Source organism: Pseudonocardia endophytica (genome assembly GCF_004339565.1).
GTDB lineage: Bacteria > Actinomycetota > Actinomycetes > Mycobacteriales > Pseudonocardiaceae > Pseudonocardia > Pseudonocardia endophytica.
Window position 1 is genome coordinate 1322327 of record NZ_SMFZ01000001.1, and the last position, 113201, is coordinate 1435527.

Annotated in this window: 118 protein-coding genes (2 of these 118 running past the window's edge); 38 read left to right on the plus strand and 80 right to left on the minus strand. The window is 73.2% G+C overall.

Annotation, left to right across the window (positions count from 1 at the left end; genetic code table 11):
• Both EV378_RS05815 and EV378_RS05825 read left to right on the plus strand, forming a co-directional pair.
• Positions 1-327: the final stretch of a DUF8017 domain-containing protein gene (locus tag EV378_RS05815; RefSeq protein ID WP_132421676.1), read on the plus strand. The gene continues 384 nt to the left of window position 1, outside the view; the window shows 327 of its 711 coding nt (coding positions 385-711); its start codon lies beyond the left edge, outside the window; the stop codon is at positions 325-327.
• Positions 328-906: 579 nt separating this feature from the next.
• A complete protein-coding gene (locus EV378_RS05825; RefSeq protein ID WP_132421678.1) occupies positions 907-2256 on the plus strand; it encodes an HNH endonuclease in 1350 nt (449 codons plus the stop codon).
• On the opposite strand, the gene EV378_RS05830 is transcribed toward EV378_RS05825, so the two are convergent.
• Together EV378_RS05830 and EV378_RS05835 are read right to left on the minus strand one after the other, a co-directional pair.
• Complete coding sequence (locus tag EV378_RS05830; RefSeq protein ID WP_132421679.1) at positions 2204-2998, minus strand: dioxygenase family protein; 795 nt, start codon at positions 2996-2998, stop codon at positions 2204-2206. The genes EV378_RS05825 and EV378_RS05830 overlap by 53 nt on opposite strands.
• A gap of 66 nt (positions 2999-3064) precedes the next feature.
• Positions 3065-4810 (minus strand): proline--tRNA ligase, encoded by a 1746-nt coding sequence (locus EV378_RS05835; RefSeq protein ID WP_132421680.1) that lies wholly within the window; start codon positions 4808-4810, stop codon positions 3065-3067.
• Positions 4811-4893: 83 nt separating this feature from the next.
• Here EV378_RS05835 and EV378_RS05840 point away from each other — a divergent pair, with 83 nt between their 5' ends.
• Positions 4894-5316 (plus strand): PPOX class F420-dependent oxidoreductase, encoded by a 423-nt coding sequence (locus tag EV378_RS05840; RefSeq protein ID WP_132421681.1) that lies wholly within the window; start codon positions 4894-4896, stop codon positions 5314-5316.
• Between the two features lie 18 nt (positions 5317-5334).
• On the opposite strand, the gene EV378_RS05845 is transcribed toward EV378_RS05840, so the two are convergent.
• The 4 genes from EV378_RS05845 to EV378_RS05860 form a co-directional block, all read right to left on the minus strand.
• Complete coding sequence (locus EV378_RS05845) at positions 5335-6639, minus strand: acyltransferase family protein (RefSeq protein WP_132421682.1); 1305 nt, start codon at positions 6637-6639, stop codon at positions 5335-5337.
• A gap of 89 nt (positions 6640-6728) precedes the next feature.
• Positions 6729-7817, minus strand: coding sequence for an acyltransferase family protein (locus tag EV378_RS05850; RefSeq protein ID WP_165922157.1), 1089 nt, complete (start codon positions 7815-7817; stop codon positions 6729-6731).
• 175 nt (positions 7818-7992) lie between these two features.
• On the minus strand, positions 7993-9135 hold the full coding sequence (gene metX, locus EV378_RS05855; protein WP_424511232.1) for a homoserine O-acetyltransferase MetX: 1143 nt from the start codon (positions 9133-9135) through the stop codon (positions 7993-7995).
• Positions 9136-9145: 10 nt separating this feature from the next.
• Positions 9146-10456, minus strand: coding sequence for a bifunctional o-acetylhomoserine/o-acetylserine sulfhydrylase (locus EV378_RS05860; RefSeq protein WP_132421685.1), 1311 nt, complete (start codon positions 10454-10456; stop codon positions 9146-9148).
• A gap of 263 nt (positions 10457-10719) precedes the next feature.
• On the opposite strand from EV378_RS05860, the gene yaaA reads away from it, so the two are divergent.
• From yaaA to EV378_RS05875, 3 genes are all read left to right on the plus strand, one after another.
• Complete coding sequence (gene yaaA, locus EV378_RS05865; protein WP_132421686.1) at positions 10720-11526, plus strand: peroxide stress protein YaaA; 807 nt, start codon at positions 10720-10722, stop codon at positions 11524-11526.
• 246 nt (positions 11527-11772) lie between these two features.
• The gene (locus tag EV378_RS05870; RefSeq protein WP_132421687.1) at positions 11773-12168 is read left to right on the plus strand and encodes an RIO1 family regulatory kinase/ATPase domain-containing protein; all 396 of its coding nucleotides are present in this window, start codon (positions 11773-11775) and stop codon (positions 12166-12168) included.
• 318 nt (positions 12169-12486) lie between these two features.
• Complete coding sequence (locus tag EV378_RS05875) at positions 12487-14031, plus strand: DEAD/DEAH box helicase (RefSeq protein WP_132427475.1); 1545 nt, start codon at positions 12487-12489, stop codon at positions 14029-14031.
• Positions 14032-14141: 110 nt separating this feature from the next.
• On the opposite strand, the gene EV378_RS05880 is transcribed toward EV378_RS05875, so the two are convergent.
• Positions 14142-14609 carry a LapA family protein gene (locus tag EV378_RS05880; protein WP_243653304.1) on the minus strand — a complete coding sequence of 156 codons (468 nt, stop codon included), beginning with the start codon at positions 14607-14609 and terminating at the stop codon, positions 14142-14144.
• Positions 14610-14715: 106 nt separating this feature from the next.
• Between EV378_RS05880 and EV378_RS05885 the strand changes: the two genes are divergently transcribed.
• A complete protein-coding gene (locus tag EV378_RS05885) occupies positions 14716-15648 on the plus strand; it encodes an SCO6745 family protein (protein ID WP_132421688.1) in 933 nt (310 codons plus the stop codon).
• 21 nt (positions 15649-15669) lie between these two features.
• Here the strand turns inward: EV378_RS05885 and EV378_RS05890 are convergent, their stop codons facing one another.
• Complete coding sequence (locus EV378_RS05890) at positions 15670-16134, minus strand: GNAT family N-acetyltransferase (protein WP_132421689.1); 465 nt, start codon at positions 16132-16134, stop codon at positions 15670-15672.
• A gap of 59 nt (positions 16135-16193) precedes the next feature.
• Between EV378_RS05890 and EV378_RS05895 the strand changes: the two genes are divergently transcribed.
• On the plus strand, positions 16194-17573 hold the full coding sequence (locus EV378_RS05895) for a mycothione reductase (protein ID WP_132421690.1): 1380 nt from the start codon (positions 16194-16196) through the stop codon (positions 17571-17573).
• A 5-nt stretch (positions 17574-17578) separates the two neighbouring features.
• Here EV378_RS05895 and EV378_RS05900 read toward each other — a convergent pair whose 3' ends face one another.
• Genes EV378_RS05900 through EV378_RS05910 form a run of 3 tightly spaced genes read right to left on the minus strand, consistent with a single transcriptional unit; the run spans position 17579 to position 19090 of the window.
• A complete protein-coding gene (locus tag EV378_RS05900) occupies positions 17579-18010 on the minus strand; it encodes a type II toxin-antitoxin system VapC family toxin (RefSeq protein ID WP_132421691.1) in 432 nt (143 codons plus the stop codon).
• Positions 17991-18224 carry an AbrB/MazE/SpoVT family DNA-binding domain-containing protein gene (locus EV378_RS05905; RefSeq protein WP_132421692.1) on the minus strand — a complete coding sequence of 78 codons (234 nt, stop codon included), beginning with the start codon at positions 18222-18224 and terminating at the stop codon, positions 17991-17993. Before EV378_RS05905 ends, EV378_RS05900 begins: the two co-directional genes overlap by 20 nt.
• Before the next feature lie 50 nt (positions 18225-18274).
• Positions 18275-19090: a lysophospholipid acyltransferase family protein gene (locus EV378_RS05910; RefSeq protein ID WP_132421693.1), complete on the minus strand. Its 816-nt coding sequence runs from the start codon at positions 19088-19090 to the stop codon at positions 18275-18277.
• A gap of 222 nt (positions 19091-19312) precedes the next feature.
• Between EV378_RS05910 and EV378_RS05915 the strand changes: the two genes are divergently transcribed.
• The 7 genes from EV378_RS05915 to EV378_RS05945 all read left to right on the plus strand — a co-directional run bounded on the left by EV378_RS05915 (position 19313) and on the right by EV378_RS05945 (position 26260).
• Positions 19313-20083, plus strand: coding sequence for an alpha/beta hydrolase (locus EV378_RS05915; RefSeq protein WP_132421694.1), 771 nt, complete (start codon positions 19313-19315; stop codon positions 20081-20083).
• Complete coding sequence (locus tag EV378_RS05920; protein ID WP_132421695.1) at positions 20083-21354, plus strand: NAD(P)/FAD-dependent oxidoreductase; 1272 nt, start codon at positions 20083-20085, stop codon at positions 21352-21354. Before EV378_RS05915 ends, EV378_RS05920 begins: the two co-directional genes overlap by 1 nt.
• Entirely contained in the window at positions 21342-22079 is a 738-nt protein-coding gene (locus EV378_RS05925) for a DUF1365 domain-containing protein (RefSeq protein ID WP_132421696.1), read from the plus strand. The genes EV378_RS05920 and EV378_RS05925 overlap by 13 nt, the downstream gene beginning before the upstream one ends.
• Complete coding sequence (locus EV378_RS05930) at positions 22076-23365, plus strand: SAM-dependent methyltransferase (protein ID WP_132421697.1); 1290 nt, start codon at positions 22076-22078, stop codon at positions 23363-23365. Before EV378_RS05925 ends, EV378_RS05930 begins: the two co-directional genes overlap by 4 nt.
• Before the next feature lie 49 nt (positions 23366-23414).
• Positions 23415-24839, plus strand: coding sequence for an SAM-dependent methyltransferase (locus EV378_RS05935; RefSeq protein WP_132421698.1), 1425 nt, complete (start codon positions 23415-23417; stop codon positions 24837-24839).
• A 30-nt stretch (positions 24840-24869) separates the two neighbouring features.
• Positions 24870-25703: a DUF1295 domain-containing protein gene (locus EV378_RS05940; RefSeq protein ID WP_132421699.1), complete on the plus strand. Its 834-nt coding sequence runs from the start codon at positions 24870-24872 to the stop codon at positions 25701-25703.
• 92 nt (positions 25704-25795) lie between these two features.
• Complete coding sequence (locus EV378_RS05945; RefSeq protein ID WP_132421700.1) at positions 25796-26260, plus strand: peroxiredoxin; 465 nt, start codon at positions 25796-25798, stop codon at positions 26258-26260.
• Positions 26261-26266: 6 nt separating this feature from the next.
• On the opposite strand, the gene map is transcribed toward EV378_RS05945, so the two are convergent.
• The 11 genes from map to dxr all read right to left on the minus strand — a co-directional run bounded on the left by map (position 26267) and on the right by dxr (position 37403).
• On the minus strand, positions 26267-27124 hold the full coding sequence (gene map / locus EV378_RS05950) for a type I methionyl aminopeptidase (RefSeq protein ID WP_132421701.1): 858 nt from the start codon (positions 27122-27124) through the stop codon (positions 26267-26269).
• A gap of 13 nt (positions 27125-27137) precedes the next feature.
• Positions 27138-27521 (minus strand): DUF3054 domain-containing protein, encoded by a 384-nt coding sequence (locus EV378_RS05955; RefSeq protein WP_132421702.1) that lies wholly within the window; start codon positions 27519-27521, stop codon positions 27138-27140.
• An 18-nt stretch (positions 27522-27539) separates the two neighbouring features.
• Positions 27540-29390, minus strand: a complete 1851-nt coding sequence (locus EV378_RS05960) for a penicillin-binding transpeptidase domain-containing protein (RefSeq protein WP_165922158.1) — start codon at positions 29388-29390, stop codon at positions 27540-27542.
• Positions 29391-29560: 170 nt separating this feature from the next.
• Complete coding sequence (locus EV378_RS05965) at positions 29561-30394, minus strand: GNAT family N-acetyltransferase (RefSeq protein WP_132421704.1); 834 nt, start codon at positions 30392-30394, stop codon at positions 29561-29563.
• 22 nt (positions 30395-30416) lie between these two features.
• Positions 30417-31565 carry a flavodoxin-dependent (E)-4-hydroxy-3-methylbut-2-enyl-diphosphate synthase gene (ispG, locus tag EV378_RS05970; protein WP_132421705.1) on the minus strand — a complete coding sequence of 383 codons (1149 nt, stop codon included), beginning with the start codon at positions 31563-31565 and terminating at the stop codon, positions 30417-30419.
• A 36-nt stretch (positions 31566-31601) separates the two neighbouring features.
• Positions 31602-32399, minus strand: a complete 798-nt coding sequence (locus EV378_RS05975) for an enoyl-CoA hydratase/isomerase family protein (protein WP_243653305.1) — start codon at positions 32397-32399, stop codon at positions 31602-31604.
• The gene (locus EV378_RS05980) at positions 32396-33940 is read right to left on the minus strand and encodes an AMP-binding protein (RefSeq protein WP_243653306.1); all 1545 of its coding nucleotides are present in this window, start codon (positions 33938-33940) and stop codon (positions 32396-32398) included. The genes EV378_RS05975 and EV378_RS05980 overlap by 4 nt, the downstream gene beginning before the upstream one ends.
• Positions 33937-34374, minus strand: coding sequence for a MaoC/PaaZ C-terminal domain-containing protein (locus EV378_RS05985; RefSeq protein WP_132421708.1), 438 nt, complete (start codon positions 34372-34374; stop codon positions 33937-33939). Before EV378_RS05985 ends, EV378_RS05980 begins: the two co-directional genes overlap by 4 nt.
• A complete protein-coding gene (locus tag EV378_RS05990; protein ID WP_132421709.1) occupies positions 34371-34853 on the minus strand; it encodes a phosphatase domain-containing protein in 483 nt (160 codons plus the stop codon). The genes EV378_RS05985 and EV378_RS05990 overlap by 4 nt, the downstream gene beginning before the upstream one ends.
• A gap of 41 nt (positions 34854-34894) precedes the next feature.
• Positions 34895-36193: a M50 family metallopeptidase gene (locus EV378_RS05995; RefSeq protein WP_207908584.1), complete on the minus strand. Its 1299-nt coding sequence runs from the start codon at positions 36191-36193 to the stop codon at positions 34895-34897.
• Positions 36194-36245: 52 nt separating this feature from the next.
• Positions 36246-37403: a 1-deoxy-D-xylulose-5-phosphate reductoisomerase gene (gene dxr / locus EV378_RS06000; RefSeq protein ID WP_132421711.1), complete on the minus strand. Its 1158-nt coding sequence runs from the start codon at positions 37401-37403 to the stop codon at positions 36246-36248.
• Between the two features lie 76 nt (positions 37404-37479).
• Here dxr and EV378_RS06005 point away from each other — a divergent pair, with 76 nt between their 5' ends.
• Positions 37480-37740: a DUF2631 domain-containing protein gene (locus tag EV378_RS06005; protein ID WP_132421712.1), complete on the plus strand. Its 261-nt coding sequence runs from the start codon at positions 37480-37482 to the stop codon at positions 37738-37740.
• Between the two features lie 12 nt (positions 37741-37752).
• Positions 37753-38736, plus strand: a complete 984-nt coding sequence (gene ligD / locus EV378_RS06010; RefSeq protein ID WP_424511206.1) for a non-homologous end-joining DNA ligase — start codon at positions 37753-37755, stop codon at positions 38734-38736.
• Here ligD and mug read toward each other — a convergent pair.
• Positions 38733-39272: a G/U mismatch-specific DNA glycosylase gene (gene mug / locus EV378_RS06015; RefSeq protein ID WP_243653307.1), complete on the minus strand. Its 540-nt coding sequence runs from the start codon at positions 39270-39272 to the stop codon at positions 38733-38735. The two genes, ligD and mug, sit on opposite strands and share 4 nt — an antisense overlap.
• A gap of 75 nt (positions 39273-39347) precedes the next feature.
• On the opposite strand from mug, the gene EV378_RS06020 reads away from it, so the two are divergent.
• Both EV378_RS06020 and EV378_RS06025 read left to right on the plus strand, forming a co-directional pair.
• Complete coding sequence (locus EV378_RS06020; protein WP_132421714.1) at positions 39348-40547, plus strand: FAD-dependent monooxygenase; 1200 nt, start codon at positions 39348-39350, stop codon at positions 40545-40547.
• A gap of 94 nt (positions 40548-40641) precedes the next feature.
• Complete coding sequence (locus tag EV378_RS06025) at positions 40642-41709, plus strand: ATP-dependent DNA ligase (RefSeq protein ID WP_132421715.1); 1068 nt, start codon at positions 40642-40644, stop codon at positions 41707-41709.
• Here EV378_RS06025 and EV378_RS06030 read toward each other — a convergent pair.
• Positions 41655-42710, minus strand: a complete 1056-nt coding sequence (locus EV378_RS06030; RefSeq protein WP_132427481.1) for a LacI family DNA-binding transcriptional regulator — start codon at positions 42708-42710, stop codon at positions 41655-41657. The two genes, EV378_RS06025 and EV378_RS06030, sit on opposite strands and share 55 nt — an antisense overlap.
• A 232-nt stretch (positions 42711-42942) precedes the next feature.
• On the opposite strand from EV378_RS06030, the gene EV378_RS06035 reads away from it, so the two are divergent.
• Genes EV378_RS06035 through EV378_RS06050 form a run of 4 tightly spaced genes read left to right on the plus strand, consistent with a single transcriptional unit; the run spans position 42943 to position 47257 of the window.
• Positions 42943-44304: an ABC transporter substrate-binding protein gene (locus EV378_RS06035; protein WP_165922159.1), complete on the plus strand. Its 1362-nt coding sequence runs from the start codon at positions 42943-42945 to the stop codon at positions 44302-44304.
• Complete coding sequence (locus EV378_RS06040) at positions 44301-45245, plus strand: carbohydrate ABC transporter permease (protein ID WP_132421716.1); 945 nt, start codon at positions 44301-44303, stop codon at positions 45243-45245. The genes EV378_RS06035 and EV378_RS06040 overlap by 4 nt, the downstream gene beginning before the upstream one ends.
• On the plus strand, positions 45245-46126 hold the full coding sequence (locus EV378_RS06045) for a carbohydrate ABC transporter permease (protein ID WP_132421717.1): 882 nt from the start codon (positions 45245-45247) through the stop codon (positions 46124-46126). Before EV378_RS06040 ends, EV378_RS06045 begins: the two co-directional genes overlap by 1 nt.
• Positions 46127-46156: 30 nt before the next feature.
• On the plus strand, positions 46157-47257 hold the full coding sequence (locus tag EV378_RS06050; RefSeq protein ID WP_132421718.1) for an ABC transporter ATP-binding protein: 1101 nt from the start codon (positions 46157-46159) through the stop codon (positions 47255-47257).
• A 540-nt stretch (positions 47258-47797) separates the two neighbouring features.
• Here the strand turns inward: EV378_RS06050 and rlmN are convergent.
• Together rlmN and EV378_RS06060 are read right to left on the minus strand one after the other, a co-directional pair.
• Complete coding sequence (gene rlmN / locus EV378_RS06055) at positions 47798-48907, minus strand: dual-specificity RNA methyltransferase RlmN (RefSeq protein ID WP_132421719.1); 1110 nt, start codon at positions 48905-48907, stop codon at positions 47798-47800.
• Positions 48908-48948: 41 nt separating this feature from the next.
• Positions 48949-49515: a hypothetical protein gene (locus EV378_RS06060; protein WP_132421720.1), complete on the minus strand. Its 567-nt coding sequence runs from the start codon at positions 49513-49515 to the stop codon at positions 48949-48951.
• Between the two features lie 934 nt (positions 49516-50449).
• Between EV378_RS06060 and EV378_RS06065 the strand changes: the two genes are divergently transcribed.
• Positions 50450-50926 (plus strand): Rieske (2Fe-2S) protein, encoded by a 477-nt coding sequence (locus EV378_RS06065; protein ID WP_132421721.1) that lies wholly within the window; start codon positions 50450-50452, stop codon positions 50924-50926.
• A 114-nt stretch (positions 50927-51040) separates the two neighbouring features.
• Here the strand turns inward: EV378_RS06065 and EV378_RS06070 are convergent, their stop codons facing one another.
• The 5 genes from EV378_RS06070 to rpsB all read right to left on the minus strand — a co-directional run bounded on the left by EV378_RS06070 (position 51041) and on the right by rpsB (position 55092).
• Positions 51041-51757: a class I SAM-dependent methyltransferase gene (locus tag EV378_RS06070; protein ID WP_132421722.1), complete on the minus strand. Its 717-nt coding sequence runs from the start codon at positions 51755-51757 to the stop codon at positions 51041-51043.
• A complete protein-coding gene (locus tag EV378_RS06075; protein WP_132421723.1) occupies positions 51754-52680 on the minus strand; it encodes a phosphatidate cytidylyltransferase in 927 nt (308 codons plus the stop codon). The genes EV378_RS06070 and EV378_RS06075 overlap by 4 nt, the downstream gene beginning before the upstream one ends.
• 4 nt (positions 52681-52684) lie before the next feature.
• The gene (gene frr / locus EV378_RS06080) at positions 52685-53242 is read right to left on the minus strand and encodes a ribosome recycling factor (protein ID WP_132421724.1); all 558 of its coding nucleotides are present in this window, start codon (positions 53240-53242) and stop codon (positions 52685-52687) included.
• A gap of 112 nt (positions 53243-53354) precedes the next feature.
• Positions 53355-54170, minus strand: coding sequence for a translation elongation factor Ts (gene tsf / locus EV378_RS06085; protein WP_132421725.1), 816 nt, complete (start codon positions 54168-54170; stop codon positions 53355-53357).
• Between the two features lie 25 nt (positions 54171-54195).
• Positions 54196-55092, minus strand: coding sequence for a 30S ribosomal protein S2 (gene rpsB, locus EV378_RS06090; protein ID WP_132421726.1), 897 nt, complete (start codon positions 55090-55092; stop codon positions 54196-54198).
• Positions 55093-55426: 334 nt separating this feature from the next.
• On the opposite strand from rpsB, the gene EV378_RS36180 reads away from it, so the two are divergent.
• Complete coding sequence (locus EV378_RS36180; protein ID WP_243653308.1) at positions 55427-56053, plus strand: M23 family metallopeptidase; 627 nt, start codon at positions 55427-55429, stop codon at positions 56051-56053.
• A 10-nt stretch (positions 56054-56063) separates the two neighbouring features.
• On the opposite strand, the gene EV378_RS06100 is transcribed toward EV378_RS36180, so the two are convergent.
• From EV378_RS06100 to EV378_RS37185, 4 genes are read right to left on the minus strand one after another with little or no spacing between them, the layout of a single operon-like run.
• On the minus strand, positions 56064-57092 hold the full coding sequence (locus tag EV378_RS06100; RefSeq protein WP_243653309.1) for a FliA/WhiG family RNA polymerase sigma factor: 1029 nt from the start codon (positions 57090-57092) through the stop codon (positions 56064-56066).
• Complete coding sequence (locus tag EV378_RS06105; protein WP_132421727.1) at positions 57067-57987, minus strand: tyrosine recombinase XerC; 921 nt, start codon at positions 57985-57987, stop codon at positions 57067-57069. Before EV378_RS06105 ends, EV378_RS06100 begins: the two co-directional genes overlap by 26 nt.
• A gap of 31 nt (positions 57988-58018) precedes the next feature.
• Positions 58019-59197 (minus strand): DNA-processing protein DprA, encoded by a 1179-nt coding sequence (dprA, locus tag EV378_RS06110; protein ID WP_243653310.1) that lies wholly within the window; start codon positions 59195-59197, stop codon positions 58019-58021.
• Positions 59194-59301, minus strand: coding sequence for a magnesium chelatase subunit ChlI family protein (locus tag EV378_RS37185; protein WP_481404371.1), 108 nt, complete (start codon positions 59299-59301; stop codon positions 59194-59196). The genes dprA and EV378_RS37185 overlap by 4 nt, the downstream gene beginning before the upstream one ends.
• Before the next feature lie 85 nt (positions 59302-59386).
• Here EV378_RS37185 and EV378_RS06115 point away from each other — a divergent pair, with 85 nt between their 5' ends.
• The 4 genes from EV378_RS06115 (at position 59387) to EV378_RS06130 (ending at position 61263) form a co-directional block, all read left to right on the plus strand.
• A complete protein-coding gene (locus tag EV378_RS06115) occupies positions 59387-59581 on the plus strand; it encodes a hypothetical protein (protein WP_132421728.1) in 195 nt (64 codons plus the stop codon).
• Entirely contained in the window at positions 59581-60318 is a 738-nt protein-coding gene (locus tag EV378_RS06120) for a DUF2637 domain-containing protein (protein ID WP_132421729.1), read from the plus strand. The genes EV378_RS06115 and EV378_RS06120 overlap by 1 nt, the downstream gene beginning before the upstream one ends.
• Before the next feature lie 343 nt (positions 60319-60661).
• The gene (locus EV378_RS06125) at positions 60662-61036 is read left to right on the plus strand and encodes a hypothetical protein (protein ID WP_132421730.1); all 375 of its coding nucleotides are present in this window, start codon (positions 60662-60664) and stop codon (positions 61034-61036) included.
• A gap of 5 nt (positions 61037-61041) precedes the next feature.
• Complete coding sequence (locus tag EV378_RS06130) at positions 61042-61263, plus strand: hypothetical protein (RefSeq protein ID WP_132421731.1); 222 nt, start codon at positions 61042-61044, stop codon at positions 61261-61263.
• 218 nt (positions 61264-61481) lie between these two features.
• Here the strand turns inward: EV378_RS06130 and EV378_RS06135 are convergent, their stop codons facing one another.
• The gene (locus EV378_RS06135) at positions 61482-62303 is read right to left on the minus strand and encodes a hypothetical protein (RefSeq protein WP_132421732.1); all 822 of its coding nucleotides are present in this window, start codon (positions 62301-62303) and stop codon (positions 61482-61484) included.
• Between the two features lie 138 nt (positions 62304-62441).
• Between EV378_RS06135 and EV378_RS06140 the strand changes: the two genes are divergently transcribed.
• Positions 62442-63665 (plus strand): HK97 family phage prohead protease, encoded by a 1224-nt coding sequence (locus EV378_RS06140; RefSeq protein WP_132421733.1) that lies wholly within the window; start codon positions 62442-62444, stop codon positions 63663-63665.
• A gap of 10 nt (positions 63666-63675) precedes the next feature.
• On the opposite strand, the gene EV378_RS06145 is transcribed toward EV378_RS06140, so the two are convergent.
• The 6 genes from EV378_RS06145 to EV378_RS06170 form a co-directional block, all read right to left on the minus strand.
• The gene (locus tag EV378_RS06145) at positions 63676-64479 is read right to left on the minus strand and encodes a hypothetical protein (RefSeq protein ID WP_132421734.1); all 804 of its coding nucleotides are present in this window, start codon (positions 64477-64479) and stop codon (positions 63676-63678) included.
• On the minus strand, positions 64476-65381 hold the full coding sequence (locus EV378_RS06150) for a DNA-processing protein DprA (protein WP_243653311.1): 906 nt from the start codon (positions 65379-65381) through the stop codon (positions 64476-64478). Before EV378_RS06150 ends, EV378_RS06145 begins: the two co-directional genes overlap by 4 nt.
• A gap of 211 nt (positions 65382-65592) precedes the next feature.
• Positions 65593-66291 (minus strand): recombinase family protein, encoded by a 699-nt coding sequence (locus tag EV378_RS06155; protein WP_132421735.1) that lies wholly within the window; start codon positions 66289-66291, stop codon positions 65593-65595.
• A 47-nt stretch (positions 66292-66338) separates the two neighbouring features.
• Complete coding sequence (locus tag EV378_RS06160) at positions 66339-66818, minus strand: hypothetical protein (RefSeq protein WP_132421736.1); 480 nt, start codon at positions 66816-66818, stop codon at positions 66339-66341.
• Complete coding sequence (locus tag EV378_RS06165; RefSeq protein ID WP_243653575.1) at positions 66812-67117, minus strand: PadR family transcriptional regulator; 306 nt, start codon at positions 67115-67117, stop codon at positions 66812-66814. Before EV378_RS06165 ends, EV378_RS06160 begins: the two co-directional genes overlap by 7 nt.
• A 49-nt stretch (positions 67118-67166) precedes the next feature.
• On the minus strand, positions 67167-67445 hold the full coding sequence (locus EV378_RS06170; protein WP_132421738.1) for a hypothetical protein: 279 nt from the start codon (positions 67443-67445) through the stop codon (positions 67167-67169).
• On the opposite strand from EV378_RS06170, the gene EV378_RS06175 reads away from it, so the two are divergent.
• A complete protein-coding gene (locus EV378_RS06175; protein WP_132421739.1) occupies positions 67444-67683 on the plus strand; it encodes a hypothetical protein in 240 nt (79 codons plus the stop codon). The genes EV378_RS06170 and EV378_RS06175 overlap by 2 nt on opposite strands.
• A gap of 3 nt (positions 67684-67686) precedes the next feature.
• Here the strand turns inward: EV378_RS06175 and EV378_RS06180 are convergent, their stop codons facing one another.
• Positions 67687-67902, minus strand: coding sequence for a hypothetical protein (locus tag EV378_RS06180; protein ID WP_132421740.1), 216 nt, complete (start codon positions 67900-67902; stop codon positions 67687-67689).
• A 247-nt stretch (positions 67903-68149) separates the two neighbouring features.
• Between EV378_RS06180 and EV378_RS06185 the strand changes: the two genes are divergently transcribed.
• Both EV378_RS06185 and EV378_RS06190 read left to right on the plus strand, forming a co-directional pair.
• Positions 68150-68719 carry a hypothetical protein gene (locus EV378_RS06185; protein WP_132421741.1) on the plus strand — a complete coding sequence of 190 codons (570 nt, stop codon included), beginning with the start codon at positions 68150-68152 and terminating at the stop codon, positions 68717-68719.
• Between the two features lie 91 nt (positions 68720-68810).
• Entirely contained in the window at positions 68811-69263 is a 453-nt protein-coding gene (locus tag EV378_RS06190; protein WP_132421742.1) for a hypothetical protein, read from the plus strand.
• Positions 69264-69268: 5 nt separating this feature from the next.
• Here the strand turns inward: EV378_RS06190 and EV378_RS06195 are convergent, their stop codons facing one another.
• The 18 genes from EV378_RS06195 to trmD all read right to left on the minus strand — a co-directional run bounded on the left by EV378_RS06195 (position 69269) and on the right by trmD (position 85228).
• Positions 69269-69901 carry a hypothetical protein gene (locus EV378_RS06195; RefSeq protein ID WP_132421743.1) on the minus strand — a complete coding sequence of 211 codons (633 nt, stop codon included), beginning with the start codon at positions 69899-69901 and terminating at the stop codon, positions 69269-69271.
• A complete protein-coding gene (locus EV378_RS06200) occupies positions 69891-70136 on the minus strand; it encodes a hypothetical protein (RefSeq protein ID WP_132421744.1) in 246 nt (81 codons plus the stop codon). The genes EV378_RS06195 and EV378_RS06200 overlap by 11 nt, the downstream gene beginning before the upstream one ends.
• Positions 70133-70612, minus strand: a complete 480-nt coding sequence (locus tag EV378_RS06205) for a helix-turn-helix domain-containing protein (RefSeq protein WP_165922160.1) — start codon at positions 70610-70612, stop codon at positions 70133-70135. Before EV378_RS06205 ends, EV378_RS06200 begins: the two co-directional genes overlap by 4 nt.
• Positions 70613-71078: 466 nt before the next feature.
• Positions 71079-71480, minus strand: coding sequence for a hypothetical protein (locus EV378_RS06210; RefSeq protein ID WP_132421746.1), 402 nt, complete (start codon positions 71478-71480; stop codon positions 71079-71081).
• Positions 71481-71843: 363 nt separating this feature from the next.
• Positions 71844-73346, minus strand: a complete 1503-nt coding sequence (locus tag EV378_RS06215; RefSeq protein ID WP_132421747.1) for a DNA primase family protein — start codon at positions 73344-73346, stop codon at positions 71844-71846.
• On the minus strand, positions 73343-74386 hold the full coding sequence (locus EV378_RS06220) for a bifunctional DNA primase/polymerase (protein ID WP_132421748.1): 1044 nt from the start codon (positions 74384-74386) through the stop codon (positions 73343-73345). The genes EV378_RS06215 and EV378_RS06220 overlap by 4 nt, the downstream gene beginning before the upstream one ends.
• On the minus strand, positions 74383-74781 hold the full coding sequence (locus EV378_RS06225) for a hypothetical protein (protein WP_132421749.1): 399 nt from the start codon (positions 74779-74781) through the stop codon (positions 74383-74385). Before EV378_RS06225 ends, EV378_RS06220 begins: the two co-directional genes overlap by 4 nt.
• 121 nt (positions 74782-74902) lie before the next feature.
• Positions 74903-75679, minus strand: a complete 777-nt coding sequence (locus tag EV378_RS06230; protein ID WP_132421750.1) for a hypothetical protein — start codon at positions 75677-75679, stop codon at positions 74903-74905.
• Positions 75676-75942: a hypothetical protein gene (locus EV378_RS06235; protein WP_132421751.1), complete on the minus strand. Its 267-nt coding sequence runs from the start codon at positions 75940-75942 to the stop codon at positions 75676-75678. The genes EV378_RS06230 and EV378_RS06235 overlap by 4 nt, the downstream gene beginning before the upstream one ends.
• Before the next feature lie 194 nt (positions 75943-76136).
• On the minus strand, positions 76137-76556 hold the full coding sequence (locus tag EV378_RS06240) for a hypothetical protein (protein WP_132421752.1): 420 nt from the start codon (positions 76554-76556) through the stop codon (positions 76137-76139).
• Positions 76553-78022, minus strand: coding sequence for a recombinase family protein (locus EV378_RS06245; protein ID WP_165922161.1), 1470 nt, complete (start codon positions 78020-78022; stop codon positions 76553-76555). The genes EV378_RS06240 and EV378_RS06245 overlap by 4 nt, the downstream gene beginning before the upstream one ends.
• A gap of 5 nt (positions 78023-78027) precedes the next feature.
• Positions 78028-79467 carry a YifB family Mg chelatase-like AAA ATPase gene (locus EV378_RS06250; RefSeq protein WP_132421754.1) on the minus strand — a complete coding sequence of 480 codons (1440 nt, stop codon included), beginning with the start codon at positions 79465-79467 and terminating at the stop codon, positions 78028-78030.
• Positions 79467-79829 (minus strand): YraN family protein, encoded by a 363-nt coding sequence (locus tag EV378_RS06255; RefSeq protein ID WP_132421755.1) that lies wholly within the window; start codon positions 79827-79829, stop codon positions 79467-79469. Before EV378_RS06255 ends, EV378_RS06250 begins: the two co-directional genes overlap by 1 nt.
• Before the next feature lie 127 nt (positions 79830-79956).
• The gene (locus EV378_RS06260; protein WP_132421756.1) at positions 79957-80289 is read right to left on the minus strand and encodes a DUF2469 domain-containing protein; all 333 of its coding nucleotides are present in this window, start codon (positions 80287-80289) and stop codon (positions 79957-79959) included.
• Complete coding sequence (locus EV378_RS06265; RefSeq protein WP_424511207.1) at positions 80286-81050, minus strand: ribonuclease HII; 765 nt, start codon at positions 81048-81050, stop codon at positions 80286-80288. Before EV378_RS06265 ends, EV378_RS06260 begins: the two co-directional genes overlap by 4 nt.
• Positions 81051-81174: 124 nt before the next feature.
• Positions 81175-83124, minus strand: coding sequence for a signal peptidase I (gene lepB / locus EV378_RS36185; protein ID WP_243653312.1), 1950 nt, complete (start codon positions 83122-83124; stop codon positions 81175-81177).
• 807 nt (positions 83125-83931) lie between these two features.
• Positions 83932-84291, minus strand: a complete 360-nt coding sequence (rplS, locus tag EV378_RS06280; RefSeq protein ID WP_132421758.1) for a 50S ribosomal protein L19 — start codon at positions 84289-84291, stop codon at positions 83932-83934.
• A 190-nt stretch (positions 84292-84481) separates the two neighbouring features.
• Positions 84482-85228, minus strand: coding sequence for a tRNA (guanosine(37)-N1)-methyltransferase TrmD (gene trmD, locus EV378_RS06285; protein ID WP_132421759.1), 747 nt, complete (start codon positions 85226-85228; stop codon positions 84482-84484).
• Between the two features lie 33 nt (positions 85229-85261).
• On the opposite strand from trmD, the gene EV378_RS06290 reads away from it, so the two are divergent.
• Positions 85262-86026, plus strand: coding sequence for an MgtC/SapB family protein (locus EV378_RS06290; protein WP_132421760.1), 765 nt, complete (start codon positions 85262-85264; stop codon positions 86024-86026).
• Here EV378_RS06290 and EV378_RS06295 read toward each other — a convergent pair whose 3' ends face one another.
• The 17 genes from EV378_RS06295 to EV378_RS06380 all read right to left on the minus strand — a co-directional run bounded on the left by EV378_RS06295 (position 86027) and on the right by EV378_RS06380 (position 106552).
• Positions 86027-86572: a Clp protease N-terminal domain-containing protein gene (locus tag EV378_RS06295; RefSeq protein WP_132421761.1), complete on the minus strand. Its 546-nt coding sequence runs from the start codon at positions 86570-86572 to the stop codon at positions 86027-86029.
• A gap of 12 nt (positions 86573-86584) precedes the next feature.
• Positions 86585-86800: an AsnC family protein gene (locus tag EV378_RS06300; RefSeq protein WP_132421762.1), complete on the minus strand. Its 216-nt coding sequence runs from the start codon at positions 86798-86800 to the stop codon at positions 86585-86587.
• 159 nt (positions 86801-86959) lie between these two features.
• Positions 86960-87508 (minus strand): ribosome maturation factor RimM, encoded by a 549-nt coding sequence (rimM, locus tag EV378_RS06305; protein ID WP_132421763.1) that lies wholly within the window; start codon positions 87506-87508, stop codon positions 86960-86962.
• A gap of 1 nt (position 87509) precedes the next feature.
• Positions 87510-87752 (minus strand): RNA-binding protein, encoded by a 243-nt coding sequence (locus tag EV378_RS06310; protein ID WP_132421764.1) that lies wholly within the window; start codon positions 87750-87752, stop codon positions 87510-87512.
• Positions 87749-88255, minus strand: coding sequence for a 30S ribosomal protein S16 (gene rpsP / locus EV378_RS06315; RefSeq protein WP_132421765.1), 507 nt, complete (start codon positions 88253-88255; stop codon positions 87749-87751). The genes EV378_RS06310 and rpsP overlap by 4 nt, the downstream gene beginning before the upstream one ends.
• Before the next feature lie 159 nt (positions 88256-88414).
• On the minus strand, positions 88415-89056 hold the full coding sequence (locus tag EV378_RS06320; protein ID WP_207908585.1) for a CPBP family intramembrane glutamic endopeptidase: 642 nt from the start codon (positions 89054-89056) through the stop codon (positions 88415-88417).
• Between the two features lie 404 nt (positions 89057-89460).
• The gene (locus EV378_RS06325; RefSeq protein WP_132421766.1) at positions 89461-90570 is read right to left on the minus strand and encodes an amidohydrolase family protein; all 1110 of its coding nucleotides are present in this window, start codon (positions 90568-90570) and stop codon (positions 89461-89463) included.
• 73 nt (positions 90571-90643) lie between these two features.
• Complete coding sequence (gene ffh, locus EV378_RS06330) at positions 90644-92221, minus strand: signal recognition particle protein (protein ID WP_132421767.1); 1578 nt, start codon at positions 92219-92221, stop codon at positions 90644-90646.
• 10 nt (positions 92222-92231) lie between these two features.
• Positions 92232-92789 (minus strand): AAA family ATPase, encoded by a 558-nt coding sequence (locus EV378_RS06335; RefSeq protein ID WP_132421768.1) that lies wholly within the window; start codon positions 92787-92789, stop codon positions 92232-92234.
• A gap of 127 nt (positions 92790-92916) precedes the next feature.
• Positions 92917-93255 carry a P-II family nitrogen regulator gene (locus EV378_RS06340; protein WP_132421769.1) on the minus strand — a complete coding sequence of 113 codons (339 nt, stop codon included), beginning with the start codon at positions 93253-93255 and terminating at the stop codon, positions 92917-92919.
• Entirely contained in the window at positions 93252-94592 is a 1341-nt protein-coding gene (locus EV378_RS06345) for an ammonium transporter (protein ID WP_132421770.1), read from the minus strand. Before EV378_RS06345 ends, EV378_RS06340 begins: the two co-directional genes overlap by 4 nt.
• Before the next feature lie 357 nt (positions 94593-94949).
• On the minus strand, positions 94950-97319 hold the full coding sequence (locus EV378_RS06355) for a [protein-PII] uridylyltransferase (RefSeq protein ID WP_132421771.1): 2370 nt from the start codon (positions 97317-97319) through the stop codon (positions 94950-94952).
• Between the two features lie 80 nt (positions 97320-97399).
• A complete protein-coding gene (locus EV378_RS06360) occupies positions 97400-97738 on the minus strand; it encodes a P-II family nitrogen regulator (RefSeq protein ID WP_132421772.1) in 339 nt (112 codons plus the stop codon).
• Positions 97739-97742: 4 nt separating this feature from the next.
• Positions 97743-99101 (minus strand): ammonium transporter, encoded by a 1359-nt coding sequence (locus EV378_RS06365; RefSeq protein ID WP_132427499.1) that lies wholly within the window; start codon positions 99099-99101, stop codon positions 97743-97745.
• A gap of 231 nt (positions 99102-99332) precedes the next feature.
• Complete coding sequence (gene ftsY, locus EV378_RS37190; RefSeq protein ID WP_481404372.1) at positions 99333-101453, minus strand: signal recognition particle-docking protein FtsY; 2121 nt, start codon at positions 101451-101453, stop codon at positions 99333-99335.
• A 1048-nt stretch (positions 101454-102501) separates the two neighbouring features.
• Positions 102502-106170, minus strand: a complete 3669-nt coding sequence (locus EV378_RS06375; protein ID WP_132421773.1) for an AAA family ATPase — start codon at positions 106168-106170, stop codon at positions 102502-102504.
• Between the two features lie 91 nt (positions 106171-106261).
• Positions 106262-106552, minus strand: coding sequence for an acylphosphatase (locus EV378_RS06380; RefSeq protein WP_279389595.1), 291 nt, complete (start codon positions 106550-106552; stop codon positions 106262-106264).
• A gap of 85 nt (positions 106553-106637) precedes the next feature.
• Here EV378_RS06380 and EV378_RS06385 point away from each other — a divergent pair, with 85 nt between their 5' ends.
• Positions 106638-107243 (plus strand): CAP domain-containing protein, encoded by a 606-nt coding sequence (locus EV378_RS06385; RefSeq protein WP_165922162.1) that lies wholly within the window; start codon positions 106638-106640, stop codon positions 107241-107243.
• A gap of 431 nt (positions 107244-107674) precedes the next feature.
• On the opposite strand, the gene EV378_RS06390 is transcribed toward EV378_RS06385, so the two are convergent.
• A complete protein-coding gene (locus EV378_RS06390; RefSeq protein WP_132421775.1) occupies positions 107675-108541 on the minus strand; it encodes an endonuclease domain-containing protein in 867 nt (288 codons plus the stop codon).
• A 349-nt stretch (positions 108542-108890) separates the two neighbouring features.
• The gene (locus EV378_RS06395; protein ID WP_132427503.1) at positions 108891-109574 is read right to left on the minus strand and encodes a response regulator; all 684 of its coding nucleotides are present in this window, start codon (positions 109572-109574) and stop codon (positions 108891-108893) included.
• 86 nt (positions 109575-109660) lie between these two features.
• On the opposite strand from EV378_RS06395, the gene EV378_RS06400 reads away from it, so the two are divergent.
• From EV378_RS06400 to EV378_RS06410, 3 genes are all read left to right on the plus strand, one after another.
• Positions 109661-111250 (plus strand): Na+/H+ antiporter, encoded by a 1590-nt coding sequence (locus EV378_RS06400; RefSeq protein WP_132421776.1) that lies wholly within the window; start codon positions 109661-109663, stop codon positions 111248-111250.
• A 114-nt stretch (positions 111251-111364) separates the two neighbouring features.
• Positions 111365-112282: an IS5 family transposase gene (locus EV378_RS06405; protein WP_132421777.1), complete on the plus strand. Its 918-nt coding sequence runs from the start codon at positions 111365-111367 to the stop codon at positions 112280-112282.
• Positions 112283-112662: 380 nt separating this feature from the next.
• A protein-coding gene (locus EV378_RS06410; protein ID WP_132421778.1) for a magnesium and cobalt transport protein CorA crosses the window boundary here: on the plus strand, positions 112663-113201 show its 5' portion. 529 nt of this gene lie beyond the right edge of the window; the window shows 539 of its 1068 coding nt (coding positions 1-539); its start codon is at positions 112663-112665; its stop codon lies beyond the right edge, outside the window.

Consider the following 113201-nt stretch of genomic DNA (forward strand, 5'->3'; position numbering starts at 1 on the left):
GCATTCGCCCGCGGCTCCGGAGAGGCGCTCTACCCCGACGCGGGGCCGCAGGTGGCGGTCGGGACGCCGAGCGAGCGCGAGCTGTCCACCGTGACCGGCAGCCGCGTCGAGGCGACCGTCCGCACCGACGGCTCGGGTGGCTGCCGCGCCACGGACGCGACGGTGCAGGTGCTCGTCGTGCCCCGCACGACCGCCCCCGACGGCTCGATCGGGGCTGCGGTCCTGATCGTGTCCGGTGACCTGCGCGGTGGACCGCCGCAACCTGCTCCGGTCACCCGCGACGAGCTCGTCCGTGTCATGGACACCGCGGCCCTCTCGACGGGGTGATCTGACGGGCGACCGTCGGCGAGGGAACAGATACCGCGGGTTCTCACTCTCAGCAGCGACGCGCTCGTAACTCGCACGTCGAAGGCCGGTTTCGACGGCGGCGTGTGCGATCGGTGAGGCATCCGCCGGGCACGCAACCGCGGGCGCCGACTACATGCCGGGGCGGCAAGGCACGCAGACGGGACGGCTGTGGCCACTACGGCGGCCGGGATCGACTCGCACTACACCGCGAGGTCACGGTCGCGGCCACAGCGACGCAGCTCAACCGCGCAGTAGCTCGGCGGCTCGGCGGCTCGGCGGCTCGGCGGCTCGGCGGCTCGGCGGCTCGGCGGCTCGACGGCTCGACGGCTCGACGGCTCGACGGCTCGGCGGCTCGGCGGCTCGGCGGCTCGGCGGCTCGGCGGCTCGGACCAGTCGAGCCGATCCGGGGCTACGGAGTGCGCATGCGACACGGCCACGGAGCCGGGACCGGGCTGCGGTGGCGCGCCGCCGCTTGCGCACCCCGATGCGCAAGCCCTAGGGGGTTGGTGCGCAGCTCAAGGCCTTGTTTTCGAACATACGTTCTAGTATCGTCGGAGTATGACCGCAGTCGCCGACCACGACAGCTCGGGTCCCACCCCGAGCATCGGCGCCCGCGCCCAGTCCGCTCTGGCGACCATCCGAGCCGGGATCGACGAGCTCGTCCGGTCCTGCACGGCACCCGAGCCGACCAGCCGAGCTGCACTGATCGACGAGATCGGCGCACTCGAAGCACTCAAGAGCAGCCTCGACGCCGTCCAGGCCGAGAAGACACTGCTGTTCGCCCGCGCCGAGGCCGCACACCAGATCCACCGCGGACTGACCGAGCCGGAGAAGATCCAGCGCACGATCGCCGCTCAGGTGGGGCTCGTCTGCCGCGTGTCACCGACCGAGGGACGGACAAGAGTGCGGGTCGCCCGCGATCTGCACGAGGGCCTCGACCACATCCGCAGCCTCGGTCACGCCGGTGACCTGTCCGCGCACAAGATCCGCGCCATCGTTGCCGAGACCTCCCACCTCGACCGCACCGAACGCTCCGAAGTGGATCGGCTCCTGCGCGCCGACGGCGTCAACGGCCGCGACGGGCGCGGCGTCGGGAAACTACGCGAACTCGCGAAACGGCTCGCCACGCAGGTCGCGCCCGGGAAGTTCCGGGCCCGCTGCGCCGCCGCCCGCACCGGACGACGGGTCACCCTGCGCCCCGCCGCCGACGGCATGACCGACCTGACCGCCCACCTGCCCGCAGAACAGGGCGCCGCCTGCCTGGCCGCCCTGCAGAAGGCGTTCACCGAGATCTCCGTCGACCCGGCACCACTGACGCGCTCGCGTGGGCAGGTCATGGCGGACACTCTCGTCGAACGCCTCACCGGCCAAACCCACGCCGACGACGTCAACATCGAGATCCAGATCGTCGTACCGATCCAGGCGCTGATCGACCCCGACAGCCCACTCCCGGCCGAGATCCCCGGATGCGGACCCGTCCCAGCCGATCTCATCACCACCACGACAGGCAAGAAGGCCTGGCGCAGGCTCCTCACGACGGCCGGGATCGTGATCGGCGGCGACTCCCGACGCCGGCAGTTCACCGGATTCCTCGCCGAACTCATCCGAGCCCGGGACCGATGGCGCTGCACCGAGGCCTACTGCGACGCACCCGCCCGCGAGATCGACCACATCATCCGGTCCGCCGACGGCGGACCCACCACGTTCGACCTCGGCCGCGGCACCTGCCAGTTCCACAACCTGCTGCGCGAGCTGCCGGACTGGCAGGTGGAGCGGGTCGAGGAGGGCGTGCTGACCACCACCCCGACCGGACACACCCACCTCTACCGCATCCCACGGGCAGAAGCCGGCCCGACTACAGCGGCACCGCCAGGGACGCCGTGTAGCCGGCGGAGACGGTGCCGGTGACGGTCGCGACCTGGAGATCGTGGCCGTCGGAGAACACCATGTCCGAGTCAAGGCTGACGCGGGACAGATTGCGGACGCTCTGCTCGTACCCGGGCGTGGCGTACACGGTGTCGCACATGTCCTTCGGCAGGGCGAGTTGCGTCGTGCGGACGGCGTTGCCCGAGCTCGTCGCGTCCGCCGGGGACGAGTAGACCTCGACGTGCACGTGTGGCCACCGGCCGTCGTAGCAGGCCGGCACGATGCTCTGGAACTCCAGCTTCCCTGCGGAGTCCGCGACCTGCACGCCGCGCAGGTAGTTCACGTCCTCCAGCCCGTCGGCGTAGAGCGAGTAGTTGCCGTCGCGGTCGCACTGCCACGCGTAGACGGCCGCGCCGGCCATCGGCGCGCCGCCGCGGGTCAGCGTGAGCGCGATCGTCATCGGCACGCCCTCGGCCGTCGCCGCCGTCCCGCCGAAGCTCGACCGGATGTCGCGGCGGACGACACCGGCGTCGTCGAGCACGTTGGGCCCGTTCGAGCCGTCCCCGGGGTAGGGGCCGGCCGTCTCGGACGGGATCGTCCCGGCGGCGACCTGTTCGCCGCCGCCGGCTCCCCCACCGCCGGGCGGCTGTCCGGGACCGGAGCACCCGGCCACGGCGACCGCGCCGGCTCCGCCCAGCAGGGCGAGGAACCGGCGCCGCCCGAGCAGGCGCGGCAGGTCCCGGGAGATGCCGCCGAAGTCGTCGTGCGGGTGTCGGGTGCTCATGTCACCCAGCGTCCCGGGCGTCCCGCGGCGACCGCTGTGCCCGGTCTGTGCGGATCCTGTGAACGCTCAGCCGCGGACCAGCCCGGCCAGATGCGCCGCGGCGCCCTCGCGCGGGATCTCGGTCCGCTCGCCGGAGGCACGGTCCTTGACCTCGATCGTCCCGGATGCGAGCCCGCGACCGACCACGACGATCGTCGGGACCCCGACGAGCTCGGCGTCGGCGAACTTGACGCCCGGAGACGCCTTGCGGTCGTCGAGCAGCACCGACAGGCCCTGTGCGTCCAGCTCGGCGGCCAGCTCCTCGCCGCCCGCGATCAGCTCGTCGTTCTTCCCCGCGACGACGACGTGCAGGTCGAACGGCGACACCGTGCGCGGCCAGACCAGCCCGGAGTCGTCGTGGGTCTGCTCGGCGATGGCGGCGACCAGCCGGGACACGCCGATCCCGTAGGAGCCCATCGTGATCCGGATCGGCTTCGAGTCCGGCCCCAGCGCGTCGAGCGAGAACGCGTCCGCGTACTTGCGGCCGAGCTGGAAGATGTGCCCGATCTCCATGCCACGGGCGGCCTCGAGCACACCGCTTCCGTCCGGCGACGGGTCGCCCGCGCGCACCTCGGCGGCCTCGATCGTGCCGTCCGGAGTGAAGTCCCGGCCCGCGACGAGGTCGACGACGTGGTGGTCGGCCTTGTCCGCACCGGTCACCCACGCCGTGCCGGTCACGATCCGCGGGTCGACGAGGAACCGGACGCCGTTGGCGGCCAGCGCACCGGGTCCGATGTAGCCCTTGGTGAGGAACGCGTTGCGGGCGAAGTCGGACTCCTCCAGCAGCGCGACCTCGGCCGGGTCCAGCGACGCCTCGAGCCGCTTCATGTCGACCTCGCGGTCGCCGGGCACGCCGACGCCGAGCAGCTCCCAGTCCTTCTGACCGGGCTGCCGGATCTTGACCATGACGTTCTTCAGCGTGTCCGCCGCGGTGAACGTCCGGTCGGCGGTGTGCGCGTTGAGGAAGTCGACGAGCGTCTCGATCGTCGGTGTGTCCGGCGTGTGGTGGACCTGCGCGGCCGGGAGCCCGTCCAGCGGCAGGGCGGGCGGCGCCGGCGTCGTGACCGCCTCGACGTTCGCCGCGTACCCGCCGGGCGCGCGCACGTAGGTGTCCTCGCCCGTGTCGGACACGGCGAGGAACTCCTCGGACGCCGACCCGCCCATCGCGCCGGACGTCGCCTTCACGATCACGTACTCGAGGTCGAGCCGGTCGAAGATCCGCACATAGGTGGCGCGGTGGTTCGCGTAGGACTCGGACAGGCCCTCGTCGGTGAGGTCGAACGAGTACGAGTCCTTCATCACGAACTCGCGTCCGCGCAGGATGCCGGCGCGGGGCCGCTCCTCGTCCCGGTACTTCGTCTGGATCTGGTACAGCGTGACCGGGAAGTCCTTGTACGACGAGTACTCGCCCTTCACCGCGAGCGTGAACAGCTCCTCGTGGGTGGGGCCGAGCAGGTAGTCGTTGCCCTTGCGGTCCTTCATCCGGAAGATCGCCGGGCCGTACTCGGTCCACCGGTTCGTCGCCTCGTACGGCTCGCGGGGCAGCAGCGCCGGGAAGAGGATCTCCTGGCCGCCCATGGCGTCCATCTCCTCGCGCACCACGTTCTCGACCCGTCGGAGCACCTTCAGGCCCAGCGGCAGCCAGGAGTAGACGCCCGGGGCGACGCGACGGACGTAGCCGGCGCGGACCAGCAGCTTGTGGCTGGGCACCTCCGCGTCGGCCGGGTCCTCGCGCAGGGTGCGAAGGAACAGCGACGACATCCGGGTGAACACGCTCGGAAGGGTAGCGAGCACACTGCGCGCGACACCTCCGGGTTCTCGGAATGCGTGCACGCGTCGCCGGGGTTCGTGTCGACATGAGCTTCGATCCGCACGATCTGCTGGCCGAGTCCCGTCTCGGCGTTCTCGCGACGCTCAAGTCCGACGGACGGCCGCAGCTGTCCCCGGTCACCCCGTTCTACGACCGCGACGCCGGCACGATCCAGGTCTCGATGACCGAGGGCCGCGCGAAGACCGCGAACCTGCGCCGCGACCCGCGCACCGCGCTCGAGGTCACGAGCTCCGACGGGTGGGGCTGGGCCACCGCCGAGGGCACGGCCGAGCTCGTCGGACCAGGCGACTCGCCGGACTCGCCGGAGGTCGACGCGCTCGTCGCGTACTACCGGGCCGCGGCGGGCGAGCACCCCGACTGGGACGAGTACCGGGCCACCATGGTCGCCGACCGCCGCGTGCTGATGACGCTGCGGGTGTCCCGGGTGTACGGCGAGCGGGTCCGCTGAGGCGCGACCGGTACCGCCTCAGCCCCGGACCGGCTTCATCAGGACGGTCGGGCGCGCGCTGGCCGTCCAGTCGTCGGTGTCCCAGAACGCACTGCGCCCGTCCCGGAACGCGTCGCGACGCGCCTGCCAGCGTCCGGGGATCCTGTCCGGGACGACCGGACCGGTCGGCGGCCCGGCGAGGTCGGTGCCCACTCCGGAGAGCACGGGCTCCGGCGGCATCCGGCCCGCCGCTTGCAGCCGGTGCCGCCCGGTCTCCGTCGTGGGCAGCACCGCGGGCGTCCACACCGGGGAAGGCTCGGGCGCCGGAGCCGGCGTCGGGGCGGGCCGGTGGGCGAGGAAGCGGGGCAGCGCGAACAGCCACGACGCTCCGGCCCATCGCAGCGCCTCGGTGCCCAGCAGCGTGAAGCCGGTGACCAGCACGGCGAGGATCGGCGGCACGACCCAGCCGACCGTCTGCGGCAGCGGGAGGTGCCGGGTCACGGCCACCACGGCGGACACGACGAGCACGTTCGTCAGGTAGACCGGCAGCGTGTTGCGCCCGAGCACGACCAGTGGCATGAACAGCCGGAAGCGGCTGAGGTGGCCGGCGAGCAGCACGCCGAACGTCACGGCGACGACGTTGAGCAGGAACGCCACGCCGAACACCTCGCGCAGGCCCAGGGCCACCGATGCGCCCGCCGTCAGCCCGCACAGGGCGCCGCCGCCGACGCACAGCAGCAGCGAGCTCCGCTCGGCCACGGTCTCCACGACCGTCCGGACGTGCACGCCGAGCAGGAAGAAGAACAGGTACCGGGCCATGAACGTCCAGGCGAAGCTCTCGAACGTGAGCATCCCGGCCCCGACCGCGGCGCACAGCACGCCGGACACGACGAGCTGCGCCCACGCCGGGGTACGGCGGACGAGCTTCCCGACGATCGAGAACACGGCCAGCGCGTAGAGGAACCACATCGCCGGTCCGGGCAGCAGTGCCTCCCAGGCGACGTCGACCCAGGTCAGCGGCGAGTCCGGCGGCAGAACGTCGGCGGGCAGGACCCACATGAAGACGATCGACTGCAGGATCGTCCACAGCACGAACAGGTACAGGAAGAACGCGACGCGCTTGTGCAGCAGCGTCCGCCACGACGCGGCCAGCGGGGCCGCGGCGAACAGGCCCGACGCCAGGAAGAACAGCGGCATCCGCAGCGAGGCCATCGCGGAGTTCACGGCCGACACCGGCCCGGGGATCAACCCGTGTGGCTCCATGAGGATCACCACGTGGTGCAGGACCACCAGCAGGATGGACATGCCTTTCGCGGCGTCCACCCAGTCGATCCGAGATTTCATGTGGGGAGCGTCCAAACGGTGGCAACTAGGACCGGCTGAACGTACGAGAGCGACTCTGTGATTTCCCTGAGAAAGCGTGACACGCGAGCTCAGGGCGTCGCTGCTCCCGGTGCCGCGGGCCGCGGGAACGGCGACGGGCGGAGCGCGTGGGAGTGATCCGGCACCGGCCGGTACGCCAGCCGGGCCGGCAGGCCGAACAGCACTCGCGCCCCGGCGGCGTTCAACAGCCGGTGCAGCAGCAGAGCCGTACCGGTGACCAGCACCGCGAGCACGACGGGCGCGGCGTACTGGGCGGCAGCCGGGAGGTGCACGCCGCGCAGGGCGAGGACGGCCAGCGAGACCAGGAAGACGTTGAGCAGGTAGACCGGCAGCGTGTGCTGCCCGAGCGCGACCAGTGGGCGGGCGAGCCGGTAGCGGGCCAGCAACGCGGCGAGCAGGACGCCGAGCGTCACGGCGGCCACGTTGAACCCGAACGCGACGCCGGGGATCCACCGCAGGCCCAGCACGTCCGCACTCGCCACGACCATGCACCCGAGCCCCGCCAGGGCGACCGTCCACCAGCGGGCCCGCGCCGCGAGGCCCTCGACGAGCGGGCGGGCGTAGCAGCCCAGCAGGAAGAAGAACAGGCACCGCGCGATCAGCGTCCAGGTCTCTCCGCCGAAGTCGACGAGCCCGGAGCTCGCGCACACGCTGATCGCCCCGCTGACGGCCAGCTGCACACCGGTCGGGACGCGGCGCACGAGCTTGGCGAGCACCGAGAACAGCGCCAGCGCGTACAGGAACCAGCTCGACGATCCGGGGACCACCAGCCGGGACACCAGCTCCCCCGGTGTCGTGGTCATCGGGGTCAGCACCTCGGCGCCGGGGACGAGCTGGAACCAGCCGTAGAGCAGCAGGGTCCACAGCACGTAGAGGTAGGCGAACAGGGCGACGCGCTTGTGCAGGATCGTCCGCCACGACCCCGCGAGCGGCTTCGCCAGGAACAGCCCGGACGCGAGGAAGAACAGCGGCATGCGCAGCGACGTGATCGCGACGTCGGCCGCCCACACCGGCTGCGGCACCAGGTCGTACGGCACCAGGAACAGGACGATGTGGTGCACGACGACGAGCAGGATCGACATGCCCTTGGCCGCGTCCACCCAGGACACCCGCGCGGCGGCGGGAGCGCTCGCGCGCACCGCGGGCAGGGGAGTTGTCGCTGGTTCGGGCGAGTGAGAGCCCAGACGGTCTCGCATGATCGTCCTTTCAGCTGGGGAGCCGTACTGAAAGGCTAATCAAGGTGACCGAGCGCACCCGGCGTGGGGCTGAACAGGTGAACTCATAACGACCAAATCGGACGAGCAGTGCTGCCGATCAGGGGGCCGGCTGGTCCAAGAGGTCGGCGAGCAGGGCCGCGACACGCCCGGTCTCGATGAGGAAGCCGTCGTGCCCGTAGGGCGAGTCGATCACCTCGAGCTCGCCAGCGTTCGGCAGCAGCTCGGCCAGCTCGGTCTGCTCGGACAGCGGGTACAGGCGGTCGGACGTCACACCCGCGACGAGGCAGCGTGCCCGCACCCTGGCCAGCCCGGCCGCGACGCCGCCTCGGCCCCGGCCGACGTCGTGCGCGTTCATCAGCTGGGTGAGCCGCACGTACGAGCCGGCGTCGAACCGGCGCACGAGCTTGTTCGCGTGATGGTCCAGATAGGACTCGACGGCATAGCGACCGCCGTCGAACGGGTCCTCGTCGCCCTGCGGCTCACGGCCGAACCGGGTGGCCAGCTCGTACCCGGACCGGTAGCTCAGGTGCGCGATCCGCCGGGCGATGCCGAGTCCGCGGTGGGGGCCCTCGGAGGCCTCGTAGTAGTCGCCGCCATGCCAGTGCGGGTCCGAGCGGATGGCCTCGATCTGCGGGTTCGCCCAGCCGATCTGGTCCGCCGACGACGCCGCGGGCCCGGCCAGCAGCGCGAGGCGCCCGACCCGGTCGGGCTCGGTGGCCGCCCACTCCAGCGACCGCATCGCGCCCATCGACCCGCCGATCACACAGGCCCACCGGTCGATGCCCAGCGCGTCCGCCAGGTGGACCTCCGCCGTGACCGTGTCCCGCGGGGTGACCAGCGGGAACCGGCTCCCCCACGCCCGCCCGTCCGGGGCCGTCGACGAGGGGCCGGTCGTGCCCTGGCAGCCGCCGACGGCGTTCGGTGCGACGACGAACCAGTGCTCCGGGTCCAGCGGCAGCCCCGGCCCGATCAGCCCCGGCCACCACCCTGCCGTCGGGTGCCCGGGGCCTGCGGGGCCGTCGAGATGCGGGTCGCCGGTGAGCGCGTGCAGCACCAGCACCGCGTTCGAGCCGTCCGGCGCGAGCGAGCCCCACGTCTCGTAGGACAACCGCACGTCGGGCAGCTCCCCGCCCGCCTCCAGCTTCAACGACGAGGGGAGGTCGAGGAACCGCCGTCGGCCCGGGTCGTCCCCCTCCCGCCACGCACCGGTGACGGGAGGGGGACCCTGCAGATCGTTCACCACACCCTGATCATGCGCCCTTCGACGCCCGGAACCCGGCGTCGAGGTCGGCCTTGATGTCCTCGATGTGCTCGAGGCCGACCGACAGGCGCACCAGACCGGGCGTGACGCCGCTGGCGACCTGCTCGTCGCCGGAGAGCTGGCTGTGCGTCGTCGACGCCGGGTGGATGACGAGGCTGCGCACGTCACCGATGTTGGCGAGGTGGCTGTGCAGCTCCAGCGCGTTCACGAACTTGATGCCGGCGTCGTAGCCGCCCTCCAGCTCGAACGCCACGATCGCGCCGCCGCCCTTCGGCAGGTACTTCTTCTGCAGCTCGTGCCACTGGTTGGACTCCAGGCCCGCGTAGTGGACCTTCGCCACCTCGTCGCGACCCTCCAGCCACTCGGCCACGCTCTGCGCGTTCGAGTTGTGCCGCTCGATGCGCAGGGACAGCGTCTCGATGCCCTGGATGATCAGGAACGCGTTCTGCGGGCTGATCGCGGGACCGAGGTCGCGCAGCAGCTGCACGCGGGCCTTGATGATGTACGCGATCGGGCCGACGGCGTCGGTGAAGACGGCGCCGTGGTAGCTCGGGTCCGGTGTGGTCAGGCCCGGGAACTTGTCGGAGTTCGCGACCCAGTCGAACGTCCCGGAGTCGACGATGATGCCGCCGATCGACGTGCCGTGCCCGCCCAGGAACTTCGTCAACGAGTGGACGACGATGTCGGCGCCGTGCTCGATCGGGCGCACCAGGTACGGGGTCGGGACGGTGTTGTCGACGATCAGCGGGACGCCCGCCTCGTGCGCGACACCGGCCACGCCGGCGATGTCCAGGACGTTGCCCCGCGGGTTGCCCAGCGTCTCGCCGTAGAGGGCCTTCGTGTTCGGCCGGATCGCGGCCTTCCACTCCTCGAGGTTGTCGGGGTCGTCGACGAAAGTGACCTCGATGCCCATCTTCGGGAACGTGTAGTGGAACTGGTTGTACGTGCCGCCGTAGAGCGACGCGCTGGAGACGATGTGGTCGCCCGCCTCGGCGATGTTCTGGATCGCCAGTGCCTGCGCGGCCTGCCCGGACGCGACGGCGAGCGCCGCGGCCCCGCCCTCGAGCGCGGCGACGCGCTGCTCGAGCACGTCCTGGGTCGGGTTCATGATCCGCGTGTAGATGTTGCCGAACTCGGCGAGCCCGAACAGGTTCGCGGCGTGCTCGGTGTCGCGGAACACGTACGACGTCGTCTGGTAGATCGGCGTCGCGCGGGCGTTCGTCGTCGGGTCCGGCGCCGCACCGGCGTGGACCTGCTTGGTCTCGAACGACCAGTTCGCTGCTACGTCTGGATCGGTCATCGTGGAGAGCTCCTCGACACGGGGGTGGCCGCAGGTGCTCTGCGGCCACGGAACGGGATCCGCCTCGTTCGGGCGGGTGCGGCGCGCGCTCGCCAGAGGTCGGCGCGGGCACGCGGGACGGGCGCGGGGTCTATCGACAGGGGCGACAGACGGCGCTCGTGATCCGCATGCAGTCGACGTGCAGTCGAGCGACGAGGCAGGTCACGCCGGGAACCGTAGCGAGCCCGATGATCGGGCACAACGACCCGGATAGGGTCCGGGGCGTGCTCGTGCTGTTGCCGCCGTCGGAGACGAAGCGTGCCGGGGGCGACGGACCGCCGCTGCGCCTGGAGGAGATCACCCACCACGACGAGCTGGGCGCCACCCGCGCCGCACTCGTCGACGACGTCGTGGCGCTGGCCGACGACGTGCCGGCCAGCCGCGCGGCGCTCGACATCTCGGAGCGCCAGGACGACGAGATCGAGCGCAACGCCGCCCTGCGGGTCGCCCCGACGATGCCCGCGCTGGACCGCTACACCGGCGTGCTCTACGACGCCCTGGACGCCCGCTCGTTCACCCGCGCCACACGGGCACGGGCCCGGTCGCGCCTCGCCGTCGGGTCCGCGCTGTTCGGGCTCGTGCAGGCCGACGACCCGATCCCGGCCTACCGCCTGTCCGCCGACTCCAAGATCCCGGCCCGGGACCGCACCGGGGTCGGTCGCGGGCGGAGGCCGCGGGGTGGGGACAGCGCAGCACCGACGTCGCTCACGTCGCTCTGGCGCCCGGTGCTCGACCCGCTGCTGTTCCGCATCGCGTCCGGCGAGCTCGTCGTCGACCTGCGCTCCGGGGCCTACGCCGCACTCGGCCGGATCCCGCAGGCGGTCACCGTGAACGTGCTGGCCGAACGTCCGGACGGCACCCGTTCGGTGGTCAGCCACCACAACAAGACGCACAAGGGCGCGCTGGCCCGCCTGCTCGCGACGAGCCGCGCCGAGCCGTCCGACGCCTCGTCGATCGCGCGGATCGCCCGACGGGCCGGGCACACCGTCGAGCGCGACGGCGACCATCTCGACCTGGTGCTCCCGGCCTGAGCCCGGCAGGACGAGCGCCCCGCCGACGCTCGACGTGAACATGACGGTCGTGAACGCCCGCCGGAACAGCGCTGACGTTCATGTCGAGCCACCGCGACCGTCGACGAGCCCGCCCACCGTCGCCGTCGCGTCGCGCCGACCGAGCTCGACGGCCGGCACGACCCGGACGACGGCGCACCCGACCCGGACGGCCCGCCCGATGGCGACCGCTGGTCCACCTGGACCGAGGTCGGCACCGAGGTGCCCATGGAGTTCCTCGGCGAACCGGACGGCACGGGCGCGCCACGCCTGGCCGGTCTGCGTCCGGAGCCGGACGAGCTGCGTGATCTGTGGCACCAGCTCGGCGACGCGCTCGCGGCACTGGCCGACCTCGGTCTCGCGCACGGCGACCTCTCCGCCTACAACCTGCTGGTCCACCGTGGACGGCTGATGCTCATCGACCTCCCGCAGGTCGTGGACGTCATCGGCAACCCGCAGGGGCCGGACTACCTGGCTCGCGACGCCCGCCGGATCGGCGAATGGTTCCTCGCCAGGGGCCTGTCCGGAGGCGGGAGCGCTCCGGAGGAACTGCTCGCCGAGCTGCGCGAGCGGGCCCGGCTGGGGCCATGGGCCGCGACGTACGTGGGCCGGGCGGTAGGATGATCGTGGGTGCCCGGCCCCGTACGACCGCCGGGCCGAACGCTTCACCCCACATTCGGAGTGCGCGCGGCGACGACGCCGCGCCGCACCCGGGCCCGTCCTCGTGAGCCTGCGGCCGCCGCCCCGCGGCAGGCCTCCCTCCGCGCGACGTGCCACGTCACGGAGGTCTACTTGACATCCCCTGCACCCCGCCGTGCCCGCTCGTCCGGGAACCGGCCCTCCCGCGGTGGCCGCAGACGAGGCGGCGCACCCGCCCACGCCGCACCGCGGAAGCCGGTGGCACGCCCCGAGCCGCCGCTCTGGACCGTCCCGGCGTCCGGGATGCCCACGTTCGCCGAGCTCGGGCTGCCCGAGCCGGTCGTGCGCGCGCTGGCGGCCGAGGGGTTCACCGCCCCGTTCCCGATCCAGGCGGCCACGCTGCCGGACACGCTCGCCGCCCGCGACCTGCTCGGGCGCGGCCAGACCGGCTCCGGCAAGACGCTCGCGTTCGGGCTGGCGATCCTGTCCCGGCTCGCCGGTGAGCGCGCCCGTCCGAAGGCGCCGCGCGGTCTGGTCCTGGTCCCGACACGCGAGCTCGCCACCCAGGTCGTCGACGCGCTGGCCCCGTTCGCCGCCGCACTCGGGCTCCGCACGGCCGTCGTCGTCGGTGGGTTGTCGATGACGAAGCAGGTCGCCGAGCTGCGACGCGGCGTCGACCTGCTGGTCGCCACGCCGGGCCGGCTCACCGACCACACCGGCCAGGGCACCTGCGACCTGTCCGAGGTCACGATCACGGCGCTGGACGAGGCCGACCGGATGGCCGACATGGGCTTCCTGCCCCAGGTCCGCGCGATCCTCGACCTCACCCCGCGCGACGGCCAGCGGCTGCTGTTCTCGGCCACACTGGACAACGACGTGGACGCGCTCGTCGCCCGCTACCTGACCGACCCGGTCACCCGCGCCGTCGCCTCAGCCGCGGCGCCGGTGGAGACGATGGACCACCACGTGTTCCAGGTGGACGCCGCCGACCGCCTTCAGGTCGTCTCCGAGATCGCCGCCAGGGACGGTCGGACACTGTTCTTCGTGCGCACCAAGCACGGCGCCGACCGGCTGGTGAAGACGTTGCGCCGCAGCGGCGTCGCGGCCGGTCCGCTGCACGGCGGCAAGTCGCAGAACGCCCGCAACCGGGCGCTCGACGGGTTCCGGTCCGGCGAGGCGCCGGTGCTGGTCGCGACGGACGTCGCGGCCCGCGGCATCCACATCGACGACGTCGGGCTCGTCGTGCACGTCGACCCGCCCGCCGACCACAAGGCCTACCTGCACCGCGCCGGGCGCACCGCGCGCGCGGGCGAGGACGGCGTGGTGGTCACGCTGGCCACGCCCGACCAACGTCGGGAGGTCGACGACCTGACCCGCCAGGCGGGTGTCACGGCCACGGTCACGACGGTCGCGCCGGGCTCCCCCGCGCTGGCCGAGGTGACCGGTGCGCGGGAGCCGTCGGGCGAGCCGGTGGACCCGCCGAAGGCACCGGCACAACCGGCCGCGGGCGGCCGCTCCGGTGGTGGCCGGTCGTCCGGCACCCGCCGCGGCTCCGGCGGTACCGGTCGCGCGGCCGGCGAGCGCGGCCGGGGTGGCGGCTCGGACCGTTCCGCCGGCGGACGCTCCGACGGCGCCCGGCGCGGCTCCGACGGTGGCTCCCGCGGGACATCCCCGTCGCGCGGAGGCTCCGGCGCCCGCGACTCCGGCTCCCGCGGTCGTTCCGCCGCGAGCGCGCGGCCGGCGCCCGCGTCCGGTCGCGGCGAGGGCTCCCGGTCCGGAGCCGTGCGCATGTCCGAGTCCGGCGGCGGCTCGACACCACGCGGCGGAGGCCGGCGGCGCGGTCGCTGACGGCGACGTCGGCGTCGCGCTGCTCGGTGACCTGACCCGCGTCGGCCCGTCGGCGGCGCAGCGGCATCCTGCCCGCCGTGCGCCGGGACGTCGCGGCCACGCGGGTCCGATCAGACCCGGCGCCGCGCCGCACGTCGCAGCTGCAGGATCCGCCACGTCCCCGGGATCGCGACGAGCAGGATCCCGGCGATCGCGGCGAACAGCAGCGCGATGCCGGTGGGCAACGTGCCGCTCATCCAGAGGAACGTGATCTGCACCGGCTGCGTGTTCTGCAGGATGAACACCAGCAGCAGGACGCCGACGACGGCGGACAGCACCAGCCCCGCCCACCATCCGCCGATCCGGGACCGCTGCGGTCCGACGCGGGCGGGTCGGGTCGGGCTGTCGTCACCGGGAGTCTCGGTGTCACCGGCCGGGACGGCGACGGTGGGCTGCTCGGACACCGGCACCGCGACCGTCGCCCCGTCCTCGCCGGGTACCCGCATCGCGGGGTGGGTCGCCGGATCCGCCGTCGGGTCGGCCGGGCCGACGCGTCCGTAGGCCGGCGTGCCGGACCTCTCGCGCCGCTCGTCGTTCATCGCGTCCGTTTCCTCCCGCCATCCGGCACCCGGATCCCGCTCGCGGCAGTATTCCGCAGATCCGTCCCGGCAGTCCCGGGGACACGACAGCGACGAGGGAGTTGCCATGGACCACGAGGAAGCCGTGGAGATGTTCTTCGCCCCGGCACCGGACGGGACGAAGGACCCGCGGCCGGTGACCGACGGAGCCCCGGCACGACGGCTGCGGGACGCCTACGAGCCGCTGTCCATGCACGGCATCTGGGCGAAGCGGACCCGCGAGGCCCTGCACGCGCAGGGACACTCGTTCTTCTCCGGCTACATGGCCACCCGCCTCGGCGTGCTCGGGGACTCGGCTCCTGGCTGGCTCGTCGTGTCCGCGATCGCCGTGTTCGAGCCGTCGTTCGTGATCGACACCTGGGACCAGGCCCGGTCGATCACGGACCAGGCGACCGTCCAGGAGCTGCGCGACCGCGAGACGACCGCGAACCTGCGCGCGACGCTCGACGGGTACGCCGACGAGGCCGAGGTCGCCGAGACGGCGGCGATCCTGGAGCGGGCCGTGGAGGCGGTGCCGGTCACCGGTCGGCCGCTGTTCGCGGCGCTGAAGGCCCGCCCGGCCCTCAGCGACCCGTACGGCAGGCTCTGGCGCGCCACCGACCTGATCCGCGAACACCGCGGCGACGGGCACAACGCGGTCAGCATCGCGGCCGGGCTGCACCCGATCGAGATGGGGATACTGGCCGAGCTGTGGGTGGACTACGCGCTCGGCGAGTACAGCGCCACGCGCGCCTGGCCGGAGGAGGCCGCGAACGCCGCCGCACGCGGGCTCGACGAGCGTGGACTGATCACCAGCGCCGACACCGACGCGACGCTGACCGACGAGGGCCGCCGGTTCCGCGACGGCATCGAGGCCCGCACCGACGACAGCCAGGCCGCACTCGTCGCCGCGATCGGCGACGACCTCGACACGGTGATCGAGCGCCTGAACCGCTGGTCGGCGCGGTGCGTCGAGGCCGGGGCGTTCCCGCCGGACCCGCGCAAGCGCGCGGCCGGCTGAGGGGAGCGTGCGGAACGCACGTCAGCGCAGCGGAGTCCGCGACATCGGTACGTGTCCGATGCCGTCGTCGTCGACGTACTCGGCACCCGCCGTCACGAACCCGAAGCGCTCGTAGAACCCGACCTGCCGGGACTGCGCGTCCAGAACGCAGGGCTTCGACGCGGCCTCGGCCATCGCGGCGGTCATCAGCTGCGCGCCGAGGCCTCGGCCGCGGACGTCGGCCCGGGTGCAGACCCGCCCGATCCGGTAGCCACCGTCCGGCTCCTTGAGCAGCCGCAACGTTCCCAGCACGGCTCCGTCGGCGTCGGCCAGCCAGTAGTGCCGGGTGCGTTCCTCCAGGTCACGACCGTCCAGGTCGGGATAGGCGGCGCGCTGCTCGACGACGAACACGTCGACCCGCAGCCGCAGCAGCGCGTACAACGTCGAGCCGTCCAGGTCGAGCGCCCAGCTCCGGCGGACCGTCGCGGTCCGGGTGTCCACACTCACCCGGCGACAGGTACCAGACCGCCCGACGCGACGCCAGCGGCCCGGCTAGCCTCGCACCCGTGCGTCACCACGATCTCGTCGTCATCGGCACCGGCTCCGGCAACACGTTCCTCGACGAGCGCTTCGCGGGACTGGACGTCGCGCTCGTCGAGCACGGCGTCTTCGGCGGCACGTGCCTGAACGTCGGCTGCATCCCGACGAAGATGTACGTCTACGCCTCGGACGTCGCGGAGACCGTGCGCGAGGCGCACCGCTACGGCGTCGACGCGAACATCGACAAGGTCCGCTGGACCGACATCCGGGACCGCGTGTTCGGGCGGATCGACCCGATCTCCGAGGGCGGCAAGGACTACCGGATGAACCGGAGCCCGAACATCACCGTCTACCTCGGACACGCGCGGTTCACCGGCGAGCGGGCACTGACGATCGAGAACGTCGACGGCACCGGGTCCGAGGAGATCACCGCGGACCGGGTCGTCGTGGCCGCGGGCTCCCGGCCGTTCGTGCCGCCGGTCGTCGCGGACTCCGGCGTGCCGTTCGAGACGTCGGACACCGTGATGCGGATCGACGCGCTGCCGGACCGCATGACGATCCTGGGCGGCGGCTACATCGCCTCCGAGTTCGCGCACGTGTTCTCGGCGCTCGGTGTCGAGGTCACGGTGATCGCGCGCAGCCCGAAGCTGCTGCGCCACCTCGACGAGACGATCTCCGAGCGGTTCACCGAGATCGCCGCCCGCCGCTGGGACGTCCGGCTCGGCCGGAAGATCACGTCCCTGTCCGGCACGGCCGGGGACATCCGGATCACGCTCGACGACGGCGCCGAGATCGAGGCCGGCACCCTGCTCGTCGCGGCCGGCCGGATCCCGAACGGCGACCGGATGGACCTGGACAGGGCGGGCATCGCCGTCGAGACCGACGGGCGGGTCGCCGTCGACACCTACCAGCGCAGCACGTCCGCCGACGGTGTCTGGGCGCTCGGCGACGTCAGCTCGCCGCACCAGCTCAAGCACGTCGCGAACCACGAGGCGAAGGTCGTGGGGCACAACCTGTCCCACCCGGACGCGATGCGCGAGACCGACCACGACTTCGTCCCGGCCGCCGTGTTCACCGACCCGCAGATCGCCTCCGTCGGGCTCACCGAGACCGGGGCCCGCGACGCCGGGTGGGACGTCACGGTCAAGGTGCAGAACGTCGGCGACGTCGCGTTCGGCTGGGCGATGGAGGACACCACCGGCCTGTGCAAGATCGTCGCAGAGAAGGGCACCGGGAAGCTGCTCGGCGCGCACCTGATCGGCCCGCAGGCGTCCACGCTGATCCAGCCTCTGATCCAGGCCATGCAGTTCGGGCTGGACGCGCACACGATGGCCGTCGGGCAGTACTGGATCCACCCGGCCCTGCCCGAGGTCGTCGAGAACGCCCTGCTCGGCCTGGAGATCTGAGCGCGTCAGCCGACGAGGACGACGTCGACCTCGAGCGCACGGTAGGTGCCGAGGGCGCGGCGGTCCCGGCTGACGAGCGGGACGCCGGCCTGGACGGCCGCCGCTCCGACGAGGGCGTCGTACACCGATCCGCCGGACAGTCCGGCCGCGGGGAGCCGCTCCAGCAACGACGCGGCGCGATCCGGGTCGAGGAAGACCGTGTGCGGGAAGTTCGCTCCGAGGAGGCGGGTGACCGCTGCCGCCGTACGACGACTCGGTGGCGGAAGCCGGGTGAGCACGGAGAACGTCTCGAAGGCGGCATGGCCGGCCAGTCCGATGCGTCGGCCCTCGACGACGACACGGCAGGCCGCGCGAGCGTCGTGGTCCGCCGTGCTGAGAGCGACGGCGACGCTGGTGTCGACGAGGAGCTCCGGGCCGTCAGCGCTGGTCGGCGTCACGCAGTGCCTGCACGTCGTCGTCGGTGATCGACGATCCCGACGCCGGGATCAGCAACCACCCGTCCTGCTCGTCCAGCGAGTCGTCGGCCGCCGGGCGCACCCGTAGGTCGGCTCCGTCCGCCTCGACGTCGACCTCTCCGGGAACGAGACCCAACCGGTCGCGAAGCTGCTTCGGGATGACCAGCCGTCCGGCACCGTCGATGGTTGCTTTCATGCCTGGACGATACCGGCGACGATGCCGGACGTGCGGCGCGGGCCGGTCCGTCAGCTCGCCGGGCGCTCCTCGGCAGGGGCGTCGGCGACGGTCGTGCCGGGAGACGCGCCCGTGGCCGCGTCCGGGTCGAACGGCTCGACGGGCGGCGTCTCCCCGCGCAGGTCGGCGAGCAGCGCCGTGACCTCGTCCATGATCTTCCGGGTGCAGGCGTCCATCGTCGTGCGCGTGAGCGGCTTGTCCCGGAACTCCGAGATGTCGATCTCCGGGCCGAGCACGACGCTGACCCGCTGCTTCGGCCAGAGCCTGGGCCTGCCCTCGGCGGGCAGCGCGGTCTGGCTGCCCCAGTTCGCGATCGGGTAGACCGGCGCACCGGACTTGAGTGCGATCCGGGCGACGCCGTTCTTCGGCCGCATCGGCCAGCCGGCCGGGTCCGCCGTGTAGGTGCCCTCCGGATAGACGGCGACGAGCTCGCCCGCGGACAGCGCGTCGATCGCGCCGGCGAACGACTCCCCCGCCCGCTTCGACGCCCGGTACACCGGGATGTGCCTCCCGCCCGCGAGCACCCACTTCACCACCGGCACCGACCACAGCTCGGACTTCGCCATGAACCGCGGCATCCGGCCGTGCGCGACCCCGAACGCGATGTCGAAGATCGGGTCGGAGAACGAGACGTGGTTGCCGACCAGCAGGGCCCCGCCGGTGCGCGGCAGGTGCTCGCCGCCCCGCCAGCCGAACCGGGTGCCCCACATCACGAACGGCCAGATCACCTCGATCGCCAGACCGAACCAGAACCCGGACGTCCGGCGGCGCCGGAGCAGGGTGTGCCGGATCCGCTGCCACACGGTCAACGGTTCGGGAAGGGACATCGCTGGGTTCACTCCTGCAGGGTCGGCCCGCGGACAGGTCGCCGGCATCCGTAGTCACCCCCATCTTCGCTCACCATCGGTGGTCGGATCGAGCGAGCCGGGAGAGGATCGTTCCGGCCGACCACACGCGTGTGAGCTGCGTCCCACGGCTCATCCACAGCGAGGCGGTCGACCCGAATGTCCGGGTGAGCGAGTCCCGGCGAGATCGACTGCGAGGTCCCCATGTCCGAACCCGAGCTGGACGTCGTCGGTGACGAGCACCCGGACCCCGCCGCCGTCGTCCTGGTCTGCCACGGTGGGCGCTCGCACGGCCGCGACTCCGGCTCCCGGCGCCGCCTGACGTACTGGCGGATGCGGCCGTTCGGCACCGAGCTGGAGCGGGCCGGGCGCGGCCACCGCACCGACGTCGGGCACGGAGTCGCGGTCTACCTGCTGCGCTACCGCTACCGCGGCTGGAACGGCGCGGCGATGGACGCCTACCGGGACGCGGCGTGGGCGGTCGGCGAGATCACCCGGCGGCACCCGGGGCGCCCGGTCGCGCTCGTCGGGCACTCGATGGGCGGGCGGGCCGTGCTGCGCGCCGCCGGTGAGCCGGGCGTCGTCGCGGTCTGCGCGCTCGCGCCCTGGATCGAGACCGAGCGCAGCGCGGGCGGAGCGAGAGTCAGTACCGACCCGGTCGAGCAGCTGGCCGGCCGCGCGGTGCTGATCGCGCACGGGGACCGGGAGCGGATGACCGACCCGCGCGCGTCGCTGGACTTCGCGATCCGCGCCCGGCGGGTGACCGACCGCATCGCGCGGTTCGACGTGCTCGGCGACGGGCACGCGATGCTCCGCAGGGCCGCGGACTGGTCGTCGCTGGTGCGGCGGTTCGTGCTCGGTGAGCTCGGTGTCGAACCTCTGGACCGTTCGATCACGAATGCCATGCAACGCCCCGCACCGGAGGGTCTGAGCGTCCCGCTCGCGCCGGTGCACGAGCAGAGTGGAGTGTCCTGATGAGTCGTCCGACCGTCGCCGTGATCGGGAGCGGTGTCGCCGGGCTGACTGCCGCGCACCTGCTGTCCCGTGCGTACGACGTCACGCTCTACGAGGCCGACGACCGCGTCGGCGGGCACGCGCACACCCACGAGCTGGCCGCCTCGGACGGCACGCTGTCCCAGGTGGACACCGGCTTCATCGTCCACAACGACCGCACCTACCCGAACCTGCTCCGGTTGTTCGGCGAGCTGGGCGTGCAGACCCAGGACTCGGACATGTCGATGAGCGTCCGGTGCGACGGGTGCGGGCTCGAGTACGCAGGCGCGCGGAAGATCGGCGGGCTGTTCCCCCAGGCGTCGAACCTGGCGAGGCCCGCGTACCTGACGATGCTCGGCGAGGTCGTCCGGTTCCACCGGCACGCCCGCCGGGTGCTCGACGAGCCCGAGGCCGGCGACGTCACGCTGGGCGCGTTCCTGGCGATCGGCGGCTACTCGCGCTACTTCGTCGAGCACTTCATGATCCCGGTCGTCAGCTGCGTCTGGTCGGCAGGCGCCGCGATCTCCACCAGCTACCCGGCCCGGTACCTGTTCACGTTCCTGGACCACCACGGGATGCTCGCGATCGGCGGCTCCCCGCAGTGGCGGACGGTCACCGGCGGCTCGCAGGCCTACGTGCACCGCCTCGTGAAGGGCCTGCACGCCGTCCGCACGTCCACCCCGGTCCGGGCGATCACCCGCACCCCGGCGGGCGTCGAGGTGCGCGACGAGTCCGACCGCGTCGGCGCGCACGACCGGGTCGTCGTCGCCACCCACCCGGACCAGGCGCTGCGCCTGCTCACCGACGCGACGACCGTCGAACGAGAGGTCCTCGGGGCGTTCGAGTACTCGCAGAACGACACCTGGCTGCACCACGACACGTCGCTGCTGCCCCGCCGCCGCAGGGCACGGGCGTCCTGGAACTACCTGAAACCGTCCTGTCAGGACAGCGCCGACTCTCCGGTGCTGGTCAGCTACGACATGAACCGCCTGCAGCGCCTCACCGACCCGGACGACTGGGTGGTCACGCTGAACGGCGCCGGACGGGTCGACCCGGACGCGGTGGTCGCGCGGATGCGCTACGAGCACCCGATCTACACGCCCGAGTCGGTCGCGGCGCAGCGCAGGCTGCCGGATCTGAACGACGGCGTCACGGCGTTCGCGGGCGCCTACCACGGCTGGGGCTTCCACGAGGACGGCTGCCTGTCCGGGGTCCGCGCCGCCGCCGCGCTGGGGGTGGAATGGACACGCTGACGCCCGCCCTCTACGACGGGACCGTCCGGCACGCCCGCAAGCGCGACCTGGACTACGCGTTCAGCCACCGGATCTACCTGTGGCTGGTGGACCTCGACGACATGCCCCGGCTGCCGTTCTGGTTGCGTCCGTTCGCCCGGTTCCGGTCGTCCGACCACATCGGCGACCCGGACCGCACGATCCGGCAGAACGTCGACGCGTACCTCGCCGAGCACGGCGTCGACCTGCAGGGCGGGCAGGTGCTGATGCTGGCGCACGCCCGCGTGCTCGGCTACGTGTTCAACCCGATCTCGGTCTACTGGTGCCATCGGCCGGACGGGGAGCTCGCCTGCGTGATCGCCGAGGTGCACAACACCTACGGCGGCCGCCACGCGTATCTGCTGCAGACCGACGAGCGCGGTCGGGCGAGCGCCGAGAAGGAGTTCTACGTCTCGCCGTTCCTCACCATCGAGGGCGACTACTCGATGTCGCTGCGCGAGCCGGGCGAGCGGCTCGGCATCTCGGTGACGCTGCACCAGGACGGCGCCCCGGCCCTCGTCGCCACCCTGTCCGGCACCCGCAGGCCGGCCACCGCCGCCGAGGTCCTGCGCACGGTCGCGCGCAGGCCGCTGATCACCCAGCGGACGTCCGCCCTGATCCGCCGCCACGGCATCACGCTGTGGCTCAAGCGGCTTCCCGTCGTCCCGCGTCCGAGCCACCATGTCAAGGAAGGGGTCACGCGATGACCACTCAGCACGACGTCCCCGCGGTCCCGGCACGGGTGCGCACCTCCGGCCGTTCCGTCCCCCGCCCGAACGAGGGCGTCTGGCCCGGCCTGGCCACTCCACCGCTCGCACCGGTGAAGGGCCGCGCCGCGGAGATCCTGTTCCGCAACGCCGTCCGGTCCCTGCCGGTGCGGGTCGTGTTCCCGGGCGGGGAGCGGATCGGGGCGGGTGGCCCGGACTCGCCGGTCATGCGCATCGAACGGCCGCGCGGGTTCTTCGCCCGCCTCGGCCACGACTCGAAGATCGGCTTCGGCGAGGCCTACATGGTGGGCGACTGGACCACCACCGACCTGCCCGGCCTGCTCACGCCGTTCGCGGCGAAGCTGTCCACGCTGATCCCGAAGCCGTTGCAGGCCATGGCGCGCCGGTACGTCGAGGCCCGCCAGCCGCGCGAGGAGGTGAACACGCTCGAGGGGTCCCAGGAGAACATCCACCGCCACTACGACCTCTCCAACGACATGTTCGCCCTGTTCCTGGACGACACGATGTCCTACTCGGCGGGCTGGTTCGCCGACGGCTCCGACGACCTGGTGCTCGCCCAGGAGCGCAAGATCGACGGCATCCTGGACATGGCAGGCGTCGTCGACGGCACGCACGTGTGCGAGATCGGCACCGGCTGGGGCGGCCTCGCCACGCGGGCCGCGCAGCGCGGCGCGCGGGTCACCACGCTGACCATCTCGCAGGAGCAGAAGACGCTCGCCGAACAGCGCCTGGCGGCGGCCGGTGTGGCGGACCGCGTGCAGGTGCTGCTGCGCGACTACCGCGAGGCGCAGGGGCAGTACGACGCCGTCGTCTCCGTCGAGATGATCGAGGCCGTCGGCGAGAGGTACTGGCCGACGTACTTCGGCGCGCTGGACCGGCTGCTCAAGCCGGGCGGTCGGGTCGGGCTGCAGGCGATCACCATGCCGCACGACCGGATGGTCGTGTCCAAGGGCGACTACACCTGGATCCACAAGTACGTCTTCCCCGGCGGGATCATCCCGTCCGTCGAGTCGATCGAGAACAACCTGGCCCGCGGCACCTCGCTGCACATCGCGGAGCGCCGCAGCCTCGGGTTCGACTACGCGCGCACGCTCGGCCACTGGCGCCGCCGCTTCCTCGACAACTGGGACGAGGTGTCCGGCCTCGGGTTCGACGAGACGTTCCGCCGGATGTGGGAGTTCTACCTCGGCTACTGCGAGGCCGGCTTCCGCGTCGGCTATCTCGACGTGTTCCAGCTGTCGCTGCAGCGCCGCCCGTCGTTCTGAACGGAGCGTGTGGAGCGAACATCGATACCGATCCGGGAGTCCCGAGAAGATGAGCAAGCCGACCGTCGCCGCCCAGCTGGCCAACCTGATCGAGGGCGCACTGGGCGCCCCGCCGCCCGTGCGGCTGCGGGCGTGGGACGGCACCGAAGCGGGCGCCGTCGACGACCCGACCGCGCCGGTCGTGATCGTCCGCCGCCGCCGGGCGCTGCGCCGCCTGCTGTGGAGCCCCGGAGAGCTGGGCCTGGCCCGCGCGTTCGTGTCCGGTGACCTGGACGTCGAGGGCGACATCGCCGAGGGCCTGTCCCGGTTCTGGCGCCTGGCGCGCGCCGGGGCGCGCGGCACTGCGGAGGGGCGCTCCGCAGGCTCCGCGCCTGCCCGCATGGACCGGGCGCAGAAGGTCGACGCCCTGCGCACGGCGCTGCGGCTGCGCGCCGTCGGGACCAACCCGACGCCGCCCGCGTCCGAGGCGAGGCTCGCGGGCGGCCTGCACTCCCGACGTCGCGACCGGGCCGCGATCAGCCACCACTACGACCTCTCCAACGAGTTCTACGCGTTCCTGCTGGACCCGCAGATGGCCTACTCCTGCGGGTACTGGACGCGCGAGGACGGTCCGGACTACGGGATCGAGGACGCGCAGCGCGACAAGCTGGACCTGATCTGCCGCAAGCTCGGCCTGAAGCCGGGGATGCGGCTGCTCGACGTCGGCTGCGGCTGGGCGTCGCTGCTCGTGCACGCGGCCAAGCACTACGGCGTCGAGGCGGTCGGCGTGACGCTGTCCGCCCAGCAGCGCGAGTACGGGATCGCCCGGCTCGAGCGCGAGGGCCTGTCGGACCGCGTCGAGATCCGCCTGCAGGACTACCGGGAGATCCCGGACCAGCCGTTCGACGCGATCAGCTCGATCGAGATGGGCGAGCACGTCGGCCAGGACAACTACCCGGTCTACGCCGCGCAGCTGCACAAGCTGCTGCGCCCGCACGGCAGGCTGCTGCTGCAGCAGATGTCCCGCGGCGCCGTCGGGGACAACAACCACCCCGGTGGCGGTGCGTTCATGGAGTCCTACGTGGCCCCGGACATGTACATGCGCCCGCTCGGCGAGACGCTCGGGTTCCTGGAGCGGGCCGGGCACGAGGTCGTCGACGTGCACTCGTTGCGCGAGCACTACGTCTGGACCGTACGGCCGTGGCTGGACACGTTGCAGGACAACCGTTCCGAGGCGGTCCGGCTGATCGGAGAGGAGCAGTACCGGATCTGGCTGCTCTACCTGGCCGGCGCCGCGCTCGCGTTCGAGGAGAACCGGATGGGCGTGCACCAGATCCTGATGGTGCGACCCGGCGCCGACGGCCGGTCCGGACTGCCGCGCAGCCGTGCGGCGACGCTCGGGGCGGACCCGGCGCTGGACCACCTCGCCGCGGACGTCAGCCCGCCGGAGGCGGTCTCCCCGACGCGCGCCCCGGAGTCGGCTCCGACACGATGAGCGCATGAGCGGAGCGCAGGCGGAGCGCGCATGACATCAGCCTTCCCCTGGTCGGCCCTGCTGACCAACCTCTGGGTCACCCTCGTGGCGGTGCTGGTCCTGATGGCCGTCGCGCTGGCCGTCGCCGTGTGGGTGCGCGGTGGCCGGCACGACGGGATCGACGTCGTGTGGGGCCTCGGTTTCGTCGTGATCGCCGTCGTCACGCTCGTGACGGCGGCGGGCGACGGCGACGCGTGGCGGCAGTACCTGGTCACGGCGCTCGTCGCGGTGTGGGGCCTGCGGCTGGGCTGGCACATCGAGCGGCGCAACCGCGGCAAGCCCGAGGACCAGCGCTACGTCGACATGCTGGCCCGCGCTCCCGGCAACCCGACCTGGTACGCGTTCCGCAAGGTCTACCTCACGCAGGGCGCCGTGATGTGGGTCGTGTCGCTGCCGGTGCAGTTCGCGCAGTACGGCTACGCCTCGACCGTGTGGGGCGTGCTCACGGCCGTGCTCGGCGTGCTGGTGTGGGCCGTCGGGTTCACGTTCGAGACGGTCGGCGACGCACAGCTGGCCCGGTTCGTCGCCGACCCGGCGAACAAGGGGCAGGTCATGGACAGGGGCCTGTGGCGCTACACGCGGCACCCGAACTACTTCGGCGACGCCGCCGTCTGGTGGGGGCTGGGCGCCCTCGCCCTGCACCACGTGGCCGGCCTGATCGGGCTGGTCGGCGTCGCGCTGATCACGCTGAACCTGGTGCGCGGGACCGGCGCCGCACTGCTGGAGCGCGGGATGGAGAAGCGCCGCCCCGGCTACGCCGACTACGTCCGCCGGACCAGCGGCTTCTTCCCGCTCCCGCCGAGGAAGGCGGCCACCTCCGCGTAGCGAACCGGACGGCGGGGGTCGGACGAACGTCCTGTCGAGTGTCCGCGATCATGGCGCGACCGGAGAACCGTACGAACGAAGGAGATCCCGACATGGCGATCGGCGACGAGGTCACCGACTTCGAGCTGCGCGACGAGACCGGCGCCCCGCGGAAGCTGTCCGACCTGCTCGTCGACGGCCCCGTGGTGCTGTTCTTCTACCCGATCGCGTCCTCCGGCGGGTGCACCGCGGAGGCCTGCCGCTTCCGCGACCTGTCATCGGAGTTCGCCTCCGTCGGCGCCAGGCCGGTCGGCATCTCCTCGGACAATGTCACCAAGCAGAGCATCTTCGCGACGTCGAACCAGCTCGGCTTCCCGCTGCTCTCCGACGAGAAGCACAAGGTCGCCAAGTCCCTCGGCGCGTGGCGGGCGTGGCTGCCCGGCGGGCTGCACACCCGTCGCAAGACGTTCGTGATCGGCCAGGACCGGAAGGTCGTCGCCGAGATCGGCAACGAGAAGGACATGAACGTGCACGCGGACGAGGCGCTCGAGGCCGTCCGCAAGCACCAGACCGCCTGACGGGCGCTACGGCAGGGTCAGGATCTCCGAGCCCTCGTCGGTGACCAGGATCGTGTGCTCGAACTGGGCCACCCAGGAGCGGTCCTTGGTCACGACGGTCCAGTCGTCGTCCCACGTGTCGTAGTCGATGCCGCCGAGGGTGATCATCGGCTCGATCGTGAACGTCATGCCCGGTTCCATCACGGTGTGGACCTCGGGCTGGTCGTAGTGCAGCACGACCAGCCCGGAGTGGAACTCCCTGCCGATGCCGTGCCCGGTGAAGTCGCGCACCACGCCGTAGCCGAACCGGCGGGCGTAGGACTCGATCACGCGTCCGACGACGTTCAGCTCGCGTCCTGGGCGCACCGCCTTGATCGCGCGCATGGTCGCCTCGCGGGTGCGTTCGACGAGCAGGCGCGCCTCCTCGGAGACGTCGCCGGCCAGGAACGTGGCGTTCGTGTCGCCGTGCACGCCGCCGACGAACGCGGTCACGTCGACGTTCACGACGTCGCCGTCGTCGATCACGGTGGTGTCCGGGATGCCGTGGCAGATCACCTCGTTGAGGCTCGTGCAGCACGACTTCGGGAAGCCGCGGTAGCCGAGCGTCGACGGGTACGCGTCGTGGTCGATCAGGAACTCGTGGACGACCCGGTCGATCTCGTCGGTGGTCACGCCGGGCGCGACGGCCTCCCCCGCGACGGCGAGCGCCTGGGCGCCGATCCTGCCCGCGTACCGCATCGCCTCGATCACCTCGGGCGTCTGCACGTCGGAGCCCTTGGCCCGGGCCGGCGCCTTCTTGCCCACGTACTCCGGGCGCGGGATGTGCGCCGGAACCTCCCGGATCGGGGTGGGCGTGCCGGGGACGAGCAGCGAACGGACGGGCATGGCCCCACTCTAGTCAGCGACGGGCCGAGCGTCCCGCCACGCGTGAGCGGGTCAACGCCGCCACCGCCCGCCAGCCGAGCATCAGCACGGCGAGCGACCCGATCGTCACGAGTACGAACGTCCACGGCGGCGCGTGGCCGGTGAACCCCCAGCGCAGCAGCAGGCCGAGCACGGCCGTCACCCCGACCGTCAGGAATCCCGCCCGCAGCGACACCGGCTCGGCCCGAGCCCACGGCGTCGCCCACGCCGCGAGCGCCGCCGCGAGGAACGGCGCCGCCGTCGCGACGAGGCCGGCCAGCCCGTCCTCGCCGTGGCTGGCGCGTCCGATCGCGGCGAAGACGATCACCGCGACCAGGTCGGCCACCAGTACGAGCAGCGGGAGGCGGCTACGGGACACCCGTAGACGGTAGCGGACTCACCGCGGCGCCCCGCCGAGGAACGAGGACGCGAGCTGGACGGCGGGTCCGGACGACCCGCCGTCGACGATCAGGACGGCGAACGCCATGTCACCGCGGTAGCCGACGAACCAGCCGTGCGCCCGGTTCTCCCCGCCCGGCCCGGCGAACTCGGCCGTCCCGGTCTTGCCGAACACGTCGCCCTGCCCGGCCGCCGCCGTCGCGGTGCCCTGGGTGACGACGGCGCGCATCATCGGTCGCAGCTTGTCCAGGATCGCCTGGTCCGGCGTGCCCGGAGCCTTCGTCGTCTCGGTGGGGCGGTCGGTGATCAGCGTCGGCGTGACCGGCGCGCCCTTGGCGATCGTGGCCGCGACCAGCGCCATGCCGAACGGTGAGGCCAGCACGTCGCCCTGGCCGAAGCCGTCGGAGGCGCGCTGCAGGTCGTCGGTGGCCGGCTCGATCGACCCGGTGACCGTGGTCAGGCCGGGGATCTTGTAGTCGGCGCCGAAGCCCAGCTTCGACGCGGCGTCCGGCAGCGCGTCCGGCGGCAGGCCGAGCGCGAGCCGGGAGAACGTCGTGTTGCAGGACTTCGCGAACGCCTGCAGCAGCGGCACGGTGCCGAGCGCGAACGAGTCCTCGTTCGGGATCGTCCGGCCGTTGATCACGGTGGTGCCGGGGCAGTCCTCCGGTGTGTCCGGGGTGATGCCGTTGCGCGCCATCGCCGCGTAGGCCGTGATCATCTTGAACGTCGAGCCCGGCGGGTAGCGCCCGGACAGGGCGATCGGTCCGGCGGCGTTCGCCGCGTCGTTCTGCGCAACACCGAGCACGGCCCCGGTCGACGGCCGGATCGCGACGATCGCGGTCTGCCTGCCCTGTCCGCGGACGGCGTTCTCGGCGGCCTGCTGGACCTGTTGGTCCATGCCGAGCGTGACCGGCTTGCCCGGTCCCGGCGGGACACCGGCCAGCGATGCGACGGTCGCGCCGTCCTGCCCGACCGCGTCCACCGTCCACCCGGGCGTACCGTCGGTCTGGCCCTCGACCTCGGTCCGCACCGCGGAGAGCACCTGGGGGGCGAAGTCCGGGTCCGGGGCGAGCAGGCGGGTGTCGTCGGTGAAGCGGACGCCCTGCAGGTCGTAGATGCGGTCGCGGACTCGCTGGTAGTCGTCCTCACGCAGGACGGCGACGGTGTACGCCTGCCCGGCCGGAGTGGTGCGGGCGCCGTCCGCGATCGAGGTCTGCGTGATCTGCGGGTCGATCGGGCCCAGCGCCGAGGCGAGCGTGCCTGCCGTCGCATCCAGCGCGCCGGGTGCCTTCGGGTCGAGCGTCACCGTCACGGTGCGGGACGGCGCGAGCAGCGGGGCGCCCGTGTCGTCGAGCACGGGCGCCGGGTTCGACCGGGTCGTCCGCAGCACCGGCCGCTGGCCGGCCCCGAGCCGCGGGTCGAGGATCGCGGGCGAGAAGTCGATCGCCCAGCCGGTGTCGTTCGACGTCGTGTCGTCGGCCGGGCTCATCGGCCACGACGTGCGGTAGGTCCAGTGGCGGTTCTCGCCGAGGTCCCAGTCGACGTCGACGTCCGCCGTCGCCCTGTCCCCCTCGGTCCGGACGTCCGCGACCGTCGCGCGCACCCCGACCGGCTTGAGGTCCTGACGCGCCCGGTCCAGGAACGTGGCCGCCGCGGCGCGATCGCTCGTGAGGGCGGCCGCGCCGGCCGAGTCGCCCGTCGTCCAGGCCGTGGAGAACCGTTTCGCGGTGTCGGCGGCCCCGTCCCACGGGCGGACGAGCGCGACGACGAGGCCGGCCGCCAGCATCACGACCACCGCCACGGCCAGCACGGCGGGACGGGCGGTCAGGCTCGACAGCGGGGAGCGCATCTCCGGCAGTATGCCCGTACGTCCGATCCGGTCGCCGTCCCCGCACCGGTGTCCCGGCCGACGGTGAGAGCGGCCGCGACCCGTCGACATGAACACCAGTGCTCTGTCGCCCACCGTGCAGGACCGTGGTGTTCACGTCGACGGTCGGCGCGACGCCTGGGACACGACGCCTAGAACAACACCGTCGCGAACTGCGCCACCTGCGCGAAGCCGATGCGTCGATACGCCGCGCGGGCGGGCGCGTTGAACGCGTTGACGTAGAGGCTCGACGCCCGGCCCATCGCCGCGAGGGCTTCGGTGACCGTCGCGGTTCCCGCCGCACCCAGACCACGGCCGCGCCACCCCGGGTGCACCCAGACGCCCTGGATCTGGCCGACCGAGCGGGACAGCGCCCCGATCTCGGCCTTGAACACGACCTCGCCGTCCTGGAAGCGGGCGAACGCCCGTCCGGAGCTGATCAGCTCGGCGACCCTGGCGCGGTATCCGGCGCCGCCGTCACCGGTGCGGGGATCGACCCCGACCTCCTCGGTGAACATCGCGACGGCCGCGGGCAGGTAGCGCTCGAGCTCGTCGATCCGCACGGGACGCACGAGAGGGTCGGAGGGAACGGTCGGCGGGCCGTCGAGCAGCATCAGCGGCTGGTCAGGACGGATCTCCCTGGCCGGCTGCCACACCCCGGCCAGCTCCTCCCACAACGGGAGGACGAGCTCGGCGCGCCCGACCAGCGACGAGCAGACCCGCCCTCCGCGACGGGCCCGGTCGGCGAACGCGCGGATCGCGGCGCGCTCACCACGCAGCGGGACGAGGTTGGCGCCGGAGAAGCAGAGGCCGTCCATCGCCGAGCCGACGGACCACAGCTCGCCGCCGAGGCGCCAGGGGTCCAGACCGACGGCCTCGACCCGCGCGGCCACCATGCACGACGCGACCGGATCGGAGTCAAGAGCCGTGTGCACCACGGCCCGATGACGATCGTCGAGAAGCCGCGCACCGGCCACCCTCAGCACTGACTCACCATGCCATAGATGGTCAGCCGACGGTCACCTGCGGTTCGCCCGCGTCGGACGTGTCCATGTCCTCCGCCATCCGCATGGCCTCGTCGATCAGCGTCTCGACGATCTTGTGCTCCGGCACGGTCTTGATGACCTCGCCCTTGACGAAGATCTGGCCCTTGCCGTTGCCGGACGCGACGCCCAGATCGGCCTCGCGCGCCTCCCCCGGCCCGTTGACGACGCAGCCCATGACAGCGACGCGCAGCGGGACCTCCATACCGGACAGACCGGCCGTGACCTCGTCGGCAAGCTTGTAGACGTCGACCTGTGCCCGCCCGCACGACGGGCAGGACACGATCTCCAGGCGGCGCGGCCGCAGGTTCAGCGACTCCAGGATCTGCGTGCCGACCTTGATCTCCTCGACCGGCGGCGCGGACAGCGAGACGCGGATCGTGTCGCCGATCCCCTGGCGCAGCAGCGCGCCGAACGCGACCGCGGACTTGATCGTGCCCTGGAACGCAGGGCCGGCCTCGGTGACGCCGAGGTGCAGCGGGTAGTCGCACTGCTCGGCCAGCAGCTCGTAGGCACGCACCATGACCACCGGGTCGTTGTGCTTCACCGAGATCTTGATGTCGTGGAAGTCGTGCTCGGCGAACAGGCTCGCCTCCCACAGCGCCGACTCGGCCAGCGCCTCCGGGGTGGCCTTGCCGTGCTTCTCCAGCAGGCGCTTGTCCAGCGACCCGGCGTTCACGCCGATCCGGATCGGCGTGCCGTGATCGCGGGCGGCCTGCGCGATCTCCTTGACCTGGTCGTCGAACTTCCGGATGTTGCCCGGGTTCACGCGCACACCGGCGCACCCGGCCTCGATCGCGGCGAACACGTACTTCGGCTGGAAGTGGATGTCGGCGATGACCGGGATCTGCGACTTCGCGGCGATCGCCGGCAGCGCCTCCGCGTCGTCGGCGGACGGGCACGCGACGCGCACGATGTCGCAGCCGGACGCGGTCAGCTCCGCGATCTGCTGCAGCGTCGCGTTGACGTCCGCGGTCAGGGTCGTGGTCATCGACTGGACGGAGATCGGGTGGTCCGAGCCGACACCGACGGGACCGACCTGCAGCTGCCGGGTCGTCCGGCGGGGCGCCAGGGTCGGCGCGGGCGTGGACGGCATTCCCAGTGAGACGCTCACGACCTTCAGTCTCCCACCTCGCCCGCCCGGGCGCCGTCACCCGTGTCCGGGCACACCCCGGGAGAACCGTGGAGCCCGCTTCTCCCGGAACGCCGACAACCCTTCTTCGACGTCCGGGTGGCGCGTGATGTGGTCCACCGCCACGTCGAGCTCGTGGTCCAGGGCGGTGCGACGGTCGGTCGCCAGTCCCTCGGCGTACAGCTGCTTCTGCAGCGCGAGCGCGGCCGGGCTGTGCCGCATCAGCCGCGCGACGACGTCGTCGACCGTGGCTTCGAGCGACTCCGGCGGGACGCTCCAGCCGACCAGCCCCCACGCCGCCGCCGTGTCCCCGTCGATGATCTCACCGGTGTAGAGCAGCCGACGGGCCAGCGCCGCGGGCAGCGCCCGGGGCAGCCGCACGGACCCGCCGGCACCCGGCAGCAGGCCGTACTCCATGTGCCGGTCCCCGAGCCTGGCCTGCGACGAGGCGACGACGAGGTCGCACGCCAGCATCAGCTCGCAGCCGCCGGCCAGCCCGTACCCGTCGACGACGCAGACGGACACGAACGGCGCCGCCTCCAGCGTGTCCAGCGCCCGCCCGATCCGCGCGATGTAGGCCCGCAGCTCGTCCGGGTCCGACGCGCGCAGCCCCAGCAGGTACGGCAGGTCCGCCCCGGCGGAGAGCGCGGGCCCGTTCCCGCGCACGACGGCCACCGGGCACCCGGCCGCGACGACCTCGTCGATCGCCGCGTGCAGCCCGACGAGCAGGTCCTCGGACAGGGCGTTCAGCGCGTCCGCCCGGTCCAGGGTGATCCGCGCGGACCGGTCCCCCGGGAACGCGACCTCGACGCTCACCTGCGCACCTCGATGCCTTCGGACTCGCGGTCCCACAGCTCGTCGCGACGGTCCGCCGCGTCCTTCTTCAGCTTGAACTTCTCGATCTTGAGGCTGGCCGTCTTCGGTAGCTCGTCGACGAACTCCCAGTACCGCGGCACCATGAAGTAGGCCATGTTCTCCGCGGCGTAGTGCACGAGCTCGGAGTACGACGGGTCGTGCCCGTCGGCGCGCACGACGTAGACCATCACGTCGTCCTCGGACAGGTCGGCGGGCACCGCGACGGCCGCGACCTCGTGCACGCCGGGGTGCTTGCACAGCGCCGTCTCCAGCTCGTAGGCCGAGATGTTCTCCCCGCGCCGCCGGATCGCCTCCTTGATCCGGTCGACGAAGAACAGGTAGCCCTCGTCGTCGAGATAGCCGCGGTCGCCGGTGCGGAACCACAGGTCACGGATCGCGCCGACGGTCGCCTCGGGCATCTCGTGGTAGCCGAGCATCATCATCCCGGGCCCGTTCGGGCGGACGCAGATCTCGCCGACCTCGCCGGGCGGCAGCGGCGTGCCGTCCTCGGCGGTGATCTGGACGCCGACGTCGTCGCGCACGCGGCCGGCGGACGCCGCCTTCTCCCGCGGGTCGTCCGGGCCGAGTATCGTCACGGCGCAGTTCTCGGTCATGGCGAAGACGCTGGTCACGGTGATGCCGTAGCGGTCGGCGAACCCGTCGACGAGCGCTCGGCTGGTCGGGACGACCATCGCCGTGCGGACCCGGTGGTCCCGGTCGCGCTCGGACGGCGGGATCTGCCAGACCACGTTCGCCATCGCGCCCAGCGCGTTGAACTCGGTCGCCCCGGACTCCCGGATCTCCGACCAGAACGAGCGCGCGGAGAACCGCGGGTACAGCGCGACCGACGCGTCCGCCCACAACGCCGCGTAGACGGTGAACCAGAGCGCGTTCGCGTGGAACAGCGGAAGGCAGGTGTAGAGCACGTCGTCCGGGCCGTAGCCGCAGTGCCGGGCCATCTGCTTCCCGACGGCGTGGCCCTGGGACTGCGGGGACACCGCGCCCTTCGACGGGCCGGTGGTCCCGGACGTGTACATGATCAGCATCGGGTCGGTGCGCGCGACGGGCCGGTCCAGCTCGAGCGGATCACCGGGCAGGTCGGCGAACCCGGCCAGGTCGTCGACGTCCAGCACCCCGCGCACGGCGTCCGTCCCGGACAGCGGTGCGGCCAGCACCTCCAGCGACGCGGCGTCCGCGCACACCCGGGTCGCGCCGGACTGGCGCAGGTAGTAGCCGAGTTGGTCGCCGCGGGCGGCCGTGTTCATCGGCACCGCGACGGCGCCGAGCTTGCCGAGCCCCCACACGGTCCAGAGGAACTCGGCGCGGTTCGCCATCATCACCGCGACGACGGTCCCGTGCCCGATCCCGCGGTCGGCGAAGCCGCGGGCGTAGGAGTTCGTGACCCGGTCGGCCTCGGCGTAGGTCGTCGTCCGGCCCTGCCAGAGCAGGAACGGCCGGTCCCCGACCCGCGCGGCCCGCTCGGCGAGGACCTCCCCGATCACGGCCGCGCCGCCACCAGCGCCTTCAGATCCGCTGCGCATTTACACCGTCCGTCCTGGTCACGGACGTCGAACCGGTAGGTGACGACGCCGTCGCCGTCGCTCCGGTGCGCGACGTCGAGCACCTCGGTCTCCACGTGCAGTGTGTCCCCGATGTGGGTCGGCGTCACGAAACGCAGGCGGTCCAGCCCGTAGAACGCGCGCATCGCGGGCGGCCAGAACTCGACCAGCCCGAGCGCCACGGACAGCACGAGCGCGCCGTGCGCGATGCGCTCACCGAAGCGCGGGTCGGCCTCGGCGTAGGGCGTGACGGTGTGGATCGGGTGCCAGTCGCCGGTGAACATGGCGAACGAGACGATGTCCGTCTCGGTGATCGTCCGTTGCCGGGAGATCGACGTCTGCCCGACGGCGATGTCGTCCAGGTACGTCGTGATCATGTCCGTCCCTGGTTCTCCTGCGCGTCCTGCAGCGTGGACGAGTGCGGGAGCCACGTCGCGAGCTCGATCGGCCAGCCGTCGTCGAGCAGCATCCGGTACACGGCCGGGTCGTCGTCGAGCACGAGCGCGATCTCCCTGCTGCGGGCGAGCCCGCGCAGCACCTCGCGCTTGACGTAGCGGGCCGGGCGGTGGTCGTCGTCGGAGCGCATGTAGAGGGGTCCGGTCGGCAGGTCGTGACGCGCGAGCCAGTCCTGGGTGAGCCGCCGGTTGCGCTCGGGGCGCCCGGTCAGGAACACGACGTCGTGGTCGAGCTGCGCCTGGCGGAGCCGCTCGGCGCCCTCCTCCAGCAACGGGTCCTCGTCGGCGGCGCGGAAGAACCGCTCCCAGCGGTGGAGGTCGAGGTGGTGCAGCCGGTGCGAGACGTCGGCCAGGACGCCGTCGATGTCGAAGACCGCGATCGGGCGCTCCGTCTCACCCACCCCGCCCGCTCCGCAGGCTCCGCCGGCCGCCGTCCCCAGTGTCACCCGAAGATCCGGACCGGGTTGACGATGTCCGCCACCACCAGCACGAGGCTGAACGCGACGAAGACCATCACGAACACGTAGGCGACCGGGAGCAGCTTCGCCGCGTCCACCGGCCCGGGATCGGGCCTGCCCATGACCCGCGACCCGTGCCGCTTGATCGACTCCCAGATCGCCGGGACGATCTGGCCTCCGTCCAGCGGTGGGATCGGAAGCAGGTTGAGCAGGAACAAGGACATGTTCACCGCGGCCAGCAGCTGCAGGAAGAAGAACAGCTCGAACTGCAGCGGCCGATCCTGGGACAGGATCTCGCCACCGAGCCGGGAGACGCCGACGACGCCCATCGGGCCGGTCTGGTCCCGCTCCTCACCGAGGAACGCCGCACCGAAGAGCCCCGGGAACCGGGCCGGGATCTGGGTGATCGCCTGCCCTGTACGGCCGATCGTGTCGCCGACCTGCAGGAACACGTCACCGAACGACTGCGGCGCGAACGTCTGGGTCAGTCCGACGCCGAGGAACCCGGCCCGGACGGTCTGGTTCGGGTCGTCGAACGACTGGACCTGGTTGTCGATCACCGTGACCGGCAGCGTGCGGAGCTCCCCGTTCCGCTCGACCGTGATCTCGGCCGGCCCGGACGCGACCCGGATCGCCTCGCGCAACTGCTGGCCGTCGACCTCCTGGAACGGCCTGCCGTTCAGGCCGACGATCAGGTCCCCTGCCCGTAGGCCGGCCGCGGCGGCAGGCGTCGGCGGCGCTCCGGGCGGACACACGTCGGGCTGCGCGGCAGCGGTGGCCGGGACGACGCACTCGCTGACCGAGCCGATCCGGGTGCCGTCGGTGGGCAGGCCGATCCCGATCAGCGCGACCGCGAACAGCACGACGGCCAGGATCAGGTTCATGAACGGCCCGGCGAACATGACGACGATCCGCTTCCACGGGGAGCGGGTCCAGAACTGCCGGTCGGAGTCCGCGGGCAGCACGTCGGCCTGGGACTGGCGCCGGGCGTCGTCCATCAGGCCCTGGAACGGGCCGGTCCGCCGGCTGCGCCCCAGCGTGCCGCCGCCCTTGGCCGGGGGCAGCATGCCGATCATCCGGACGTAGCCGCCGAGCGGGATCAGCTTCAGCCCGTACTCGGTCTCGCCGCGCTTGACCGACCAGACCGTCCGGCCGAACCCGACGAAGAACTCCGGGACCTTGATGCCGAACCAGCGGGCCGTCGTGAAGTGGCCGAGCTCGTGCCAGGCCACGGAGAGCAGCAGCCCGACGAAGAAGATCGCGATCCCGAGGACCGTCATCATGCGCTGCAACTCCCGGCGGTTCGTGTCTGGCCGACGTCCACGGTAGCGGCCGTCACCGGACGACCTCGCGGGCGTGCGCCCGCGCCCAGTCCTCGGCCTCCAGCACGTCCTCGACGGAGGCGGGGTCCGCGTTCCATCCGTCGGCGGCCTCCAGCACACCGGCCAGCAGATCGGTGATCGCGAGATAGCCGATCCGGCCGGCCACGAACGCCTCGACCAGCTCCTCGTTCGCGGCGTTCAGCACGGCCGGGAGGCACCCGCCGCGCTCCCCCGCCGCACGCGCGAGGCGGACGCCGGGGAACGCGTCGTCGTCGAGGGGCTCGAACGTCCAGCTCTGCGCCGCGTCCCAGGTGCAGGCGGCCGCGGCACCGGGGATCCGGTCCGGCCAGGCCAGGCCGAGCGCGATCGGCAGCCGCATGTCCGGCGGGCCGGCCTGGGCGATCGTCGAGCCGTCGGTGAACGTGACCATCGAGTGCACGATCGACTGCGGGTGGACGACGACGTCGATCCGGCCGTAGGGCACCCCGAACAGCAGGTGCGCCTCGATCAGTTCCAGGCCCTTGTTCACCAGCGTCGCCGAGTTGATCGTGACGACCGGGCCCATCGCCCACGTCGGGTGCTGCAGTGCCTCGGCCACGGTGACGCCGCCCAGGTCCGACCGCGTGCGGCCACGGAACGGGCCACCGGACGCGGTGAGCACGAGCCGGTCCACCTCGTCGGACCGCCCGCCGCGCAGGCACTGGGCCAGCGCCGAGTGCTCCGAGTCGACCGGGACGATCTGGCCGGGCGCGGCCGCGGCGAGCACCAGCGGGCCGCCGGCGACCAGCGACTCCTTGTTCGCGAGCGCCAGCCGCGACCCGGCGGCCAGCGCCGCCAGCGTCGGGCCGAGCCCGCGCGAGCCGGTGATGCCGTTCAGCACGACGTCCGCACCCGCGGCCGTGACCAGCTCGGTCGCCGCCAGCGGCCCGTCGAGGACCTCGACGCCGGGGCACGTCTCGCGCAGCACGGCCGCCGCGGTCGGGTCGGCGACGGCCACCCGGCCGACGGAGTGCGCGTGGACCTGCGACGCGAGCAGCGCGACGTCGCCGCCGCCCGCCGCGAGGCCGGTGACGGTGAACCCGCCAGCCTTCGCGACGACGTCGAGCGCCTGGGTGCCGATCGAACCGGTGGAACCGAGGACCACCAGCGAACGGGTGACGGAGTCGGACATCACCACACATCATCCCCGCTCCGCCGTCGGGATAGCATGTGACCTCGCAGGAGCATGGACGATCGGGAGGGTGCACGTGGCGAGCAACTCGAGGGAGGTCGCCATCCGCTCGGGTGTCGACCCGGACGACGAGCCCTCGGTCGACTGGGGCTGGCACGGCACGTTCCCGCACGGCACCAAGATCGCCGGCGTGGTCACGGCCATCGCCCTGTGCGTGTTCCTGATCGGCCACCCGACGAGCTGGACCGAGATCCTGTTCATGGTCGTCCCGGCCGCCGCGATCCTGCTCGGCGTCGTGTGGAGCGTCCTGCGCAAGCGCAACTCCTGGCGACGCTGACGTAGGACCGGCGTGGGGGTGGCGGGCAAGGGCGCATCCGGGGAGCCGGTCGAGCTGACCGTCGGCGACCGCACGGTCCGCCTGTCCAGCCCGGAGCGCGTCTACTTCCCGGCGCGCGGCGAGACGAAGCTCGATCTCGCCCGGTACTACCTGTCCGTCTCCGACGGGATCGTCAACGCCCTGCGCGACCGGCCCTGCATGCTGCACCGCTTCCCCACCGGTGTGTCCGGCGAGAAGGTGCACCAGAAGCGGCTGCCGCGCGGCGCCCCGGACTGGATCCGCACCGTCCGCATCCACTTCCCGCGCTGGAACCGCACGGCCGACGAGCTGTGCGTCGCGCACCCGGCCGACGTCGTGTGGGCCGTGCAGATGTCGACCGTCGAGTTCCACCCCTGGAACTCCCGCGCCGCGGACGTCGAGGTTCCCGACGAGTGGCGGATCGACCTCGACCCGATGCCTTCTGCCGAGTACTCCGACGTGCGACGGGTGGCGCACGTCGTGCACGAGGTGCTCGACGAGCTGGGCGCCACCGGGTTCCCGAAGACGTCCGGCGGCAAGGGCATGCACGTCTACGTGCGGATCCGCCCCGAGCACGGGTTCGCCGACGTCCGGCGCGCGGCGCACGCGTTCGCCCGCGAGGTCGGCCGCCGCTGCGACCGCGTGGACCTGTCCTGGTGGCGCAAGGACCGGGACGACACGAAGATCTTCGTCGACTACAACCAGAACGCCCGTGACCACACGATCGCCAGTGCCTACTCGGTGCGCGGCGTGCCGGAGGCCCGGGTGTCCGCCCCGATCCGCTGGGACGAGATCGACGACGCGGAGCCGGGCGACTTCACGATCGCCACGATGCCGGCGCGGTTCGCCGAGCTCGGGGACCTGCACGCGGGCATCGACGACGCGGTGTTCGACATCGCCCCGCTGCTGGAGTGGGCCGACCGCGACGCGCGGGACGGCGCTCCCACACCGGACCTGCAGGACCTCGACAACGCCTAGGTGCGGGCGCGCAGGCGCGCGAACTCGGCGACCATCGCCTCCCGCGACCAGTGTGCGTTGAGCCCACTGGGGTTGGGCAGCACCCAGACGCCCTGTTCCTGTTCTCCGACCACGGCTTTCGGGCGCCCGAACGCGGTGCGGTAGGCGCCGATCCCGAGGACGGCGAGCCACTGCGGACCCCGCTCGGCCACCAGTGCGCGCAGGCGCTCGCCGCCGGCGACCAGCTCGTCGTCGGAGAGCTCGTCGGCGCGGGCGGTGGCGCGCGGCGCCATGTTCGTGATGCCGAGCCCGAGCCCGGCGAGCTCGCCCTGCTCGTCGGGGCGCAGCAGCCGCGGTGTGAAACCGGACGCGTGCAGCACCGGCCAGAACCGGTTGCCGGGCCGGGCGAAGTGGTGCCCGGTCGCGGCGCTCACCAGGCCGGGGTTGATGCCGCAGAACAGCACGCGCAACGGCGGGTCGTCCGGTCCGGGCAGGACGTCCGGGATCGTCTTCTCCCGCGCCCGCTCGAGCGCGTCGGCGTCCGGAAGCCTGCCCACGCCGTCGAGCCAACCACACGGCACATTCCGGGCGGTCGCCGCGCGGATCCGCCGCGACCGGGCGAGTCTGGACAGGTGACCCGCCATGCCCTGATCTCCGGCGCCAGCGTCGCCGGCCCCGCCGTCGCCCACGAGCTCGCCGCGCACGGCTGGCGCACGACCGTCGTCGAGCGGGCGCCGCAGCTGCGCGACGAGGGCCAGAACGTCGACGTCCGCGGGGCCGCCCGCGAGGTCGTCCGCCGGATGGGCATCGACGACGCCGTCCGCGAGGCGGGTACCGGCGAGGTTGGCCTGCGGTTCGTCGACGACTCCGGTGGCGTCGTCGCCGAGTTCCCCGTGAACGAGGGCGACGCCGACGGGCCGACGGCCGAGCTGGAGATCCTGCGCGGCGAGATGTCGCGGATCCTCCACGACCGCACCCGCGACCGCACCGAGTACCGCTTCGGCGAGCAGATCACCGGGCTGACCGACCACGGCGACCACGTCACGGCCACGCTGGACAGCGGCGAGGTGATCGACGCGGACGTCGTCGTCGTGGCCGAGGGGACGCGCTCGCGGACCCGCGAGATGGTGCTGCCCGGCGCCGAGATCACCGAGCTGGGCATGCACCTCGCCTACCTGACGCTCCCCCGCACCGCCGACGACGACCGGTGGTGGCGCTGGCACAGTGCCGCGCGGTGCCGCAGCGTCAGCATCCGGCCGGACAACCGGGGCACCACCCGGGCGTTCCTGGCGTTCCTGTCCGACGTGCGCGGCCTGGACCGGCTCGACCGCGACGACCAGGTGATGATCCTGCGGCGCACGTTCGCCGACGCCGGATGGCAGGCCCCGCGCGTCCTGGACGCGCTGGACGACGCGCCGATGTACTTCGACTCCGTCGCCCAGGTCCGGCTGCCGCGCTGGAGCAACGGCGGGACCGTGCTGCTGGGCGACGCCGCGTGGTCCAGCGGCCCGTTCGGCACCGGCACCGGGATGGCCCTGATCGGCGCGCACGTGCTGGCCGGGGAGCTGGCCACGCGCGACGACCCGCGCGCGGCGCTGGCCCGCTACGAGGAGCTGATGCGGCCGTGGGTCACGAAGGCCCAGGGCATCCGGCCGTCGATGCTGCGGGTGATGAACCCGCGCACCCGGGCCGGCCGCTCGGTGCAGCGCACCGCGCTCGGCGTCGTGGGGTCGCTCTACCGCAGGGTCGGCGGCCCGCCCGCCGGCCTGGTCCGGACGCCGCTGGACACGATCGAGCTGCCCGACTACCCGGTGGCCGCCTCCGCCGGGTGACGCCCGCCCGACGAACGAGGGTGCCGTCGGAGCAGTCACGTGTGACGAACGTGCCGTTCGTTCGGGGCGCGGCGCGGCAGAGCACACTGTCGGCGTGGACCTGCCCGTCATGCCCCCGATCTCGCCGATGCTCGCGAAGCCCGCGGCGTCGATCCCGAAGGGGCAGCTCTACGAGCCCAAGTGGGACGGCTTCCGGTCGATCATCTTCCGGGACAGCGACGAGGTGGAGATCGGCTCGCGCAACGAGCGGCCGATGACGCGGTACTTCCCCGAGGTCGTCGACGCGGTGACGGCGAACTTCCCGGAGCGCGCCGTGATCGACGGCGAGATCGTCGTCGCGGACACGACCCGCAACACGTTGGACTTCGAGGCGCTCCAGCAGCGCATCCACCCCGCCGCGAGCCGGGTGACCCTGCTGTCCACCGAGACGCCCGCGTCGTTCGTCGCGTTCGACCTGCTCGCGCTCGGCGACGACGACCTGATGTCCCGCCCGCTGTCCGAGCGCCGCGCGATGCTGGAGGAGGCGCTGGGCTCGGCGAACGCCCCGGTGTACGTGACGCCGCTGACCCGGGACGTGGACCAGGCGCAGGAGTGGTTCCGGCAGTTCGAGGGCGCCGGGCTGGACGGGCTGATCGCGAAGAAGCCGGACCTGCTCTACGAGCCGGACAAGCGCACCATGACCAAGATCAAGCACGAGCGCACCGCCGACTGCGTGGTCGCCGGCTACCGGGTGCACAAGTCCGGCCCGGACGCGATCGGCTCGCTGCTGCTCGGCCTGTACGACGACCGCGACGTGCTCGTGTCCGTCGGCGTGGTCGGCGCGTTCCCGATGGCCCGGCGTCGCGAGCTGATGGAGGAGCTGCAGCCGCTCGTCACGACGTTCGACGAGCACCCGTGGGCATGGGCGAAGCAGGAGGAGGGCGAGCGCACGCCGCGCAAGTCCGAGACGAGCCGGTGGAACGCTGGCAAGGACCTGTCGTTCGTGCCACTGCGCCCGGAGCGGGTGGTCGAGGTGCGCTACGACTACATGGAGGGCATCCGGTTCCGGCACACCGCACAGTTCGTGCGGTGGCGCGACGACCGCGACCCGCACTCGTGCACCTACGATCAGCTGGAGCGCCCGGTGACGTTCGACCTCGCCGACGTGCTGTCCGGCGGCTGAACCACCTGCGGCGGCACGACGGGGCAACCGCACGACTCGCGGTGCACGAACCGGGCCGGTAGCCGGACCGTCCGGGTCTCGGCGTCCGGCTCGGCCATCCTGCGCAGCAGCAGTCGCACGGCCTCCCGGCCGATCTCGGCGAACGGCTGGGCGATCACCGTCAGCCGGGGACGGAACGCGTCGGCCCATGGGAAGTCGTCGAACGCGACGAGCGCGATGTCCTCCGGCACCCGCAGGCCGCGCTCGTGCAGCTCCTGCACCACCCCGATGGTCATCGCGTTGTTCGCGCTGATCACCGCCGTCGGCGGTCGTTCGAGACCGAGGAGCACGCCCAGCGCGCCGCGGGCCGGGACGGACTCCGAGTCGCCGTCGGCGACCAGCTCCGGGTCCACCGGGAGGCCGCACCGCGCCAGGCCGGTCCGGTACCCCTCGAGGCGCTCCGCGGTCGTCGTCAGCCCGGCGTGCCCTGCGACGAACCCGATCCGGGTGTGGCCGCGCTCCGCCAGGTGCGCGACGAGCTCCGCGACCGGTTCGACGTTCTCCGTTCCCACCTGGTCGTACTCCCCGCCGGGGAGCCGGTCCACCAGCACGGTCGGCACGCGCAGCGCGGTCAGCTCGGTGAGCGTGGCGCGGGCGTCCGCGGACGGGGCGAGCAGCACGCCGTCGACCCGGTTGCGCAGCCGTCGCACGACCGTCCCCTCGTAGGTGGGGTCCTCGTGCGGGTCGACGACGAGCAGCGTGTACCCGGCCGCTGCGGCCTCGTTCTCCACGCCGCCGAGCAGCTCGCCGAAGTACGGGTTGGAGATCGCGGAGATGGCGAGCGCGATCGACGTCGTGCGGGCGGTCGCGAGCGAGCGGGCGGCCGTGTTCGGCGTGTAGTCGACGGCGGCGACGGCGTCCAGGACGGCCGCGCGCGTCGCGGCGCTGACCGGCCGCGTGCCGTTGAGCACGTGCGACACCGTCGCGGTCGACACGCCGGCCATCCGCGCCACCTCGGCCATGGTGCTGCTCACGACACCCCCTTCCGCGACGAAGAAGTCCGGGGAATGTCCCGAACGTTACAGGCAACCGGTTGCGTAAGCGCTTAACTCCACATACCGTTCGGATTCGTCCTCCGCCGCGTGTCGTGGGTCACACCCGGTCCGCGGCCATCAAGTCCTCGAAGTAGAGGAGTGCGCCGTGGCCCCGTCCCCGCCCGCCGGCCGAGATCGACCCCCACCCCGGCGGTGGCGGTTGGGCGCTCTGATCGGCGCGGTGGCGCTGGCGGTCTCCGGGTGCGCCGGAGCCGGAGCGCTCGGCGGCGCGGAGGGCGCCCGGACGATCACGATCGCGATCGTGTCCAACCCCCAGATGGAGGACGCGATCGAGCTCTCGCCGAAGTTCGAGGCGGAGAACCCGGGTATCCGGCTGAAGTTCGTCAGCCTGTCCGAGAACGAGGCCCGCGCGAAGATCACGTCGTCGGTGGCCACCGGCGGCGACGAGTTCGACGCCGTGATGATCTCGAACTACGAGACGCCGCAGTGGGCCCGCAACGGCTGGCTGACCGACCTGGACCCGCTGATGGCGGCGACCCCTGGCTACGACGAGGACGACTTCATCCCGACCGTGCGCAAGGCCCTCTCCGGCCCGGACGGTCACATGTACTCCACGCCGTTCTACGGCGAGTCGTCGTTCCTGATGTACCGCAAGGACCTGTTCGCGCAGGCCGGTCTCACGATGCCGGCGAAGCCGACGTGGCCGCAGATCGCCGATCTCGCCGCGAAGCTGGACGACAAGGATGCCGGCCGGGCGGGCATCTGCCTGCGCGGCAAGCCCGGCTGGGGCGAGCTGATGGCCCCGCTGGACACCGTCGTGAACGCGTTCGGCGGCCGCTGGTACGACCCGCAGTGGAACGCCCAGCTGAACTCCCCGCAGTACAAGCAGGCCGTGCAGTTCTACGTCGACCTCGTGAGCAAGCACGGCGAGCCGGGTGCGGCCACCGCCGGCTTCTCCGAGTGCGGCACGCGGTTCAGCCAGGGCAACGCCGCGATGTGGTACGACGCGACCGTCGCCTCCGGCACCGTCGAGAGCAAGACCGACTCGAAGGTCGGCGGCCAGGTCGGGTACGCGCCCGCGCCGGTCGGCCTGGACGGACGGCCGTCCGGCTGGCTGTACTCGTGGTCGCTCGCGATCCCGCGCAAGACCGCCGAGAAGGGCCCCGGCGCCGTCGAGGACACCTGGAAGTTCCTGTCCTGGATGACGTCCAAGCCCTACCAGCAGATGGTCGGCCAGGAGCTGGGCTGGGACTCCGTCCCGCCGGGTGCGCGCCAGTCCACCTACACGATCCCGGAGTACGCCGCGGCGTCGAAGAACTACGCGCCGCAGACACTGGCCGCGATCTCCGCGGCCGACCAGTCCAAGCCGGGCAGCCAGCCGGTGCCGTACTCCGGCATCCAGTTCGTCGGGATCCCGGAGTTCCAGGACCTCGGCACCCGGGTGAGCCAGCAGATCTCCGCCGCGATCGCCGGGCAGCAGTCCGTCGACGAGGCGCTGGAGCAGGGGCAGCGCTACGCCGAGACCGTCGGTGAGACCTACAAGCAGGGAGGTGCCGGATGACCACCACCGCGGAGCGGACGACGGCCGGCACGAAGCCGGCGCGTCCGGCCACCGGGCCGGGGTCGGCGAGGGACGGCTGGATCCGGCGGGCGCCGCTGCTGCCCGCGCTGATCTTCGCGATCATCGTGACGCAGCTGCCGTTCCTGTTCACGATCTACTACTCGCTGCAGTCCTGGAACCTCGTCCGCCCCGGCAGCCAGCAGTTCGTCGGGCTGGACAACTACGTCACGGTGTTCACCGACTCGCAGTTCCGCGGCGTCGCGCTGAACTCCGTGCTGATCACCGTCGGCGCGGTGATCATCGCGATGGTCCTCGGCCTGCTGTTCGCGCTGCTGCTGGACCGGCAGTTCTTCGGACGCGGGTTCGTCCGGACGCTGCTGATCACGCCGTTCCTGATCACGCCGGTCGCCGCGGCACTGCTGTGGAAGACGGTGCTGTTCGACCCGACCTACGGTCTGATCAACTTCGTGCTCTCCCCGTTCGGCGTGGGCGAGCTGGACTGGGTGTCGTCGTTCCCGCGCTCGTCGGTGATCATCGCGCTGGTGTGGCAGTGGACGCCGTTCATGATGCTGCTGACGCTGGCCGGCCTGCAGTCGCAGCCGAAGGACATCCTGGAGGCCGCCCGGGTGGACGGTGCGGCCGGCTTCGCGATCTTCCGTGAGATCACGCTGCCGCACCTGCGCCGGTTCATCGAGCTGGGCCTGGTGCTCGGCGCGATCTACCTGGTCAACACGTTCGACACGATCTACATGATGACCCAGGGCGGGCCAGGGACGTCGAGCGCGAACCTGCCGTTCTACATCTACCAGCGCGCGTTCCTCGGGTTCGACATCGGACAGTCCGCCGCGATGGGCGTGGTCGTCGTCGTCGCCACGATCATCGTGTCCACGTTCGCCCTGCGGTTGATCTTCCGCAGCTTCTCCGCCGCAGAGGGGTCCTGATGGCCGACACGACGCTCGCACCCTCCGCGACGCCGGACGCCGCCGTCGCCGAGGTCGCCCCGCGCAAGCCGCGCCGGACGGGCAACATCCTGCTCGCGGTGCTCGCCTGGATCGTCGGCATCGGGTTCTTCTTCCCGGTGCTCTGGATGGTCGTCACGGCGTTCAAGCAGGAGGCGGACGCCTACACCACGCCGCCGACGTTCTTCTTCGCGCCGACGCTGGCGAACTTCGAGGAGGTGTTCGGTTCCGGCATCGGGCCGTACCTGCTCAACTCGCTGTTCGCCACGGTGATGTCGACGGTGCTGGTGATCCTCCTGGCCACGCCGGCCGCGTTCGCGGTGTCGCTGCGGCCGGTGAAGAAGACGCAGGACGTCCTGTTCTTCTTCATCTCGACGAAGATGCTGCCGGTCGTCGCGGCGATCGTGCCGATCTACGTGGTGGTCAACTACATCGGCATGCTGGACAACGTCTGGACGCTGGTCGTCCTCTACACCGCGATGAACCTGCCGATCGCGGTGTGGATGATGCGCTCGTTCTTCCAGGAGGTCCCGAAGGAGCTCCTGGAGGCGGCGCAGATGGACGGCGCGTCGCTGTTCCGCTCGCTGCGCGAGGTGGTGCTGCCGATCGTCTCCCCCGGCATGGCGGCGACGGCGCTGATCTGCGTGATCTTCGCGTGGAACGAGTTCTTCTTCGCGGTCAACCTGACCGCGTCGCAGGCCGCCACGGTGCCGGTGTTCCTCGTCGGGTTCATCACCTCCGAGGGCCTGTACTTCGCCAAGCTCTGCGCCGCGGCGACGATGGCGGCACTGCCCGTCGTCATCGCCGGGTGGATCGCTCAGAACAAGCTCGTCCAGGGTCTCTCGTTCGGGGCCGTCAAGTGATCTGCTTCACCGACTCGAGGGGAGCCCGCCGTGGCTGACGTCAGGTTCGACAAGGCGTCCCGGATCTACCAGGCCGGGCAGAAGCCTGCCGTGGACCAGCTGGAACTGGAGATCTCCGACGGCGAGTTCGTCGTGCTCGTCGGACCGTCCGGGTCCGGCAAGTCCACCGCGCTGCGGATGCTCGCCGGCCTCGAGGAGATCGACGCGGGCGACATCCTGATCAACGGCAAGAACATGGTCGGGGTGCCCTCGCGGGACCGCGACATCGCCATGGTCTTCCAGAACTACGCGCTCTACCCGAACAAGACGGTCGGCGAGAACATGGCGTTCCCGCTGAAGATGCGCGGGATGGCCAAGGACGAGCAGCAGGTCAAGGTCAAGGAGGCGGCCGAGGTGCTCGGGCTGACCGAGTACCTGGACCGCAAACCGCGCGCGCTGTCCGGCGGTCAGCGCCAGCGCGTGGCGATGGGCCGCGCGATCGTCCGTGAGCCGCAGGTGTTCCTCATGGACGAGCCGCTGTCCAACCTGGACGCGAAGATGCGGGTCGGGACGCGCACCGAGATCGCCGCGCTGCAGCGGCGCCTCGGCGTCACCACGGTCTACGTCACGCACGACCAGGTCGAGGCCATGACGATGGGCGACCGGGTCGCGCTGCTCGCGAACGGGCAGCTCCAGCAGTTCGCCACCCCGGCCGACCTCTACGACCGCCCGCAGAACGCGTTCGTGGCCGGGTTCATCGGCTCGCCCGCGATGAACCTGTTCACGCTGCCGGTCACGTCGACGGGCGTGACGCTCGGTGGCACGGACCTGCCGCTGCCGCAGGAGAAGCGCTCGGCGATCTCGACGGCCGGGACCGACACCGTCACGCTCGGCATCCGGCCGGAGCAGTGGAAGGTCGGGCCGGAGGGTGGCGACGGCGTCCCGGCGCAGGTCGACGTCGTCGAGGAGCTCGGCAGCGACGCGTTCCTCTACGGGCACCTCGTCAACGGCTCGGAAGACCCGGCGGCGGGCAACACCGTCGTCGTCCGGACCGCGGGCCGCAGCGGGGCCCGTCGCGGCGACGCGATCACGCTCTCGCCGTCGGACGACGACCTGCACCTGTTCCACCCGGAGACCGGCGAACGCCTCTGAGCCCCTGAGGGGGACGGCGCCGGAGGGACTTCCGACACCCTCCGGCGCCGCTCTGTCTCCCGGGGCTGTCTCTCCGCCGCGGGAGCCGGTCCCCCGGCGCTGCCTCTCCGCCGCGGCCGCCGCACCCCCCGCGCTGCCTCCCCGCCGCGGCCGCCGCACCCCCCGCGCTGCCTCCCCGCCGCGGCCGCCGCACCCCCCGCGCTGCCTCCCCGCCGCGTCCGCCGCACCCCCCGCGCTGCCTCCCCGCCGCGTCCGCCGCACCCCCCGCGCTGCCTCCCCGCCGCGTCCGCCGCACCCCCCGCGCTGCCTCCCCGCCGCGTCCGCCGCTCCCCCGGCGCTGCCTCCCCGGTGCCGCCGTCCGCCGCCGTCGGCCCGGGCCCCGCCGTCCCGCCGCCGTCGCCGTCCCGCCGCCGTCGCCCCAGCCCCGCCGTCCCGTCGTCGCGGGGCGCCGCCCCTCCCGACTCCGAACGAACGGCACCTTCGGGCAATGCCATTGCCCGAACGGCACCGTCGTTCGGGCTCGGCGTGGGTCCCGTGCGGTCAGGCGCGCTGGGACGCGGCGAGCTGGCCGCAGGCGGCGTCGATCTCCTGGCCGCGGGTGTCCCGCACCGTGCAGGCCACGCCCGCGGCCCGCACCCGGCGGACGAACTCCTCCTCGACGGGCTTCGGGCTCGCGTCCCACTCGCTGCCCGGCGTCGGGTTCAGCGGGATCAGGTTCACGTGCACGCGGGACGTGCCGATCCGCTGCCGCAGGAGCTTCCCGAGCAGGTCGGCCCGCCACGGCTGGTCGTTCACGTCGCGGATCAGCGCGTACTCGATCGACACGCGCCGCCCGGTCGTCGTCGCGTACCGCCGGGCCGCGTCCAGCACCTCGGCGACCTTCCAGCGGTTGTTCACCGGGACGAGCGTGTCCCGCAGCTCGTCGTCCGGCGTGTGCAGGGACACCGCCAGCGTGACCGGCAGCCCCTCCCGCGTGAGCTTCTCGATCGCCGGGACCAGCCCGACCGTGCTCACGGTGACACCACGGGCGGAGATGCCCAGGCCGCTCGGCGACGGTTCGGTGATCCGCCGGACAGCAGCCAGCACCCGCTTGTAGTTCGCCAGCGGCTCGCCCATGCCCATGAACACGACGTTGGACAGCCGCGCGGGTTCGTCCAGCACCCCGTCGCGGGCCGCGGCGGCGGCCTGGCGCACCTGGTCGACGATCTCGGCCGTGGACAGGTTGCGCTGGAGCCCTCCCTGGCCGGTGGCGCAGAACGGGCAGGCCATCCCGCAGCCGGCCTGGCTGGAGATGCAGACGGTGGCCCGGTCCGGATAGCGCATGAGGACCGACTCGGCGAGCGTGCCGTCGTGCCCGCGCCACAGCGTCTTGCGGGTGGCGCCGCCGTCGCAGGAGCGCTCGGTCACCGGGGTGACCAGGTCCGGCAGGAGGCCGGCCAGCGCCGGGCGGGCGGACGCCGGGACGTCCGTCATGGCGTCGACGTCGGCGGTCAGGCGTCCGAAGTAGTGCCGCGCGAGCTGGTCGAGGCGGAACTTCGGAACACCGAGCTCCATCGCGACGGCAGGGCGGTCGGCCGGATCGACGTCGGCCAGGTGACGGGGCGGGGCGGCACGACGGGGCGCGTCGAACACGAGCGGGAGGCTGGACATGGCCTCACCAGTGTGCCACCTGCCTCTCGACGCCTGCGGCCTCACCGACGCCTGCGGGCCGCGACCCGACGCTGTAGCTCGTCGAGCACGCCGAGGCGGCGCATGCCGGCGACGAACAGGACCGCACCGGCACCCAGGCCGATCACCGGCTGGGACGCGCCGACGCCCGGCGAGTTCAGCGCGATGAACGCCCCCACCGCGGCGATGACCAGCACGATCGCACCGACGGCGACCAACGAGCGCTCCTCGATCACGCTCGACGCCATGATCAGCAGGACCGCGACGAGCGCCGCGGTCAGCGCCGTGCCCAGCTCGCCGTAGGAGATCATGGCCAGCAGGATCGGGAACGCGACGAGCCCGACCGCACCGATGATGAGCAACCGCTGCATCCGTCGCCGCCGTTCCGGATGGAGCTGCACGACCATCCCGCTCGCTCGACGGCGCACCACCCACAGGTATCCGGCCAGCGCGACGCCGAGCGCCACGAGCAGCGTGCCCAGGCCGGTGTCCAGCCCGGCACCGCCGACGACCCAGGCCAGGATGCCGAGCGAGATCTCCAGGCTCGGTACCGGGACACCGACCACAGCCGCGCGCATCGTGTGGGCCATGTCCCCACGGTAGCGAGGTCGGTCACCGGCCCGCGTCCGCGGTCCCGCCCCACCGACCGCACGAGGATCCGGACCCGCACCCGAATCCGTCCGTCCCGCCCCGACACGCGCCGCACCGACACATCGCGCATGGCGATCCGTGGAACACGCTCCGATCCGGAGAACACGCGCTGATCCGCAACTCGCGCTCCGCCCCGGAGCTCGCGCCTGATCCGTGGAACGCGCGCTGAACCGTAGAACACGCGCCGGCCCGTAGCTCGCGCGCCGACCCGTAGAACGCGCCCTGATCCGTGGAACGCGCTCTGATCCGTGGAACGCGCCCTGATCCGGAGCTCGCGCGCGCCCGGACGGGCGCGTTCACCGAACCGGCCCGCGACGACCGGATCACAGCGCGTCCAGCCGATCCCGGCGGCGGGCGGGTGGTCGGGCGCCCGGCGTCTCCGACGGTGCGCCGACCCGCCGACCGCCCGCCGCACCGCCGCACCGCCGCACCGCCGCACCGCGCACGGTGATCGACGGAACGCGCACTGGTCCGGAGCCCGCACGTGTCCGGGCGCACGCGTTCACCGAACCGGACCGCGACAACCGGATCAGCACGCGTTCCGGCGATCACGTCGTCGGGCGGACACGCGGGGAGCCGACGTCTCCGACGTGCCGACGACGTGACCGGCTGTCGCGCTTCTCCGCACGGTTGCACGGTGATCCGCAGATTGCGCACCGATTCGGAGTTCGCGTGCGCCCAGGCGGGTGCATTCGCCGGATCACAGCGCGTTCGGCCGATCAGCACGCGTCCGCCGGATCAGCAACCGTCAGTGGATCACCGCGCGGCCGGTCGTCGTCGTTGTGGCACTCTGGCGTCACCCCGGACCACCTGCACCCCACCACGACCCGCCGCGCGGCCCGGACGGACCGGCTGCGGCGTCAGGAGCGCCCCATGACGACCGGTACGCCCACCCCCTCCCGCGACGCGGATCAGGCCGAGCCCCGGTCCGGCGGCCCCACACTCGGTCGGCGCGCCGCGATCGCCGGAGCCGGCGCGGCCGCGCTGGGTGTGGTGGCGGCATGCAGCTCCGGAGGGTCGGGTGGGTCCGGCGGTCAGTCGTCGGACCTCCCGGAGGGAGCGCCCGGCACGGTGCTCGGTCCGACGTCCGAGGTGCCGGTCGGCGGCGGAGCCGTGTTCGCGAACCAGCAGGTGGTGGTCACCCAGCCAGCGCCCGGCCGCTACCAGGGCCTGTCCGCGATCTGCCCGCACCAGGGGTGCTCGGTGAACGCCGTGCAGGACGGCGAGGTGATCTGCCCGTGCCACGGTAGCCGGTTCGGCCTGGACGGCGCCGTGCTGCAGGGCCCGGCCGCGAGCCCGCTCGCCCGACGCGCGGTCACCGTGCAGGGCACGAACATCACGCTCGCCTGACCCGAACGAGCCTGACCCCGAACGAAGGTGCCGTTCGTGCAACGACACTGCTCGACGGTGCCGTTCGTTCGGTCTGATGGGGCGGGCCGGTCCGGTGGGGTGGGGTGCGACCACTCAGGGCAGCAGGATGCCGTCCGGCTTGCGACGGGTGTGTATCCGGTAGCCGACCTTGATCGTCAGAGCGGCGACGTCGGCGATCGCGCGCTGCGCCGTCGCCTTCGAGAACTCGATGCGCAGGACGTCCTCGAGCGTGGCGCGGTCGTCGAAACGCCAGGTGGAGACGACACGGCGCTGGGCGAAGCCATGACGGTCGAAGAAGCGCTCGACGGCCGGGGCGTCGTAGCGGGGCAGGTCGGCACGCAGCCACGTGCCGTAGGGCCGCGAGTGGAAGTCCAGGTCGACGATCGCGAGCATCCCGCCGGGCCGCAACACACGGTCCGCCTCGGCGAGGCCGGGCTCGCACCCGGGGCCGAAGAAGTACGCCGTGCGGGCGTGCAGCAGGTCGGCCGACGCGTCCGGGAGCGGGAGCTTCTCGGCGCCGCCCTCGAGGACCCGGACGCGCTCGTCGGAGACCGTCCGGGCGCGCTCCACGAGCGGTGGGTGCGGCTCCACGCCGACGACGGTCGCGGCGTCGATCGCGAACCGCGGCAGGTGGTAGCCGTCGCCGCACCCGATGTCGACGACGTCGGCGCCGGACCACCCACCGGTCGCCTCGACGAGCGCGTCCCACAGCGCGCCGTCGGCGTCCTGCGCGGCGTTCTCGGCGGCGTAGACGTCCGGCCAGTTCCAGATGTTCGGGCTCGGGATGGCCGAACCCTGCGTCCGCGTCACACCGCGGGGACGATCAGGCCGAGCACCGCCCAGGCCACGAACGCGGCCGGGAGCAGGGAGTCCATCCGGTCCATCAGGCCGCCGTGACCGGGCAGCGTGGTGCCCATGTCCTTGATCCCGAGGTCACGCTTCACCAGGGACTCGACGAGGTCACCGGCGGTGGCCGTGCAGACCATCAGCGCACCGAGGAGCGCGCCGAGGAACCACGGCGTCGCCAGCATCAGCTCGGTGCAGAGCGCCCCGGCGGCCATGCCGGCCACCATCGAGCCGGAGAAGCCCTCCCACGACTTCTTCGGGCTGATCTTCGGCGCCATCGGGTGCCGGCCGGCGACCACGCCTGCCGCGTACCCGCCGACGTCCGAGGCGACCACGCAGATCATGAACGTCAGGATCCGCCCGACGCCGTCCGGCTCCAGCGTCATCAGCACCGCGAAGCCGACCAGCAACGGGACGTACGCGGCCACGAACAACGACGAGCCGATGTCCCGGACGAAGTTCGCGGCGCCCCCGCGCATCCGCCACAACAGGCTGGCCAGCACCGTCGCGGCGAACGAGATCGCCATGCCGCGCAACCCGAACGGCCACGCCAGCCACACGATCGCCTGCCCGCCGACGAGCAGGACCGGCAGCGTGACCCGGATGTCCGCGCCGCGGCGCAGAGCGCCCGCAAGCTCCCAGGTCGCGACGGCCGTACAGACCGCGAGCACCCCGACGAACGCCTCGCGGACCAGCAGCAGGCTGGTCAGGATGACCGCGCCGAGACCGAGCCCGACGGCGATCGCGGCGACGAGATTGCGACCGAGCCGGGCCCGCTTCGAACCCGTGACGGCCTTCCCCGACGCCGTGGCCGGCACCCCGGGTGGCCCCGCGCCCGGGAGGTCCGAGGTCACGGGGACGGCAGCGGCGTCGTGGGAGGAGGTCACGTGGTCAGACCTCGAGGAGTTCGGTTTCCTTGTTCTTGACCAGCTCGTCGATCTGCGCGACGTACCGGTCCACGGCCTGCTGCAGCTCCTTCTCGGCCCGCACGACCTCGTCCTCGCCCGCCTCGCCGTCGCGCTGGATCCGGTGCAGCTCGTCCATCGCCTTGCGGCGCAGGCCCCGCAGCACGACCCGGGCGTCCTCACCCTTGCCGCGCGCGACCTTGACCATCTCCTTGCGGCGCTCCTCGGAGAGCTGCGGGATGATCACCCGGATGATCTGCCCGTCGTTCGACGGGTTCACGCCCAGGTCCGAGTTGGCGATCGCCTTCTCCATCTCCTTGAGCTGGGAGGCGTCGTAGGGCTTGATCACCGCCATCCGGGCCTCCGGGATGCTCACGGAGGCCAGCTGGTTCAGCGGTGTCGGTGTGTCGTAGTAGTCGACGACGACCCGGGAGAACATCGAGGGGGTGGCGCGCCCGGTCCGGACGGACGTCAGGTCGTCCTTCGCGACCGCGACGGCCTTCTCCATCTTCTCCTCGGCGTCGAAGAGGGTTTCCTCGATCACGGTTGCTCCCAGGTCCGGATACTGCGTAGCGCCTGTCGGAACGATCCTCTCACCTCCGGCGACGCGGCGGGGTTCCGCCCGGGAACCCCGCCACGCCGCACGGGTGCGCAGGTCAGTTCTGACCGACCTCGAACCGCACGAAGTCGTTCACGGTCAGGCCCGCCTCGTCGGCGAGGTTCTTGACCGTCTTCTTCGGGTCCTGGACGGACGCCTGCTCGAGCAGGACGACGTCCTTGTAGAACCCGTTGACCCGGCCCTCGACGATCCGCGGCAGGACCTGCTCCGGCTTGCCCTCCTCGCGGGCGGTCGCCTCGGCGATCTTCTTCTCGTTGTCGATCACGTCGCTCGGGACCTGGTCGCGCGTCGTGTACTGCGGCCGGAGCGCGGCCACGTGCATCGCGACGCCACGGGCGGCCTCGTCGTCGGAGCCGTCGTAGGACACGACGACGCCGATCGCGGGCGGCAGGTCGGTGGCCCGCTTGTGCAGGTAGACCGCGACCGGCCCGTCGACATGGATGAAGCGCTTGAGCTCGAGCTTCTCGCCGATGCGGGCGGACAGCGCCTGGACGGAGTCCTCGACGGTGCCGTCCTCGAGCTTGGCGCTGCGCAGCCCGTCTAGGTCGGCGGGCTTCTGGTCGACCGCGACCTGCAGGATCTGGTCGGCGAGCGCGATGAAGTCGTCGGACTTGGCGACGAAGTCGGTCTCGCAGTCCAGCTCCACCATCGTGCCGCCGGACGCGACGACCAGGCCGTTGGAGGTGGCCCGCTCGGCGCGCTTGCCGACGTCCTTCGCACCCTTGATGCGCAGGAGCTCGACGGCCTTGTCCATGTCGCCCTCGGACTCTTCGAGGGCCTTCTTGCAGTCCATCATCCCGGAGCCGGTCAGCTCACGGAGCCGCTTCACGTCGGCGGCGGTGTAGTTCGCCATCGTCTCTTCCTCGTGGAGGGTGGCTTCAGCTGGTCTGCTGGGTGCCGTTGCTCGTGCTGGCCGGGGCGGCCGCGGCGGCGGCGTTCGGCGCGGCGGCGTCGGCACCGGCCGAGGACAGGCTCGCGCCGTCCGAGCCGACCTCGGCACCGCCGGTCACGAGCTCCTGCTCCCACTCCGGCATCGGCTCGTCGGCGGCGCCGCCCGAGGCGGCACCGTCACCCTCGCCGCGACGCCCGGAGCGCGCGACCAGACCGTCGGCCGCCGCCTTGGCGATGACCTTGGTCAGCAGCGCGGCGGAACGGATCGCGTCGTCGTTGCCGGGGATCGGGAAGTCGACCTCGTCCGGGTCGCAGTTGGTGTCCAGGATCGACACGACCGGGATGCCCAGCTTGCGGGCCTCTCCGACGGCGATGTGCTCCTTCTTGGTGTCCACGATCCACACCGCGCTGGGCACCTTGGACATGTCGCGAATACCGCCGAGGGTCTTCTCGAGCTTGTCCTTCTCACGGGTGAGCATGAGGATCTCCTTCTTGGTGCGACCCTCGAAGCCCCCCGTCTGCTCCATCGACTCCAGCTCCTTGAGGCGCTGCAGCCGCTTGTGCACGGTCTGGAAGTTCGTGAGCATGCCGCCCAGCCAGCGCTGGTTCACGTACGGCATGTTGACCCGGCCCGCCTCGTCGGCGATGACCTCCTGGGCCTGCTTCTTCGTCCCGACGAACATGATCGTCCCGCCGTGCGCGACGGTCTCGCGGACGAACTCGTAGGCGCGGTCGATGTACGACAGCGTCTGCTGCAGGTCGATGATGTAGATGCCGTTGCGCTCGGTCAGGATGTAGCGCTTCATCTTCGGGTTCCACCGACGGGTCTGGTGCCCGAAGTGCACGCCGCTGTCGAGCAGCTGCTTCATGGTGACGACGGCCATGGCCGATGCGCACCTCTCGATCGGGCGGCCCGCAGTGGGGCCGCGATGCGGTTGCCGCAGGTCCGCCGCTGGTCGGCGGCCCGCCCTGGCGCCCGCGGCGGTGCCGGACCTGTTGTCACACAGGACCGCCCGGCCGCCGCCCCCGACGATGCGGGTGTGCGAGCGCGCGAAGTCACCGCGACGGATCGCGGTGCGATGACCACTATACGCGGCGCGTCCTGCGGCTTCCCCGGCGGCGTCCGGTCGGGGGAACGGTTGTCCACAACCCGCGTCCGGCATCCACCGCCGGGACGTTCGCGACGGCGCCGGGGCGTTTCGGCCGCACGCTCACGGTGTGCCCGACACCGCCGTGACCTCGCCGAACCGCACGTCCCGCCTGCGGACGGTCCTGCGTGTCGTGGCGGTCGCGACCGCACTGGTCGTCACGGTACTGGCCGCGACGCCGCCCGAGGGGTTCGCACAGCCTCCCGGCGCCGACCCACCGCCCGGATCGGCCGTCTCTCCCCCGGTCCGGCCGCCGGGCGCGGGCGTGCGGGCACCCGGCGCGGACTACGCCTGGCCGATGGTCCCGACGCCGGACGTGGCGCAGCCGTTCCGTGCCCCGTCGTTCCGGTTCGGTCGCGGGCACCGCGGCGCCGACCTGGCCGGGGCGGCCGGACAGGCGGTTCTCGCGGCGCGGGAGGGGACGGTCGTGTTCGCCGGACGGGTCGCCGGACGGCCGGTCGTGTCCGTCGACCACCCGGACGGCCTGCGCACGACGTACGAGCCGGTCGTCGCGACCGTGAAGCCCGGGGACCGGCCGGCCGTGGGCGACCCGCTCGGCGTGCTCGTCGCCGGCCATGCCGGCTGCGCCGTCGCGTGCCTGCACTGGGGTGTCCGACGCGGGAAGGTCGACTACCTGGACCCGCTGGTCCTGGTCCGTCCGCCCCGCCTGCGGCTCCTGCCATGGGACGGCGCGTGAGAGCCCGTCGTCACCCGGCGAGCGTCGCCTCCAGCCGTCCCCGCAGGCGGGACACCATCCGGCCGTGCAGCTGGCAGACCCGCGACTCGGTCACCCCGAGCAGCCCCCCGATCTCGGCGAGGGTCCGGTTCTCCAGGTAGTACATCCGCAGCACGAGCCGGTCCCGCTCGCCGAGCTGGGCGATCGCGGCGCACAGCTCCCGGCTCGTCTCCCGGCGGGCCGCGACCACCACCGGGTCCGGCACCGACTCGTCGACGATCAGGTCCGCGACGCCGAGCCCGGTGCCCGCCGTCTGGTCGAACACCTCGGCGCTCACCACGTGCACCGGCCGGACCGCGTGCCGCAGCTCCCGCAGGCCGACCCGCAGCTCGGCGGCCAGCTCGCGGTCGGTGGGCGCGCGGCCGGTCCGTAGCGCGACCGCCTCCCGCGCCCGCTCGATCTCCCGGCTGCGCGCGCGGATCGAGCGGGGCACCCAGTCCTGCGCCCGCAGCTCGTCGAGCATCGCGCCGCGCACGCGCTGTGCGGCGTACCCGTCGAAGCGCACCGCGCGCAGGGGGTCGAAGCGGTCGACCGCCTCCATCAGACCGAACGTCCCGGACTGCACGAGATCGGCCAGCTCGACCGACGCGGGCAGCCGTACCGCCAGCTTCGCCGCGACGCCCTGGACGAGCGAGCCGTAGTGCTCGACGAGCCGTCGTCGCGTCCCGCCGCCCTGCCCGACCAGGTGGGCGCTCCACAGCGGAGCGGCGTCCTCGCCGACGACCTCGATCAGGTGACCCTCGTCGATCCCGGGCGTGTCGCGCGCCCCGCCCTCGACGAGGACCATCCGCCGCGGCCGGGCGGACCGCTCCGCGGGGACCGGCTCGCCGGCTGCGGACGAGTCGGCGGCCGCGTGCACCGAGGCGGCGGCCATCGCCATGCCACACACCGCAGGCGCGTCCCGGGACTGCTCCAGTGCGGCTGCCAGGGCCGTCGGGAACGAACGGTGCTGGCCGGAGCGGGAGGCGGGGGCCTCACGCCCGGGGGTGGGCCTGATCATGAACCACCTTCAGCCGGTCGACGGTCACGTGCGTGTAGAGCTGTGTCGTTGACAGCGTAGCGTGACCGAGTAACTCCTGTACGTAACGGAGGTCGGCCCCGCCCTCGAGGAGGTGGGTGGCGGCGGCGTGCCGCAGGCCGTGCGGCCCGGTGTCCGGGACGCCGGGAATCGCTTGCACGGCACGGTGAACGACGGAACGGGCGACACGGGGGTCCAGCCGCCCGCCACGCACCCCGAGGAGCAGCGCCGGCGGCGACGCCGCGGTGACCAGGCCGGGACGGCCGCGCTCCAGCCAGCGTCGCAGCGCACCGGCCGCCGGGACACCGAACACGACCGTCCGCTCCCGGCCGCCCTTGCCGAGCACGCGCAGCGTACGGCGGCTCTCGTCCACGTCGTCGACGTCCAGGCCGCACAGCTCGGCGACCCGGACGCCCGTCGCGTAGAGGAGCTCGAGCACCGCCAGATCCCGCAGCGCCTCCGGCTCGCCCTCGGCCGCACCGGATCCCGCCGCCTCCAGCACGGCGCCCGCCTGCGCGGCGTCCATCACGTCCGGCAGCACCGTGCCGGCCTTCGGGGAGCCCAGCCGCGCGGCCGGGTCGGTCTCCAGCAGCCCGGTCCGCACGGCCCACGCCGTGAACGTCCGCACGGCGGCGGCGCGGCGGGCCAGCGTCGCCCGGCTCGCGCCGGCCTCACGGGTGTCGGCCAGCCGGGTCCGCAGGTGGCCGAGATCCACATCGGACAGCCGGGCGGGCCCGCGCAGCACGTCGGTCAGGTCCGAGCGGTAGGCACGCACGGTGTGCCGCGACCGGCCCCGTTCGCGCTCCAGGTGCGCGGCGAAACCGTCGATCGCCTCGGCGATGTCCGCCGGCAGGTCGGCGTCCCCGGTGCGCGTCATCCCCGAACGGTGCGGCCGGACCGGACGGTGGTCAAGCATCGCGACGACGTGTCGGGCCCGGTCGTTGCCAGAGCCCGTGGTGGAACTCGGCCAGCCCGCGGCGCTCCAGCTCGGTCAGCGCGCTCCGGACGACGTCCGCCACCTGCCCGGACTCCTCGGTGAGCCGCTCCACCGACCACGCCGCCCGTGCGGGGAGGGCGCCGTGCACCGCCAGTGCCGCCGGGGTCAGGTCGTCCGTCGGCCGCCGCGGGCGACTCGGCTCGACGGCGAGGTCGATGCCGAGCCGCCCGACCGTCTCCAGCACGTGGTCGGGACGGCCGACCAGCTCCGCGCCATGGCGGATCAGCTCGTGGCTCCCGACCGACATCGCCGAGGTGATCGGGCCCGGGACGGCCATCACCGGACGTCCGAGTGCCCCGGCGTCGGACGCGGTGCGCTGCGATCCGCTCCGGGCACCCGCCTCGACCACGACGCAGCCGCTCCCGATCGCGGCCAGCAGCCGGTTGCGCACGAGGAACCGGTGCCGGGCGGGCACCGCGCCGGGTGGGTACTCGCTCACCACCAGCGCGGACGCCGCGATCCGTTCCAGCAGGGACGTGTGCGCCACCGGGTAGGGCCGGTCGACCCCGCACGCCAGGACGGCGAGGGTGGGGCCGCCCGCGGCCAGCGCACCGCGGTGTGCGGCCGCGTCGATGCCGAACGCCGCACCGGACACGACGGTCACGCCCGCCGCACCCAGCGCAGACCCCAGCTCGACGGCGGCGTGCGTCCCGTAACCGCTGGCGGCCCGTGAGCCGACGACCGCGACCGCGCGCTCGGCGAGCGCGGCAAGGCTGCCGGGGCCCCGCACCCAGAGCGCCAGGGGCGGCGCGAGGTCGGGGTGGTCGGCGGCCTCGAACGCCCCGAACGTCCAGGTCGGCCAGTCGGCGTCCTCGGGGACCAGCAGCCGCGCACCGACGCTCCGGGCGGCGTCGAGGTCGGCGTCCACGTGGTCGTACCCGCGGCGGGCGTGCACCTTCTCCCCCACCCCGCGGGGCACCTCCCCCCGGCGGATCAGCTCGGCGGCCTCGACGGGGCCGTACTGCTCGACGAACCGGACCACCTCCCACGACGGGGGCTCCACCACCCGCAGCAGGTACGCCCTGGCCCGCCGGACCGCCTCCGGCACGACGGCGTGCGCCCCGGTCCCGGGCGTCGTCACGGTGCTCACGGCATCTCCCGCAGACGGAAGTAGAGGGCGCCGTCGACCGCCTCGCGGTCGGGCCGTGTGGCGCCGTCCAGGTCGGCAATCGTCCAGGCGACCCCGAAGGTCAAGCAATAGCGCATGACTCGGCCGCGCCCCCGACGGCCGGACTGCACCCGGGCGCCGGGGACTTGATCAGCCCCAGGAGGCCGACCCGTGCCCGATCGTCCCGTACCCCGAAGCCGCCGGATCCGTCGCCCACGGCGCGAGCCGCAGACCTGGCCCCTCCCCCAGCGCCGCCGACGGCGCGGATGCCGTCGCCTGCTCGCCGCGGTCGGCCTCGGCGCCGGAGCCGCGCTCCTCGTGTTCGCCGTCCTGCTCGCCGTCGCCCCGCTCATCGGGGGCGCCTGATGGACGAGCGCACCACCGCGCGACCGGCACGGCCGACGACCCGCGACCGGCCCGACCCGCGCATCCGCCGGGCCGCGATCGCCCTGCTGCTCGTCGTCGCCGCCGGAGCGCTCGCCCTGTCGTTCACCGGCCTGACCCTGCTCGGCGCGCTTGCCGGGTTCGGTGTCCTCGCCCCCGTGTTCGCCGTCGTCGTCGACGCCGGAACCGGCGCCGCGTCCCTGTACTGGCTCACCGCGGCCCCCGGCACCCGCCGCGCCCGGTACGCCCGGCGGCTCGCCCTCGCACTGCTCGCGGTCAGCCTGGTCGGCAACGCCACCGCGCACGCGCTCGCCGCGGGCGGCCCACCCGTGCCCGGCCTGGCCGGGGCACTGGTCGTCGCGCTGCCCTGGTGGGCCGCCGGACTCGTCGGCGCGATCCCGCCCGGCACCCTCGCCGCATGTGTGCACCTGCTCGCCATGCAGGACGGCCCGACCACAGGAGACCCGGACGGCCGGGACGTCGTGGGCGCCGACGGCGGCCGCGCCGGACCGGGCGAGGGATCCGGCAGAACACCTGGCGAGCCGCCCGGTGACCTGGTGGTCCGCGCCGCCAGCCTGGTGGACGCCGGGCGGGCGGCCGGTGACCCGGTCGGCCGGACCCGCCTCGCCCGCGAGCTGGGCATCAGCGAGCACGCCGCCCGCGGGCTGCTCGACCAGGTCGCCGCCCGCGATGGCGACCAGGCAGGCGACGGCCGGTGATCACCGCGCCGGACGATCGACCGGCCGCGGGCCGTGCGCCGGGCGATCGCTGGCGCGTGGCGCGGGCATGTGGCGCGCCCGCGACGTGGCATGACCTGCACAAATACGCAAGCGCGCCACCGATCCACCCGCGCACCAGGGCGATCCGCCCGAACGCGCTGTTCCGGGGATCTGGCGGTCGCCGCCAGGACGCCAGCCCCGGCGCGGGCACAGATGATCTCCCCGGGCGGCGCGCGGGCCGTCTGACCTGCGGTTTCCGAGAGTCGGGAAGGCGGCGCGGGCCCGGCGCGGCCGGTCCGCCGCCGAGCGGCGCGGCGACCAGCAGCAGCGACGACGAGACGAGGTGACCACCATGTCCGGCTGGTGGGTGGCGGTCGGCCTGGTGGCCGTCGCCGGACCCCTGGTGGCCCACCTGGCGGCCCGCCCGTGGGCGTGGTGCCGCCCCTGCAACGGCTGCGGCACCATCCGCGACACCTGGACCGGGCGGTGGGTCCAGCACTGCCGCCGCTGCAGCGGCTACGGCCAGGTCGAGAAGCCCGCCCGACGGGCCATCCGAGACCTCACCGGCGGCGTCCTGTTCCGGCACCCACCCGAACACCCCTACGAGGGCGTGCAGCTCTACGGGCGGGCGAACCTGCCGTTCTCCGGCGGCGGCCGACGGCCCCGCCGGAAACGCCCCACCGCCGCGAGGCGATCACCGGAGCAGGCGGGGAGGTGAGCGCGATGGACCCAGCGGAGGGGACATACGGGTGCCCGATCGGGGCGGTGTGCTTCGCCTGTCGCGGCACCGAGGACCTGCGCCCGATCGTGGCTGCATCCCCGGCCGGAGACCTGTGCTGGACCGCCTGCGCGCGCTGCGCCCGCGGCGGAGTTGTACTGCGGCTGACCGGGTACGCGGCGCGCCGGATGATCCTGGAGCACCGCGAGCACGCGGCGCCGCTGTAGCGGCCGTTCCGACGGCCGCGGCGGCGAGGAGGTGCCCGCCGGTGACGGCCCGGAGCCGGACAAGGGACCCGGCGCCGGGCCGTCGGCGAGCGAGCCGACCGGAGGCTGCTCGCGCGGCTGCCCGGCCGCCGGGGCGATCACACGAGCCCCTGAGAGGCGGCGGACCAGGCATCCCCATCGTGGACCGGGTAGCCGTCGCGGCGCCGGGGGCGCGCCGGTCAGTGACCGGCGCCGTGGTCCCCGCGCTGCTCCGGGAGAACGATCACCGGGGCGGGCTGCACGATGGTCGTCGGCGGGGTGGCGTCGCGCTGCTGCTCGACCGCGTTGTTGTCCCGATCCTGCTCGTACGCCGCCACCGCGGTGTCGTACGCGGCGATCGCGTAGCCGAGCACCACCAGGTTGATCAGCGTGCCGACCAGGAACTGCACCGCCGGGTTGGACGCCGCGGCGTAGAACGCCGACCACAGCCGGTACAGCAGGTCACGCAGGTCGGCGACGTCCATCGTGTCCGGCTCGGACGTCGCGGGCACGGACAGCAGCGGCCTCGACACGGTCGTTGCCGCGCGGACCGGGCGCACGGAGAGCGGGACGCGCCCTCCGCCTGCTCCGGCAAGGCCGAATGCCGAGAAGTCGATCTGAGCCGCCATGTCGGCGAGTGCCGTGCGGGCCGCCTCGGCGGCGCGCTCGTACTCGGGCTGGGTGGACCGGATGCCCGCCGCGATGGCATTCACGGCGTCGACGTACCCGGCGGACATGGCAACGGCCTTCGGCGAGACCGCGGATGCGCTCATGGCGAGCACCTGTGGCACCAGGCCGGGCGGCACCACCCCCCGGGGTGCGACCGCCGCAGCGAGCTGCTGGACGGTCTGGTGCAGCGACGCGCGGGCCGGGGCCGTCGCCTGCTCGACCGCGGCCGCAGCAACCGCCCGGGCGGGCGCCGTGGCATCCGCGACCGCACGGTCGGCCGCCGCGCGAGCCGGGGCGGTCGCCCGCCGAATCGCCTCCCGGGCGTGTTCACCGGGATCGAACATCTGTTTCATGGCGACCATCATCCCCCCGGCCACTGACAAGTTTCACCGCCCGGCGGACGGCGACGTAAGTCTGCAGGTCAGGGCACGCAGAGCGTGTCGCGGCGCGCCCACCACCACCCGGCGGCCGTCCGGCCCACGATGGACGCCATGACCGGCACCAGGCCGCGCGGGCTGCAGGTCAAGGCCGCGCCCGCGACCCTCGAACCGCCGCCGACCCACGGTGCCCCACGCGGGCCCGTTCCCGGTGCCGCCGAGGTCGACCCGGACACCGGCGAGGTCACCGCGCTCGTCGCCGTGACCGGCGTCCCGGACGAGGTCGGCGACGTCATCCTGCCTGGCGCGTTCCGGCGCACCCTGCGCGAACGCGACCCGCGTCTGTGCGTTGGACACGACTGGGCGCGCCTGGCCGGGCGGGTCGTCGAGTCCCGGGAGTTGATGCCCGGCGACTCGCGGCTGCCGCGCACCGCCCCGGACGGCACCCCGTGGCCGGAGAAGGCCGGAGCGCTGTGGATCAAGGCGCGGTACCTGCCCACCCGCGAGGGGCACGAACAGCGCGCGATCGCCCGCGCGTTCGGGCCGTCCATGGCCTACAGCATCGGGTACAAGGTCACCGACCGCGGAGCCAAGCACCGCAACGGGATCCGCTACATCTCCGACCTCGACCTGTTCGAGGTGTCGCCCGTGCTGCACGGCGCGAACCGGCTCGCGACCCAGCTCGACGTCAAGGCCGCGACCGCCATGCGGGAGACGAAATCGACGAACACGGCGCTGCGCGGCGCCGTCCCGACCGCCACCTGCGGCGGCTGCGGCCGCCCGGCCGCCGGAGGCGTCGGGCAGGTGCCGCCCGGCCGCGTCCTGCTCTGCCCGTCGTGCGTCGACCAGGTCGGCGAGCTGGCCGAGCACCTGGCCGCCGAGCGCGCCGAGCAGGACCCGGGCGCCGACGGCGCCGACGGCTGCGACGAGGGCCAGGACGACGGCGGGGCCGGGCTACCCGACTTCGGCGACATCGGCCTCGCCGACGAGCAGGACGACGAGCAGGACGACGAGCCGGACGACGAGCCGGACGACGACGAGCCCGCAGGCGCACTGCTGCACCGCCTCCGTTGCGGCCTGTGCGGCGGGCCCGCGGGCGGCCAGGTCGGCGGCATCGCCCCCGGCGAGGACGTGATCTGCCCGGCGTGCGTCGCCGCGATCGGCGACCTCGCCGACGAGCTGGCCGACGAGGGCGCCGACGACGAGGACCGGCAGCCGACCAGCATGGAGGAGTACCGGGCCGCCCTCGCCGAGCAGGTGAGCTACGAGATCCAGCCGGACGGCACGATCGCGGTCCGCCCGGCCGACCCGCAGACGGGGCGGGCGTGGCGGACGTGATCCGGCGCGTTCAGAGCGACGCGAGGCACGCACCCGGGCCCACGGGGCAGATCATCGCATCGTAGGGCGGGAGCTTGCTCTCGATCACGGGCCGATGCTCGTCCCACTTGTAGCTCAGCCACCGGGCGACGCAGAGGACCGTCACGCGGGTTGCTCCGGCCGCCTTCAAGGTGAGCGAGGCCGACTGCGCCTTGCCGCCCGACACCCACGTGTCGTCGACCACAAGGACGTGCTTCCCGCGCACGACGGCGGCGAACTCCGGTGTCAGGGCGAAGATGTCGCGCCGGGGGTAGCGGTTGAAGTGGGCGATGTTCTCTGTCGGGGCGAGCATCACCCGGTCGACGCTGCGACCGTGCTCGAACACGTGCCGTGCCAGCTCGACGACCGGATGATCCTTGCCCGGCCGCCTCTCGGAGGGCACGAACGTCATCACGTCCCACCAGCCGACCGCTGCGGCGATGCACGGCCCGTGGATCGCGGTGGCCGCGTTGATCATGAACTGCAGGAGACCCGCCGACCACTCCGACGGCTGGACCGGCGACTTGTACCGCTGCACCATGTGCTGCGACTGGTGCTGCGGCGACATGTACCCGCGCACGTAGGTCAGCGGGATCACCAGGTCCGCGACGTCGTCGCCGAACTCGGAGCGCTGCCGGGAGCACTGTCCGCAGAGTTGCACGTGCTCGAAGCCCGTCGGACTGGTGCAGACCGAGCACCGACCCGGGCCGCGGGCGGTGTTGGTGAAGCAGTCCCCGACCTGCGAGAACAGGTAAGCGCGCGCCTGACCCGCGAACTGCTGCAGGCTGCCCGTCACCCGGCGGCGACCCGCAGTAGCGACAGCATGTCCGCCGGGCGCGCTGTGACCTGCTCGACGTAGGTCATGACCTCAGCGGTGCTCTTCGCGACGTAGACGCCGGGGCGGTCGGACAGCTCCTGCGCCCACTTGTTGACCTTGACGACCATGTCGGTGAGGATCACTGGCCGGGCGTGCGAGACCGCGCGGCGAGCCTGAATGCGGGCGCCGCTGTGTTCCCCGGCCTCGACGACGATGGTCGCCCGGCCGTAGCCGGACATGACCGTGTTGCGCATCGGGAAGGTCTGCTTCGTGGGCGGCGCGTCCGGCCAGAACTGCGACAGCAGCAGCCCCTCGGTAGCGATCTGATCCTGCAGCTCGCGGTTCTCCGCGGGGTAGTACTTCCGGATACCTGTGCCGATCACGGCGACCGTGCGCCCACCGGCCTCCAGCGCGGCGACATGAGCGGCCGTGTCGATCCCGGAGGCGAGCCCGCCCACGACCGTGATGCCGCGTTGGACCAGTCCGGCGGCAATCGAGCGCGCAGCCTCCAGCCCCTGCTGGGATGCCTTGCGGGACCCCACGACCGACACCGCGATCTCGTCCTGCAGCAGCTTCCCGCGGTGGAACAGCACCGGGGGGAGATCATGGATCTCGCGTAGCTGCGCCGGGTAGTCGTCGTCCAGGAAGGTCAGGAACCCCAGGTCACCCCAGCCTGCGATATCCGCGCGGGCGGTGGCGATCTCGGCTGCGTCGTCACCGCGGTCGAACAGGTTGGCAGGGTTCTGTTCGTTCCAAAACGCGAGGGCACTGGACCGCGAGTCGACCTCGGCGACGATCTGCGGCCACTTCATGCCGTCGGGCCGGGCGCGCAGCAGCGCGACGAGCGCCGCGCGCTCGTCGTCGTTCCACCAGGCGCCCACGCTCGGCAGCGTAGGGCCGTCACCGGCTGCGGTCAGCACCCGTCTCTCCAGACCTGATCGAGCTAACGTATCGAACACTTATTCGATTATGCGGCATGAGCTGCAAAAACTCCACACCGGACCGACTAGAGTCGCCGACCGGTGGTCGGATTGTTAACTCGCCGGACCCGGACCATCGCACGTACCCCGCCCCGTCGGCGCGACGGAGCGCTCACACTCGCTCGGCCATTCGTGCTGCGTCCTGCCCGGCGAGAACCGCCTGCACGCTCGACGTCGACCAGGTCGAGCCGCCGCGTGCCGTCGGCACACCGTCGGCGGTCAGCCCGTCGGCGATCTCACGCAGCTTCCGGCCGTCCGCCCGCTCGCGCACGACGCGCGCCACTACGTCGTCGCCCAGCACCGACGGGCGGCCGAGCCGCACCCCGGCGGCCCGCTTCGCGGCCAGCCCTTCGCGGGTGCGCTGCCCGATCAGGCGCCGCTCGTACTGTGCCGCGGACGCGATGATGTTCGCTGTCATCTCCCCGGCCGGGGTGGACGTGTCGCCCAGGTCCAGCAGCACCAGGCGCCACCCGTTGCGCTGCGCGCGGTCCAGCAGCCCGGCGAAGTCGCGCACCGAGCGGGACACACGGTCGAGCTTCGCGGCGACCAGGACGTCCGCATCGCCGCGGTCCAGGCGGGCCAGCGCGTCCGCGAGCGCGGGACGGTTCAGCGTCGCGCCGGACAGACCGGCGTCGGTGACGATCTCCATCTCGAACCCCTGCCGGGCCGCCTCCGCCTGCAGGGCGGCGCGCTGCGCGTCCAGCCCGGCGCCGGAGTCCACCTGGTCGCCGGTGCTCACCCGGGTGTAGCCGAGCGCGCGGAGCGGGGCGTCAGCGGAACGGGCGCGGCGGGCCGAGCGCGGGGCGGTCATACCTGTAGATCGGCTCGTCGCGGTCGTCCGTTACGGGAAACGACCGTTTACCGTAACGTAGCCTTGATCATCCTCGCCGTCGACCTGCCGATCTCCATGAGAACCACAGTCAGGAGCAACATCAGGGCGACAGCCGCGAGCCACACCGTGACGTCATAGACCGCCTCAGATAGCGGCTGAACGATCACGGTCGCCGAGAAAAGCCCCACGAACAGCGTCGACGCGACCATGAGCCCCGTGCGCTGTCCCTGTCGCGGCGCAACGCTCGACAAGCCGCCGCGCACCTTCCAGCGGGCAGCAACGCCCTCGAAAACAGCGGTCTCGACTTGCTGCATGACCCACAGCGGCCGATGGACAAAGGACAGCACATACAGCTCAGCAACCAACTCGCGCCGACGCGGATCGCCCTTCGGGTAGCACAGGACGACGATCCGCAGCACGAGCCCGGGCGCGAGGCCGAATACCAGTAACACCATCAACAGCGTCGGCCAGGACACGACGGCCTCGAACAACTCCGCCATCACCACGCCCAACCCGGCGCGATCCCGCGGAACCGCGGGTCGTTCGCGGCGCGGCCGAGCACGGCCCCCAGCTCGCGACGGCCGTCGTCGGTCAGCTCGTAGTAGCGGCGCGGCGGGCGGTCGCCGCCGGTGTCGGCGTCGCTCTCCCAGCCGTCGGCGAGCCAACCGGCCTTCCACAGCTTGGTGAGCAGCGGGTAGACCGCGCCGGACCGGTGTCCGGTCTCCTTCGTCAGCTCGTAGCCCCAGTGCCGGTCGTTCGGCCTGGCCATGATCGCCGCGGCGACGGCGACGAGGGCGCTCGTCATCCTCACGTGTCGAACTATACATAGGGGCTAGCCCTACGCATACATAGGGTCAGTCCGGTGTTGCGATCCCTTCCAACGATTCTGCCGCGCCCGTGAGATACGCCCGCTGCACGTCGTCCGCATCGAGCGCCCCAGATTCGACCGCGGCCAGCACAGCGCGCAGCGAGCGCGCCACCTCAGCCGGGTTCGCCGTCATGCCGTCCAACTCGCCCACCCCTCCGATCAACGCGCGCCCGTGCTTGCCGTCCTGTCTGACCGCCGACAACTCCTGCGAAGAAGTGAACAGGCTGCCCTGAGCCTCCAGAACCGCGCGAGGAACAGTCTCCATGTCCGAGCAGGACTCACGCTCGACGCTGCACGTCGTGCTCGGCGGCATCATCGCCGCACTCATCAGCAGTGGGACCACGATCGCCGTGTCTGAAACCGCCAGTACCACCGCGCTCAGGCAGGCCGAGATCAGCGCCGACGCGACCCGTGACGCCGCGCGGATCACCGGCGACGCCACCGTCCGTGCCGCCGAGATCGCCGCGCGGGCTGCTCGCGGTGATCAGATGAGTCACCGCTAGCTTCTACGCGTCCGAGCGGCCGCGCATCAGCCACCCCGGCCGGGTGTGCGGGCCGTCCACGCCCGCGATCGGCGGCGGCACCTCGCCAGGCGGGTCCGCCGCCGACCACGGCGACGACCCGTCCGCCGACTCCACGCGGCCGCGCACCGGCTCGCCCCACGCGTGCGGTGCCGACGGCACGGTCGGGTCCGGGATCGCGCTGCTGCGCTCACTGCTCATGTCGACCAGCGTGCCCGCCCGCCGGGCACGCGGCGCGGAGGCGCACGGCGGGCGGGAGCACGCGGCCCGACGGTCCTGCAGCGGCCGGCTACTCGCGTAGCCGTCCGGCGGACGGCGACCCGAGTCGGCGCCCGTCGTCATCGAACCCGCCGTTCACACCTGCGAAGCGTTCCCCCAAACCGGCCACCGGCGAGACCGCCGCGTTCCTACCGTCTGCCCCACTCGCACAGCAGACAGGGGCTCACCAATGATGCGCCGGATCCTCACGGCCGCGGTCACCGCGGCCCTCGCCGCCGGACCGACGTTCCTCGCACAGGACGAGGCGTTCCCGTTCCCGCCGACCGGCGACAACCCGCCCGCGGGCACCGTCGGCCACTGGGAGCAGAACGCCTACAACAGCTACATCCAGCTCGTCGGGATCAGCGTCAACCAGCTCAACCCCGACTACATCGCGAAGTGCGGCGTCGACTCCCCAGGGCAGAAGTGCACCATCTCCCGCACCGACACGCTCACCCGCCAGATCTCCGCCGAGTTCGGCGCCAGCTCCGACTCCGTCTCCGCCGCGATCGGGATCAGCGCCTCCCAGTCGGTCGCGATCCAGACCGGCTGCCAGTCGCCGGAGATGCAGCCGTCGCAGGAGTACATCGCGTTCCCCACCGAGACCCGCTACTTCTACCGCGTCGTCACCGACACAGCCGCCTACACCACCGACTACGGCGAGATGATCCCCTCCGGCGACCCGCCGGACGTCAGCCCGGTCGCCGTCACAGCCGCCTACGACAAGGGCTTCCGGTGCCGCGTCCAGCAGCAGCCCTGAACAGCCACGGTCGACACCGCAGGCCGATAGACTCCGCCGCGGCGCCAGCACCGGGGCTGGCGGCACACGCAGCGACGACGTCGGGGGACACATGAGCGGGATCCGCGGGGTGCGACGGACGACCGCCGCCGCGGTGATCGCGCTCGTGGCGGCCGCAGCCACCGCCTGCGGCGGCGACGAGCCTCCCCCGCGGACCCTGACGACCACCGACTTCCTCGGCCAGCCCGTCGCCCAGGTGTACGCGCAGATGGGCTACGTCCCGGGCGGGCCGCTGCCGTCCGGGTTCGGCATCACCACCTACGAGATGGGCCCCGCGATCACGAAGAAACCGGCGCTCGACGGGCCCGGGAACTCCGACATCGCATGGCTCACCGTCGCCGCCTGCTACTCGGACACCCCGAAGAGTCAGCTCACGCTCGGCGTCATCCCGATGTCGGACTCCACCCCACAGATCGTGTCGACCGCGAAGGCCCGCGGATACGACCGCTACGTGCGCGAGTGCCCCGGCACCGGCACGACGTTCACGCTGCCGCCCGCCGAGTAGCCGGTTCACGCCGGTCGCTGAGGCAGGCCGTCCAGTTCATCCGCCGCGCGCTCCGCACGCTCGGCCGCCTCCCGCAGCAGCGTCGCCCGCTCCCGCAGCGACAACCGCGGACCCGCGTGCACGTCCGGGTCCGCGTCCTCGTGACCCATCGCCCGCCGCGCGACGATCGCCGCCCGCTTCGCCGCCCGCCACGTCGGCTCGTCCCGATCGGACAGCCCCAGCTCCGCCACGAACGTCCGCAGCGCCGACGCCGTCCAGCGCGCCGAGTCCTGCTGCGCGTCCCGCGAGTCCAGCCCGAGCCGGGCGACCCGCTCGGCGAGGGTGGCCACGTTCGCCCGCTCGCGCGCCTCGGCCTCCCACAGCACCCGCGCGAACTCGCCGAGCGTGACCGGCTCCCCGTCCGCCGACAACGCCCGCGACTCCCCCACAACACCGGCGACGCCCTCCGCGGCGATCTGCTCCGCCAGCCGTGCGCCCAGCCACGCGGCACGCTCCGTGGCGAGCGCGAGCTGCGCCGGGAGCGCGATCGCCGGATGCGCCGCACCCAGCCGATCCGGCAGCGCCTCCACCGTCGGCAGCGCGGGCACGTCCCCGTCCGGCACCGCCGCCACGGCGGGCCTGGTCTCATCACCCGCCACCGTTGATCACCCCCGCATCCGCGTCGTCGATCCAGTTGGCCGCCAACCACTCCGGGTCCGACAGCAGCTCCACCGCGCCGAGCAGCGCGGCGTCGTGCACGTCGGTCGCCTCCCGCGCCGGGTACGGCAGCCGCGGCGCACCCGCTCGCTCGGCCAGCCGCCGAGCCGCCCGCAGCCGCTCCGGCGAGACCCCGCCGTCGCCGTCCACACTCTCGCCGCCGTCCACATCGGTCACCGCTCCGCCCTCCACTGCGCGTCCAACCCGGCCAGCAGACGGCCCAGCGCCGCCGCACCCGCCGGATCCGCGGCCGGGCCGTCCAGCTCCGCGCGGGCCTGCGCGTACACACGCGCCCGCCGCGCCGACGGCGCCCGCCTGCGCCGCCACCGGCGCAAGCTCTCCCCCGCCGCGTCCTGCAGGACCAGGTCCAGGCGCGCCACCTCCACCGGCGAGCACCCGGCCCGCAGCACCTCCGCGATCCGGCGCGTCGACGTCTCCGACGGCCGCCGCGCGCCGGTCTCGATCCGCTTGATGGTGATCACATCGAACCCGGCCGCCGCGGCCAGGTCGCGCTGCGTCAACCCCGCCCGCACGCGCTCCACCTGCACCAACATGCCGACATCGCGGGCCAGCCGGGCACGCTCGTCCGGTGGGGTAGCTCCGACGCGCGTGCGCGTCCGGGTCGACTCGTCGGCCGGATGGTCGCCGGTCATCCTCGCCCCCTCTGCGCAGGTCCGGGGTGCATGCACACCGGCTCGTCGCCTCGGCATTCACACCCAGGCAGCCGCGGGCCGACCGGCGGCTCGACCACGGTGACCTGGCCGCACCAGGGGCACGTCCAGCGCCCGCCCGGCGCCGGAACGCACGGCACGCGCTCCACGGCACGCGCGCACCCGGGCAGCTCGGCGAGACCGTGGCCCACCAGCGGCCGGGGCCGCGTCTGCGACGTGAACTGCTGATCGGGCAGCGGCGGCCACGGGCGGCCTGCCGCGAGCTCCGCCGCCCGCACCCGGACCGCCTCCGCCCGGCCACGCGCCAGCCGCTCCGGGTCCGGGACCAGCGCGGCCAGCACCCACGGCGGAAGGCTCCTCTGAGAGCCGCCGTGCGGGCCCCGCCCGGCCGGGGGTCCCGACGCACCGGCCCGGACCGGATCACCCGGCAGCGGCACATCAGGCGCCGTCACGCGGGCACCGCGCGCGCAGCCGACAGCACCACGGCCGGACCCGGCAGGGCGGGCACCGGCCAGCCCACCGACCCGGCCCGCATCCGCAGCAGCCGGTACCGGTGCCGCGCGCGGATCCCGGCCGCGTGCACTGGGCCGCCGGACCCCAGCGCGGCCGCCCACGCAGCGAGCGCGTCCACCGCGGCGGCGTGCGCGGCGGCCAGGCCGTCCACCCGGCGGCGGCGCTCCGCGTGCAGCACTGGCGGTCCCGGCGAGCGCGTCCAGGCGCACTCCGCGTCCGGCGGGGCGGCGCAGCGCTCGCACGGCACGGCCAGCCGGTCCGGGGCGGGACCGAGCAGGCGCAGCGCCGCGGCGTACAGGACGGCGGGAGCAACCCCGTTCTTGTGTGACGTATCCACGCAGGTCATCCCCATGATCGTGTTGGTGATCGGTCGCTATGAGCCCGTCGGGGCGGGCCGCGCGGCACGGGGATGGGTTGGAGGGTTGCCCTCCACGTTGGAGGGCAGTTGGAGGGCAGTTGGAGGGTAGATGGAGGGTCTTGGAGGGTAGAGATGGAGGGTTTGACCTGCGAAAACGCTTCGCCCCATCTCTATAGGTAGTTCGTGAGCTACACACACGCCCGCGCGCGCACACGCCCACGCACGGAAGGGACCGGACAACTACCCTCCATACCCTCCATATGCAGGTCAGACCCTCCAGGCGCCCCTCCACACAACCCTCCAACGACTCGTCGTGCCCTCCACCCAGAGCCCCACCAGCGCTCACGGCGCATCCGAGGCCAGCACGACGCCGAACAGCGCCGCACGACGCTTCGCGTCGCGGGCACGCCCGTGCTTGATGCCGAACTGCTCGGCCAGCAGGCGCGACAGGTACGTCTGCGGGACCGGGCGCTCCCCCGCGCGCTCCATCCACGACCGGTAGTCCGGGTAGACGTCGGCGACCTCCACCCACCGCTCCGGGTCGACCTCGACCAGCCGCGCTTCCCTCCACTGCGCGAGCGCGCTGCCTTGGAACAGGTGCTCGCGGGTCCCGTCGGCCACCTCGACCGGCGGAGCCAGCCCGAGCCGCTGCCAGTTCGCGCAGCCGCGCACCGCCCACGCCAGCACCCCCGGCAGCTCGTGGTCGATCACCCAGGCGGTCAGCTTCGCCAGCTCCGTCGGCTCGATGCTGTGCAGCCACGGGATGACGTGCAGCGACTTCGCCGCCTCCGGCGACTCCGAGCCGAACCCGGGCATGTGTGTGCACGTCAGGTGCAGCTTGCCGACCGGGGCGAACTCGAACCACTCGTCGCGCATGTGCCGCGCGGCGACTGGCTGGCCCTCGACGATCGCGCCGACGATCTCCTCGTCGAGGCGGGCGTTGCGGACCGGCTCGTTCGCGACCAGCAGCCGCCGACCGACCATGCGCGCCAGGTCGTTCGGCACCTTGTTGTCGTTCAGGCTCTCGACGAGCGTCCCCTTCGGCACCGACTGCGCGTAGGTGCCGAACACGGCGCGCAGCACCCCGAACACGGCACGGCGAGCGTCCTTGGCCGGACCGTGGTGCACGGCCATCGCGTGCTCGTCGGTGCAGCCGGTCAGCGAGTAGCCCACCCAGCGCTGCACGTACTCGCGCATCGCCGGGTCCGGCTGCAGCCGTTCGAGCAACCCCAGCCACTCCGGGCACTCCGTGTCCGCGTCGAACGGCACCGGCGTGTGCAGCATCATCAGCGCGGCCGGGTCCGGGCGGCCGAGCGTCGCCGCCGTCAGGTCCAGCACTCCGTTGCCGACGTTGAGCCGCATCGGCTCCCGGTCGAACTGGTCGCGCAGCACCGACAGGCGCCGCGTGCCGGTGGCCTCCATCGTCATCGCCGTGTGCGCGGCCAGCGTTCGCCGAGTGCGCACATAGGCGAGGAACCGCGCACGGTCCGACTTCTTGTCGAGCGCGTGATCGGCCGGTTCGGCAGCCGGGTCCGCCGCGAACGCGTCGTAGGACCGCGACGGCACGTCCGGGTCCGGGCTGTAGTGCCGTGCCTCCGTCTCCGGCAGCCGGTCGAGCGTCGCCCGCGCCCGGTGCAGAACCTCGGTGGCCGCGCCGTCGGTCGACCAGTGCCGCCCGGTCCAGTACGCCCACGCCCGCGCGTCGGCGATCCACCGCAGCTCGTCGCCGTAGTGGTCCACCAGCCGGTCCCCGTCGGACTGGCCGTCCCAGCTCCGCTGGCGATACTTGGTCAACATCGCGACCCGGACCCGCGGGTCCATCGGTCGTCCCTGGCCCGCGGTCATGCCCACACCCCCAGCATCCGGGCCGCCTCCGCCCGCTCGCCGGGATCGGCGATCGAGTCCAGCAGCCGAGTGATCCCCTGCTCGCACGTGCACACCCGGCGCTGCTCCGGGGTCGCCGACGCCAGGAGCAGCCCGACCGCCTCCGGTCGGCGCATCCGGTCGAACTCCCCGCCCGCCATGCCCTCGTCGGCGCGATCGGCGACCGCCCGGACGTAGACCGCCCGCAGGTGCGCGAGCGCTTCCCGCACCCCGTGGTGGCCCATCTCGCCGAGCCGCAGCAGCCCGAGCACATGCCCCCGGGCATGCTCGAACCGGGAACCACCCTCCCGGCCGCCCACAGCGCTCTCGGCGGCTGTCAGACGCCGCTGCACGGCCGTGCACGGCGGCCCCGGCTCCAACGCCCGAACCCACGCGGACCAGTCGCCCTCCGCCAGCGACAACGGCTCCGGCCGGTCCCCGCCGGACGCGGCCAGCAGCGCCAGCCACTCCGGCGGCAGCTCCGGCAGCTCCGCCGGAGACGGGACCCGGGAGGCAACCCGCCCGGCCGGGTCGATCCACTGCACCGGCCGACCGGCGTCCGCACCGTTGCGCGACGGCGCCGCCACGCTGTACCGGTGATGCGGCTGGATCACCTCGACGCCGGGCAGGGCGGTCACCAGCCGGGCGCCGTCGCCGCGGAACAGGTAGCGCCCGGACGGGTTCCCCGCACCCCGGCTCGACAGCCGCCACGTCGCCGGTAGGGCGACCCCGGCCCGCCGAGCCTGCTCGGCGATCGTGTCCGCGCCGCGCTTGTCGCCGTAGTGATCGACGTCGAGCGCGACCTGTCCGGGCGCCATCCGTAGCGCCACGTTCGCGTTCGGCCGGTCCTCCGCCCACGCCCAGAGGTCGGCGAACGAGGGCAGCGGGGCGCTGTAGCCGGTCGTCCCGCGCGGCGGCGGGAACTTCCGTCCCGGCGGCAGCGGCAGCACCCCACGCCAGCCCGCCGACCACAGCACCTCGAACGAGTCCGCGAATGGCCGCGTCTGCGTCGCCGCGCTCACCGGACACCCACCGGGGTCGGGGTGTCGTCGACGACCGCGCCGCACGGCTCGCCGTCGAACCGGAACACACGGACCAGCACGTCCCGTCCCGCGAGGCAGGCTGAACGGACCTCGACCGACCACCGACGCCGTGATCGGCGGCCCGGCGAGATCCGGTGCCCGGTCGCATCCTCGACGTCGGCGCGCTCGACGTCCGCGAGCGGGCGCACGACCGTCCAGCCGGACGGGCGCCCGGTGAGATCGGCCAGGTCCCGCTCCCGGCGGGCCCGCGACGCCTCGAAGATCGGGCAGTCGTCGGCGTGCCGCTCGACGAGGCCGAGCGGGTGCGGGCGATCAGCGCCGCAGCAGGTGAGGGATGCGTCGCCGCCCGCGGGGCGGCTATTCTGGTCGTGCACGATGAACTCCCGTTCGGAGGTCGCGCGGGCCGGGGGTCCCGGGGATCGAGCCGCAGATGTGGCCCCGCCAGCGCGATGTAAAACGCCCGCCCGGTTCGCACCCGGGCGGGCGTCGTGCTGTTCAGGACGTGGACGGCTTGCGGCGCAGCCACGTGGTGCCGGGACCGGCGTCCGGGGATGCGGCGGGCGCCGACGGCGGCAGACCCGCCAGACGGCGCAGCTCGTCCACGACGGCCCCGTAATCCGGCCGCTCGTCGTGGCTCGACAGGTAGCCGCCGAACCGCACCACCTGCTCGACGGCGGCCGCTGTGACCGGCTCCACCCCGTCCAGGCGGCCCGCGCCGCGCAACCGTCCGAACAGTCCGGCCGGGGCACGGCCGCCCGCCGGGTCCGGCTGGTCCGCGGGGCGGCCCGGACCGCCGAGCACCGGGTCCGCGGGTCGCGGCCGCCAGAAGAGGCGATCACCCTCGACCACCAGCTCGCGAGTACGGACCAGCCGCCGCGCCCACATCACCGCGGGCCGCGCCGTCGGCCAGGTCCGGCCGACGGACTGCTCGGCGCGCACCATCTCGGCGACCCGCGCGCACACCCGCTCGGCGACGTCCGGGTCGTCGGTGAGGCGCCCGGCATAGACGTCCAGCGGGTCCGTACCGAGGTTCAGGTCCCGGCCCCAGGCGATCACCAGGGCGGCCGTGAGCGGTTCACGCACCGAGCCGCTGGAATAGGCGTCCCGCCGCGCAGCGACGATCGTGTCGTCCGGCTCGATCGTCCACAGCCCGGCGCCGTGGATCTGGCCGGGCAGCAGTTCCTCGACGGTGCGAACCGGCTGCGGGCCGAGAGCCGCGCGGACGTGGCGGCCGACGTCGACCCGGCGCGGTAGATCGAATGCGGCGGTCACGACGCCACCGCCTGCACGCCGGGGCGCTGCTCGGCGGCCACGGCCGCGGGGCGCAGCAGCACCGCGAGCCGGTCGCGCTGGTCCGGTGACAACGGGGGTGCGTCGGCGACGGCCGCGGCGACGGCGGCCAGGTAAGACTCCCCGCGCCAGTTGTCGCGCGCGGCGCGGGTACGGGGATCGTTGGGGCCGTACTGGCGGACGGCGGAGGCCATCTGGCCCTGCGCCTTGCGCGCCTCCGGCGAGGATGTGGGACGAGCTGACACGGGATGCTCCGGAGCGTCACAGACCGTCCGGACACCCGGGCGCAAGCGTTGCCGCGCATGGTGTGACCAGGCGATCTATGGCTACCCGGACAGGGCCCTTACGTCCCTGCGAGGCAGATGTCTCTGGCGCGTCGCGCCAGGCCCCAGCCCGCGAGCGGCCCGCCTACGCGCGGGCCGCCACGAACAGGTGAATGCTAGCAGCGGTCAGCGGTCGGCCGGTCCGACTCGCCCGGCGCGTCGAGCATCCGCAACGTGAGGTCCCGGCCCGCGGCCGCGCACTCGTCGAGCGCGGCCATCAGCCGGTTGTGCCGCACCCGCGGCGACGCCTCGCACGTCGGGCACGTGATCGTGTAGCCGCGCCGAGTCTCGGTGATCCCGCCTCGCAGCCGCACCCGCCCGCCGTCGTCGACCAGCCGGGCCGCAGCCCGGTCGTTGCCCTCGGCCATGTTGGACACCGTGTGCTCGTGCTCGTGCTCGGCATCCAGCCCGCCAGGCGGGCGCATCACGTGCTCGGTGAGGCTCGCCCACCCGCCGGAGGTCTCACGGAACCAGCGGTCGATCACCCGCACACCGGACTCCGGGCAGTCGCAGACGATCCGCGTGACGTCGTTCATCGCGCCTTCCAGATGATCTCCACCGTCTCCGGCCGGAACGTGCGCGAGCCCCGCCCCACCGCGTGCAGCCGGACCTCGGCGAGCACGTCGAGCACCGCGCGGCGACGGTCCCGGGTCAGCTCGTCCCACGCGGCCGCGACGTCGTCGGCGCGCACCAGAGCGCCGAGCTTGTCCACCATGCCAGCGTCCGCGATCCGGCCCTCGATGCTCTCGATCTTCTCGACCAGCGGCGCCCGCATCGCGCGGTACTCCCGCGGGGGCAGGGGCTCCTCGGCGCCCCCGCCGAACTCGGCGGCCAGCGCGTCCAACCGGGCGCGCAGCACCGTTGCCTCCTCCCGCAGCGCGGGCACGTCGGCGCGCTTGTGGTCCACCAGCAGGTCCCGCGCGTCCGGGCGGGACAGCCGGGCCACCACGACGTCGCTTACGTACTGGTCCGCCGGGGCGGCCAGCCGGTTGACGTGCGTGCCCGGCACGTCCGGGCGCTGGTCGGGCAGCAGTTGCGTTGTGCGGCATCGGTAGACCGGCTTGCCGTGCGACGCGCCGCCGCCGTGGACGAGCGCGCCGCACCCGTCCAGGCCGCACAACGCGACACCGGACAGGAAGTGCTTGCCCATCGCCGTCGGACCTCCGGTCGTGCGCGCACTGTCGCTGAGCAGGGTGCGGGTCGCGCGCCATGTCGACTCGTCGACCACGCCGTCCCAGCACGCCTGACCCATGATCTCGCCCTTGTGCGCGCGCAGACCCGCGTTGCGCGGGTTGAGCAGCACCCGGCGCACCGCGTCCCCCCGCCACGGACTCCGCTCGCCCAGGTGGGCGTGCCGGTATGGCCGCTGCGCGGTCGTGAACCCGGCCCGGTTCCACTGGCGGGCTACGCCGCGAAGCGTCTCACCGGCCAGCACGGCGGCGTATGCGTCGCGCAGCGCTGCCGCCTCGTCCTCGACGATCGACAGGCCGTCGGCTGTGTAGCCGAACGCGCGCCGCCCGCCGATCCACCGGCCGTTCTCGGCCGCCTGCTGCGCGGCCGACCGCTGCCGGTCCGCCTTCTGGTCGATCTCGTGCTGCGCGACCGAACCGAGGACGTCGATCGCCAGCCGCCCGGCGGGGGTCGTCGGGTCCATGTCCGAGCCACGGCACAGCGCGATCATGACTCCGGCGTCGCGGCACGCCTCGACCAGCGCGAGCCGGTCGCGGGCGTTGCGCACCAGCCGGTCCAGGCTCCACGCCACGATGACGTCCACCCCGCCGGAGCGGACCAGGTCGAGCAGCGCGCGGAACAGCGGGCGCGGCTTCCGTCCGGCCGCGCTGGCGTCGTTCTCGCAGAACGGCGCGCGGGCCAGCGTCCAGCCGCGACCCTCGATCAGTGCGAGGCAGTCGACCCGCTGGCGCTCGACGCCCAGGCCCTCACCGCTACGGTCCGAGCTGATGCGCAGGTAGGGCACGGCACGTCCGCCGCGGTGAATCGCCACATGCGCTATCGTACGGCCCACGCGACCCGCAGCGCACGGTCGGCACCCCGCGCGGTCAGCGTGCCCCGCTTCATCCGCGAGGTCAGCGGATGCACCACCCGCTGCGGGAGCTGGAACCGCGACCGCAGCACCGGGCCCGGCACGTCGCCGTTGCACCGCCATCCGTGCTCGGACCACCGTTCGGCGGCCGCGGCCCGTGCGGCCAGCACGCGCGTGCGCACCACGTCGGTGCCCTCCGGAGGGGTCTCGGTCGCCCATGTCGAGATCGGCACCATGGGCACCCGCAGGTCGACCCGGTCCATCAACGGGCCGGACAGCCGCTCCCGGTACCTGCGACGCACCTGCCCTCGGCACTCGCAGTCCCGGTCGTCGGGCGGTGCGCACGGGCACGGGTTCGCGGCCAGCACCAGCTGGAACCGCGCCGGGTACCGGAACGTCCCGTCCGACCTGGCCACCCGGACCTCGCCCTCCTCCAGCGGCGTGCGCAGCGCGTCGAGCAGGTGCGGCGGCCACTGTGGACATTCGTCGAGGAACAGGACGCCCCGGTGCGCCAGCGACACCGCCCCGGGCCGGGCGACACCGGACCCGCCACCGAGCAGGGCCGCCTCCGACGCCGAGTGGTGCGGCGCGACGAACGGGGCGACCGTCGTCAGCGGATGCTGCTGTGTCGCGAGCCGCCCCGCCGCCGACCGGATGGAGGCCAGCTGCAGCGCCTCGGAGCGGTCCAGCTCGGGCAGCAGGCCGACGATCCGCTGGGCCAGCATCGTCTTGCCGGTGCCCGGCGGGCCGACCATCAGCAGGTGGTGGCCACCGGCGGCGGCGATCTCGACGGCGCGCCTGGCGTCGTCCTGGCCGACGACGTCGGACAGCTCGGGGAACGCCGGACGCGGGGCGGACGCCGCACCGTCGTCGGGCCGCTCCAGCGGCCGGTCACCGGCCAGCCAGGACAGCACGTCGTTCAGCGACCCGGCTCCGAACACGTCCATCCCGTCCACCAGACCGGCCTCAGGCAGCGAGCCGAGCGGGACCACCACCCGTCGCAGACCGGCCGCCCGTGCCGCCAGCAGGCAGGGCAGCACGCCCCGCACCGGCCGCAGGCGACCGTCCAGGGCCAGCTCGCCGAGCAGGACCGTCCCGTCCAGCCGGTCGGCCGGGACGGTCCCGGTGGCCGCGAGGACGCCGCACGCCAGCGCAACGTCGAACCCGCTCCCCGCCTTGCGGAGGGTCGCGGGCGAGAGCGCCAGGATGATCCGCTCGTTCGGCCACGTCCGGCCCGCCTGCACGACGGCCGACCGCACCCGGTCCTTCGACTCCTGCAGCGCCGCGTCCGGCAGCCCGACGAGATGCACGCCGGGCAGTCCGCCGCCGACCGCCGCCTCGATCTCGACCGGCACCCCGTCCACGCCGTGCAGCGCCACCGACCAGACCCGCGCCATCCCGGTCATCAGAACGCCGCCGGGTAGTACGTCACGGTCGTCGGTCCGCCGGGCGGAATCAGGACGGCGACCACGTCGTACCGCACCTCGCACCACGCGACGTGGTGGGCCGCCATCCAGAGCTTGCCCAGCCGCCGGATCCGGCGGATCTTGCTCGCGGTGACGCCCTCGGCCGGCTCCCCGAACCGCGTGCCGGATCGCGTCTTGACCTCGCACACGACGAGCCGCGCTTCGGCGTCGGTCGCGACGATGTCCAGCTCGCCCTCCTTGCACCGCCAGTTGCGGGAGAGCACGACCATCCCGTGCCGCCCGGTCAGGAAGTCGGCCGCGGTGTCCTCACCGCGCCGACCGAGCTCGTCCTTCGCTGCCATGCGTCCACGATCGGGGCGCGGGACGGTCGCGGACCGGCGAATGCGTCATCTGTGGACGCACCATGCGGGTTGGGGACGGCCGGGGCGGTTCGGTGCGTTCGCCGGCGGAAACCGTCGGTGGGGTGTGCTAGGCGGTCGGCCCGCCGAACGTGTCGTTCTCCGGCAGCCGCAGGTCCGGCGTGTCCAGCTCCTCGATGTTGACGTCCTTGAACGTCACGACCCGCACGTTCTTCACGAACCTGGCGGGCCGGTACATGTCCCACACCCACGCGTCGGACATCCGGACCTCGAAGTACACCTCGCCGTCGGCGTTGCGCGGCGCGACGTCGACGGAGTTCGCCAGGTAGAAGCGCCGTTCGGTCTCCACGACGTAGGAGAACTGGGCGACGATGTCCCGGTACTCCTTGTAGAGCGTCAGCTCCATCTCGGTCTCGTACTTCTCGAGATCCTCCGCGCTCACCGCGACGGTCCTCCCATGACGACATCCATCAGATCGGGCTCCGCCCACAGCTCGTCGTCCTCGTCCCCGGACGGCGTCGCCCCCGCGCCGGACCCCTCGTCCGGCGAGCTCCCATTGTGGACCAGACCGGACAGGGGCCCGCGTCCGGCCACCGCCGCGACGTTCGCGAACGAGAACCGGTGCTCCGGGCACGGGCCGAGGGCGTTGAGCGCCGCGTCGTGCTCCGGCGTGCAGTAGCCCTTGTGCACCGCGAACCCGTAGCCCGGCCGGACGTCGTCGAGCTCCACCATCAGGCGGTCCCTGGTCACCTTGGCCAGCACGGACGCGGCCGCCACGCACGCGGCCACCCGGTCGCCCTTCGGGACGGCGAGCGTCGGGCGTCCGAACCCGCGCACCGGGAACCCGTCGGTCAGCACGTAGCCGGGGTCCACCGAGAGCCCGGCCACCGCCCGTCGCATGCCCTCGATGTTCGCGATGTGCACGCCGCGCCGGTCGACCTCCTCCGGCGGGATCACGACGACGCAGAGGTCCAGTGCCCGACGGCGGATCTTCGTGAAGTACTCCTCACGGGACGCCGGGGAGAGCAGCTTCGAGTCGGTGAGGCCGTCGAGCGCCTTGGTGTCCGTCGGTCGGAGCACGCACGAGGCGACGACGAGCGGGCCCGCGCTGGCCCCGCGTCCGGCCTCGTCGACGCCCGCGACCGGGCCGAGACCGTGCCGTTGCAGCACCGACTGCAACGTCCAGTTCCCGGCGCTGCGCACGACGGCACGCGGCGGCCGCAACGACGGGCCGAGCACGTCGGCCGGACGGCGCGGCCTGCGGGCGGGTACACGTCGGCCACGCGAACCACGGGGTGGGGGAACCGGCACCGCTCTCCCGGTCTGGTTACGTACGCCACCGCTTCCGGCGACGCGCGACGGGCAGGAACCGCTGCTCCTCGGCACGACGCACGAGCAGGCGCCGTCGGCCGAGCGCGAACGGGAACGCCCCCATCATGCCAAGTGCGAGTGCGCCGCCCTGCGGGAGGCCGTGGTCCGCTGCGGCCTGGGCGTTCGTCTGCGGGTTCACCGCGTCGACCCAGCCGAAGCGGTCGAACGGGAGGACGATCAGCCGGACCTTGCCGATCACGTTCTCCTCGGGCACCGGGCCGTGCCCGGCCGCCCGCGAGTCCGCGGAGTTGTTCCGGCTGTCGCCCATCATCCACATCTCGCCCTGCGGGACGGTGACCGGCCCGAACGGGATCTGCCGGGCCGGACCGGCCTCCGGCAGGTAGTAGATGTAGGGCTCCTCCAGCGGCTGGCCGTCGACCATGACCTGGTTCAGCGCGTCGCAGCAGGCGACGGTCTGCCCGCCGGTCGCGATCACCCGCTTGACGAAGTCCTTCTCGTCCGGCGGCGCGAACCCGATCAGCGACCCGGCCATCTGCAGCCCACGCAGGACCGGGTTCGTCGTCTGGTCCAGCTCGTACTCCGAGCTCGACCAGCTGTCCGGCCCGCGGAACACGACGACGTCGCCGGGCTTGATGTCGGTGAAGTTGTAGGTGACCTTGTCGACGAGCACGCGGTCGTTGTCGCAGCCGGTGCAGCCGTTCAGGGTCGTCTCCATCGATCCGGACGGGATCACGAACACCTTCGCGACGAACGTCTGGATCAGGAACGTCAGCAGCAGCGCGACGCCGACCAGGAGCGGCAGCTCCTTCCAGAACGACGTCTGCTTCTTGCCGTCTCCGCCGTCGCGGGAGCGGCGGCGCGAGGTCAGGGCCGCGATCCGGCCGCCGACACCCACCGGCCCGCGGGGTTCCGCGACGCGCGCGTCCTCGTCCCGGGAGTCACGGGCGTCGATCCCGTCGTCGACGTCGTCCCGGTCGTCGACGTCGTCGTCCGCCGGGGCACGCGTCCGGGACCTCGGCGCGTCGCCCGCCACGGGACGACGGCGCGGGGTGCGGCGCTGCCGCTCGGTGGGCAGCGCCGTGGTGTCGACGTCGTCCTCGTCGGGCAGGTCGTCGTCCACGGGCTCCGGCTCGCGTCCCGGCCTCCGCGGCGGGGGGCGACGGGTGCGGCCCGGGTCCATGCCGTCCGTCTCGGGCGGGAGCGGGGTGCGTGCCGTCGCGGGAGCACCCGGTCCGCCACCCGCCGCTCCGGCACCGACGGCGCCCGCAGCACCGATGGCGCCCGGTGGGACCTCGGCGGCGGGGCGGCGGCGCACCGGCGGCGCGACACCGGTCGCCTCGGCGGACCGGTCGACCGGCCGGGCTGCGTCCGGTGCGACGTCGTCGGATACGGCGCGACGGCGGCCGGTCCCGTCCGGGCCGGGCGGCTGCCCGCTGCGACCGGGAGGCCACTGCCTGCGGTCCCCGGCGTCGACCGGGGGCCGTCCGTCGCGCCCCGCCGATCCGCGCGGAGGGTGCCTGTTCTCGACACCGGGCACCGGAGCGTCCGATGCGGGGCCACCACCGGGCGGGCCGGCCGGACCTCGTCCGGCCGGAGCCGGTCCCACTGGCGCGTGGCCGTTCTGCTCGTCGACCGGGAACCGCGGGCGTTGCATCGGACCCTCGCGGGGCGGGCCCTCGCGCCGCGGCGGACGCGCGTGACCGCTGCGTTCGTCGGCGTCCGGTCCGGGCGCGTACCCGTTGACGGGCGGCCGTGGCTCGTTCGGTGCACGACGGGCGGGACCGCGGTCGTCACCGACGGCGTCGGGCTCGTCGCGGCGGCGACGACGTCCGGTCGGCGGGTCGACGGGTGCCTGCTCCTCGGAACGGACGTGCCGGCGTGGGCCGTCCGGCCGGTCCCACAGGCGGTCCGCGTCGGCCTCGCTGTACGGGCGGGCGTCGCGCACCCGGTCGGCGGGCGACGCTGCGCCGTCACGGGGGCCGCGACTGCCGTCTCGCGGGCCGCCGCTGCCGTTGTAGGGACCGCCGTCGTGGGGACCGCCGTCGTAAGGACCGCCGCTGTGGGGACCGCCGCTGTGGGGACCGCCGTTGTGGGGACCGCCGTTGTGGGGACCGCCGTCGTAGGGACCACCGTTGCGGGGCTCGCCGCTGCGGTGGGCACCGTTCGCCGGCGCCCCGTCGGCGCGGGTGACGTCCGTGCCGGCGCCGTTCGCGCGGGCACCGTTCACCGGAGCGCCGTTCGACGGCCGCCCGTTCGGTGGAGCACCGTTGGCGCGCGGCCCGTTCGCGCCGACCCCGTGAGCGCCGGCCCCGTGAGCGCCGCTGCCGTGAGCGCCGACCCCGTGAGCTCCGGTGCCGTTGCGGCGGCGTCCGTTCCCGTCGTCAGCGGACGGCCGGTCGTCGTCCCTCAGCGCCCTGCGGCCGCGCGGAGGCCATGACGGCTCACCACGGTCGTCAGGGAGCTCCTCCTCGTCGACGCGGGCCCGTCGCCGGCCACCGGCGGCCGCCGCGCGGCCCTGAGGCCGGTCGTCGGTCCGGGCGGCCCGCCGCACTGGCGCACCGCGCCGGGCGGGGGCGTCGAGGACGCGGTCCCGGTCCTCGGGAGCGTCGTTCTCCAGCTCGTCCGGAATGCCGGGATCACCGCCCTCGGCGCTGCCTCGATACCGCCGGGGACGCGCCCGGCGGTCGTCGGGGAGCTCGGGGAACGCCACGGTACGAGGCTACGTCACCGTGGAATCACGAAGGGGTGACGGTCACGACGCGGTCGGGGTCTCTCGACGCTCCTTGATCTTCGCGGCCTTGCCGCGCAGGTCACGGAGGTAGTAGAGCTTCGCCCGCCGGACCGAGCCGCGCGTGGCGACCTCGATCTTGTCGATGTTCGGGGAGTGCACCGGGAACGTGCGCTCGACGCCGACACCGAACGAGATCTTGCGCACCGTGAAGGTCTCGCGTGCCCCGCCGCCCTGACGCTTGATCACGACACCCTGGAACACCTGGACACGCGAGCGGCTGCCCTCGATGACCTTGACGTGCACCTTGAGCGTGTCACCCGGCCGGAAAGCGGGGATGTCGGACCGCAGGGTCTGCGCGTCCAGTTCGTCCAGGGTGTTCATCGCGTAGGTCCGTCCTCGTCTGTCGTGCTGGGCTCTCGTGCTGCCGGCTCGTGGGGTCCGGCTCTGCCGCGGCCGCAGGGGCACGCCGCACCCGCACGGAAGGAGTCCCCCGCACGCGGTGAGCGCCACACCGGGCGCTGGCAACCCGTCCATAGTGCCAGATGCAAGGAGACACCTCGGCACGCAGGGGTCAGCCGTGCTCGCGCAGTGACGCGAGCAACGCCCGGTCGGCCTCGTCCAACGCCCCGTCGGGCAGCGCGTGCACGAGGTCCGGCCGCCGCTGGAGCGTACGTTCCAGCGCGCGGTCCCGGCGCCAGCGGTCGATCGCCGCGTGGTTGCCGCTGCGCAGCACGTCCGGCACGGCGAGATCGCGCCACACCTCGGGGCGAGTGTAGGCGGGCCCCTCGAGCAGCCCGTCGGAGAACGAGTCCTCTGCCGCGGAACGCGGGTTGCCGAGCACCCCGGGCAGCAGCCGGACCACGGCCTCCACCATGGCCAGCACCGCGACCTCGCCGCCGACGAGCACGTAGTCGCCGATGCTGACCTCCTCCACCGGCACCCGTCGCGCGGCGTCGTCGAGCACCCGCTGATCGATGCCCTCGTAGCGCCCGCACGCGAACACGAGCCGCCGGTCGGCCGACCACTCGCGGGCCGTCGCCTGGGTGAACGGCCGCCCGGCCGGCGTCGGGACGACGAGCCGCGCCGGATCGCCGGCCAGCACCTCGTCCAGCGCGTCGCCCCAGACCTGGGGGCGCATCACCATGCCCGGCCCGCCGCCGTACGGCGAGTCGTCGACGGCCTGGTGCACGTCGTGCGTCCAGCGCCGCAGGTCGTGCACCTCCAGCTCGAGCAGGCCGCGGCTGATCGCGCGCCCCAGCAGTGCCTCGCGCAACGGTGCGAGGTAGGACGGGAAGATGCTCACGACGTCGATCCGCACGGGCCGGATCGTCGCAGAGGAGGACGGACGAACATGCCGCCGGAGTGGTTCTCGGCATTCTGGTCGAGCGAACGGCAGTGGGAGCTGCTGCTGCCGGTCGTCGTCGCGCTGATCCTGACCACGCTGATCGGGCTGGAGCGCGAGGCCGGGGCGAAGAGCGCCGGCCTGCGCACGCACGTGCTCGTCGGCGTCGGCTCGGCCGTGTTCATGGTGGTCTCGAAGTACGGGTTCGCCGACCTGCTCGCCCAGGAGCACATCGCGCTCGACCCGTCCCGTGTCGCGGCGCAGATCGTGTCCGGCATCGGCTTCATCGGTGCCGGCCTGATCTTCGTGCGCCAGGACGCCGTCCGGGGACTGACGACCGCCGCGACGATCTGGCTTGCCGCCGCCGTCGGCTCGGCCGCGGGCGCGGGACTGCCTGCGCTCGCGGTGGCCGCCACCGCGGCCCACTTCCTCGTGACCCGCGGCCTGCAGCCGCTCGCACGGGCCACGCGCCGCCGTCGTCGTGATCCCCCGACGTTGCGCCTGCGCTACACCGACGGCCAGGGCGTGTTGCGCGGCGTCCTCGAACGCTGCACGGCCTCGGGCTACGCCGTGGCGCGGGTGGCCGTGCACCGCGAGACGGTCACCGACGACGGCGTCCGGCTCGCCGCCGTCACGCTCCGGCTGGAGGGTCGCGGCGACCTCGCCGGCCTGGCCACACAGCTCGCCGAGCTCGAGGGCGTCCGGTCGGCCGAGACCGGCGCACCCCACCCCGTCGACGCCGACGACGAGGAGGAGTACGAGGACGCGCGCTGATCACCCGCTCGCGCGGCCCCGGCCCTGCTCGGCGACCGCCGCCCGCATCCCCTCCAGCGTGACCCCGCGCGCGGCCAGGATCGTGTGCGCCGTCGAACCCGGCCAGAGCAGGCCGAGCAGCAGGTGTTCGGTGCCGATGTGCCGGTCACCGAGGCGGATCGCCTCCCGCAGCCCGAGCTCGAGCGCCTTCTTCGCCTCCCTCTCGAACGGGATGTGCCCGCCGCGCCACTGCCCCCGCGCCGCCCGGGTGCGGTCGAGCGCGCCCGGACCGAACGTCTCCTCGGCCTGGCGGCGCACCTCGTCGAGGTCGATCCCGAGCGTGGCCAGCGCCTCGGCGTGGTCCGGCCCGGCCCCGGCGAGCCCGTCCTCCACGACCTGCCGGTCCACGCCCGCCTCCGCCAGCAGGTCCGCGCCCGGTGTCCCCGGCGTGCACACGATCCCGACCAGCAGGTTTCCCGCCCGGATCCGGTCCTGCCTGCGCTCCCGCGCGTCCTCCTGGGCCAGCACGACGACCCGGCGGGCCGGGTCGGTGAACCTCTCGAACATCGCGCTCCCTCCCTAGAACCCGAAACGGCGGTACTTCTTGTGCACCGCCTGCCGGCTGACGTGCAGGGCCTCGGCGATCTGCTGCCACGACCATCCCTGGTCGCGCGCGTTGCCGACCTGCAGCTCCTCCAGCGACTCGAGCACCGTCCGCAACGACGCCACGGCCGCCAGTCCGACGCCCGGGTCCTTGCTGGAGGCCGCCGCGGCCACCGCTGTCGCATCACTCATGGATGTCAACTTACGTTGACACCAGGGCCGCTGTCAACGCAAGTTGACATACGGAACCGAACGAACGGCACCTTCGCGCAATGCCATTGCTCGACGGTGCCGTTCGTTCGGAGAGAGAGGGGAGGCGGGAGGTGGGAGGTGGGGCGGGACCGCGACGGGTCAGTCGACCGGGTCGAGGAGGCCTTCCGGCGGGTCGATGACGATCCGGCCGGTGTCCAGGTCGACGGTCGGGACGATCGCGCTCACGAACGGGACCAGGGCGTCGTCGGCGCCGGAGCGGCGCAGGACCAGGAGCTCACCGCCCGGACCGTGGACGACCTCGCGCACGGTGCCGACCGGTGAGCCGTCGGCGAGCTCGACGGGCAGTCCCTCGAGCTGGTGGACGTGGAACTCGTCCGGGTCGTCGGCCGGGGGCAGCTCGCTGGTGGCCAGGAGCAGGCGCAGGCCGCGCAGGGCCTCGGCCGCGTCGCGGTCGTCGACGCCGGCGAACGTCACGAGCAGTCGGCCGGAGTGCGGGCGCGAGGCGCGGACCTCGATCGACCCACGGGACTCGCCGCGCGTCGTGCGCGCGTCGAACACCGCGCCCGCGGCGAAGCGCTCCGACGGGGAGTCGGTGTGCGGCTCGACCACGACCTCACCGCGCAGGCCGTGCACACGCACGACGACGCCGACCAGGACCTGGTCCCGGCCGGCGTCGGCTGCGCTCATATCAGCGGTCGGTGTCGACGACGTCGACCCGCACCCCGCGCCCGCCCACGCCGCTGACGACGTTGCGCAGCGCGGTCGCGGTCCGTCCGCCGCGTCCGATCACCTTGCCGAGGTCGTCGGGATGCACCCGGACCTCGAGGATCCGGCCCCGGCGCCCGGTGACCATGTCGACGCGAACCTCTTCGGGATGGTCGACGATCCCGCGCACCAGGTGCTCCAGTGCGTCGGCGAGCAGGGTCGTCACGACTCGGCGGCAGGCGCGTCGGCATCCTTCGTGGCGTCGACGACCTCGTCGTCCTTCGTGGCTGCCTCGGCGGGCGCCGCGTCAGCGGTCGCACCGACGCGGTCGTTGCCGCCGCCGCTGCGCTTGGCGCGCGGCGTGGTCGCCTCGGTGGTCGGCTCCTGGTTCGCCTCGGCCAGCGCCTGCTGGAAGCGCTCCAGCTTGCTCTGCTTCGCCGGCTGCGTCTTCAACGTGCCCTCGGCTCCGGGCTCGCCGTGGAACTTCTGCCAGTCCCCGGTGACCTTGAGCAGCGACTCGACCGGCTCGGTCGGCAGCGCGCCGACGCCCAGCCAGTACTGCGCACGCTCCGAGTCGATCTCGATCAGGCTCGGCTCGCCCTTCGGGTGGTACTTGCCGATGGTCTCGATCGCGCGTCCGTTGCGACGCGTCCGGGAGTCGGCGACGACGACGCGGTAGTAGGGCTGACGGATCTTGCCCAGACGCATCAGCTTGATCTTGACGGCCACAGCTGTGGGTGCTCCTCGCGACTACGTGTGTTCGGCTGCGATGAGTCAGCTCGGCTCGCGTGGGGGTACAAGCGCGCTCACTCTTCAGTCCTGGCTGCGGTTGGTAGAGGGCCGACCGCAGGCCCGACGGTCTATTGTGCCAGACCCCCGCGGACGTCCCTACCCCGGTACGACGCCGGTCAGCATCAGTGCCAGCGCGACGCCCGGCAGGAAGTTGTTGATCTGGTGCGCGATGATGCTCGCGGTCAGCCGCCCGGTGAGCAGCCGGGCCAGCCCGAGCGGCAGCGCGACGACGAACAGCAGCGGCGTCCGGGTCAGCTCGAAGTGCGCGAACGCGAACAGCACGGTCGTGAGCAGGTACACGACCCACTGGTTGCTCACGTGCTTGGACACGGCGCGCCACAGCAGCCCGCGGTAGAGGATCTCCTCGCAGACCGGCGCGACGAGCACGACCACGGCCGTCACCAGCAGCGCGACCGGCCACGACGTCCGGAGCCCGCCGAACACGTCGCCGACGGCCGTGCTCATCCCCTCCGGCCCGACCACCCACGCGTAGACCAGCGCCGCGGGCACCGTGAGCAGCAGGCCGGCCAGCCCGGTGATCAGGCCGACGGCGACGTCGTCCCAGCTCCACCGCAGGCCGAGGTCGACCTTCGGTCCGTTGCCGAGCCACTGCGTCGACAACACGGCGACCACGGCGGCCGCGATCGTCGGGACGGCGATCGCCGTGACGATCCCGCCGACGCCGGCGGTGTCGATCCCGATCAGCCAACCGAGCAGCGCGGAGACGCCGAGGAACACCGCCTCGGCGATGACGAACAGGCGGATCGCCCAGCCCGTGCGGGGTGCGGGTGGGGACGGGCGCAGGCCGAACCACCCGCGGGGCGGCTCGGCCGGACCGGCCGGGCCGGTCGGCGGGGAGCCCGGCCACCCCGGCGGCGGTGGTCCCGCGTAGGGCGGCGCCCCGGGATCGGGCGGCCCGGGATACGGCGGCGCCCCGGGATACGGCGACGGCCCCGGGTGAGGCGACGCCCCCGGGTGAGGCGACGAGCCGGGCTGAGGCGACGCCCCCGCGTGAGGCGACGGGCCGGGGTACGACGCGTCGGGAGGGCGGGCGGGATCCGGCCGCGTGGGGTCGGGCCGTGCGGGATCGGACGGCGCGGGGCGCGCGGGATCCGGATGGGGCGGGCCGGGTGGTCCGGAGCTCACGCCGCACCCGCGCGCCGCGCGACCCGCCTGCCGCGCACGAGCACGGCGGAGGGGCGGCGCAGCGACGCCGGGTCGGAGCGCGGGTCGGCCCCGTAGACGACGAGGCTGGCCGGTGCCCCCGGCGTGAGCAGCGGCCGTCCGAGCCAGCGACGGGCCGCCCAGCTCGCCGCACCCAGCGCGTCCGGCACGCCGGCGTCGGCCAGTGCGGCGATCTCGTCGACGATCCGACCGTGCGCGATGCCGCCGCCCGCGTCGGTCCCGGCGTAGACGGCGACGCCGGCCTCGGCGGCCCGGCCGACGACGTCACGGGCCGACGCGTGCAGTGCGCGCATGTGCGCGGCGTACGTCGGGAACTTCTCGGCCGCGCCGTCGGCGATCCCCGGGAACGTCTCGACGTTGATCAGCGTCGGGACCAGGGCGGTGCCGCGACGGGCCATCTCGGCGATCAGCTCGTCGGTCAGCCCTGTGCCGTGCTCGATGCAGTCGATGCCCGCCCCGATCAGGCCGTGCAGCGCGTCCGTCCCGAACACGTGCGCGGTCACCCGGGCGCCCTCGTCGTGCGCGGCGGCGATCGCCTCGGCCAGCACGTCGTCCGGCCAGAGCGGGGCGAGGTCACCGGCGTCGCGGTCGATCCAGTCTCCGACCAGCTTCACCCAACCGTCGCCCGCGCGCGCCTGCGTGCGGATCTCGTCGACGAGCAGCCGCGGGTCGTCGAGCTCGACGGCGATCCCGCGGATGTAGCGCTTCGGGCGGGCCAGGTGCCGCGCGGCGCGGACGAGCTCGGGCAGGTCGTCGCGGGTCTGCAACGGCGTGGTGTCGATCGGCGAGCCGCAGTCGCGGATCAGGAGCGTCCCGGCGTCCCGGTCGGTGCGGGCCTGGTCCTCTGCCTCGTCGAGCGAGACGGGGCCCTCCGGCCCGAGGCCGACGTGGCAGTGCGCGTCGACCAGGCCGGGCACGATCCAACCGCCGTCGACGAGCGTCTCGGAACCGGTCAGCGGCTCGTCGGAGACCCGCCCGGAGCCGTCCACGTACAGGTCGGTGGGATCTCCCCCGTCGGGCAGGACGACGCCGCGCAGGTGCCACCCCGCGGCGGGCAGATCGCTCACGGGCCCACCTCGCCGGCGCTCGTCGGCCGCGTTCGCGACGCTGCTGTGCCTGACGGTGAGCTCGCAGGCTCGCTCACGTCTTCTTCTTGTTGTTGCCGAAGTTCAGCTTCGACGGGTCGAACCCGGACGGCAGCTGGTCCAGCCCGGCCAGGCCGGGCGGCAGCTCCTGCAGGCCCTTCGGCATGTTCGACAGGTCCGGCATCCCGCCACCGGCGCGCGAGGGCGTCGGCCCGCCGCGGCGGCCCTTCTTCGCCTGCTTGGCCTTGCGCGCGTTCTTCGGCTGCTTCTTCGTGGCCGACCGGCCACCGCCGCCGAAGCCGAACTGGCCGGCCATCTGCTTCATCGTCTTGCGGGCCTCGAAGAACCGGTTGACCAGGTCGTTCACGTCGGAGACGGTCACGCCGGACCCGTTCGCGATGCGCAGCCGCCGGGACGCGTTGATGATCTTCGGGTCTTCCCGCTCGCCCGGGGTCATGCCCCGGATGATCGCCTGCAGCTTGTCGATCTGCTTGTCGTCGACCTGCGCCAGCGCGTCCTTCATCTGGCCCTGGTTGGCGCCGGGCAGCATGCCGAGGATGTTGCCGATCGGCCCCATCTTGCGGATCGCCAGCATCTGCTGGAGGAAGTCCTCCAGCGTCAGCTCGCCGGACCCGAGCTTCTCGGCCGTCCGGCGGGACTCCTCCTCGTCGAAGACGTGCTCCGCCTGCTCGATCAGCGTGAGCAGGTCACCCATGCCCAGGATGCGCGAGGACATCCGGTCCGGGTGGAAGACGTCGAAGTCCTCGAGCTTCTCGCCGTTCGAGGCGAACAGGATCGGCTCGCCGGTCACCTCGCGCACGGACAGCGCGGCGCCACCGCGGGCGTCGCCGTCGAGCTTCGTGAGCACGACGCCGGTGAAGCCGACACCGTCCCGGAACGCCTCGGCCGTCACGACCGCGTCCTGACCGATCATCGCGTCGACGACGAACAGGACCTCGTCCGGCGAGACCGCGTCCCGGATGTCGGAGGCCTGCTGCATCAGTTCCTGGTCCACACCGAGGCGACCCGCGGTGTCCACGACGACCACGTCGTACTGCTTGGAGCGGGCGAACGCGATGCCGTCGCGCGCCACGCCCACCGGGTCGCCGGGGCCCTCGGGGAGCTCACCGGCACCCGTCGCACCCGGGTGCGGCGCGAACGTCGGCACGCCGGCACGCTCACCGACGATCTGGAGCTGGTTCACCGCATTCGGCCGCTGCAGGTCACAGGCCACGAGCAGCGGCGTGTGCCCCTGCCCGGCGAGCCAGCGGCCCAGCTTGCCCGCCAGCGTCGTCTTGCCGGAGCCCTGCAGGCCGGCCAGCAGGATGACGGTCGGCGGCTCCTTGGCCATGTGCAGCCGCCGGGTCTCGCCGCCGAGGATCGCGACGAGCTCCTCGTTCACGATCTTGACGACCTGCTGAGCCGGGTTCAGCGCCTGCGAGACCTCGGCACCCTTGGCGCGTTCCTTGATCTTCGCGATGAACCCGCGCACGACCGGGAGGGCGACGTCCGCCTCCAGGAGCGCGATCCGGATCTCACGCGCGGTGGCGTCGATGTCGGCGTCGGAGAGCCGGCCCTTGCCACGGAGGTCGCGCAGCGAGTTGCCGAGGCGCTCGGAGAGGGAGTCGAACACGACGACCAGCCTACTTGTCGAGTGCCAGTCCCCGGCGGGCGCAGGCACGATCGACGACGCGGGCCGACACCCAGCCCGGCGGTGGACCGGTCCGCAACGCGTCGACCACGAGCCCCGCCTTCGCTGCGTGGCCCGAGAACGCCGCGTCGCGCACCACCCGTCCGCGCACGTGCTGCCCGTCCAGTGCCTCCGACGGCTCCGCGTGCACCCACAGCAGGTGTGCTTCCCGACCGGAGAGCCGGGCCAGCGCGAGCACCCCGGAACGGATCCGGTGACCGGTGGCCGGTAGGTGCACGACGACGGTGTCCGGGCCGGTCAGCGCCACGCGGACGGCGTCGCAACGGTGCAGCAGGTGGACCAACCACCGGTAGAGGCCGTACGGCGTCCGCTCCGGGAGCCGGGCCGAGAGACGACCCCGAGCCGCGTCCGAGTCGAGCACCACGACCGTCGGGTCCGGCGCCAGCGTCCCGAGCAGCGTGGACTTCCCCGCACCGGGCAGGCCGGCCACCAGGACCAGCGATCGGGCGGGGACGTGGAGCCGCACCGGAGCCGTGTCGGCGAGGGTCATGTGGTCCCCAACGGCCGGTGCGCCCGGATCGTTCCGATCATGCCGCTCTGGCCGGATCAGGCGTCGGCATGAACGTCAGCGCTGATCCCGGCGGCGTTGCCGACTCCGACGTTCACGTCGACGGGGCTCAGAGCGCGTCCGTCCCCCGCTCCCCCGTGCGCACGCGCACGACGTTGTCGACCGGTACGACCCAGACCTTCCCGTCGCCGATCTTGCCGGTGTGCGCGGCGTCCACCACCGCCTGCACGACGCGCTCGGCCACCTCGTCGTCGACGACGACCTCGACCCGCACCTTCGGTACGAAGTCCACCGAGTACTCGGCGCCGCGGTAGACCTCGGTGTGCCCCTTCTGCCTGCCGTAGCCCTGCACCTCGGACACGGTCAGGCCGAGGACGCCGAGCGTCTCCAGCGCGTCCTTCACGTCGCCCAGCACGAACGGCTTGACGATGGCGGTGACCAGCTTCATCGGACCTCCTCGGTGTCGGCGGGGTCGGCGCGGTACTCCGGCGGCCGGGTCGCACCGAGCAGGCCGCCGCCGCTCGCCCGCCCCGCTGCCCGGACGGCGGTACTGAACTCATAGGCGGACTCGGAGTGTTCCGCCTCGTCGATGCCCTCGAACTCGACCTCGGCGCTCGCGCGGAACCCGACCGTCCGCTTCACGATCCACGCCAGCAGCGCGGACAGCACGAACGCCCAGGCCAGCGACACGACGACGGCCAGCGCCTGCTTGCCGAGCTGGCCGAGGCCGCCGCCGTAGAGCAGGCCGTCGGCGCCCGCGTCGTTCACCGAGGCGGTCGCGACGAAGCCCAGCATCAGCGTGCCGACGAGCCCGCCGACGCCGTGGATGGCGACGACGTCGAGCGAGTCGTCGTAGCCGAGGCGGTACTTCAGACGGATCGCGAGCTGGCAGATCACCCCGGCCAGCACGCCGATCGCCAGCGCGCCCCAGGTGTCGACGTAGCCGCAGGCCGGCGTGATGCCGACCAGGCCCGCGATCGCGGCGGACGCGCCGCCGAGGCTGGTCGGGCGCCCGTCGAGGCGGTGCTCGAGCGCCAGCCAGGCCATCACGCTCGCCGCGGCGGCCGTCATCGTCGTGACGAACGCGTTGGCGGCGGTGGCGCCCGCGGCGAGCGCCGACCCGGCGTTGAACCCGAACCAGCCGAACCACAGCAGCCCGGCGCCGAGCAGCACGGCGGGCAGGTTGTGCGGGCGCATCGGCTCGCGCGGCCATCCGCGACGCCGCCCGAGCACGAGGGCCAGCGCCAGCGCCGACGCGCCGGAGTTGATCTCGACGGCGGTGCCGCCCGCGAAGTCCAGCGTGCCCAGCGTGTTCGCGAGCCATCCGCCCTTCTCGGACACCGCCCCGTCGAACGCGAAGATCCAGTGCGCCAGCGGCACGTAGACGACGACCGTCCACAGCGCGACGAACAGCGTCCACGGCCAGAACCGCGCCCGGTCGGCGATCGCGCCGGACAGCAGCGCGCCGGTGATCACCGCGAACATCAGCTGGAACATGGCGAACGCCTGCACCGGGATGTCGCCGGCGACGGCCTGGGTCTGGGTCAGCCCGGTGAACTCGAACCCGCCGATCAGACCCGCGTGCGAGTTCCCGAACGCCAGCGAGAAGCCGAACGTCACCCAGACCAGCCCGATCACGCCGAGGCTGACCAGGCTCATCATCATCATGTTGAGCACGCTCTTCGCGCGGACCATGCCGCCGTAGAAGAACGCGAGACCCGGCGTCATCAGCATGACGAGCGCGGCGCATCCCAGCACGTACGCGGTGTTCCCGGCGTCGACCATCCGACCTCCCGACCTGTTCCGGCCGGTGCATGATCGTCTCGGGTTGTTACGGCAGTGCTACGTGATGTTTCCGATACGTGAACGGGCGCGCGAGCTCGTGCACGATCCGGACGGCCCGTGATCGAGGACCCGGGCCGGCGGCTCAGCCACGTCGTCGTCCACGTCGGGTCCATGGACGCCTGCCTGGCCGGCCGCCGGCGGCGTCGACGCCGGGGCGCCGACGTCACCCGACGGCTCGCCGGACTTCCGGACGACGTGGATCACCGGCCCGGACGGCAAACCGGATCGAGCTCGTCCGGTGGCCTGCGGGCCACGCCGACGGCATGACCGCCGACGCTCTGGCGGGATGGGTCCGCGTCAGGCGGGCGGCGCGGCGTCCCGACCACGCCCGGCCGCGACGGCCAGCAGCTCGCGCTCGACCCGGCGCCGGGTGTCGGTGTCCGGCGAGCCGGCCACCCCGAACGCGTCCACGACCGACGACCCCAGCGTCTCCACCCGCGCCCAGCGCAGGTCCACGTCGGAGCGCTCCAGCGCCGACGTCACGTGGTGCAGCAGCCCGATCCGGTCGGTGGCCCGCAGCTCCAGCACGACGGCGCCGGTCGCCTCGTCGTCGAACCACAGCACGCGCGGCGGCGCCGTCCGCTCCACCTCCGGCGTGCTGGGTGCGTAGTCGCGTTCCTTGCGCGCCAACGCGTCGGCCAGCTGCATGCCCCCGGACAGGACCTTGATCAGGTCGGCGCGGACCAGCGCCGGGTCCGGCAGCCTGCCGAACCGCGGGGTGACCGCGAACTCCTGCACGACGGCGTCGTGCAGCACCGCGCTCTCCGCCGTGTGCACCTGCAGCGAGTGCAGCGCCAGTACCCCGGCCGTGGCGGACAGCGCGGCCCGCGTGTCCGGCAGCGCGAGCGTGACGGACGCGACGTCGCCGTCGGAGGCGAAGCGGACCTGCGGCGAGCCGTCCGCCTCCAGCGCGGCCACCATCTCGGCGGCGGACTCCTCCGGCGGCCCCGGTTCGACGAAGGGGGCGCCGGTCAGTGCGGAACGGCACCGCGCGGACAGCTCCTGGATCAGGGTGCGCCGCCACGGGCTCCACACCCCGGGGCCGGTGCCCAGCGAGTCCGCCTCGGCGAGCGCGTCGAGCAGCTCGACCAGCAGCTCGGAGTGCCCGAGCGTCTCCAGCACGCGCGTGACGGTGGCCGGGTCGTCCAGGTCGCGACGGGTCGCGGTGTGCGGGAGCAGCAGATGGTGGCGGACCACGGCGCCGAGCAGGACCACGTCGGCCTCCCGCAGGCCGAGGCGCTCACCGACCTGGCGGGCCAGCGACTCCCCGACCTCGGAGTGGTCGCCGCCGCGGCCCTTGCCGATGTCGTGCAGCAGGGCGCCGAGCAGCAGCAGGTCCGGGCGCTTGACGCGGGTGGTCAGCCGCGCGGCCTGCGCGCAGACCTCGACGAGGTGCCGGTCGACCGTCCACACGTGACTGCGGTCGCGCGGCGGGAGGTCCCGCACCGCACCCCACTCCGGGAACAGCCGCCCCCACAGGCCGGTGCGGTCCAGCGACTCGATCACCTCGACCATGCCCTGCCCGGTACCGAGCAGGCTCAGCAGCTCGCCGAGCGCCGCGCGCGGCCACGGCGTGCGCAGCTCGGGCGCGGTGTCGGCGAGCCGGTGCAGCGTGCCCGCCGAGATCGGCATGCCGGTGCGGGCCGCGGTCGCCGCGACCCGCAGCACGAGCGCCGGGTCCTTCGACGCGGACGCGTCGCGCGCCAGCGTCACCTCTCCCCCGTGCTCGACGACGCCCGAGTCCAGCGGCCGTCGCACCGGCGCCCGCCGGAGTGCCGCGAGCCCGCGGCGTGGCAGCGCGTTGCGGGCCTGGCGCAGCCCGACCTCGGCCGAGAACGCCACCGCGCGGGCTGCGCCGGACAGGGCCCTGGCCAGGTCGAACCGGTCGCCGACGTCCATCGTGGACGCGATCTCGTCGGCGTCCTGGGCACGGAGCACGTCCCGGGCCCTTCCGGAGAGCCGGTGCAGCTCGGTGCGCACGTCGAGCAGCAGCGTGCGCCCGGACGAGACCTCCGCCGACGGGCGGTCGACGAGCTGGGCCGCGGCCAGCGCGTCGACCAGCTGGACGTCGCGCAGCCCGCCGTGGCCGTTCTTCAGATCCGGCTCGATCCGGTGCGCGACGTCCCCGTTGCGCCGCCAGCGCTCCGCGGTGGTGTCCGCGATCTCGTCGAACCGGCTGCGGATGCCGGCCCGCCACGCCTGACGGACGGCGGCGCGCACCTTGTCCGTCAGCTCGGCGTCGCCTGCGATGTGCCGCAGCTCGAGCAGCCCGAACGCGGCCTTGAGGTCGGTCGTCGCGATCTGCACGGCCTGACCGGGTGTGCGGACCGAGTGGTCGAGGCCGATGCCGGCGTCCCACATCGGGTACCAGAGCTGCTCGGCGACCGTGTCGATCTCCTTGTGCCCGTCGTGCAGCAGAACGAGGTCCAGATCGGACCAGGGACACAGCTCGCGGCGCCCGAGCGCGCCCACCGCCACGAGCGAGACGCCGCTGTCGGCGCTGATGCCGAGCGAGGCGCACCGGGACGAGAGCCAGAAGTCGTGCAGGTCCACGAGCGCCGCGCGCAGCGCCTCCGGCCCGTGCTGGAACCGGCTCCCGTTCGACTCCAGCAACACCGACTTGGCCTTGACGAGATCCGCCGCCTCGCCGGAGCCCAGCACCGTCATGCCCCACCCTTCGCGCGTCCCGACCGCACCCACCCGACCGGGCCCGTCGCGGATGCGACGGGCCCGGCCGGTACCGCTGCCTAGATGGCGTCCGTGCCGCGCTCTCCCGTGCGGACCCGGACGACGGTCTCGACCGGCACCACCCAGACCTTGCCGTCACCGATCTTGCCGGTGCGGGATGCCTCGACGATGGCGTCGACGACCTTGTCCAGCAGCGCGTCGTCCACGACGACCTCGACCCGGACCTTCGGGACGAAGTCGACCGAGTACTCGGCACCGCGGTAGACCTCGGTGTGGCCCTTCTGCCTGCCGTAGCCCTGGACCTCGGAGATCGTCAGGCCGAGCACGCCGATCTGCTCCAGCGCCCCCTTGACGTCCTCCAGGACGAACGGCTTGACGATGGCCGTGACGAGCTTCATCGGGTCAGCCCTCCTTCGTGGTGGTGGCGGTGACCTGCGGCTCGCGGTCCGTGGACCCGGTGACGATCGGGCGCTGTGTGCCCAGCCCGCCGCCGACCCGCAGGGTGGAGAAGTCGTACGCGGTCTCCGCGTGCTCCGACTCGTCGAGGCCCGCGACCTCGTTCTCCTCGGTCGAGCGGAGGCCGAAGATCGCCTTGACGATGAACGCGATGATCAGGCTGAGCACGAAGCTGTAGATCATCACCGCGAACGCGCCGACGGCCTGGCGCCACAGCTGGTCGAACCCTCCGCCGTAGAACAGGCCCGCGACGCCGGCCGGAGCGGCCTCGGTGGCGAAGAAGCCGACCAGCAGCGTGCCGATCAGACCACCGACGAGGTGGACGCCGACGACGTCGAGCGAGTCGTCGAACCCGAGGCGGAACTTCAGGCCGACCGCCAGCGCACACAGGATGCCGGCGATGGCGCCGACCGCGATCGCGCCGATCGGCGAGACCGAGGAACAGGACGGCGTGATCGCGACCAGACCGGCCACGACACCGGACGCGGCGCCCAGCGACGTCGGCTTGCCGTCACGGATCCGCTCGGTGAGCAGCCAGCCCAACATGCCGGCGCTGGTGGCGACGAGCGTGTTGACGAACGTGAGGCCCGCGACGCCGTCCGAGGCGACGGCCGAACCGGCGTTGAAACCGAACCAGCCGAACCACAGCAGACCCGAGCCGAGCATGACCAGTGTCAGGTTGTGCGGGCGCATGGGCTCACGCGGCCACCCGCGCCGCTTGCCGAGCACGAGACAGAGCGCCAGCGCCGCGGCACCGGAGTTGATGTGCACGGCGGTACCACCCGCGAAGTCGACCGCGGCCAGCTGGTTGGCGATCCAGCCGCCGGTCTCGGCGGTGACGCCGTCGAACGAGAAGACCCAGTGCGCGACCGGGAAGTACACGATGGTCGCCCAGAGGCCGGCGAACACCAGCCACGGTCCGAAGCGCAGGCGGTCGGCGGCCGCGCCGGAGATCAGGGCGACGGTGATGATCGCGAACATCGCCTGGAACGCGGCGAACACCGTGGCCGGGATCGTGTTCACGAGCGGGATGCTCACGGCCTCGCCGGCGTCGCCCTCGAGGTACTGGCCACCGAACAGGCCGCTCAGGCCGAGGTGCTCGAACGGGTTGCCGAGCAGGCCGAGCCCGACGTCGTTGCCGAACGCCATCGAGTAGCCGTACAGCACCCAGAGCACGCCGATCAGCCCGAGTGCCGACATGCTCATCATCATCATGTTCAGGACGCTCTTGCTGCGCGTCATGCCGCCGTAGAAGAACGCCAGACCTGGCGTCATCAACAGCACCAGCGCGGCGCTGGTGAGCATCCAGGCGGTATCGCCGGTGTTCGCCGCTCCCACTCTCGTTTCCCTTCCATGGGCGGTCCGCGCTCGTCGCGGTCGGATCGGAGGGAATCCTGAGAGTGGCGTATTTCGGACACGGTGCCCGTGCGTTGCACGAATGTGAACGCGCGGTCCAGGTCGGTTACTTCCGTGTTTCCCGACCCGACATATGCGCCGCGTTACGGCGCGACCACGCCCCGTCCATGACGTGCGTCACTAGTTGAGCAGCGCGTCCACGAACGCCGACGGCTCGAACGGAGCCAGGTCGTCGGCACCCTCACCGAGCCCGACGAGCTTCACCGGGACGCCGAGCTCGCGCTGCACACGGAACACGATGCCGCCCTTGGCCGTGCCGTCGAGCTTCGTCAGCGCGATGCCGGTGACGTCGACGACCTCACCGAACACGCGAGCCTGGGTCAGCCCGTTCTGCCCGGTCGTCGCATCCAGCACGAGCAGCACCTCGTCCACGCGGGCCTGCTTCTCCACGACGCGCTTGACCTTGCCCAGCTCGTCCATCAGTCCGGTCTTCGTGTGCAGACGGCCCGCGGTGTCCAGCAGCACCGCGTCGACGCCGTCCTCGGTTCCTCGCTTGACCGCGTCGAACGCGACCGACGCCGGGTCGGAGCCCTCCGGGCCGCGCACGACGCCCGCCCCGGACCGCTCGCCCCACGTGACCAGCTGTTCGGCCGCGGCCGCGCGGAACGTGTCGGCCGCACCGAGCGTCACCGTGTGACCGCCCGCGACGAGCACCCGGGCCAGCTTGCCGGTGGTGGTCGTCTTGCCGGTCCCGTTCACGCCGACGACGAGCAGGACGGCAGGCCTTCCGTCGTGCGGGAGCGCCCGCACCGACCGGTCCTGACGGGTGTCCAGCGCCTCGGTGAGCACGTCGTGCAGGACGGCGCGGGCCTGCTCGGCGGTGCGGACGGCACGGGCGGCCAGCTGCTCGCGCAGCCTGGTGGTGATCTCCTCGGTCATCTCGGGGCCGAGGTCGGCCTGCAGCAACGTCGCCTCGACGTCCTCCCAGGACTCCTCGTCCATCTGCCCGGCACCGAGCAGGCCGAGCAGGCTCTGCCCGAGCCCGGAACGGGAGCGGGACAGGCGTCCGCGCAACTTGCCGAGACGCCCCTCGGCGGGCTCGATCTCCTCCGTCGGACTCCCGGGTGCGACGGGCGCGGTGACGGTGTCCGTCGCCGTCTCCGGAGAGCCCGGGGTCGCGGTCGGGGTGGTCGGCGCTTCCGGCGCCGCCGCCGCTCCGCCCACGGCGGGCGTCGGGGTGGTCGGGGCGCCCGGCGATGCCGTGGTGGTGGCGCCGTCGGGTCGAGCAGTCGGGGTGGTCGGGGCCTCGGGCGCGGCCGTGGACGCCGTCGGCGCATCCGGCCGGGCCGTCGGAGCGGTCGGTGCCTCGGGCGTCCGCGTCGTGGGGGCTTCGGGTGCCGCCGTGGACGCCGTCGGCGCATCGGTCGGGGCCACGGTCGTCGGTGTCGCGACGGTCGGCGGGTCGGTCGCCGTCGTGCCGAGCGCGCGGGTGTCCAGGCGAGCGGTCGACGGGTCCTTGCTCGCCTCCGCCGTGTCGATCACCCGGGACTGGCCGGGCCCTGCGACGGGCGTTCCGCGCGGCGGCGTCGGGGCGTCGATGACGTGGATGCCGCCCGGCGGTGTGCGGGCCTCGGTCGCGCCGCCGGCGATGGGCGTTCCGCCGGGAGGGGTGCGCACGTCGTAGGCGGTCTCGGAGTCGTCGACGGCCGCACCGGACCCGGCGCCGCCGTCGGTCGCCGTTCCCGGAGAGCCGGGGCCTGCACCCGTCGCCGCCGGGCCCGTACCGGTCGCGGTGCCGCTCGGACTCTCGGTCGCCGTGCCGGCGTCGTCCGTGGCGGCGTGCCTGCCGGCGTCCGTGGTGGCGGGCCCGCCGGCGTCCTCGGTAGCGGCCCCGCCGGCGTCCGTGCTGGCGCCCCCGCCGGCGTCCGTCGTGGCGGGCCCGCCGGCGTCCTTGGTGGCGGCCCCGCCGGCGAGCGCCGCACCCGCGGCGGCCGCTCCCGCCGCACCGGCGACCGCTGCGCCGCCGGCACCGGTCCTCCGCTCGTCGGTCGCCGTGTCGGAGGCCCCGGTCCCACCGTCCCGCGGGCGCTCCGGGGCGGTGGCGGTGCCCGAGGAGAAGTTGAAGCCACCGCCGGCCTTGTAGGAACCGCCCTTCGGCGGCTCCTTCTCGGTGGTCTCCAGCTCCTCGTCCTCGCGGAGGCTGATCCGGCGCTTCCGGGCCACGACCAGGCCCACCACGACAGCGATCAGCAGCACCGCCACGACGACCGCGACGACGATCCACAGGGTCTCCGTGCTCACCCGACCACCCTGCCACGCCCCGGCCCACCCACTCCCCCGCCACCCCGCCCCGGCGTCACCGATCGGCTCCCGCGCGCCGATCCGGGCCCCGCGCGCACCAGGACACGCGCGGCAAGTCGGTCCGGCGCGCGGGAAGGGCTCGGGAAGCCCCCTCGCCGATGGCGGGCGCCCGTCCGGCGCGCGGGAAGCATGCGGCGGGGTGCCGCGGCCCCGGTGTCGCACCCTTCCCCGGCGTGCCGCACCCCGTGCGGGCGGTGCGCCACGCCGAGAAGGGGTGCGTGCGCCGAGCGCATCGCCCGGCAACTCATCGCCGGCAGAAAGGCGGAACGTGTGCCCGGCCGACGGTCCTCGCATGCCGGCACCGGACCTCGCAACGCCTGCACGGCCTACGAGGTCACCCGGAGGCCTGCGAGGTCACCCCGAGGCCTGCGAAGTCACCCCGAGGCCTGCGAAGTCACGGGGAGGCCTGCGAAGTCACCCCGAGGCCTGCGAGGTCACGGGGAGGCCTGCGAGGTCGCCGATCCGGCGGCCACGTCGTAGCGCCATAGCACCGGCAGACGCCGCGGACCCGGCGCCCCCACCGCTCCCGGCGCGCCACGCCGCGTCGCGACACGCCGTGCAGCCGGCGCCGCGAACGGTGCCCGCGCGCCACGCCGACGACACGCGGCGCTCTGTCGACCGCGTGCCGGTGCAGCGGGCAGCGCGCCACACGGCAGGCGCCGCGAACGCCACGCCGGCGTCGCGGGGCGCGACCACGGCGGAGCATCGGCGGCGCACTCCGGGAACGGCTCGCCGGGTGAGGCGATCCCGGCAGATGCCTCACCGGACGAGGCGTTCTCGACGGCGCTCGCCGGTCCCGGGCCCGGTCAACCGACGGTCGGCCACTCCCGGCGCGCAGGCGACCGGACCGCTCGTGCCGCCAGCCCCGCTCGACGCCCACCGGTCCCGTCTCCTGCACCGTGCGGCACCACCCCCGCCCGCTCGCCCCGAGCGGCAGCGGACGAGCACCCGTCGACCGGCGAACGTCACGCCGCGAGAAGGGGAAGGGTCAGGACGCCGGGCGCAGGCGTTGCGAGATGACCGTCGTGATCCCGTCGCCGCGCATGGAGACGCCGTACAGCGCGTCGGCGACCTCCATCGTCGGCTTCTGGTGCGTGATGACGATGAGCTGGCTGGTCGTACGCAGCTCCTCCATCAGCGCGATCAGGCGGCGGAGGTTCGCGTCGTCGAGGGCGGCCTCGATCTCGTCGAGCACGTAGAACGGTGACGGCCGCGCACGGAAGATCGCCACCAGCAGCGCCATCGCCGTCAACGACCGCTCCCCGCCGGACAGCAGCGACAGCCGCTTCACCTTCTTGCCCGGCGGGCGCGCCTCGACCTCGATGCCGGTGGTGAGCATGTCGTCCGGATCGGTGAGCACCAGCCGCCCGTCGCCGCCCGGGAACAGCGTGGAGAACACGGTCTCGAACTCGCGCGCCACGTCGTGGTACGCCGTCGTGAACACCTCGAGGATCTTGTCGTCCACCTCCTTGACGACGGTCAGCAGGTCACGGCGGGTGTTCTTCAGATCCTCCAGCTGCGTGGACAGGAACGTGTACCGCTCCTCCAGCGCCGCGAACTCCTCCAGCGCGAGCGGGTTCACCTTGCCCAGCTGAGCGAGGTCCTTCTCGGCGCGGCGCACCCGTCGTTCCTGGGTGCCGCGGTCGTACGGGACCGGCGGCGGCGCGCTGACCTGCTCGCCCCGCTCCTTCGCGGCCTCGTACTCGCCCGTCTCCACGTCCGACGGCGGCACCGGGACCTCCGGGCCGTACTCGGCCACCAGGTCCTCGACGCCGATGCCGTGGTCGGACAGGACCTTCTCGGACAGCTGCTCGAGCCGCATCCGGGACTCGGCGCGGGCGACCTCGTCGCGGTACACGGAGTCGGTCAGCTTCTCCAGCAGCGCCGTCAGCCGGTTCGCCGTGTCCCGGGCCTCGACGTGCGCGGCCTCCCGACCGGCACGCGCGGCCTGGACCTCGTCGCGCTCGGCGGCGGCGCGCTCCAGCGACGTCTCGAGGTGCGACGCGGCCGCGTGCCCTGCCTCGACGACGAGCCGCGCGATCCCGGCTCCCCGCTCGCGCTCGGCGGCCGCCGCGGCGGCGCGGGCCCTGGCCTGGCGCTCCGACGCGGCCTGCCTGCGCAGCGTGTCCGCCCGCCCGGCGATCGCCCGCGCGCGCTCCTCGGCCGTGCGCAGCGCGAGCCGCTGGTCGACCTCCTCGGACCGGACCCGGTCGACGTGCTCGGCCGCGGCGTCGCGCAACTCGGTGTCGGGCTCGTCGTCGACGGGCTCGTCCTCGGCCACGGACAGCTGCCGCTCGGCCGCCTCCAGGGCCAGCAACGACTCCGACCGGCGGGCCTCGACGGCATCACGCCGGTCCTGCAGCCGCTGCGCCTCGGCCCGCGCCGACGTCACGACCTGCTCCAGCCGCCCGATCTGCGCCCCGGCCGCGGCCCGGCGCCGGTCGGCCTCGGTGACGGCGTTCCGTGCCTGTTCGACGTCTGCGGCGCGCGCCTGCTCCTCGGCCCGGGCGCCCTCCAGCGCCGGGCCGAGATCGGCCAGTTCGGCATCGACGGCGTCCCGCGCAGCCAGCGCGTCGTCGACGGCGGCCTGGAGCTCCAGCGCGCCCTGCCCCTCACCGGACCCGCCGTGTGCACGGTGCGCGGCGAGCACGTCGCCCCCGGCGGTCACCGCGGTGAGCTCGGGCCGCGCCTCCAGCACGCGCAGGGCGGAGTCCAGGTCGTCGACGACGACGACGTCGCGCAGCAGCGTGGAGAGCGCATCGGCGAGCGGGGCGGCGGCGGAGACGGCGGCCGTGGCCCAGCGACCCGCCGGGGGCGCCGCCGGCGGGGCGGGAAGCGGCCGATGGTCCGGTGATCGCCCGTCCGGCGTCGATCCGTGCCGCTGGTGGCCCCGGTCCGCGCCGATCTGCCGATCATCGGCGGACGTCGTCGTCCCTCCGCGGCCCGACCCGAGCAGCAGAGCGGCCCGACCCGAGTCCCGCTCGCGGAGCGCCCGCAGCGCATCCGCCGCGCCGTGCACCGATCCGACCGCCACGCCGTCGGCCAGTTCCCCCAGCACGGCCGCGACCGCCGCCCGCGCGTCCGGCTCGACCGTGACCAGCTCGGACACCGCGCCGAGGACGTGGTCCTCCCCCGACTCCAGGAGCGCGCCGGACCCGTCGCGCCGCACGAGCCCGACCTCCAGGGCCTCCACCCGGGCCCGCCAATGGGCACGACGTTGCCCGGCCTCCCGCTCGGCCTCGGCCAGCTCGGTGACCCGCTCGCGCGCACTGCGCAACGCCGCGTCCGCCTGCTCGACCCGGGATGCGAGCGCATCGCGGTCCTCGGACTCCCCGACGCCGGTCTGCTCGCGCCCGGCCTCCAGCTCGGCCTCCGCCTCGCGGGTGCGGTCGGTCGCCTCGGCCAGCGCCTCGGAGAGGCGTTCGATCTCCTCGGCCGTCGCCGCGGCTCCGCTGCGCAGTGCGTCGGCCTTGCCGGCGAGCGTCGCGATCCCGGCCTTGCGGTCGGCGATCGCGCGGACGGCGGCCATGTGCTCGCGCTCGGCGGCGGCGAGCGTCCGTTCCCGCTCGGCCTTCTCGGTGACGATCTCCTCGAGCCGCCGCCGCGCCTCGGCGACGCCCTCGACGAGCTCCTGCTCCTGCTCGGCGACCTCGTCGGCCTCGGCGTCGGTCTCGTCCGGGTCCCGGCCGGGGGTGCGTTCGGACGCGGCCTCGGAGAGATGCCGGACCCGCTCCTCGGCGAGCCGGACGGTCCCACGCAGGCGCTCGGCCAGCGCGGACAGCCGGTACCAGGCGTCCTGCGCGGCGGCCAGGCGTGGCGCGTCGGCGGCCAGCGCCTCCTCCAGCCCGGCCTGCTGCTCCCGGGCGGCGGTGAGCTGGTCCTCCACCTCGCTGCGACGACGGCGGGCCGCCCGGTCGTCGGCCTCCTCCTGCGCGATCGTGTCCCGCAGCGTGACGAGGTCGTCCGCGGCGAGGCGTAGCCGCCCGTCGCGCAGGTCGGCCTGGACGACCTGGGCCCGTCGGGCGATCTCGGCCTGCCGCCCGAGCGGCTTGAGCTGGCGCCGGAGCTCCGCGGTGAGATCGGTGAGGCGGGTCAGGTTCGCCTGCATCGCGTCCAGCTTCCGCAGCGCCTTCTCCTTGCGCTTGCGGTGCTTGAGGACGCCCGCCGCCTCCTCGATGTAGGCGCGGCGGTCCTCCGGCTTGGACTGCAGCACGCCGTCGAGCTGGCCCTGCCCGACGATCACGTGCATCTCCCGGCCGATGCCGGAGTCGGAGAGCAGTTCCTGCACGTCGAGCAGGCGGGCGCGGGACCCGTTGATCTCGTACTCGCCGGCGCCGTCGCGGAACATCCGGCGGGTCACCGAGACCTCGGAGTAGTCGATCGGCAGCGCGCCGTCGGAGTTGTCGATCGTCAGCGTGACCTCGGCCCGGCCGAGCGGCGCGCGCCCGGACGTGCCGGCGAAGATGACGTCCTCCATCTTGCCGCCGCGCAGCGCCTTGGCGCCCTGCTCACCGAGCACCCAGGAGATCGCGTCGACGACGTTCGACTTGCCGGAGCCGTTCGGGCCGACGACGCACGTGATGCCCGGTTCCAGGCGCAACGTCGTCGACGAGGCGAAGGACTTGAAGCCCTTCATCGTCAGGCTCTTGAGGTGCACGGGCGTCGGTCTCCTGAACGGGACGGATGGCTCAGGCTATCGCCGGGCACCGACACTTCCGCCGCCGCCACGCCCGTGCCCGGGACCCGGCTCAGGCTTCGACGAACCCGGAGAACGTTCCGGTCGCGGCCGTCCACTGCTCGCCGATGTCGTCGACGCGTCCAGGTGTGCCACCCCCGCGGAGCAGCCCGAGCAGCTCGGAGCAGGCCGAACGGTCACCCTCCGCGACCACCGCGACTCGCCCGTCCGGGAGGTTCCGTGCCTCGCCCGTGAGACCGAGCTCCAGCGCACGCGATCGCGTCCACCATCGGAACCCGACACCCTGCACCATTCCGGTTACCCAGGCGTTGAGCCGAACGTGTGAATCGGCGTTACTGCTCACTGGTCCTCTACGTTGCGCGAGTGTGGCCGGACGACGTCGAAAACCGCAGCCCCGCGGTCCGCGGATCATCCTCGCATGCGTCGGCGTGGTGGCCGTTCTGGGCGTCACCGCGCTGGTCGGAGGGTTCTTCCGCGGCACCGACGAGATCGGCCCGTCCGGCGTACCCTCCGCCCTGATCGCCGACCAGGACACGGCGCCCGGCCCCCCGCTGGCGGGTCTGGTGGCGGCCCCCGGCTGGCCCGGCGACGTCGTGGGGGGCGCGGTGTCCGCTCTGAAGGACGCCACCCGTCAGGCCGCACCCGCCCGTCCCGCCGCACCCGCCCGGCCGTCCGGACCGCTGGCCGAGGTCGTCGGCCTGATCAACCAGAAGCGCGCGGCCGCCGGGTGCGGCCCGCTGAGCGTCGACCCCCGGATCAGCCGGGCCGCGCAGAAGCACAGCGAGGACATGCGGTCCCGCGGCTACTTCGAGCACGACACCCCGGAGGGCCGGGACTTCGAGAGCCGGCTCAGCGCGGAGGGATACCCCGACCCGGGCGGCGAGAACATCGCCAAGGGCCAGAGCGACGCACCGCAGGTGGTGCGGGAGTGGATGAACTCCCCCAGCCACCGGGACAACATCGAGGACTGCTCGTTCCGGACCACCGGCGTCGGGCTGTCCGGCGGGTACTGGACCCAGGACTTCGGGCGCTGACCCGCTCTCCGTGCCCATGATCGGCGGGAGTGGTCCGATCGCGCCACCGGTGGCGCGCCACCGCCATTTCCGCCGATCACGGGGTCCGGGGGCGGACGGTCGGCTGGTGATCGGCGGGAACGGTCGGTTCGCGCCACCGGTGGCGCGCCACCGCCACTCACGCCGATCATGCCGACGCCGAGCCGCGATGATCGGCGGAACCGGTCGGACCGCGCCACCACTGGCGCGCTGCAGCCAGTTCCACCGATCACGGCCTCGACGGAGGCGGCGCGCCGATCGGTGATCGGCGGAACCGGTCCGATCACGCCACCACTGGCGCGCTGCAGCCAGTTCCACCGATCACGGCCTCGACGGAGGCGGCGCGCCGACCGGTGATCGGCGGAACCGGTCCGATCACGCCACCACTGGCGCGCTGCAGCCACTTGCGCCGATCATGCTGCTCGGGCCAGGGCGGCTCGGATCCGGGCGACCGTGGCGTCCGGGCGTTCGGCGATGTCGTGCCAGGTGAAGCGCAGGAGCGTCCAGCCGGCCGCGACGAGATCGTTGCCCTTGCGCCGGTCGGCCCGGAACCGCTCGGGATCGGTGTGCCAGGCCCAGCTGTCGATCTCGATCGCGATCCGGGCGGCCGGGAACGCGACGTCGATCTGCCCGTTCCCGAACGCCAGGCCGACCACGAAGCCGTCGATCCCGGACCGGCGCAGGTGCCGGAGGAGCGTGCGTTCGATCGCCGAGTCGGCGCGGTCGGCGGCCGCCACGAGGACGCGGCCCGCCCTGGCCATCCCACGGGTCCCGGCCGCGCGGCAGTACGCCTCGTGCAGCTCGCAGAACGTCAGGCTCCGCTGCAGCGCACGGTCCAGGAACTCGGACGCGTTCGGCACCGCCGCGGTCGTGTCCAGCACCGTCAGTCCGAGGGCGGTCACCCCGACACCGCGGATCTCGGTGCGGTCCTCCTCGTCGACCCGCCGTCGTCGAGGTCGGATCCACGCGGGTGGCCGACGACGCCGGCCGACCGGCACCGCCAGATCGACGACGCGACCCGGCGCGTCGATCAGACCGTGCCAGAACGCCGCCCCGGGCCCGGCGACCACGGCCTCAGGGCCGCCCCACAACGCCGCGCCACGGATGCGTGCCTCGCTGCCGAAGCGGTGACCGCCGACGAGGTAGACGCGCGGAGCGACCTCCGTCCAGGCGCCGGTGGCGACCCGCCGCTGCACGGTGCGCAGCGTCATTCCGGCGTCGAGCGCCTGCACGCGGGAGAGCACACCGGCCTGGCGACGCAGGAGATCCTCGATCGGCATCGGCCCAGCGTGCGGCTCCCCGACCCCGTCCCGTGCCCGATTCGGACAACCCGTTCGCGACCGTACACACCGGCCGGCACGTGATCCGCGCAGGTGGCAGCGACGTGCCACGAGTGGCGCGTTCCGACCGGTTCCGCCGGTCGTCGGCGCCCGAGCACCGCGCCTGGGCACCTGATCAGCGGAACCGGCACCGGCGCGCCACCAGCGGCACGTTCCAGCCGATCCCGCCGATCACCACCGCCCGTAGACACCCGACACGGCCACACCATGATCGGCGGAACGGGAGGCGGCGCGCCACCAGCGGCGCCCTCCGGCCGGTTCTGCCGATCGAGCGCCGCGGCGGCGGGCCTCACCCGTCGAAGCGGTACCCCATCCCCGACTCGGTGATCAGGTACTTCGGCCTCGACGGCACGGGCTCGAGCTTCCGGCGGAGCTGGGCCAGGTAGACGCGCAGGTAGTTCGTCTCCGACCCGTACGACGGGCCCCACACCTCCCGGAGGAGCTGCCGCTGCCCGACGAGCTTCCCCCGGTTCCGGACGAGCAGTTCCAGGATGCCCCACTCGGTCGGTGTCAGATGCGCCTCGGCGCCGGACGCGAGCGAGACGGTCTTCGCCGCCAGGTCGACCGTGAAGTCCGCCGTCCGCACCACCGCCTCACCGTCCACGGACGACACGGCGGCCCGGCGCACGGCCGCGCGCAGGCGGGCCAGGAGCTCGGCCATGCCGAACGGCTTCGTGACGTAGTCGTCCGCGCCGGCGTCCAGGGCACGCACCTTGTCACCGGAGTCGGTCCGCGCGGACAGCACCAGGATCGGCACCGCCGTCCAGCCGCGTAGACCCTCGATCACCTCGGTGCCGTCCAGGTCGGGCAGGCCCAGGTCGAGCACGACGACGTCCGGGTGCCCGTCCGCCGCGACCCGCAGCGCCGACGAGCCGTCCGCCGCCACCAGCACGTCGTACCCGTGGGCCCTGAGGTTGATCCGCAGCGCACGGAGGATCTGCGGGTCGTCGTCGACGACGAGCACGCACGTCACGGTCACCACCGCATTGTCCGCTTGTCGAACGGCCGGCCGCGGAGCAGGATCCAAGCGCTCACCGGAACGGGCGGAGGGGATGGCCGGTGCAGGACGCTCACGTGCTGCAGGTACTCGTCGTGATCTTGGCAGCCGTGCTCGCACTGAGCTGGCTCGCCCGCAGGCTGGGCGCACCCGGCCCCGTCGTGCTGCTGCTGGGCGGCGTCCCGCTGGCGTGGGTGCCGTGGACGGCGGACGTGACGCTGCCTCCCGAGGTCGTGCTGCTGCTGTTCCTCCCGGCGCTGCTGTACTGGGAGTCGCTGACGACGTCGTTGCGCGAGATCCGGGCGAACCTGCGCGTCGTGTTCCTGACCTCGGTCGTCCTGGTGCTGGTCACGGCCGGTGCGGTCGCCGTCGTCGGGCACGCGCTGGGGCTGTCGTGGCCGGTGGCGTGGGTGCTGGGGGCCGTCGTCGCGCCCACCGACGCGACGGCCGTCGCCGCCGTCGCGAAGGGCATGCCGCGGCGCACGCTGACGACGCTGCGCGCGGAGTCGCTGGTCAACGACGGCACGGCGCTGGTCGTGTTCGGCATCGCGGTCGCGATCGCGACGGGTGCGGAGACGTTCAGCTGGCCGTCCGCTCTCGGGCAGTTCGGACTGTCCTATGTGGGCGGCGCGCTGGCCGGCGGTGTCGTCGCGTGGCTCGCCGCGCAGGCCCGCAAGGTGGTGCGCGAGCCGGTGCTGCAGAACACGGTCAGCGTGCTCACGCCGTTCGCGGCGTTCCTCCTGGCCGAGGAGCTCCACGCGTCCGGCGTGCTGGCCGTCGTGGTCTGCGGGCTGTGGCTGTCCCAGGTCGGTCCGCGCACCGTCACGGCGCGGACCCGGCTGCAGGCACGGGCGTTCTGGCAGGTCACGACGTTCCTGTTGAACGGAACGCTGTTCGTGCTCGTCGGGATGCAGCTGCGCGGAGCGTTCGAGTCGCTGCAGTCGTACTCGTGGGGCGAGGCGCTGTTCGACGCCGTGCTGGTCGCGCTGACCGTCATCGGCGTCCGGTTGCTCTGGAGCTACACGACGCCGTACATCATCCGCACCGTCGACCGGCGCCCGCAGCAGCGGCTGCGACGGGTCGGAGCACGCCAGCGGCTCGCGACGGCCTGGTCCGGCTTCCGCGGCGGCGTCTCGCTGGCTGCCGCGCTGGCCGTGCCGCTCGTGCTCGTGGACGGGTCGCCGTTCCCCGGCCGGGACCTGATCATCGTCGTGACGTTCGGGGTGATCCTGGTGACACTGCTGGTCCAGGCGCCGACGCTGCCCCGGGTGCTGCGTTTCGCCCGCCTGCCGGAGGACACCGCCGAGGCCGCAGAGGAGGCGCTCGCGCACCGCCGCGCGGCCGAGGCCGGGCTCGCCGCACTGCCCGCGACGGCGGCCCGTCTGGGCATCCACCCGACGGCCGCCGAGCACGTGCGCGCCGACTACGAGGAACGCCTGCACACGCTCGACGGCGACCACGAGGAGCCGGAGGACCACGTCGTCGAACGCGAGGACTACCAGCGCCTGCGGCACGCCCTGCTCGCCGAGAAGCGCGCCGCCGTCGTCGCGCTCCGGGACGCCGGGAAGATCGACGACATCGTGCTCCGACGCGTGCAGGCCGGCCTGGACGCCGAGGAGGTCCGCCTCGCCGGCGTGGTCGACGACGACTAGAGCGTGTTTATGAAGTCGATCTTTGGTTTCGGAGTCGCGTGTCGGCGACCTGAGACAGGTGAGGTCTCCGGTAGATGGATCAACGACCAAGAAGACCATCCACCCGGAGACCTCGTGGGGACCGTACCCGCGGGCGGACGCAAGGACCTCACCGACGCGCAGTGGCGGCTGCTGGAGCCGTTGTTGCCGCCGGTGAGCGCGCTCGGGCGACCCCCGATCTGGACCCGCCGCCAGCTGATCGACGGGATCTGCTGGCGGATCCGCACCGGCGCCCCATGGCGCGACGTGCCTGAACGCTACGGCTCCTGGCAGTCGGTGTACGGGCTGTTCCGTCGCTGGCAGCGCGACCAGACCTGGGCCGGGGTGTGGGCGGCGCTGCAGCGGCTCGCCGACGGTCTCGGGCTGATCACCTGGGACCTGTCGGTCGACTCCACGATCGCGCGAGCCCACCAGCACGCTGCCGGCGCCCGCCGACAACCCGAGCTCCAGCGGGAGCCGCCCGGCGGACACGGCGCCCCCGAACCCGACGATCATGGACTCGGACGCTCCCGTGGCGGCCTGTCCACGAAGATCCATCTCGCCTGTGAACAAGGCCGCAAAGCACTCTCGCTGATCGTGACGGCTGGTCAGGCCGGGGACAGCCCGCAGTTCGGCCCGGTGCTCGACCGGGTCCGGGTCGCCCGCTTCGGGCCCGGCCGTCCGCGGGTGCGCCCGGATCGGGTGCTGGCCGACAAGGCCTACAGCTCCCGGGCCAACCGGGCCTACCTACGACGACGCGGGATCGCCGCCACCATCCCCGAACCCGCCGACCAGATCGGGCACCGCCAGCGCCGCGGCAGCCGAGGAGGCCGTCCACCGATGTTCTGCGCCGAGACCTACAAGCAGCGCCACGCCGTCGAGTGCGGCATCAACCAGCTCAAACAACACCGCGCCGTCGCCAGCCGCTACGACAAACTCGCCGTCCGCTACGAAGCCACGGTCCACATCGCCACCATCAACACCTGGCTCCGCGACTTATCAAACAGGCTCTAGCTGACTAGCGCCCCCGCCGCGCCGGCCGGCCCATCTCCCGAACGAACGGCACCTTCGAGCAATGTGCCTGCCCGAACGGCCCCCTCGTTCGGGATGGCGGGGTGATGAGGCTGCGGAGCGGCCGGGCCGACGGGGCGGTGGAGCGGCCGGGCCCGGGGGCCGGCGGAGCAGCGGAGCGGCCCGACTGGCGGAGCGGCCCGGCCGGCGGAGCAGCGGAGCGGCCGGGCCGGCGGAGCAGCCGAGCGGCCGGGCCGGCGGAGCGAGCGAGACCGGGCGAGGAACCCGCGGACCGGACGAACCGGACGGGAGGACGATCCGTCCGGCCGCTCGCCGCGACCGCGCCTACCCTGACCGGCGGACGACGCGGAAGGAGTCGCACGATGTCGGTGATCGACAACGCGGTGTACGTCGGTGGCCACCGCACGGCCGATCCTCCCGCGGTGGACCAGGCGCTGGACGCGCTGCGCGACTGCCAGCACGGCTGCGCGCACCACGCGAACCAGAACGGCCACGCCGAACGGTGCTTCGCCTGGATCGGCATGCTGCGCCCGGACGAGTCGGAGATCCAGGCCGTCGCGAAGGAGTTCGGGCTGCACGAGCTGTCCGTCGAGGACACCGTCGATGCCCACCAGCGGCCGAAGATCGAGCGGTACGGCGACACCGAGTTCGTCGTGCTGCGCCCGGCCCGCTACGTCGACTCGGACGAGGTCGTCCAGATCGGCGAGGTGCACGTCTTCATCGGGCCGGACTTCGTGATCACCGTCCGGCACGCCGTCGAACCCGATCTCGGTGTGGTCCGCCAGCGCCTGGAGGACGACCCGGAACTGCTCGCGCACGGCCCGTTCGCCGTGCTGTACGCGATCATGGACAGGGTCGTCGACGACTACGTCCCGGTCCTCAACGGACTGCAGGACGACAT

Excerpts from the sequence above, each read along its gene's own strand:
- EV378_RS05940 (WP_132421699.1), top strand. The coding sequence starts at position 24,870 with ATGACATCAGCCTTCCCCTGGTCGGCCCTGCTGACCAACCTCTGGGTC.
- EV378_RS05825 (WP_132421678.1), top strand. The coding sequence starts at position 907 with ATGACCGCAGTCGCCGACCACGACAGCTCGGGTCCCACCCCGAGCATC.
- EV378_RS05945 (WP_132421700.1), top strand. The coding sequence starts at position 25,796 with ATGGCGATCGGCGACGAGGTCACCGACTTCGAGCTGCGCGACGAGACC.
- EV378_RS06300 (WP_132421762.1), bottom strand. The coding sequence starts at position 86,800 with ATGAGTGATGCGACAGCGGTGGCCGCGGCGGCCTCCAGCAAGGACCCG.
- EV378_RS05995 (WP_207908584.1), bottom strand. The coding sequence starts at position 36,193 with ATGATGACGGTCCTCGGGATCGCGATCTTCTTCGTCGGGCTGCTGCTC.
- EV378_RS06390 (WP_132421775.1), bottom strand. The coding sequence starts at position 108,541 with ATGCCGATCGAGGATCTCCTGCGTCGCCAGGCCGGTGTGCTCTCCCGC.
- EV378_RS06295 (WP_132421761.1), bottom strand. The coding sequence starts at position 86,572 with ATGTTCGAGAGGTTCACCGACCCGGCCCGCCGGGTCGTCGTGCTGGCC.
- EV378_RS06140 (WP_132421733.1), top strand. The coding sequence starts at position 62,442 with ATGACCGGCACCAGGCCGCGCGGGCTGCAGGTCAAGGCCGCGCCCGCG.
- dxr (WP_132421711.1), bottom strand. The coding sequence starts at position 37,403 with ATGTCCGACTCCGTCACCCGTTCGCTGGTGGTCCTCGGTTCCACCGGT.
- EV378_RS05885 (WP_132421688.1), top strand. The coding sequence starts at position 14,716 with ATGGACCACGAGGAAGCCGTGGAGATGTTCTTCGCCCCGGCACCGGAC.
- EV378_RS05930 (WP_132421697.1), top strand. The coding sequence starts at position 22,076 with ATGACCACTCAGCACGACGTCCCCGCGGTCCCGGCACGGGTGCGCACC.
- EV378_RS06335 (WP_132421768.1), bottom strand. The coding sequence starts at position 92,789 with ATGACCCTCGCCGACACGGCTCCGGTGCGGCTCCACGTCCCCGCCCGA.
- EV378_RS05860 (WP_132421685.1), bottom strand. The coding sequence starts at position 10,456 with ATGACCGATCCAGACGTAGCAGCGAACTGGTCGTTCGAGACCAAGCAG.
- EV378_RS06365 (WP_132427499.1), bottom strand. The coding sequence starts at position 99,101 with ATGCTCACCAGCGCCGCGCTGGTGCTGTTGATGACGCCAGGTCTGGCG.
- rplS (WP_132421758.1), bottom strand. The coding sequence starts at position 84,291 with ATGAACACCCTGGACGAACTGGACGCGCAGACCCTGCGGTCCGACATC.
- EV378_RS06250 (WP_132421754.1), bottom strand. The coding sequence starts at position 79,467 with ATGACCGGGATGGCGCGGGTCTGGTCGGTGGCGCTGCACGGCGTGGAC.
- EV378_RS05915 (WP_132421694.1), top strand. The coding sequence starts at position 19,313 with ATGTCCGAACCCGAGCTGGACGTCGTCGGTGACGAGCACCCGGACCCC.
- EV378_RS05985 (WP_132421708.1), bottom strand. The coding sequence starts at position 34,374 with ATGATCACGACGTACCTGGACGACATCGCCGTCGGGCAGACGTCGATC.
- map (WP_132421701.1), bottom strand. The coding sequence starts at position 27,124 with ATGCCCGTCCGTTCGCTGCTCGTCCCCGGCACGCCCACCCCGATCCGG.
- EV378_RS06060 (WP_132421720.1), bottom strand. The coding sequence starts at position 49,515 with ATGGCCCACACGATGCGCGCGGCTGTGGTCGGTGTCCCGGTACCGAGC.
- EV378_RS06130 (WP_132421731.1), top strand. The coding sequence starts at position 61,042 with ATGGACCCAGCGGAGGGGACATACGGGTGCCCGATCGGGGCGGTGTGC.
- EV378_RS06290 (WP_132421760.1), top strand. The coding sequence starts at position 85,262 with ATGCCGCCGGAGTGGTTCTCGGCATTCTGGTCGAGCGAACGGCAGTGG.
- EV378_RS06105 (WP_132421727.1), bottom strand. The coding sequence starts at position 57,987 with ATGACGCGCACCGGGGACGCCGACCTGCCGGCGGACATCGCCGAGGCG.
- EV378_RS05830 (WP_132421679.1), bottom strand. The coding sequence starts at position 2,998 with ATGAGCACCCGACACCCGCACGACGACTTCGGCGGCATCTCCCGGGAC.
- EV378_RS06045 (WP_132421717.1), top strand. The coding sequence starts at position 45,245 with ATGGCCGACACGACGCTCGCACCCTCCGCGACGCCGGACGCCGCCGTC.
- EV378_RS05925 (WP_132421696.1), top strand. The coding sequence starts at position 21,342 with ATGGACACGCTGACGCCCGCCCTCTACGACGGGACCGTCCGGCACGCC.
- EV378_RS06255 (WP_132421755.1), bottom strand. The coding sequence starts at position 79,829 with ATGGCAGCGAAGGACGAGCTCGGTCGGCGCGGTGAGGACACCGCGGCC.
- EV378_RS05920 (WP_132421695.1), top strand. The coding sequence starts at position 20,083 with ATGAGTCGTCCGACCGTCGCCGTGATCGGGAGCGGTGTCGCCGGGCTG.
- EV378_RS06355 (WP_132421771.1), bottom strand. The coding sequence starts at position 97,319 with ATGACGGTGCTGGGCTCCGGCGAGGCGGCGGATCTCGTCAAGGCCAAG.
- EV378_RS06120 (WP_132421729.1), top strand. The coding sequence starts at position 59,581 with ATGGACGAGCGCACCACCGCGCGACCGGCACGGCCGACGACCCGCGAC.
- EV378_RS06030 (WP_132427481.1), bottom strand. The coding sequence starts at position 42,710 with ATGGCCGAGGTGGCGCGGATGGCCGGCGTGTCGACCGCGACGGTGTCG.
- EV378_RS06065 (WP_132421721.1), top strand. The coding sequence starts at position 50,450 with ATGACGACCGGTACGCCCACCCCCTCCCGCGACGCGGATCAGGCCGAG.
- EV378_RS06340 (WP_132421769.1), bottom strand. The coding sequence starts at position 93,255 with ATGAAGCTGGTCACCGCCATCGTCAAGCCGTTCGTGCTGGGCGACGTG.
- rpsB (WP_132421726.1), bottom strand. The coding sequence starts at position 55,092 with ATGGCCGTCGTCACCATGAAGCAGCTGCTCGACAGCGGCGTGCACTTC.
- EV378_RS05905 (WP_132421692.1), bottom strand. The coding sequence starts at position 18,224 with ATGAAAGCAACCATCGACGGTGCCGGACGGCTGGTCATCCCGAAGCAG.
- tsf (WP_132421725.1), bottom strand. The coding sequence starts at position 54,170 with ATGGCGAACTACACCGCCGCCGACGTGAAGCGGCTCCGTGAGCTGACC.
- EV378_RS06175 (WP_132421739.1), top strand. The coding sequence starts at position 67,444 with ATGTCCGAGCAGGACTCACGCTCGACGCTGCACGTCGTGCTCGGCGGC.
- rimM (WP_132421763.1), bottom strand. The coding sequence starts at position 87,508 with ATGAGCGCAGCCGACGCCGGCCGGGACCAGGTCCTGGTCGGCGTCGTC.
- EV378_RS06135 (WP_132421732.1), bottom strand. The coding sequence starts at position 62,303 with ATGAAACAGATGTTCGATCCCGGTGAACACGCCCGGGAGGCGATTCGG.
- EV378_RS05870 (WP_132421687.1), top strand. The coding sequence starts at position 11,773 with ATGGAGTTCCTCGGCGAACCGGACGGCACGGGCGCGCCACGCCTGGCC.
- EV378_RS06185 (WP_132421741.1), top strand. The coding sequence starts at position 68,150 with ATGATGCGCCGGATCCTCACGGCCGCGGTCACCGCGGCCCTCGCCGCC.
- EV378_RS05960 (WP_165922158.1), bottom strand. The coding sequence starts at position 29,390 with ATGCGCTCCCCGCTGTCGAGCCTGACCGCCCGTCCCGCCGTGCTGGCC.
- EV378_RS05880 (WP_243653304.1), bottom strand. The coding sequence starts at position 14,609 with ATGAACGACGAGCGGCGCGAGAGGTCCGGCACGCCGGCCTACGGACGC.
- rlmN (WP_132421719.1), bottom strand. The coding sequence starts at position 48,907 with ATGTCCAGCCTCCCGCTCGTGTTCGACGCGCCCCGTCGTGCCGCCCCG.
- EV378_RS05875 (WP_132427475.1), top strand. The coding sequence starts at position 12,487 with ATGCCCACGTTCGCCGAGCTCGGGCTGCCCGAGCCGGTCGTGCGCGCG.
- EV378_RS06100 (WP_243653309.1), bottom strand. The coding sequence starts at position 57,092 with ATGATCAGGCCCACCCCCGGGCGTGAGGCCCCCGCCTCCCGCTCCGGC.
- EV378_RS06205 (WP_165922160.1), bottom strand. The coding sequence starts at position 70,612 with ATGACCGGCGACCATCCGGCCGACGAGTCGACCCGGACGCGCACGCGC.
- EV378_RS06345 (WP_132421770.1), bottom strand. The coding sequence starts at position 94,592 with ATGGTCGACGCCGGGAACACCGCGTACGTGCTGGGATGCGCCGCGCTC.
- EV378_RS06180 (WP_132421740.1), bottom strand. The coding sequence starts at position 67,902 with ATGAGCAGTGAGCGCAGCAGCGCGATCCCGGACCCGACCGTGCCGTCG.
- EV378_RS05935 (WP_132421698.1), top strand. The coding sequence starts at position 23,415 with ATGAGCAAGCCGACCGTCGCCGCCCAGCTGGCCAACCTGATCGAGGGC.
- EV378_RS06215 (WP_132421747.1), bottom strand. The coding sequence starts at position 73,346 with ATGACCGCGGGCCAGGGACGACCGATGGACCCGCGGGTCCGGGTCGCG.
- EV378_RS06165 (WP_243653575.1), bottom strand. The coding sequence starts at position 67,117 with ATGACGAGCGCCCTCGTCGCCGTCGCCGCGGCGATCATGGCCAGGCCG.
- EV378_RS05910 (WP_132421693.1), bottom strand. The coding sequence starts at position 19,090 with ATGTCCCTTCCCGAACCGTTGACCGTGTGGCAGCGGATCCGGCACACC.
- EV378_RS06170 (WP_132421738.1), bottom strand. The coding sequence starts at position 67,445 with ATGGAGACTGTTCCTCGCGCGGTTCTGGAGGCTCAGGGCAGCCTGTTC.
- EV378_RS06040 (WP_132421716.1), top strand. The coding sequence starts at position 44,301 with ATGACCACCACCGCGGAGCGGACGACGGCCGGCACGAAGCCGGCGCGT.
- EV378_RS05840 (WP_132421681.1), top strand. The coding sequence starts at position 4,894 with ATGAGCTTCGATCCGCACGATCTGCTGGCCGAGTCCCGTCTCGGCGTT.
- EV378_RS06240 (WP_132421752.1), bottom strand. The coding sequence starts at position 76,556 with ATGAACGACGTCACGCGGATCGTCTGCGACTGCCCGGAGTCCGGTGTG.
- EV378_RS05845 (WP_132421682.1), bottom strand. The coding sequence starts at position 6,639 with ATGAAATCTCGGATCGACTGGGTGGACGCCGCGAAAGGCATGTCCATC.
- EV378_RS06360 (WP_132421772.1), bottom strand. The coding sequence starts at position 97,738 with ATGAAGCTCGTCACGGCCATCGTCAAGCCGTTCGTCCTGGAGGACGTC.
- EV378_RS06190 (WP_132421742.1), top strand. The coding sequence starts at position 68,811 with ATGAGCGGGATCCGCGGGGTGCGACGGACGACCGCCGCCGCGGTGATC.
- EV378_RS06155 (WP_132421735.1), bottom strand. The coding sequence starts at position 66,291 with ATGACCGCCCCGCGCTCGGCCCGCCGCGCCCGTTCCGCTGACGCCCCG.